This is a genomic window from Macrococcus equipercicus, from assembly GCF_004359525.2.
Classification (GTDB): domain Bacteria; phylum Bacillota; class Bacilli; order Staphylococcales; family Staphylococcaceae; genus Macrococcus; species Macrococcus equipercicus.
Genome location: NZ_SCWC02000002.1, coordinates 1 through 115,343 on the forward strand (window position 1 = coordinate 1; position 115,343 = coordinate 115,343).

Annotated in this window: 114 protein-coding genes, 1 tRNA gene, 1 pseudogene, 1 riboswitch and 3 other annotated features (1 of these 120 running past the window's edge); of the genes and pseudogenes, 96 read left to right on the forward strand and 20 right to left on the reverse strand. The window is 43.8% G+C overall.

The window, feature by feature from the left end:
• Window positions 1-177 precede the first annotated feature (177 nt).
• Window positions 178-438 (forward strand): autorepressor SdpR family transcription factor, encoded by a 261-nt coding sequence (locus tag ERX35_RS02535; protein ID WP_149458355.1) that lies wholly within the window; start codon window positions 178-180, stop codon window positions 436-438.
• A gap of 10 nt (window positions 439-448) precedes the next feature.
• Window positions 449-1,093, forward strand: a complete 645-nt coding sequence (locus tag ERX35_RS02540) for an SdpI family protein (protein ID WP_149458356.1) — start codon at window positions 449-451, stop codon at window positions 1,091-1,093.
• A 114-nt stretch (window positions 1,094-1,207) separates the two neighbouring features.
• Here the strand turns inward: ERX35_RS02540 and ERX35_RS02545 are convergent, their stop codons facing one another.
• Window positions 1,208-1,636, reverse strand: a complete 429-nt coding sequence (locus tag ERX35_RS02545; protein WP_149458357.1) for an NUDIX domain-containing protein — start codon at window positions 1,634-1,636, stop codon at window positions 1,208-1,210.
• 287 nt (window positions 1,637-1,923) lie between these two features.
• Between ERX35_RS02545 and ERX35_RS02550 the strand changes: the two genes are divergently transcribed.
• The 3 genes and pseudogenes from ERX35_RS02550 to ERX35_RS11565 all read left to right on the forward strand — a co-directional run.
• A complete protein-coding gene (locus tag ERX35_RS02550; protein ID WP_149458358.1) occupies window positions 1,924-2,694 on the forward strand; it encodes an abortive infection system antitoxin AbiGi family protein in 771 nt (256 codons plus the stop codon).
• On the forward strand, window positions 2,694-3,953 hold the full coding sequence (locus ERX35_RS02555; protein ID WP_149458359.1) for an abortive infection system toxin AbiGii family protein: 1,260 nt from the start codon (window positions 2,694-2,696) through the stop codon (window positions 3,951-3,953). The genes ERX35_RS02550 and ERX35_RS02555 overlap by 1 nt, the downstream gene beginning before the upstream one ends.
• Before the next feature lie 160 nt (window positions 3,954-4,113).
• Window positions 4,114-4,221, forward strand: a pseudogene (locus ERX35_RS11565) (hypothetical protein); the annotation flags it as partial.
• A 64-nt stretch (window positions 4,222-4,285) separates the two neighbouring features.
• Here the strand turns inward: ERX35_RS11565 and ERX35_RS02560 are convergent.
• Complete coding sequence (locus ERX35_RS02560) at window positions 4,286-4,783, reverse strand: universal stress protein (RefSeq protein WP_149458360.1); 498 nt, start codon at window positions 4,781-4,783, stop codon at window positions 4,286-4,288.
• A 133-nt stretch (window positions 4,784-4,916) separates the two neighbouring features.
• On the opposite strand from ERX35_RS02560, the gene ald reads away from it, so the two are divergent.
• A complete protein-coding gene (gene ald, locus ERX35_RS02565) occupies window positions 4,917-6,029 on the forward strand; it encodes an alanine dehydrogenase (protein ID WP_149458361.1) in 1,113 nt (370 codons plus the stop codon).
• A 48-nt stretch (window positions 6,030-6,077) separates the two neighbouring features.
• Here ald and ERX35_RS02570 read toward each other — a convergent pair whose 3' ends face one another.
• Window positions 6,078-6,704, reverse strand: a complete 627-nt coding sequence (locus tag ERX35_RS02570; RefSeq protein WP_149458362.1) for a copper homeostasis protein CutC — start codon at window positions 6,702-6,704, stop codon at window positions 6,078-6,080.
• Window positions 6,701-7,756: a M24 family metallopeptidase gene (locus tag ERX35_RS02575; protein WP_149458363.1), complete on the reverse strand. Its 1,056-nt coding sequence runs from the start codon at window positions 7,754-7,756 to the stop codon at window positions 6,701-6,703. Before ERX35_RS02575 ends, ERX35_RS02570 begins: the two co-directional genes overlap by 4 nt.
• Before the next feature lie 94 nt (window positions 7,757-7,850).
• On the opposite strand from ERX35_RS02575, the gene ERX35_RS02580 reads away from it, so the two are divergent.
• Window positions 7,851-8,534, forward strand: coding sequence for a metal-dependent hydrolase (locus tag ERX35_RS02580; RefSeq protein ID WP_149458364.1), 684 nt, complete (start codon window positions 7,851-7,853; stop codon window positions 8,532-8,534).
• A gap of 60 nt (window positions 8,535-8,594) precedes the next feature.
• A complete protein-coding gene (locus tag ERX35_RS02585) occupies window positions 8,595-9,890 on the forward strand; it encodes a DRTGG domain-containing protein (protein WP_149458365.1) in 1,296 nt (431 codons plus the stop codon).
• Between the two features lie 12 nt (window positions 9,891-9,902).
• Here the strand turns inward: ERX35_RS02585 and ERX35_RS02590 are convergent, their stop codons facing one another.
• Window positions 9,903-10,253 (reverse strand): YtpI family protein, encoded by a 351-nt coding sequence (locus tag ERX35_RS02590; RefSeq protein ID WP_149458366.1) that lies wholly within the window; start codon window positions 10,251-10,253, stop codon window positions 9,903-9,905.
• 68 nt (window positions 10,254-10,321) lie between these two features.
• Between ERX35_RS02590 and ERX35_RS02595 the strand changes: the two genes are divergently transcribed.
• From ERX35_RS02595 to pyk, 8 genes are all read left to right on the forward strand, one after another.
• On the forward strand, window positions 10,322-11,263 hold the full coding sequence (locus tag ERX35_RS02595) for a DHH family phosphoesterase (protein WP_149458367.1): 942 nt from the start codon (window positions 10,322-10,324) through the stop codon (window positions 11,261-11,263).
• 12 nt (window positions 11,264-11,275) lie between these two features.
• On the forward strand, window positions 11,276-14,392 hold the full coding sequence (locus tag ERX35_RS02600) for a DNA polymerase III subunit alpha (RefSeq protein ID WP_149458368.1): 3,117 nt from the start codon (window positions 11,276-11,278) through the stop codon (window positions 14,390-14,392).
• Between the two features lie 179 nt (window positions 14,393-14,571).
• Window positions 14,572-15,801 (forward strand): NADP-dependent malic enzyme, encoded by a 1,230-nt coding sequence (ystJ, locus tag ERX35_RS02605; RefSeq protein ID WP_149458833.1) that lies wholly within the window; start codon window positions 14,572-14,574, stop codon window positions 15,799-15,801.
• Between the two features lie 13 nt (window positions 15,802-15,814).
• Window positions 15,815-16,237 (forward strand): FadR/GntR family transcriptional regulator, encoded by a 423-nt coding sequence (locus ERX35_RS02610; protein WP_246143104.1) that lies wholly within the window; start codon window positions 15,815-15,817, stop codon window positions 16,235-16,237.
• Entirely contained in the window at window positions 16,230-17,105 is an 876-nt protein-coding gene (gene accD, locus ERX35_RS02615; protein ID WP_149458369.1) for an acetyl-CoA carboxylase, carboxyltransferase subunit beta, read from the forward strand. Before ERX35_RS02610 ends, accD begins: the two co-directional genes overlap by 8 nt.
• Window positions 17,089-18,036 (forward strand): acetyl-CoA carboxylase carboxyltransferase subunit alpha, encoded by a 948-nt coding sequence (locus tag ERX35_RS02620; protein WP_149458370.1) that lies wholly within the window; start codon window positions 17,089-17,091, stop codon window positions 18,034-18,036. The genes accD and ERX35_RS02620 overlap by 17 nt, the downstream gene beginning before the upstream one ends.
• Window positions 18,037-18,219: 183 nt before the next feature.
• Window positions 18,220-19,179, forward strand: coding sequence for a 6-phosphofructokinase (gene pfkA, locus ERX35_RS02625; RefSeq protein ID WP_149458371.1), 960 nt, complete (start codon window positions 18,220-18,222; stop codon window positions 19,177-19,179).
• 46 nt (window positions 19,180-19,225) lie between these two features.
• Complete coding sequence (pyk, locus tag ERX35_RS02630; RefSeq protein ID WP_149458372.1) at window positions 19,226-20,983, forward strand: pyruvate kinase; 1,758 nt, start codon at window positions 19,226-19,228, stop codon at window positions 20,981-20,983.
• A gap of 47 nt (window positions 20,984-21,030) precedes the next feature.
• Here pyk and ERX35_RS02635 read toward each other — a convergent pair whose 3' ends face one another.
• The gene (locus tag ERX35_RS02635; RefSeq protein ID WP_149458373.1) at window positions 21,031-22,413 is read right to left on the reverse strand and encodes an amino acid permease; all 1,383 of its coding nucleotides are present in this window, start codon (window positions 22,411-22,413) and stop codon (window positions 21,031-21,033) included.
• Window positions 22,414-22,693: 280 nt separating this feature from the next.
• On the opposite strand from ERX35_RS02635, the gene ERX35_RS02640 reads away from it, so the two are divergent.
• The 10 genes from ERX35_RS02640 (at window position 22,694) to ERX35_RS02685 (ending at window position 34,897) form a co-directional block, all read left to right on the forward strand.
• Window positions 22,694-23,812, forward strand: coding sequence for a citrate synthase (locus tag ERX35_RS02640; protein ID WP_149458374.1), 1,119 nt, complete (start codon window positions 22,694-22,696; stop codon window positions 23,810-23,812).
• A gap of 54 nt (window positions 23,813-23,866) precedes the next feature.
• Window positions 23,867-25,129 carry an NADP-dependent isocitrate dehydrogenase gene (gene icd / locus ERX35_RS02645; RefSeq protein WP_211359970.1) on the forward strand — a complete coding sequence of 421 codons (1,263 nt, stop codon included), beginning with the start codon at window positions 23,867-23,869 and terminating at the stop codon, window positions 25,127-25,129.
• Between the two features lie 186 nt (window positions 25,130-25,315).
• Complete coding sequence (locus ERX35_RS02650; RefSeq protein WP_149458376.1) at window positions 25,316-26,026, forward strand: response regulator transcription factor; 711 nt, start codon at window positions 25,316-25,318, stop codon at window positions 26,024-26,026.
• Window positions 26,023-27,729 carry a two-component system histidine kinase PnpS gene (pnpS, locus tag ERX35_RS02655; protein WP_149458377.1) on the forward strand — a complete coding sequence of 569 codons (1,707 nt, stop codon included), beginning with the start codon at window positions 26,023-26,025 and terminating at the stop codon, window positions 27,727-27,729. Before ERX35_RS02650 ends, pnpS begins: the two co-directional genes overlap by 4 nt.
• A gap of 183 nt (window positions 27,730-27,912) precedes the next feature.
• The gene (gene polA / locus ERX35_RS02660) at window positions 27,913-30,519 is read left to right on the forward strand and encodes a DNA polymerase I (RefSeq protein WP_149458378.1); all 2,607 of its coding nucleotides are present in this window, start codon (window positions 27,913-27,915) and stop codon (window positions 30,517-30,519) included.
• A gap of 57 nt (window positions 30,520-30,576) precedes the next feature.
• Window positions 30,577-31,449 carry a bifunctional DNA-formamidopyrimidine glycosylase/DNA-(apurinic or apyrimidinic site) lyase gene (gene mutM / locus ERX35_RS02665; protein ID WP_149458379.1) on the forward strand — a complete coding sequence of 291 codons (873 nt, stop codon included), beginning with the start codon at window positions 30,577-30,579 and terminating at the stop codon, window positions 31,447-31,449.
• Between the two features lie 8 nt (window positions 31,450-31,457).
• A complete protein-coding gene (coaE, locus tag ERX35_RS02670) occupies window positions 31,458-32,060 on the forward strand; it encodes a dephospho-CoA kinase (RefSeq protein WP_149458835.1) in 603 nt (200 codons plus the stop codon).
• A gap of 78 nt (window positions 32,061-32,138) precedes the next feature.
• Window positions 32,139-33,173: a glyceraldehyde-3-phosphate dehydrogenase gene (locus ERX35_RS02675; protein WP_149458380.1), complete on the forward strand. Its 1,035-nt coding sequence runs from the start codon at window positions 32,139-32,141 to the stop codon at window positions 33,171-33,173.
• A 153-nt stretch (window positions 33,174-33,326) separates the two neighbouring features.
• On the forward strand, window positions 33,327-34,295 hold the full coding sequence (locus tag ERX35_RS02680) for a ring-cleaving dioxygenase (protein WP_149458381.1): 969 nt from the start codon (window positions 33,327-33,329) through the stop codon (window positions 34,293-34,295).
• Window positions 34,296-34,300: 5 nt separating this feature from the next.
• Window positions 34,301-34,897: an alpha/beta hydrolase gene (locus ERX35_RS02685; protein ID WP_149458382.1), complete on the forward strand. Its 597-nt coding sequence runs from the start codon at window positions 34,301-34,303 to the stop codon at window positions 34,895-34,897.
• 141 nt (window positions 34,898-35,038) lie between these two features.
• Here the strand turns inward: ERX35_RS02685 and ERX35_RS02690 are convergent, their stop codons facing one another.
• Window positions 35,039-35,743: a GDSL-type esterase/lipase family protein gene (locus ERX35_RS02690; protein WP_170234510.1), complete on the reverse strand. Its 705-nt coding sequence runs from the start codon at window positions 35,741-35,743 to the stop codon at window positions 35,039-35,041.
• 108 nt (window positions 35,744-35,851) lie between these two features.
• Here ERX35_RS02690 and nrdR point away from each other — a divergent pair, with 108 nt between their 5' ends.
• The 10 genes from nrdR (at window position 35,852) to ERX35_RS02740 (ending at window position 45,624) form a co-directional block, all read left to right on the forward strand.
• Window positions 35,852-36,316, forward strand: coding sequence for a transcriptional regulator NrdR (nrdR, locus tag ERX35_RS02695; RefSeq protein WP_149458384.1), 465 nt, complete (start codon window positions 35,852-35,854; stop codon window positions 36,314-36,316).
• 8 nt (window positions 36,317-36,324) lie between these two features.
• A complete protein-coding gene (dnaB, locus tag ERX35_RS02700; protein ID WP_149458385.1) occupies window positions 36,325-37,659 on the forward strand; it encodes a replicative helicase loading/DNA remodeling protein DnaB in 1,335 nt (444 codons plus the stop codon).
• Window positions 37,656-38,576, forward strand: coding sequence for a primosomal protein DnaI (dnaI, locus tag ERX35_RS02705; protein WP_149458386.1), 921 nt, complete (start codon window positions 37,656-37,658; stop codon window positions 38,574-38,576). Before dnaB ends, dnaI begins: the two co-directional genes overlap by 4 nt.
• Before the next feature lie 285 nt (window positions 38,577-38,861).
• Window positions 38,862-40,790: a threonine--tRNA ligase gene (gene thrS, locus ERX35_RS02710; RefSeq protein WP_149458387.1), complete on the forward strand. Its 1,929-nt coding sequence runs from the start codon at window positions 38,862-38,864 to the stop codon at window positions 40,788-40,790.
• A 52-nt stretch (window positions 40,791-40,842) separates the two neighbouring features.
• A riboswitch (Lysine riboswitch) is annotated at window positions 40,843-41,014 on the forward strand.
• 58 nt (window positions 41,015-41,072) lie between these two features.
• The gene (locus ERX35_RS02715) at window positions 41,073-42,554 is read left to right on the forward strand and encodes an amino acid permease (RefSeq protein ID WP_149458388.1); all 1,482 of its coding nucleotides are present in this window, start codon (window positions 41,073-41,075) and stop codon (window positions 42,552-42,554) included.
• 44 nt (window positions 42,555-42,598) lie between these two features.
• Window positions 42,599-42,717 (forward strand) — a sequence feature (ribosomal protein L20 leader region).
• Between the two features lie 20 nt (window positions 42,718-42,737).
• Complete coding sequence (gene infC, locus ERX35_RS02720; protein WP_149458389.1) at window positions 42,738-43,274, forward strand: translation initiation factor IF-3; 537 nt, start codon at window positions 42,738-42,740, stop codon at window positions 43,272-43,274.
• A gap of 12 nt (window positions 43,275-43,286) precedes the next feature.
• Entirely contained in the window at window positions 43,287-43,487 is a 201-nt protein-coding gene (rpmI, locus tag ERX35_RS02725) for a 50S ribosomal protein L35 (protein WP_012657249.1), read from the forward strand.
• 29 nt (window positions 43,488-43,516) lie between these two features.
• A complete protein-coding gene (gene rplT / locus ERX35_RS02730; RefSeq protein WP_149458390.1) occupies window positions 43,517-43,876 on the forward strand; it encodes a 50S ribosomal protein L20 in 360 nt (119 codons plus the stop codon).
• A gap of 158 nt (window positions 43,877-44,034) precedes the next feature.
• Complete coding sequence (locus ERX35_RS02735) at window positions 44,035-44,448, forward strand: YndM family protein (RefSeq protein WP_149458391.1); 414 nt, start codon at window positions 44,035-44,037, stop codon at window positions 44,446-44,448.
• A 99-nt stretch (window positions 44,449-44,547) separates the two neighbouring features.
• Window positions 44,548-45,624, forward strand: a complete 1,077-nt coding sequence (locus ERX35_RS02740) for a M42 family metallopeptidase (RefSeq protein WP_170234511.1) — start codon at window positions 44,548-44,550, stop codon at window positions 45,622-45,624.
• A 72-nt stretch (window positions 45,625-45,696) separates the two neighbouring features.
• On the opposite strand, the gene ERX35_RS02745 is transcribed toward ERX35_RS02740, so the two are convergent.
• Window positions 45,697-47,076, reverse strand: a complete 1,380-nt coding sequence (locus ERX35_RS02745; RefSeq protein ID WP_149458392.1) for a dihydrolipoyl dehydrogenase family protein — start codon at window positions 47,074-47,076, stop codon at window positions 45,697-45,699.
• A 169-nt stretch (window positions 47,077-47,245) separates the two neighbouring features.
• On the opposite strand from ERX35_RS02745, the gene ERX35_RS02750 reads away from it, so the two are divergent.
• The 7 genes from ERX35_RS02750 to ERX35_RS02780 all read left to right on the forward strand — a co-directional run bounded on the left by ERX35_RS02750 (window position 47,246) and on the right by ERX35_RS02780 (window position 51,811).
• Complete coding sequence (locus ERX35_RS02750) at window positions 47,246-47,986, forward strand: TrmH family RNA methyltransferase (RefSeq protein ID WP_149458393.1); 741 nt, start codon at window positions 47,246-47,248, stop codon at window positions 47,984-47,986.
• Window positions 47,987-48,248: 262 nt separating this feature from the next.
• Complete coding sequence (locus tag ERX35_RS02755; protein ID WP_149458394.1) at window positions 48,249-48,668, forward strand: hypothetical protein; 420 nt, start codon at window positions 48,249-48,251, stop codon at window positions 48,666-48,668.
• Between the two features lie 17 nt (window positions 48,669-48,685).
• Window positions 48,686-49,201 (forward strand): hypothetical protein, encoded by a 516-nt coding sequence (locus ERX35_RS02760; protein WP_149458395.1) that lies wholly within the window; start codon window positions 48,686-48,688, stop codon window positions 49,199-49,201.
• A 20-nt stretch (window positions 49,202-49,221) separates the two neighbouring features.
• Complete coding sequence (locus tag ERX35_RS02765; protein WP_149458396.1) at window positions 49,222-49,467, forward strand: hypothetical protein; 246 nt, start codon at window positions 49,222-49,224, stop codon at window positions 49,465-49,467.
• 4 nt (window positions 49,468-49,471) lie between these two features.
• On the forward strand, window positions 49,472-49,984 hold the full coding sequence (locus ERX35_RS02770; protein WP_149458397.1) for a hypothetical protein: 513 nt from the start codon (window positions 49,472-49,474) through the stop codon (window positions 49,982-49,984).
• A gap of 835 nt (window positions 49,985-50,819) precedes the next feature.
• Window positions 50,820-51,326: a GNAT family N-acetyltransferase gene (locus ERX35_RS02775; RefSeq protein WP_149458398.1), complete on the forward strand. Its 507-nt coding sequence runs from the start codon at window positions 50,820-50,822 to the stop codon at window positions 51,324-51,326.
• A gap of 83 nt (window positions 51,327-51,409) precedes the next feature.
• Complete coding sequence (locus tag ERX35_RS02780; protein ID WP_149458399.1) at window positions 51,410-51,811, forward strand: NUDIX hydrolase; 402 nt, start codon at window positions 51,410-51,412, stop codon at window positions 51,809-51,811.
• Between the two features lie 169 nt (window positions 51,812-51,980).
• Here the strand turns inward: ERX35_RS02780 and ERX35_RS02785 are convergent, their stop codons facing one another.
• Window positions 51,981-52,418, reverse strand: coding sequence for a GNAT family N-acetyltransferase (locus ERX35_RS02785; protein WP_149458400.1), 438 nt, complete (start codon window positions 52,416-52,418; stop codon window positions 51,981-51,983).
• A 251-nt stretch (window positions 52,419-52,669) separates the two neighbouring features.
• On the opposite strand from ERX35_RS02785, the gene ERX35_RS02790 reads away from it, so the two are divergent.
• From ERX35_RS02790 to ERX35_RS02805, 4 genes are all read left to right on the forward strand, one after another.
• Window positions 52,670-53,455 carry an aminoglycoside phosphotransferase family protein gene (locus tag ERX35_RS02790; protein ID WP_149458401.1) on the forward strand — a complete coding sequence of 262 codons (786 nt, stop codon included), beginning with the start codon at window positions 52,670-52,672 and terminating at the stop codon, window positions 53,453-53,455.
• Window positions 53,456-53,655: 200 nt separating this feature from the next.
• Entirely contained in the window at window positions 53,656-54,105 is a 450-nt protein-coding gene (locus ERX35_RS02795; RefSeq protein WP_149458402.1) for a GNAT family N-acetyltransferase, read from the forward strand.
• A gap of 231 nt (window positions 54,106-54,336) precedes the next feature.
• Window positions 54,337-55,194: a metallophosphoesterase family protein gene (locus tag ERX35_RS02800; RefSeq protein WP_149458403.1), complete on the forward strand. Its 858-nt coding sequence runs from the start codon at window positions 54,337-54,339 to the stop codon at window positions 55,192-55,194.
• A 52-nt stretch (window positions 55,195-55,246) separates the two neighbouring features.
• Window positions 55,247-55,648, forward strand: coding sequence for a hypothetical protein (locus ERX35_RS02805; RefSeq protein WP_149458404.1), 402 nt, complete (start codon window positions 55,247-55,249; stop codon window positions 55,646-55,648).
• A gap of 309 nt (window positions 55,649-55,957) precedes the next feature.
• Here ERX35_RS02805 and ERX35_RS02810 read toward each other — a convergent pair whose 3' ends face one another.
• The 4 genes from ERX35_RS02810 to istA (ERX35_RS02825) form a co-directional block, all read right to left on the reverse strand.
• Window positions 55,958-56,608, reverse strand: coding sequence for an SdpI family protein (locus ERX35_RS02810; protein ID WP_149458405.1), 651 nt, complete (start codon window positions 56,606-56,608; stop codon window positions 55,958-55,960).
• Window positions 56,609-56,617: 9 nt separating this feature from the next.
• Window positions 56,618-56,878, reverse strand: a complete 261-nt coding sequence (locus ERX35_RS02815) for an autorepressor SdpR family transcription factor (protein ID WP_149458406.1) — start codon at window positions 56,876-56,878, stop codon at window positions 56,618-56,620.
• A gap of 288 nt (window positions 56,879-57,166) precedes the next feature.
• Window positions 57,167-57,925, reverse strand: a complete 759-nt coding sequence (gene istB / locus ERX35_RS02820; protein ID WP_149458837.1) for an IS21-like element helper ATPase IstB — start codon at window positions 57,923-57,925, stop codon at window positions 57,167-57,169.
• Complete coding sequence (istA, locus tag ERX35_RS02825; RefSeq protein ID WP_149458407.1) at window positions 57,925-59,208, reverse strand: IS21 family transposase; 1,284 nt, start codon at window positions 59,206-59,208, stop codon at window positions 57,925-57,927. Before istA (ERX35_RS02825) ends, istB (ERX35_RS02820) begins: the two co-directional genes overlap by 1 nt.
• A 272-nt stretch (window positions 59,209-59,480) precedes the next feature.
• Here istA (ERX35_RS02825) and istA (ERX35_RS02830) point away from each other — a divergent pair, with 272 nt between their 5' ends.
• Together istA (ERX35_RS02830) and istB (ERX35_RS02835) are read left to right on the forward strand one after the other, a co-directional pair.
• A complete protein-coding gene (istA, locus tag ERX35_RS02830) occupies window positions 59,481-60,734 on the forward strand; it encodes an IS21 family transposase (protein WP_425463252.1) in 1,254 nt (417 codons plus the stop codon).
• On the forward strand, window positions 60,731-61,486 hold the full coding sequence (istB, locus tag ERX35_RS02835) for an IS21-like element helper ATPase IstB (RefSeq protein ID WP_149458409.1): 756 nt from the start codon (window positions 60,731-60,733) through the stop codon (window positions 61,484-61,486). The genes istA (ERX35_RS02830) and istB (ERX35_RS02835) overlap by 4 nt, the downstream gene beginning before the upstream one ends.
• Window positions 61,487-61,868: 382 nt before the next feature.
• Here the strand turns inward: istB (ERX35_RS02835) and ERX35_RS02840 are convergent, their stop codons facing one another.
• Entirely contained in the window at window positions 61,869-62,459 is a 591-nt protein-coding gene (locus ERX35_RS02840) for a DUF2812 domain-containing protein (protein WP_149458410.1), read from the reverse strand.
• Between the two features lie 2 nt (window positions 62,460-62,461).
• Complete coding sequence (locus ERX35_RS02845) at window positions 62,462-62,764, reverse strand: PadR family transcriptional regulator (RefSeq protein WP_149458411.1); 303 nt, start codon at window positions 62,762-62,764, stop codon at window positions 62,462-62,464.
• Window positions 62,765-62,993: 229 nt separating this feature from the next.
• Between ERX35_RS02845 and ERX35_RS02850 the strand changes: the two genes are divergently transcribed.
• The 7 genes from ERX35_RS02850 to ERX35_RS02880 all read left to right on the forward strand — a co-directional run bounded on the left by ERX35_RS02850 (window position 62,994) and on the right by ERX35_RS02880 (window position 68,521).
• Window positions 62,994-63,212: a hypothetical protein gene (locus ERX35_RS02850; RefSeq protein WP_149458412.1), complete on the forward strand. Its 219-nt coding sequence runs from the start codon at window positions 62,994-62,996 to the stop codon at window positions 63,210-63,212.
• Between the two features lie 18 nt (window positions 63,213-63,230).
• Window positions 63,231-63,896: a response regulator transcription factor gene (locus ERX35_RS02855; protein WP_170234513.1), complete on the forward strand. Its 666-nt coding sequence runs from the start codon at window positions 63,231-63,233 to the stop codon at window positions 63,894-63,896.
• A gap of 259 nt (window positions 63,897-64,155) precedes the next feature.
• Window positions 64,156-64,896 carry a sensor histidine kinase gene (locus tag ERX35_RS02860; protein ID WP_170234514.1) on the forward strand — a complete coding sequence of 247 codons (741 nt, stop codon included), beginning with the start codon at window positions 64,156-64,158 and terminating at the stop codon, window positions 64,894-64,896.
• Between the two features lie 847 nt (window positions 64,897-65,743).
• Complete coding sequence (locus ERX35_RS02865; RefSeq protein ID WP_149458415.1) at window positions 65,744-66,016, forward strand: hypothetical protein; 273 nt, start codon at window positions 65,744-65,746, stop codon at window positions 66,014-66,016.
• Window positions 66,017-66,046: 30 nt separating this feature from the next.
• On the forward strand, window positions 66,047-66,778 hold the full coding sequence (gene yidC, locus ERX35_RS02870; RefSeq protein ID WP_149458416.1) for a membrane protein insertase YidC: 732 nt from the start codon (window positions 66,047-66,049) through the stop codon (window positions 66,776-66,778).
• A 135-nt stretch (window positions 66,779-66,913) separates the two neighbouring features.
• On the forward strand, window positions 66,914-67,924 hold the full coding sequence (locus ERX35_RS02875; protein WP_149458417.1) for a S66 family peptidase: 1,011 nt from the start codon (window positions 66,914-66,916) through the stop codon (window positions 67,922-67,924).
• Between the two features lie 75 nt (window positions 67,925-67,999).
• A complete protein-coding gene (locus ERX35_RS02880) occupies window positions 68,000-68,521 on the forward strand; it encodes a GrpB family protein (protein WP_149458418.1) in 522 nt (173 codons plus the stop codon).
• A gap of 434 nt (window positions 68,522-68,955) precedes the next feature.
• On the opposite strand, the gene ERX35_RS02885 is transcribed toward ERX35_RS02880, so the two are convergent.
• Both ERX35_RS02885 and metG read right to left on the reverse strand, forming a co-directional pair.
• Window positions 68,956-69,438 carry a GNAT family N-acetyltransferase gene (locus ERX35_RS02885; protein WP_149458419.1) on the reverse strand — a complete coding sequence of 161 codons (483 nt, stop codon included), beginning with the start codon at window positions 69,436-69,438 and terminating at the stop codon, window positions 68,956-68,958.
• Entirely contained in the window at window positions 69,435-71,075 is a 1,641-nt protein-coding gene (metG, locus tag ERX35_RS02890) for a methionine--tRNA ligase (RefSeq protein ID WP_149458420.1), read from the reverse strand. The genes ERX35_RS02885 and metG overlap by 4 nt, the downstream gene beginning before the upstream one ends.
• 44 nt (window positions 71,076-71,119) lie before the next feature.
• Window positions 71,120-71,344, reverse strand: a binding site (T-box leader).
• Window positions 71,345-72,135: 791 nt separating this feature from the next.
• Here metG and ERX35_RS02895 point away from each other — a divergent pair.
• The 5 genes from ERX35_RS02895 (at window position 72,136) to ERX35_RS02915 (ending at window position 75,252) form a co-directional block, all read left to right on the forward strand.
• Entirely contained in the window at window positions 72,136-73,374 is a 1,239-nt protein-coding gene (locus ERX35_RS02895; protein WP_149458421.1) for an aminoacyltransferase, read from the forward strand.
• Between the two features lie 18 nt (window positions 73,375-73,392).
• Window positions 73,393-73,629 (forward strand): cation:dicarboxylate symporter family transporter, encoded by a 237-nt coding sequence (locus tag ERX35_RS02900; RefSeq protein ID WP_342779908.1) that lies wholly within the window; start codon window positions 73,393-73,395, stop codon window positions 73,627-73,629.
• A 233-nt stretch (window positions 73,630-73,862) separates the two neighbouring features.
• Window positions 73,863-74,387: a hypothetical protein gene (locus tag ERX35_RS02905; protein ID WP_149458422.1), complete on the forward strand. Its 525-nt coding sequence runs from the start codon at window positions 73,863-73,865 to the stop codon at window positions 74,385-74,387.
• 243 nt (window positions 74,388-74,630) lie between these two features.
• Window positions 74,631-74,831: a helix-turn-helix transcriptional regulator gene (locus tag ERX35_RS02910; protein WP_149458423.1), complete on the forward strand. Its 201-nt coding sequence runs from the start codon at window positions 74,631-74,633 to the stop codon at window positions 74,829-74,831.
• A gap of 1 nt (window position 74,832) precedes the next feature.
• On the forward strand, window positions 74,833-75,252 hold the full coding sequence (locus tag ERX35_RS02915; protein WP_149458424.1) for a hypothetical protein: 420 nt from the start codon (window positions 74,833-74,835) through the stop codon (window positions 75,250-75,252).
• A gap of 138 nt (window positions 75,253-75,390) precedes the next feature.
• Here ERX35_RS02915 and ERX35_RS02920 read toward each other — a convergent pair whose 3' ends face one another.
• Complete coding sequence (locus ERX35_RS02920) at window positions 75,391-75,501, reverse strand: type I toxin-antitoxin system Fst family toxin (protein WP_149458425.1); 111 nt, start codon at window positions 75,499-75,501, stop codon at window positions 75,391-75,393.
• Window positions 75,502-75,917: 416 nt separating this feature from the next.
• On the opposite strand from ERX35_RS02920, the gene pheS reads away from it, so the two are divergent.
• From pheS to ERX35_RS02935, 3 genes are all read left to right on the forward strand, one after another.
• A complete protein-coding gene (pheS, locus tag ERX35_RS02925; protein WP_149458426.1) occupies window positions 75,918-76,988 on the forward strand; it encodes a phenylalanine--tRNA ligase subunit alpha in 1,071 nt (356 codons plus the stop codon).
• A complete protein-coding gene (pheT, locus tag ERX35_RS02930) occupies window positions 76,975-79,368 on the forward strand; it encodes a phenylalanine--tRNA ligase subunit beta (protein ID WP_149458427.1) in 2,394 nt (797 codons plus the stop codon). Before pheS ends, pheT begins: the two co-directional genes overlap by 14 nt.
• Before the next feature lie 124 nt (window positions 79,369-79,492).
• Window positions 79,493-80,194, forward strand: a complete 702-nt coding sequence (locus tag ERX35_RS02935) for a M15 family metallopeptidase (RefSeq protein ID WP_149458428.1) — start codon at window positions 79,493-79,495, stop codon at window positions 80,192-80,194.
• 55 nt (window positions 80,195-80,249) lie between these two features.
• Here ERX35_RS02935 and ERX35_RS02940 read toward each other — a convergent pair whose 3' ends face one another.
• Together ERX35_RS02940 and rnhC are read right to left on the reverse strand one after the other, a co-directional pair.
• On the reverse strand, window positions 80,250-82,514 hold the full coding sequence (locus ERX35_RS02940; protein ID WP_149458429.1) for an ATP-binding cassette domain-containing protein: 2,265 nt from the start codon (window positions 82,512-82,514) through the stop codon (window positions 80,250-80,252).
• A gap of 245 nt (window positions 82,515-82,759) precedes the next feature.
• Window positions 82,760-83,671, reverse strand: a complete 912-nt coding sequence (gene rnhC, locus ERX35_RS02945) for a ribonuclease HIII (protein ID WP_246143105.1) — start codon at window positions 83,669-83,671, stop codon at window positions 82,760-82,762.
• 93 nt (window positions 83,672-83,764) lie between these two features.
• Between rnhC and zapA the strand changes: the two genes are divergently transcribed.
• From zapA to ERX35_RS03105, 32 genes are all read left to right on the forward strand, one after another.
• On the forward strand, window positions 83,765-84,037 hold the full coding sequence (gene zapA / locus ERX35_RS02950) for a cell division protein ZapA (RefSeq protein ID WP_149458430.1): 273 nt from the start codon (window positions 83,765-83,767) through the stop codon (window positions 84,035-84,037).
• Entirely contained in the window at window positions 84,030-84,578 is a 549-nt protein-coding gene (locus tag ERX35_RS02955) for a CvpA family protein (RefSeq protein ID WP_170234516.1), read from the forward strand. The genes zapA and ERX35_RS02955 overlap by 8 nt, the downstream gene beginning before the upstream one ends.
• A gap of 43 nt (window positions 84,579-84,621) precedes the next feature.
• The gene (gene polX / locus ERX35_RS02960; protein WP_149458432.1) at window positions 84,622-86,328 is read left to right on the forward strand and encodes a DNA polymerase/3'-5' exonuclease PolX; all 1,707 of its coding nucleotides are present in this window, start codon (window positions 84,622-84,624) and stop codon (window positions 86,326-86,328) included.
• A complete protein-coding gene (locus ERX35_RS02965) occupies window positions 86,325-88,664 on the forward strand; it encodes an endonuclease MutS2 (protein WP_149458433.1) in 2,340 nt (779 codons plus the stop codon). Before polX ends, ERX35_RS02965 begins: the two co-directional genes overlap by 4 nt.
• 211 nt (window positions 88,665-88,875) lie before the next feature.
• Window positions 88,876-89,457 carry a fatty acid metabolism transcriptional regulator FadR gene (locus ERX35_RS02970; protein WP_149458434.1) on the forward strand — a complete coding sequence of 194 codons (582 nt, stop codon included), beginning with the start codon at window positions 88,876-88,878 and terminating at the stop codon, window positions 89,455-89,457.
• Window positions 89,450-90,202 (forward strand): enoyl-CoA hydratase-related protein, encoded by a 753-nt coding sequence (locus ERX35_RS02975; RefSeq protein ID WP_149458435.1) that lies wholly within the window; start codon window positions 89,450-89,452, stop codon window positions 90,200-90,202. The genes ERX35_RS02970 and ERX35_RS02975 overlap by 8 nt, the downstream gene beginning before the upstream one ends.
• 22 nt (window positions 90,203-90,224) lie before the next feature.
• Complete coding sequence (locus ERX35_RS02980; protein WP_149458436.1) at window positions 90,225-90,995, forward strand: electron transfer flavoprotein subunit beta/FixA family protein; 771 nt, start codon at window positions 90,225-90,227, stop codon at window positions 90,993-90,995.
• A 12-nt stretch (window positions 90,996-91,007) separates the two neighbouring features.
• Window positions 91,008-91,949, forward strand: a complete 942-nt coding sequence (locus ERX35_RS02985; RefSeq protein ID WP_149458437.1) for an electron transfer flavoprotein subunit alpha/FixB family protein — start codon at window positions 91,008-91,010, stop codon at window positions 91,947-91,949.
• Between the two features lie 71 nt (window positions 91,950-92,020).
• Entirely contained in the window at window positions 92,021-92,335 is a 315-nt protein-coding gene (gene trxA / locus ERX35_RS02990) for a thioredoxin (RefSeq protein WP_149458438.1), read from the forward strand.
• A 64-nt stretch (window positions 92,336-92,399) separates the two neighbouring features.
• Complete coding sequence (gene uvrC / locus ERX35_RS02995) at window positions 92,400-94,184, forward strand: excinuclease ABC subunit UvrC (RefSeq protein ID WP_149458439.1); 1,785 nt, start codon at window positions 92,400-92,402, stop codon at window positions 94,182-94,184.
• 238 nt (window positions 94,185-94,422) lie between these two features.
• Window positions 94,423-95,034 (forward strand): succinate dehydrogenase cytochrome b558 subunit, encoded by a 612-nt coding sequence (locus tag ERX35_RS03000; RefSeq protein ID WP_149458440.1) that lies wholly within the window; start codon window positions 94,423-94,425, stop codon window positions 95,032-95,034.
• 20 nt (window positions 95,035-95,054) lie between these two features.
• Window positions 95,055-96,815, forward strand: a complete 1,761-nt coding sequence (gene sdhA, locus ERX35_RS03005; RefSeq protein WP_149458441.1) for a succinate dehydrogenase flavoprotein subunit — start codon at window positions 95,055-95,057, stop codon at window positions 96,813-96,815.
• Window positions 96,815-97,579 (forward strand): succinate dehydrogenase iron-sulfur subunit, encoded by a 765-nt coding sequence (sdhB, locus tag ERX35_RS03010; protein WP_149458442.1) that lies wholly within the window; start codon window positions 96,815-96,817, stop codon window positions 97,577-97,579. Before sdhA ends, sdhB begins: the two co-directional genes overlap by 1 nt.
• 43 nt (window positions 97,580-97,622) lie before the next feature.
• Window positions 97,623-98,096, forward strand: a complete 474-nt coding sequence (locus tag ERX35_RS03015; protein WP_149458443.1) for a MarR family winged helix-turn-helix transcriptional regulator — start codon at window positions 97,623-97,625, stop codon at window positions 98,094-98,096.
• Window positions 98,089-98,901 carry a glutamate racemase gene (gene racE / locus ERX35_RS03020; protein ID WP_149458444.1) on the forward strand — a complete coding sequence of 271 codons (813 nt, stop codon included), beginning with the start codon at window positions 98,089-98,091 and terminating at the stop codon, window positions 98,899-98,901. Before ERX35_RS03015 ends, racE begins: the two co-directional genes overlap by 8 nt.
• Complete coding sequence (locus tag ERX35_RS03025; RefSeq protein ID WP_149458445.1) at window positions 98,898-99,467, forward strand: XTP/dITP diphosphatase; 570 nt, start codon at window positions 98,898-98,900, stop codon at window positions 99,465-99,467. Before racE ends, ERX35_RS03025 begins: the two co-directional genes overlap by 4 nt.
• 15 nt (window positions 99,468-99,482) lie before the next feature.
• Window positions 99,483-99,980, forward strand: a complete 498-nt coding sequence (locus tag ERX35_RS03030) for a metallophosphoesterase family protein (protein ID WP_149458446.1) — start codon at window positions 99,483-99,485, stop codon at window positions 99,978-99,980.
• Window positions 99,981-100,081: 101 nt separating this feature from the next.
• Window positions 100,082-100,155: transfer RNA gene (locus ERX35_RS03035), tRNA-Arg, on the forward strand.
• A 105-nt stretch (window positions 100,156-100,260) separates the two neighbouring features.
• Window positions 100,261-100,881: an NUDIX domain-containing protein gene (locus ERX35_RS03040; RefSeq protein ID WP_149458447.1), complete on the forward strand. Its 621-nt coding sequence runs from the start codon at window positions 100,261-100,263 to the stop codon at window positions 100,879-100,881.
• The gene (locus ERX35_RS03045) at window positions 100,882-101,829 is read left to right on the forward strand and encodes a hypothetical protein (RefSeq protein ID WP_149458448.1); all 948 of its coding nucleotides are present in this window, start codon (window positions 100,882-100,884) and stop codon (window positions 101,827-101,829) included. It abuts the gene before it with no gap.
• 76 nt (window positions 101,830-101,905) lie between these two features.
• A complete protein-coding gene (tig, locus tag ERX35_RS03050) occupies window positions 101,906-103,189 on the forward strand; it encodes a trigger factor (RefSeq protein WP_149458449.1) in 1,284 nt (427 codons plus the stop codon).
• Window positions 103,190-103,479: 290 nt separating this feature from the next.
• A complete protein-coding gene (clpX, locus tag ERX35_RS03055) occupies window positions 103,480-104,742 on the forward strand; it encodes an ATP-dependent Clp protease ATP-binding subunit ClpX (protein WP_149458450.1) in 1,263 nt (420 codons plus the stop codon).
• Window positions 104,743-104,829: 87 nt separating this feature from the next.
• Window positions 104,830-105,417 carry a ribosome biogenesis GTP-binding protein YihA/YsxC gene (gene yihA / locus ERX35_RS03060; protein WP_149458451.1) on the forward strand — a complete coding sequence of 196 codons (588 nt, stop codon included), beginning with the start codon at window positions 104,830-104,832 and terminating at the stop codon, window positions 105,415-105,417.
• A 71-nt stretch (window positions 105,418-105,488) separates the two neighbouring features.
• Entirely contained in the window at window positions 105,489-106,829 is a 1,341-nt protein-coding gene (gene hemA / locus ERX35_RS03065) for a glutamyl-tRNA reductase (protein WP_149458452.1), read from the forward strand.
• Between the two features lie 19 nt (window positions 106,830-106,848).
• Entirely contained in the window at window positions 106,849-107,667 is an 819-nt protein-coding gene (ccsA, locus tag ERX35_RS03070; protein ID WP_246143106.1) for a cytochrome c biogenesis protein CcsA, read from the forward strand.
• 10 nt (window positions 107,668-107,677) lie between these two features.
• Window positions 107,678-108,607 carry a hydroxymethylbilane synthase gene (gene hemC, locus ERX35_RS03075; RefSeq protein WP_149458454.1) on the forward strand — a complete coding sequence of 310 codons (930 nt, stop codon included), beginning with the start codon at window positions 107,678-107,680 and terminating at the stop codon, window positions 108,605-108,607.
• A gap of 1 nt (window position 108,608) precedes the next feature.
• Window positions 108,609-109,292: a uroporphyrinogen-III synthase gene (locus tag ERX35_RS03080; protein ID WP_170234517.1), complete on the forward strand. Its 684-nt coding sequence runs from the start codon at window positions 108,609-108,611 to the stop codon at window positions 109,290-109,292.
• Window positions 109,282-110,262, forward strand: coding sequence for a porphobilinogen synthase (gene hemB, locus ERX35_RS03085; RefSeq protein WP_149458456.1), 981 nt, complete (start codon window positions 109,282-109,284; stop codon window positions 110,260-110,262). Before ERX35_RS03080 ends, hemB begins: the two co-directional genes overlap by 11 nt.
• On the forward strand, window positions 110,262-111,539 hold the full coding sequence (hemL, locus tag ERX35_RS03090; protein WP_425463247.1) for a glutamate-1-semialdehyde 2,1-aminomutase: 1,278 nt from the start codon (window positions 110,262-110,264) through the stop codon (window positions 111,537-111,539). The genes hemB and hemL overlap by 1 nt, the downstream gene beginning before the upstream one ends.
• 140 nt (window positions 111,540-111,679) lie before the next feature.
• Entirely contained in the window at window positions 111,680-112,054 is a 375-nt protein-coding gene (locus tag ERX35_RS03095) for a hypothetical protein (protein WP_149458458.1), read from the forward strand.
• Window positions 112,055-112,366: 312 nt separating this feature from the next.
• Window positions 112,367-113,416, forward strand: a complete 1,050-nt coding sequence (locus ERX35_RS03100; RefSeq protein WP_149458459.1) for an AbrB family transcriptional regulator — start codon at window positions 112,367-112,369, stop codon at window positions 113,414-113,416.
• A gap of 20 nt (window positions 113,417-113,436) precedes the next feature.
• Window positions 113,437-113,644: a binding site (T-box leader), on the forward strand.
• A gap of 61 nt (window positions 113,645-113,705) precedes the next feature.
• Window positions 113,706-115,343 carry the 5' portion of a valine--tRNA ligase gene (locus tag ERX35_RS03105; RefSeq protein ID WP_149458460.1) on the forward strand. The gene runs 984 nt beyond the window's last position, so the window shows 1,638 of its 2,622 coding nt (coding positions 1-1,638); the start codon lies at window positions 113,706-113,708; its stop codon lies beyond the right edge, outside the window.

The window sequence follows — 115,343 nt, forward strand, 5'->3', positions numbered from 1 at the left end:
ACTTAATTAAAATTATGTTACATTATTATTGAAAGATGAACTTTACTAAAAGAAAAAATTTATGAACATTCAATTCTTTTATATTTTAAACTACTCAAAATAAATTCCTATTGAATTTTATTTAATATAATGTTAGTATTTAATTAATTACTTAAATACTAAATTAAGGAGAAATATGTGAAAGATTTATTTAAAGCACTTTCTGATTCAACTAGGAGAGAGATTCTTGATTTGTTACAAGAACATGGGGAAATGACTGCAGGTGAAATTCATGATTCATTTGACGTAAGTAAGTCAAACATTTCTCAACATCTAAAAATATTAAGCCATGCAGATTTGGTCTATTCTAGAAAAGTAGGTCAATACGTCTACTACAATATCAATGTATCCGTATTCGAAGAAATCGTGCATTGGGTACTAAAATTTAAAGAAAAGTAGGAGATTTATTATGAGCAAAACACTATTTGAGAAAACTAAGTTATCACTGATTATCATATTATGTAGCATTTTATACTGGATCTATATGATCCCATCACTACCTGATTCTATCCCTATGCAAGTAGAAGATGATGGTTCTGTTATATGGTCTGCAAATAAATATATTGCAGCTTTATTGACGATAGTTATTATGACTATAATATATTTAATTATGCTATATAAACCTAAGTACAAAAATATGGATAAAGGAAGAAGAGATGCTTATGAAAATGTATATAGCATTATCATCAACTTAGTAATATTTCTAGTATTTGTGGCTATTTTAATAGTGATATTTAATGCTAATGGATTTTCTTTTGATATGAATAGGTTGATACTTCTAATAACCGGAACATTATTAATTGTAATAGGTAATTATTATCAAAAAATCCCTTTTAATTCTCCTATAGGTATTAAAACGCCATGGATAGTTAGTAGTAGTAAAATTTGGAGTAAAACACATCGTACAGCCTCAATTGTGTTTTTATTACTAGGTTTTGTGATTTTTCTATCAGGTTTGATATATCCATCATTAGAAAAGTATGTATTCATTATAATAGTGATTGGTTTCTTAATTCCTCTGCTGTACTCTTTCTATCTAACTCATCAGGATTAATAGCTAATAATTTATAGAAGGTCTTCTTATATTTTGTAAGAAGACCTTCTATATTGATTTAAGACGTTTCCAAGTAACATAATTACCATTGCGTTACTTTAATTAGATGATTATTTATTTTAGGTATTCTTTAATTAAGTATAAGTGATGTTCGTGATAAAGATGTTTTTCTAAATGGTTAAAACTTACCCAACGCATTTCTTCTTTTTCGATCGGATCTGCTACTTTTTTTAATAGTTTACTTGCATATAATATTCCGATATTGTGTTGAGAATCATTAGGATATTTAGCTGACACCCAATGCTTTTCTGCTTCACCGATAAATTCTATAATTTGAACTTCATAACCAGTTTCTTCAACACTTTCTCTCAGTAGTGCAAGTTCAGGTGATTCATTTTCTTCAATGCCACCTCCAACTAAAAATAAATATCCATCAGAGTCTTCTACACACAAAAATTCTCCATGTTCATTCTGAATAACTGCATAAGCACCAGTTCTTTTCCAGTAATTCAAGTCGTGATTACGTTTCCCAAAAGTCTTCATATCAACACCCCTTATTGAAAATATTATACGAACAATAATTATAGCATTGTACTCATTTAAAATAGGTGTAAGTAAGCAGAAAAAAGCTCAAATCACATGTTTAATTTGAAAGTACTCTAAATAAACTGTTTTTGTTTTTTTGTTGAAAATAATTATTAATGAACATGAAAAGTGTTGTAAAATTAAATCACGATAGACATAAGGATATTAGTATGAAAAAAGAATGATTAAGTATGTATTTCATATAAAATTAGCTGAAAAATTTGAGAAATGGAGTAAACAGTTAGATGGATAATAAGCAGTATTATGATTCAATTTCAAGTAGTTCACTTAATGCGAATATGTTAATTAAATATATGAAAAAATTTGAATATTTGAGAGAAAGTTTGGAAAATTTAGCTTTGAGTCCAAGATTTAGTGAAGAAAACTATAAATATATGGGACTTAGTTTTAATGGTAAAGAAATTAAAAAGTTACAAGTGCCTATGGTCTGTTTTTGTGATATAGGTTTCTCAAGAATAGATAATCATGTTAAAGAATATGGATTTTATGGTATAGCATTAACAAAAGAATGGGGTTTAAAAAATAATATTACTCCTATACACTATGTTATTAGAAATTGCGATATTACAAATGAATTAAAAAAAGTTTCAAATTTAGCAAATTCATTAGGTTATAATGAACTTTACAGCTATGTATTTAATTACTGTTTTTACTCTAAAGAAATAGTAGGAAGTCAAAATGGTGAAATAAGGCTATTCAGTGACGAACAAGAATGGAGATTTATACCTAAATTATCTAAAAAATTTACGACTATCAAACAATTTTATATCGCTGATGAAGCAGAATATAATTTTAATCACTTAAGTGATGCAATGAAAGAAATAGATGAATTACAATTAAAATTTACAATAGATGATATAAAATATATAGTTGTCCCTGATCAAACAGAATATAAGAAAATAATAGAAGTTATTAAAGAAATTAATATTACAGATGAAGAAAAAATATTACTTTATACAAAAATAAGGAAAATAGAGGAAAGTGAGGATTATTAATGGAACTAGACCTTGAAGAAATCTTATCAAATGAAAATTCTTATCCAGAAGAATTAGAAGAGTTCTATACTAAGAAAGTTAAGGAGGAGTCATTAACAACAGATATAGATAATGTAAATTTTAAATATAAGTTTGATAAACAATTAGAGTCATTAGTACCAGCCGATGTTGAAAAAATTAATTTTAAATTTACTAAACCTGAAGATTTTCCAGAAGATATTCATTCATTAGATGACTTTGAAAAATATTTATATAACTCTCAGATATATCTATCATTGGATAATAATAACTTAAAAACTTTTAGAGTAAATGATCTTGAGATTCCAATAAACAAATATATGATTAGTAAAAATGGTACAGAACAAGATATTAAAATGATAGTAAAAGCACAAAATTTCGAGGAAGATGATAATCATATCATTGAAATAGGTTCTAAAAGTTTTACGTTAAATAGAGTACCGAATAATAGTAAAGAAGAAAAAAAGTATGAATATAAAAGTGATATTCAAATAATATCTATTTTAATAAGACCTAATGAAATTGATTTTTCATTTGTAAGTAAAATGGAGGGAAAACTTGCTATCGATGAAGTGTTAGATGGATTTATAAGTCAAGAAGAAGTTATGAATAAAAATGTGAGAATGAATAATGTTAATATAAAAGAATATGTTGAACTGAAATCAGCGGCTACTGAAGAGCAAAAAAATACAGTTACAAGTAGGGTGAATTTTTGGAATAAAGTTAAAGAATTAGAAGAATTACTAGTGCATCATAAAATTTTAAATAATCAAAAATTCAAAATTAATTTTCCTATTTCTAAAGAAGACGCAGAAATGGTTGAGCATCTTCTTATATCATTAGTTTTGAATCTGCCTATTAAATATAATTATAAAAATTCAACTTTAACTCTAAAAAATAATACAGAAGAAACATTAAAGCAAAAAGAAATTTTTGAGGCTTATTCTAAAAAAGGTAATCTTATGGCTATTGGTGGATATACTAATAAAGACATAAATCTTTTTGATTGTAATTTTTCTTTAAATGAATGGTATAAAATATTAAATGTAAAAATTAATAAAGTTATTAGTAATAGTCAAGAAGAAATAGAATTAAAAATTGAAAAATCTAAAGAGAAGAATAGCTATATATTGAATAAATATTTTATAGAAGACATTAAGGATGAAGAAAAAATTGAAAACTTTAATAATAATCAAGAAATAGAATCGTTCGAGATAGTTCGAGAGGAATTATTTAAATGACAAATTTCTATTTTTTACTGTTAATAAGGTTTGTCTATAGTCAGTGGCTATTGTAATCAACTACACACTTAATAATTGATTAAATTCTTGACTGTAATCAATACTATAAGCTACTATTTGAGAGTAAATTCTTTATAGTTGTCTCTAAAATATTGATTTAGAAGCATTCATCAACTATCCACATTCACCGGTTAAAGTTATGGTCATTCCGACTGACGAAGAAGTCATGATTGCTCGTGACGTCATGGAATTCGGTCACTTAGCATAATTCATCAATCATTTAATAAAGAGCGCGGGACATCACCTTCAAGTGATGCCCCGCGCTCTTTTTGTTACTTCGCCTGCTGCATGAATTCATCTGTCGCAATTTCCGGTTCGAAATTATCCGGTAAAATCTCAGTTCGGATGACCAGCACGTCACATTCGGCGTGTCTGACAATGGCTTCAGAGACAGAACCGATGATGAAGCGTTCGACGGCATTCAAACCTGTAGAACCACACATGATCAAGTCGACGCCGAGTTTTTTAGCAATTTTCTTAGGGATGATTGTCTTCGGAGAACCGTATTCAGTATAAGTCTCAATTTTAGTGACACCGCGCTCCATAGCTGCATTTTTGTAACCGTCAAGCAGTGAGCTACTGAAGCTTGCGGCACGCTCAGAGATGGAACGGTCATATGCTTCGACGCTTGCATAGCTTCTAGTGTCAATGACGTTGATGATGGAGAGTTTGGCGTCATTACGTTTTGCAACTTCAACAGCTTTATTGAATGCCCATTCCGCTTCACTGGAACCGTCGACTGCAATTAAGATGTTTTTGTACTGTAACATAAAAGTCCCTCCTGAATCGTTCTTTACTACACTTTTATTATAACACAAATTATGGCAGTGCTATAATAAATGGTTGCGTTTTCAAAATGAAATGTTACTATGAATGTGAACCATATTAAGGAGGCAGAACAACATGAAAATTGGTGTACCTAAGGAAATCAAGAATAATGAAAACCGTGTGGCATTGACACCGGCAGGCGTCTATTCATTAGTGGAAAGCGGTCATGAAGTGGTTGTCGAGACAGCGGCTGGCATGGGTTCATTCTTTACCGATGAAGACTATGTTAAAGCAGGCGGTCAAATTGCAGCTACTGCTGAAGAAGCATGGAATGCTGACATGGTCATGAAAGTAAAGGAACCGCTGGCATCTGAATACGGCTTCTTCAAAGAAGGGTTAATTCTGTTTACTTACCTCCACCTTGCACCGGAGCCGGAACTGACAAAAGCACTGCTGGACAACAAAGTAGTGGGCATCGCCTATGAAACAGTGCAGCTGGACAATGGCTTCCTGCCGCTGTTATCACCGATGAGCGAAGTAGCTGGACGTATGGCGACACAGCTCGGCGCGCAGTACTTACAACGAACAAACGGCGGTAAAGGTATTCTGCTTGCGGGTGTCCCAGGCGTCCACAAAGGGAAAGTGACGATTATCGGCGGCGGCCAGGCAGGCATGAATGCTGCGAAGATGGCCGTAGGTCTTGGCGCAGAAGTAACCATCCTTGACTTAAATCCAAATCGACTGCAGCAGCTGGATGACCTGTTCGGTAACAGCGTGCAGACGTTGATGTCTACACCGTTTAATATCGATGAAAGCGTGAAAGAGAGTGACCTTGTGATCGGTGCGGTGTTGATTCCAGGTGCTAAAGCGCCGAAGCTCGTCACAGAAGAAGTCGTCAAAGGTATGAAACCGGGTTCTGTGGTCATCGATATTGCGATTGACCAAGGTGGTATTTTTGAAACGACAGACCGCATTACCACTCATGATGATCCAACTTACATGAAATATGATGTTGTTCATTATGCAGTAGCGAACATGCCGGGTGCTGTCCCAAGAACGTCAACAATGGCACTGAACAATGCGACTATTCCTTATGCGCTGCAGATTGCCAACAAAGGTTATGTCGAAGCCGTCAAGCAGAACCCGGCACTGTATAAAGGGCTCAACACATTGAATGGTTTTGTCACATTTGAAGCGGTAGCAAAAGACCAGGGGCTTGAGTACCGCGAAGCAAAAACATTATTATAATATAATAAAGAAGCAGGACCTCAGCGGAGATCCTGCTTCTTTTGTTGTCTAGACGATTTTCGTGCCGTGAACTTCCTGGAACGGAATCTGACTGATGAGCTGCTCCACATTATCCTTAGTCAGACTGCCGCCAGGCATGATCTCTAGTCTGCCTTTTGAATAGACGAGCAGGCGGGCAAGCTGACTGATATTATCAAGTATGGAAGTCGCAGCATCAGCCGAGCCGTGTGTCAGCAGGCGGATGACACCGAGTTCAATCAACTGGTCCATCGCTTTCAGCTGCTGATGCTTAGGAATATGGTCATATGCCATATGCATGACGAACGGGATATGTGTGACACTCATCAGTTTCTGGAGGGTCAGTACATCCAGCGAGCTGTCCGCTGTCAGTGCGCCGCACACAAAGTAGTCTGCACCGAGCTTTGTATATTCGATGATGTCCTGCCGCATCACTTCCTGTTCGAATACATCATAAGTGAAAGTGCCGCGCGGTCTGATCATGACGGCGACTTCGACATTCATATGATGACAGTAGTCGACGGCGCATTTGACCATGCCGTAGCTCGGCGTCGTGCCGCCGACATTCATATTGGCGCAAAGTTCGATACGGTCAGCCCCGCGGTTGACCGCAGCAACCACTTCAGGGAACGTTTCAACGACTGCTTCCCTGATCATTTCGGATAACGCGTCAGCACTTCGCAGCCGTCTTTTGTGACGACGAGATCATCTTCGACACGGACACCGACTTCTCCTTCAACATAAATTCCGGGTTCAATCGTGAAGACCATGCCTTCCTTGAAGCAGTCATCATTTGCTGACGAAATGTCAGGGAACTCATGGACGCTGATGCCGAGGCCGTGGCCGAGGCGGTGAGGAAACTGGTCGCCGTAGCCCTGCTCTGTAATATAGCTGCGGGCCGCGTCATCGCAGTCTGCAATACGGACGCCGGGTTTGACGAGTTGGATGGCGCGGTTGTTTGCTTCTGTGACAATGGCATGGATTGTGTCGTGAAGCGGTGCTGTTTCACCGAAAGCGACTGTTCTTGTGATGTCTGAGCAGTAGCCGTTATAGACAACTCCTAAGTCAAACAATACATATTCTCCATTTTTCAGTGTGCGGCTGCCCGGTGTCCCGTGAGGAAGCGCTGCATGGTCGCCGAACAATACCATCGTGTCAAAGCTCATTGCCGTGATACCGTCGATCTTCAGCATCGCGGCTTCAATGTGACGCACGACTTCTATCTCACTGATTCCTTCTGTCAGCGCCTGGACACCGATTTCCACTGCCTGGTCAGCATAGCGTGCAGCGGCCTTCAAGATGTCAAGCTCAGCTGCAGATTTGATGTTCCGCAAGTCTTTGATTGTCTGGTCGATGCTGACGTAGCCGTCCATATTGAAATAGGATTTCAGTTCCTCGAGCCGCTTCACTGATAGATGCTCGCTTTCAAACCCTATGTTCTTGAATGAGAAGGCACTGAGCGTGTACGGGTTTTCGGTGTCAAGATAACCGATGACTGTACCGGTGAATACGGCTTCAGCTGCCGGCACTTCCATTTTAGGGACGAACAGTGTCAGTGCATCTTCAGTGATCAACAGGGCGAGCAGCCGTTCATGAGGATTGGACAGAAACCCTGTCAAGTAGTTGATGTTCTCCGGATTAGTAATCCATAACGCATCCAGTCTCCCGTTCAGCAGTTGTCTGAGGTAGTTGATTTTTTCAATTTGCATAATGATCTCCTTTCAATATCTGTCATGTACAATCATATCAAATAGACCGGTGTTCATGTATAATAAAGTTATATTATCAAGGGGAGTGTTATTAATGGAAGTTATCTATCATGGCCAGTCCTGCATTACATTTGAAGCGAATGGACAGCATGTCATCGTCGATCCATTCATTACTGGAAACCCGTTATCGGATTTAAAGGCGGACGAAGTTGAAGCGGACTTTATTGTGCTGACACATGCTCATGGTGACCATTTAGGAGACACCGTCGCTATCGCGAAGCGCACGGGGGCTACTGTGATCGCCCTGCCGGAGACGATTCACTATTTGAGCACTAAAGGCGTGGAGAACGGGCGTCCGATGAATATCGGCGGCAACTGTGAGTTTGCTTTCGGTAAAGTGAAGTTCGTGCAGGCCTTTCACAGCAATTCATTCACTGAAGAAGACGGCACGATTATTTATTTAGGCATGCCGTGCGGACTCATCTTCACTATAGACGGACAGGTGATTTATCATGCCGGCGATACAGGATTATTCTCTGATATGGCGCTCATCGCACAACGTCATCCGGTTGACCTCTGCTTCGTACCTATTGGTGATAACTTCACGATGGGAATTGATGATGCGAGCTACGCAGTGAACGAGCTGATCAAGCCGCGGATTGCTGTGCCGATTCATTATGATACATTTGAACTGATCAAGCAGGACCCTGAGGAATTCAAAGCACAGGTGAAAACACGGGTCGACATACTGAAGCCCGGTGAAGCAGTAGTATTATAGTTGATGAACAAATAACAGGGCGTTGAGCCCTGGTTAATGAATGTAGTTTGAGGTGACAGCATGACAAAGCACGAGCAGATTATTGCACATATTGAAGGGTTGAAGATCGGCAGCAAGATTTCTGTCAGACAAGTCGCCAAAGATTTAAAAGTATCAGAAGGAACGGCTTACCGGGCAATCAAAGATGCCGAGAACAGAGGGATTGTGTCGACGATAGAACGCGTCGGTACAGTGAGAATCGAGAAGAAGACACGTGAGACCATCGATAATCTGACATTTGCTGAAATCGTCAAAATTATCGACGGCCAGGTGCTCGGTGGCAGAAGCGGACTGCATAAATCACTTGCCAAGTTCGCTATCGGCGCAATGGAAGAGAAAGATGTAGCGAAATATCTCGGGGCGAATACGCTGCTTATCGTCGGTAACCGGCCGAACGTCCAGCAGATCGCCCTTGAAAAGGATACTGCAGTCTTGATCACCGGCGGCTTTGAAGCGGATGAATCCATCCGGCAGCTGGCTGATGCGAAAGGACTGCCTATCCTCTCATCTACTTATGACACGTTTACAGTCGCCAACATGATCAACCGCGCGATCTACGACCAGCTGATTAAACAGGAAGTACTGTCTGTCGCAGAGATTTTGATTGCCGCTGACAAGACGAGCGTACTTTATGACAGCGATACAGTGCGTGACTGGAAGGAATTATCCGTGTCATCCGGGCATACCCGCTTTCCCGTGCTGGATGAGCAGCAGAAAGTATGCGGCATTGTCACACATAAAGATATTATCGACCAGGACAACAGTGTCAAGATTAAGAAGCTGATGACTAAAAACCCGATTACTGTATCAGAGAATTCAACAGTTGCTGCATGCGCCCATATTATGATCTGGGAAGGCATTGAACTTCTGCCGGTCATCTCAAGACAGCACAAGCTGACTGGGATCGTCACGCGTGAAGATGTGCTGCTGGCGATGCAGTCAGCAGACCGTCAGCCGCAGATCGGGCACACAATCAATGACCAGGTGCTGAAATATATGCGCTTTGAAGGCAATGCTATCACTGTCAGAATGACGCCTCAAATGTCGAGCAACCTCGGCACGGTCAGTAAATCGGTATTTGTCGCCATTATTGAAGAAGCAACGAAGCATGCGATGAAGCGCGAACGTAAGCGTGAGATTCTCATTGAAAGTCTGAACATTTATTTTCTGAAGACTGTGCCTATCGATTCGGAACTGTCGGTCGTGCTGCTGCAGCTGGATTCCGGCCGGAAGTTTGCGAAGCTGGAAGTGGATATATGCACCAAGCAGGAAACAGTCGCGAAGGCCATGCTGATGTGTCAGCTGATTGAAGCATAAAAAAAGAAAGCCTTAAGCTTTCTTGTCTTTGTCGAGTTCTGCCCAAGCTCGATCTTCCTCATCAAAATACTGTTCAAAGTAGCGGCCTGCTTTAATACCATAATTGATATTGGCGAGTCCGAAAACAATCAGCACTGCACAGATGATATAAGTCACAGCGCTTGAGAACAGCAGGAGCTGATTGCCGGCAAAAGCAATCATAAAGATGCCGAACATCATTCTGCCGCGCGCCCGGTGCCATGCACGTCTCACGTCGCGGTTTGTACGGAAATATTTAGCGAACTGATACAGTGAAAGCATGAAGGTGATGATCATAATCAATACAGTCACTGAAATAATATAAGGAAAAACTGTCTGCCACATAACGAACGACCTCCAACTGCATTATAGCAATGACGATAAAAACTGTAAAACGATATTTAGGAGATATTATGGATAACCAACAAATCAAGATACTGCAGAATATGCTGAATTTATATGATACGATCATCATTCACCGTCACGTCCGCCCGGATCCTGACGCACTAGGCTCACAGCTTGGACTGAAAACAGCGCTCCACAAAATGTGGCCGCGTAAAAAAGTGCTGGCCGTCGGTGATATGCCTGACAGCCTTCAGTTTTTCGGCGGCATGGATCAAGTGACGCCCGAGGACTATGAAGAGGCACTGGTTATCGTACTTGACACCGGCAATGCACCCCGCATCGATGGGGAGCATTATCAAGCAGGCAAATATTTGATTAAGATTGACCATCACCCGCCGGTCGACCAGTACGGGGAACTGAACATTGTCGATACGAAGTCGTCATCAACGAGTGAGATGATCTATGAGATTTTATTGTTATGCGGCTACGGCGAGGATTATATTACCCAGGAGGTCGCTAAATACCTCTACTTAGGAATTGTAGGGGACACCGGAAGATTCCTCTTTAATAACACGACGCCGCGCACGATGGAGATTACCTCAAAGCTGCTGAAATATAATATCAATCATACGACGCTGCTGAACCAAATGGGTGAACGGCCGCTGAAGAGCATTCATTTCCAGGGCTACGTGCTGCAGCACTTCAGCTATGAAGACCATGTCGGCTTTATTTTTATCACGCAGGATGTGCTGGAGCAGTTTGATATCACAGCATCTGATGCTGCGCTCTTCGTCAACAGTATGAGTGATGTGGCAGGCATTGAAGCATGGGTGTTCGCAGTGGATGAAGGAGATCAGATCAGAGCGCGCATCCGCAGCAAGCGCGCAGTCATCAATGAGCTGGCAGCCCGCTATAACGGCGGCGGCCACCCGCTGGCGAGCGGTGCCACGGTCTACAGCAGAGAAGCGTTTGAGCAGCTGGTGCGTGAGCTGAAAGAGACAGTGAAGTAAAGGAGAGAGCGTATGGTCGTCCAGCTGAATATTCATAGTTGCTATGACTTATTGCAGTCCACGATAAGAATTAAAGAGCTTGCAGCAGCAGCGAAGGCAGATGGCCAGCACGCTCTCGCCTTAACGGATACGCATGTGTTGTTTGGTGTCCAGGCGTTTTATGAGACGTGCATAGCAGAGCAGATTAAGCCGATCATCGGCATGACGGTTCACTTGACTGACGGTAGTCATGAATTTGATGCGGTCATTCTTGCAAAGAACCAGACCGGCTATGATAATCTGCTGAAGCTGTCTTCGAAGATTCAGTTGAAGGGACTCACGACTGTGCCGCTGACGCTGTTTGACAGCTATCGTCAGCAGACCGTCGTTATTTTCAAGCAACTGCCTGCTGCCCTCAGTCATCTTGTGGATGATGAGAGCTACGCCTGCCATCTGTCAGCAGTGGCTGATGACAAGAAAGTCTATTTAGCGGCTGTACGTTATATGAAGCCGTCCGGTCTCAAAGACTTGACGGTCCTGCAGGCGATTGACAGCAATGAAAAACTAATGCTTGAGTCCCTCGGTAACCGGACCGGCGATGACTATTTTAAGACATGTGAGCAGCTGGCAGCGCTTGACATCAACGAAGACTATATGGCGCGGACGGAAGAGATTGCGGCACTATGTCATGTGACGATTGAAGCGCTGCAAAAGCTGCCGAAATTTAAGACGCCTGACAACGAAACAAGCGATGATTATTTATGGTCGCTGATTGAGCACGGCCGTCAGAAAATCAAGCATTTCGATGAGCGCTACGAACAGCGCGTGCAGCACGAATATCGTATTATCACTCAAATGGGGTTCAGCGATTATTTCCTTATTGTCGGTGATTTAATCAACTATGCCAAATCCCAGCATATTCTTGTCGGACCGGGGCGTGGTTCTTCAGGCGGCTCACTCATCAGCTACCTGCTTAACATCACGATGATCGATCCGATTGAACACGGGCTGTTCTTTGAACGTTTTCTGAATCCTGAACGGGTGACTATGCCTGATATTGACATCGACTTTGAAGATACAAGGCGCGAAGAAGTCATTCGTTACTGCATCGATAAATACGGTGCTTTCAATGTGAGTGGTATCGTCACTTTCGGCCATCTGCTGGCCCGGGCTGTCATGCGTGACGTCGGACGGATACTGCAGTTCAGTGATGACGACTTGAAGTATGTATCCCATCTTATGCCGAAGAAGCTTGGCCTGACACTTAATGATGCTTATCAGCTTGATGACTTCAAGGCCTTTGTCAATAAGGATGACCGCCATCAGCAGTGGTTTGAGATTGCCTGTCAGCTGGAAGGGCTGCCGCGTCATACATCAACTCATGCAGCAGGCATCATCATCCATGACCAGCTATTGACAGACTACGTCCCGCTGCTGCCGGGGGACGGCATCAACTTGACGCAGTGGACAATGACGGAAGTAGAACGGCTCGGCCTGCTGAAGATCGATTTTCTCGGTCTCCGCAACTTGACGATTATTCAGCGCGTGCTGAATCAGGCGGGCATTAAATTGACGACAGATACTATCCGCTATGATGATCAAGACGTCTTCCGCGGCCTGTCAGCTGCTGATACGAGCGGTGTCTTCCAGTTGGAGTCAGAAGGCATGAGAAATGTTTTAAGACGGCTTCAGCCGGAGAGTTTTGAAGATATCGTTGCCGTGCTTAGTCTCTACAGGCCGGGACCGATGGAGCAGATTCCGCTCTATATCGACAGACGTCACGGAGCACCGGTCACTTATCTTCATCCTGACCTTGAACCGATTCTCGGTAAAACATACGGCGTCATCATCTACCAGGAGCAGATTATGCAGATCGCGAGCCGGTTTGCGGGGTTCTCGTTAGGTGAAGCGGATAATTTAAGGCGGGCGATGAGCAAGAAGAAGCGCGATGTCCTTGAAGCGGAGAAGCAGCACTTCATCGCAGGCAGTGAGACAAACGGCTACGACCGGGAGACGGCAGAACAGATCTATCAGCTGATTCTGAAGTTTGCGGATTACGGGTTTCCGAGAGCACATGCTGTAGCTTACAGCCAGATCGCCTATATAATGATGTATTTGAAAGTCCATTACCCGGCCTTTTTCTATGCCGCTATTATGAGTAATGTCATCGGCAGCGAGGATAAGACGGCAGCCTTTATCAGCGAGCTGAAAACTAAGAACATCCCTTATACGAAGCCGTCCATCAATAGCTCCCACTGGTTTGTTCGAGCAGTCGACGGTTCTGTCGTACTGTCACTCGGCATGATCAAAGGAATCGGTTATAGAACAGTGATGGACATTATTGACGAACGGAAAAATGGTCCGTTTACTGACTTGTATGATGTAATCCATCGCCTGCCGGCAAAAACTGTGACACGGCCGGTGCTTGAAGCATTGATTTTAACAGGGGCGTTTGATGAGTTTGAGCTGAACCGGGCCACACTGCTTGCCTCGCTCGACGAGGCATTGAATACAGGCGGCCGGACGGAAGGTGATCATTTCCTGGAAGACCTCGGCTTCAGTCTGAAGAAGAAGTACCGGCATCACGAGGAGATGACAGAAGAGCAGCAGGCGGCTTTAGAATTTGACCATCTCGGCTTCTTTCTGTCAGAGCATCCGGTTGAGAAATTGTTCAGCGCCCATCTCTATCTGCCGCTCTACCAGATTCAGCAGGCAGCGGCGGGCCGCTATATACTGGCAGCAGTCAGCGCAGTGCGGCGAATCCGGACGAAGAAAGGACAGCCCATGGCGTTCGCAAAAGTAATGGACGGGGTGAAGGAACTGGAGCTTGTCATCTTCCCTGATGTCTTTAAGACAGTTGAAGCGGTTCTGCAGAAAAATGCAGTCGTCGTCATCAAGGGCAAGTTCGATAAAGAAAAGCTCATTGTTGACATGGTGCAGTCGTTCGATTCGTTCAAGACACATTACATGAATCAGCTGAAGGAAATATATGTGCTGAAAAAGCCTGAATTACCACTCGGACAAGGTCCGATCAAGCTGTTTGAATATTCGATGGCAACCGGGACCAGCGAGCAGCTCGCGATGATCGATAAAACGACCGCAGGACAGCTGCTGGAAACTTATCCGCCGGAAATGATACGGGTGATTTAACCTTTTATATGGCGGGTCTTTATGATATAGTAGTCCGTAGTGGTCAGACCACTACGGCTATTTTTGATGACTGCTGAAATGAGGTGCCGGGTGACCCGGATAAGATGCTGTCAGCAGCTGTTCAATTGGTTGTATAATCTAATGACCGATACAAAGCTGAAGTCGAAAGGATGAAGAAATTGTCACTGAAAGATGATGCATTATATTTACATAGAGTCAAGCAGGGCAAGCTTGAAATCAAATCCAAAGTTACCGTGAGAAATGGCGCCGATCTGTCACTCGCTTATTCTCCGGGTGTGGCAGAGCCATGCAAAGCAATCTTTGAAGATGAGAGAAAAGTATTCGATTATACAATGAAAGGTAACACAGTAGCCGTAGTCACTGACGGAACAGCAGTGCTTGGTCTCGGCAATATCGGGGCTGAGGCAAGTCTGCCGGTTATGGAAGGTAAGGCAGTACTATTCAAAGGATTTGCCGGCGTTGACGCATTTCCGATTGCACTGAAAACGACGGATGTAGATACAATCGTTGAGACGGTGAAGCTGCTTGAACCGAACTTCGGCGGCGTTAACTTGGAAGACATTTCAGCGCCGCGCTGTTTTGAGATTGAGACGCGTCTGAAGAAGGAGACGAATATCCCTGTCTTCCATGACGATCAGCACGGGACAGCGATTGTCACAGTGGCGGGTCTGCTGAACGCCTTGAAGTTGACAGGACGTACGCTTGCCGATATTAAAGTCGTATTGAACGGCGCAGGCGCAGCAGGTATCGCCATTGTCAAACTGCTGTACAGCTACGGTGTAAGAAACATGGTGATGTGTGATTCACGCGGTGCGATTTTTGAAGGACGCAGCTACGGCATGAATCCGACGAAAGATGAAGTCGCTCAGTGGACGAATAAGGACAAAGTAGAAGGGTCACTGCATGATGTGATTAACGGCGCTGATGTCTTCATCGGTGTATCTGTTGAAGGCGCGCTGACTGAAGAGATGGTCAGAACGATGGCGACAGACCCGATCATCTTTGCGATGGCGAATCCAAATCCTGAGATCATGCCTGACAAAGCGATCGCAGCGGGTGCTAAAGTGGTCGGGACGGGACGCTCTGATTTTCCGAACCAGGTCAACAATGTACTGGCTTTCCCTGGTATTTTCCGCGGTGCATTAGATGTCCGCGCGACACATATCAATGAAGACATGAAGCGTGCTGCTGTTGAAGCGATCGCTCAGCTGATCAGTGACGATGAACTTAAACCAGATTATGTCATTCCGGGCCCGTTTGATAAACGCGTCGCGCCGAGCGTAGCAAAAGCAGTCGCAACAGCGGCCATGGAATCAGGCGTCAGCCGTATTAAAGTCAATCCTGATGATGTCGAGAACAAGACTTACGACCTGTCGGATTTAGAATAAGAGGTGGAAGACCTTGACTGAAAAGCAGCAGAAAGGATTCGTCTCTGTTGTTCATGAACTGCAGGAAATTATAATGGATAACCATTTATCACCAGGAGACAAGCTGCCTTCTGAGCGCTATTTAAGTGAGAAACTGAATATCAGCAGGTCCAGTGTCAGAGAAGCGCTGCGGGCAATGGAACTGATTGGTATCATTTCGACAAAAAGAGGAGAAGGAACTTTTCTCTCCAATATGGACGACCATCAATTATTTGAACTCATCGGCAGCTACTTGATCTCATCGGATAAGCAGATCAATGAAATTACAGAGTTCAAGAAAGTGATAGAGCATCATTTGACTGAGACGGGTTCGGATAACTTCATCATGACCCGGGTCGGTAATTTGCTGAGGCATTATGAACGTGCCTTTAATGAGCAGGAGGATACAGATGTTTAAAGATATTTTTAAGCGGTCAAGCAATAAGAAGAAAAAATATGTTGTCGTTCAGAATATGAAGGACACTGATGTCCCTGAAGGTATTATGACTAAGTGTCCGAAGTGCAAAAAAATCATGTATACGAAGGAACTGAGAAAGAACTTAAATGTGTGTACGAACTGTGATTATCATCTGGCATTGACAGCTCATGAGCGCATTCAAGTGATTGTCGACAAAGGCAGCTTCAAAGAGTTTGATGCCGGCATGACGTCTGCCAATCCGCTTGATTTCCCGGACTATCTTGAGAAACTTGAGAAAGATAAGAAAAAGACAGAGCTGAATGAAGCCATTGTGACCGGGATAGGAGAAATTGACGGCATGCCGCTTGGTATTTGTGTGATGGACTCCAGATTCCGTATGGGCTCGATGGGCTCTGTTGTCGGTGAGAAAATATGCCGCATCATTGACCATTGTACAGAGCACAGACTGCCGTTCGTCATTTTCACAGCAAGCGGCGGTGCACGGATGCAGGAAGGGATTCTGTCACTCATGCAGATGGCAAAGACAAGCGTGGCGATCAAGCGTCACAGCGACCAGGGTCTGTTATATATTTCCTATATGACGCATCCGACAACAGGCGGCGTCAGCGCGAGCTTTGCTTCTGTCGGTGATATCAATCTGGCTGAGCCGGAGAGCCTGATCGGCTTTGCCGGCAGACGCATCATCGAACAGACGATCGGCGAGAAGCTTCCTGATGACTTCCAGACTGCTGAATTTCTGCTTGAGCACGGACAGCTCGATAAAGTTGTGCACCGTAAAAATATGCGGGACATTCTGAAGCAGCTTCTATTAATGCATGGAGGTAAATCCAATGGTACTTCAATTTGAGAAACCACTTGTCAAACTGGACAATAAAATAAAAGACCTCGAAAAATATATGGTGAATAAAAATGTGGACCTGACAGGTGAAATCAGCCAGCTGCAGCAGGAACGCCATGAAAAATTTGTCGAGATCTATGCTAACTTGACGCCATGGCAGCGTGTGCAGATCGCACGGCTGGGAGAGCGTCCGACGTCCCTTGATTACATCATGGAAATCTTTGATGAGTTCATTGAACTTCATGGTGACAGAACGTTCAGAGATGACCCGGCACTGATCGGCGGCATCGGACTGTACAAAGGGATGCCGGTTACAGTTATCGGCCATCAGCGCGGTAAAGATACAAAGGACAACATTTACCGTAACTTCGGTATGGCGCATCCTGAAGGCTACCGTAAAGCACTGCGGCTTATGAAACAGGCGGAGAAGTTCAACCGTCCGGTCATCTGCTTCATCGATACGAAAGGCGCTTATCCAGGGAAAGCAGCTGAAGAGCGCGGACAGAGCGAATCCATCGCCCGCAACTTAGTGGAAATGGCAGGCCTTAAAGTACCGGTCATCTCCATTGTCATCGGCGAAGGAGGAAGCGGCGGCGCACTTGGTCTCGGCGTCTGCAACCACTTACTCATGCTTGAGAACTCCACTTATTCCGTCATCTCTCCTGAAGGTGCGGCAGCGCTGCTCTGGAAAGACAGCGCGCAAGCTCAGCGTGCAGCTGAATCGATGAAAATCACAGGTCCTGACCTATTGGAACTGGGCGTTGTCGACTATTTGATTGAAGAAGTGCTCGGCGGTGCACATCAGGACGTCAAACAGCAGAGCCGGCTGATTAATCAGCAGCTCGAGCAGTCATTAAGCGAGCTGCGCGAACTCAGCGCAGACCAGCTGCTTGACCAGCGCTATAACAAATATCGCACTATCGGCCAGTTTGAAGAATAATATGAAGAAGTTTACCGGTGCTCGTCTGCATTTTAATGAATGATGAGGGCGCCGGTAAGCTTCTTTCATTATTGCGGACCATAAAACGTTTACATAGCGTGAATACACCTCTTTTAATGGAATAACCCTTTATTTTATGGTAATTTAATAGTAAATATGAACTTTAAAGTGAGGACTTTTTCTATGAAAAAAATAGCAGTATTGACAAGCGGTGGCGACTCACCGGGAATGAACGCTGCCGTTCGTGCAGTCGTAAGAAAAGCGTTGTTCCATGATGTGGAAGTTTATGGTGTCTACCAAGGATACCTCGGTCTGCTGAACAACAATATTAAACCGATGGAGCGCGGTTCTGTAGGAGATAAGATTCAGCGCGGCGGTACATTTCTTCAATCAGCTAGATGTCCGGAATTTAAAGATAGAGAAGTCCGGCAGCGCGGGATTGATAATCTTAACGCGCTTGGCATTGAAGGGCTGGTTGTCGTCGGTGGCGACGGCAGTTATAGAGGAGCGCAGCGGTTAAGTGAAGAAGGCATCAAAACAATCGGTATTCCAGGCACTATCGACAATGATATTAATGGGACAGATTTTACGATCGGCTTTGATACGGCACTTAATACGATCATCGATGCTATCGATAAAATCCGTGATACGGCGTCAAGTCATGAGCGGACGTTCATCGTTGAAGTGATGGGACGCGACGCAGGTGATCTCGCGCTCTGGTCTGCGCTGGCAGGCGGTGCTGAGACTGTGCTTGTTCCTGAGCATAAGAAAGATATCAAGGAAGTCGCTGACAAAATCCAGCAGGGGATTGAACGCGGCAAGAAACATTCCATCATCATCGTCGCTGAAGGCGTGATGACTGGAGAGGAGTGTGCTGACCAGCTCAAGAAGTATATCAATGTTGATACACGTGTCTCTGTGCTGGGTCATATGCAGCGCGGCGGCTCACCATCAGGCGTGGACCGCGTACTGGCATCACGCTTAGGCGCTTACGCTGTCGAACTGCTGATGGCAGGTGAATCCGGACTTGCAGTCGGCATTCAGAACAACAAGCTGACTAAGACGAAATTCGAAGATATTTTCTCCACGCAGCACGTCCTTGACGAAAGAATGTATCGACTGACGAATGAACTTTCGATTTAAATATGCAGCATCATTAAAATAACTAATTGACGGAGGCTCATGACCCATGAGAAAAACTAAGATCGTATGTACGATAGGACCTGCTTCAGAAGCACCGGAAATGCTGGAACAGCTGATCGAAGCAGGAATGAATGTAGCGCGTTTGAACTTCTCACACGGCAGCCACGAAGAACATGCAGCACGGATTGCCAATATCCGGCAAGCAGCACATAAACTGAATAAGACAGTAGCTATTCTGCTCGATACTAAAGGACCTGAAATCCGTACACATAATATGGAGAACGGCAGAATCGAACTGACAAAAGGCTCCACTGTAGCGGTCAATATGTCTGAAGTGACAGGAACGCCGGAAGAATTCTCTGTGACATACAGCCAGCTGATTGATGATGTTCATGTCGGCTCCACTATTCTTCTTGACGATGGGCTGATTGAACTTAATGTGAAAGCAATCAACCACGATGAAGGGAAAATCATCTGTGATGTCATCAATGCCGGTGAACTGAAAAACAAAAAAGGTGTCAATGTACCGGGCGTTAAAGTCAATCTGCCGGGAATCACTGATAAAGATGCTGAAGATATTAAATTCGGTATTGAACAGAAAGTCGACTTCATTGCGGCATCATTTGTCAGACGGGCATCAGACGTGCTTGAAATCAGAAAGATTCTAGAAGAACGTCAATGTGACTTCATCCACATCATTCCGAAGATTGAGAATGAAGAAGGCATAGAAAATATCGACCAAATTCTTGTTGTATCAGATGGTCTGATGGTAGCGCGCGGGGATATGGGTGTCGAAATCCCGGCAGAAAAAGTGCCGTTAGTGCAAAAAGACTTAATCAGAAAATGTAATGCATTAGGTAAGCCGGTCATTACAGCAACACAGATGCTTGATTCTATGCAGCGTAATCCGCGTTGTACAAGAGCGGAAGCAAGTGACGTTGCGAATGCCATCTATGACGGTTCTGACGCTGTCATGCTGTCCGGGGAGACAGCAGCAGGGCTTTATCCGGTGGAATCTGTCCGCACAATGCACAATATCGCGTATGCGGCAGAAGAAGCACAGGATTACAAGAAACTGCTGAGCGACCGCACTAAAATGACAGAAACAACGATGGTCAACGCAATCGGTGTGTCTGTTGCTCATACGGCACTCAACTTGAATGTGCAGACGATAGTCGCAGCAACAGAAAGCGGGCATACAGCGACTACTATCTCTAAATACCGTCCTCATGCCCATATCGTTGCAGTGACACCTTATGAAGAGACAGCGAGACATATGGCGCTTGTCTGGGGCGTACTGCCGTTAGTGAAAGAAGGTAGAAAAACGACTGATCAATTGCTGAACGGTGCGGCAGAAGCTGCGATTGAAACAGGGACAGTTGACAATGGTGACTTGATCATCATTACTGCCGGCGTTCCGACCGGCGAAGCAGGTACGACAAACTTAATGCAGATTCAGCTTGTGGGCGATGAACTGGCAACTGGACAAGGTATCGGTCGTGATTCAGCAGTCGGTCGTGTCGTTGCTGTTAAAGAAGCGGATGAACTAGAAGGTAAAGACTTATCATCTGCTATCATCGTCACACAGTCTACAGACGCTGATATGGTGCCTTATATCGAACAGGCACTGGCAATCGTCACAGAAGAAGGTGGATTGACAAGTCATGCCGCAGTCGTCGGTCTGACATTAGGTAAACCAACTATCGTAGGTGTAGACAATATTTTCAGCAGGCTGGATAACGATACATTAGTCACAGTCGATGCGGCACATAACAAAGTGTATGCCGGTCACGCAAAAGTATAGCAAAAAATGAGCCGCCTCATATGCGGCTCATTTTTTATGTTTAATAATTAGTGGCTTCTGCGCGTCTGCACACGGTACATGATGAACAGAATAACAAACCATAATGGTGTCCAATATAAGGCAACTCTTGTATCAGGTGCCAGGAAGAGCAGTGCGAATACAAAGACGAAGAAAAGCAGTATGATGACTGCTGAGAACATTCCGCCCGGCATCTTGAACTTAGAAGCTGTATGCTTCTCAGGATTGCGTTTTAAGTATACCATGTAGGAAATGATGATCAGTGACCAGACAACGATGAAAAACACAGTTGATAGTGTAGTGACAAGTGTGAACACTTGTGATGCATTCGGAATGAAATAATTCAGCAGCACTGAAATTAACAGCAGTGCACTTGAGAAGATAACAGCGTTGGCAGGAACACCCTGCTTGTTTGTCTTTTCAAAGAAACCTGTATCTTTAGAGTAATTTTTGCTCAGTCCGAACAGCATACGGCTGTTTGAGAAAATACCGCTGTTACATGATGACGATGCAGACGTAATAACAACGAAGTTGATCAGACTTGCCGCAAAGACGATACCGATCAGCTTGAATAATTCAACGAACGGGCTGAGCTGCGGATCAATGCTATTCCACGGTGTGATTGATATGATCACAGCTAACGCACCGATATAGAACAGTAGAATACGAATCGGTACATTGTTGATTGCTTTTGGAATCGTCTTGTGAGGATCCTGCGTCTCACCTGCTGTCACACCGATCAGTTCGATACCGACGAAGCTGAAGACTGCCATCTGGAAGCTGAGCAGGAATCCTTTAATGCCGTTCGGGAAGAAACCGCCGTGTGACCATATATTGGATAAGGAAGCATGGCCGAACGGCGTTTTAAATCTAATGATGATCAGCACAATGCCGACAACGATTAAAGCCACAATAGTGACGACTTTAATGATGGCAAACCAGAACTCGAGCTCACCGAACATTTTAGCGGTCAGCAAGTTGAGTACGGAGAGAACGACAATTGTAATCAGCGCGGAGATCCATGTCGGAAAATCCGGCCACCAGAAATTGATGTACTGAGCGACCGCGGTCACTTCAGCCATACCTGTCACAATCCAGCAGAACCAGTAAGTCCAGCCGGTCACATAACCTGCAAAGTCACCTAAGTAATCTTTGGCGATATCTGTGAAAGAGTGGTAATTAGTATTGGAGAGCAGCATTTCTCCGAGCGCGCGCATGAACAGAAATAAAAACAGGCCGATAATTGCATAAGTCAATAATATAGATGGGCCGGCCAGATGGATGGTCTTTCCGGCACCGAGAAATAATCCAGTCCCGATGGCGCCGCCGATTGCAATTAACTGAATATGTCGATTGGACAAAGTTCGCTGTAAATCATTATGCTCATGTTCTAATGGTTGATTTTCTTTCATTTTAATCCTCTTTTCATTGTTAGACTAAACTTATTATGATATTAACTATATAAAAATTCAAACTATTTATTAAAATAAGAAAGATTTAATGTATATGCATGATTATCTCCCATATTTGCATCATAATAAATATATCATAAGTAAAACTTATCATATATCATAATGAATATTAAATGTATGAATTCATTCACAAAAAGGTGGAAATTAGCTATAATGAAACTGTGAAAGCCGTTACAGTTTGGCATTTCTACTATAAAACATAGTAAAGAGGGGTTAAGATATGTCAGAATTAACAAAAGGGTTAGAGGGAATTGTTGCCACTCAAACTAAAGTAAGTTCAATCGTTGATGATCAGCTAACTTATGCAGGCTATGAAATTGACGATTTAACTGAAAATGCATCATTCGAAGAGGTCATCTTTCTGTTATGGCACTTTAGACTGCCGACTGCTGGAGAGCTGCAGAATCTGAAAGATCAGCTGTTCGATAATATGGTGCTGAACCCAAGAATGTACAGTCATTTTGAAGATTACGCAACCGATCAGATTCATCCGATGACCGGCCTTCGTACATCACTCAGCTATTTAGCGCATTTCGATCCGCGTGCTGAAGAGTTCAATGAAGCGGCTCATTTAAATAAAGCGATTCGTATACAGGCTAAAGTTGCATCACTTGTCGCAGCGTTTGCCCGTGTCCGTCAAGGTAAAGAAGTCGTCAAGCCGAAGAAAGATTTAAGCTATGCAGCGAACTTCCTCTATATGTTATTCGGCGAAGAACCGACACCATTACAGGAAGAAGGATTCAATAAAGCATTGATCCTGCACGCGGACCACGAACTGAATGCGTCGACGTTCACTGCCCGTGTAGCCGTGTCTACGTTATCAGATATGTATTCCGGTGTCACTGCAGCAGCAGGCGCGTTAAAAGGGCCGCTTCACGGCGGAGCGAACGAGCAGGTCATGAAGATGCTGACTGAAATCGGTACTCTTGATAAAACGGATGAGTATATCCAGAAGAAAATTGACAATAAAGAGAAAATTATGGGCTTCGGCCACCGTGTATATAAAAATGGTGACCCGCGTGCCAAGTACTTGAAAGAAATGTCACGCAAAATTACAGATGAAACAGGCCAAAAAGAGCTGTTCGAGATTTCTGTCAGAATCGCTGAAATTCTTAAGGAGAAAAAAGGTCTGCTGCCAAACGTCGACTTCTATTCTGCGACTGTTTACCATTCAATGAATATCGAGCATGACTTGTTCACACCGATCTTTGCTGTTTCTCGTGTGTCGGGCTGGATCGCACACATTCTTGAACAGTATGCGGATAACCGCATCATCCGTCCGCGTGCCGAATATGTCGGCGATGTTCACCGCAAATATGTTCCAGTGTCTGAACGTTAATCAGCAGTAAGACATCACGTTTTACCACTATCAATTATTATACGGAGGTTTATCATGGGAGAGAAAATTACTAATTCTAACGGTGCACTTAACGTACCAAACAATCCGGTCGTACCATTCATCATCGGTGACGGTACAGGTCCTGACATCTGGAAAGCAGCAGTACGAGTACTTGACGGTGCAGTTGAAAAAGCTTATAACGGCGAAAAGAAAATTGAATGGAAAGAAGTCCTTGCCGGCCAGAAAGCATTCGATGAAACAGGCGAATGGCTGCCGCAGGAAACTCTAGATACAATCGATGAGTACTTGATCGCGATTAAAGGCCCGCTGACAACACCAATCGGCGGCGGTATCCGTTCACTGAACGTTGCCTTACGTCAGGAATTAGATTTATTCGTCTGCCTGCGTCCAGTGCGTTACTTTGAAGGCGTGCCTTCACCAGTGAAACGTCCTGAAGATACAGACATGGTGATTTTCCGTGAGAACACTGAAGATATTTATGCAGGCATTGAATATAAGGAAGGTTCAGATGACGTGAAGAAAGTCATCGAATTCCTGCAGAACGAAATGGGCGCAAAAAATATCCGCTTCCCTGAAACGTCAGGTATCGGTATTAAGCCGGTTTCTAAAGAAGGAACTGAACGCTTAGTCCGTGCGGCGATCAACTATGCGCTTGAGCAGGGTCGCAAGTCACTGACGCTTGTCCATAAAGGGAACATCATGAAGTTCACGGAAGGTGCCTTCAAACAATGGGGTTATGACCTGGCTGAACGTGAATTCGGTGATAAAGTGTTCACATGGGCACAATATGATAAGTTGGTTGAGTCAGACGGCAAGGAATCGGCTGATAAAGCACAGGAAGATGCAGTAAACAGCGGCAAACTGTTAGTGAAAGATTCTATCGCTGATATCTTCCTGCAGCAGATCTTGACACGTCCGGCTGAATTTGATGTCGTCGCAACAATGAACTTGAACGGTGACTATATTTCTGATGCACTGGCAGCACAGGTCGGCGGTATCGGCATTGCACCGGGAGCGAACATCAACTACGAAACAGGTCATGCGATCTTTGAAGCGACACATGGCACTGCGCCTAAATACGCAGGCCTTGACAAAGTCAACCCGTCGTCAGTGATTTTAAGCGGTGTGCTGCTGCTTGACCATTTAGGCTGGAGTGAAGCTGGTCAGCTGATCACTGAATCAATGGAGAAAACGATTGCTTCTAAAGTCGTGACTTATGACTTTGCACGTCTGATGGACGGTGCGACAGAAGTGAAATGTTCAGAGTTTGCTGACGAACTCATTAAAAACCTATAATAGCAGAACGGACACTCTCCTTGGAGAGAGTGTCCGTTTTTTGATGAAAAAAATGAATTTTAACATCTATTATTGTAAATTTAATGTAAAGAAATGTTACCATCCTTTGAAGTTTGTTGATAAATGATAGTCATTTGTTTTCTAATTAATATATAATGGGGTGGACAGATACTGTGGAGGGATATAATGGGTCAGAAAGTTCTAGTAGTTGATGATGAGCAGTCTATCGTTACTTTATTACAATACAATTTACAGCAGGCAGGTTATGATGTCGTCACTGCTTATGATGGTGAAGAAGGATTGAATAAAGTGTTCACTGAACGTCCTGATATTGTTGTGCTTGATCTGATGCTGCCGAAGATGGACGGGGTCGAAGTTTGTAAAGCGGTACGGAGTGAGAAGAACCATGTGCCGATTTTAATGCTGACGGCAAAAGACGATGAATTCGATAAAGTGCTTGGTCTTGAACTTGGTGCTGATGATTATATGACGAAGCCCTTCTCTCCGAGAGAAGTGGTCGCAAGAATCAAGGCCATTTTGAGACGTTCACAAGTCAGTGAACAAAGCAGCGATATTAAGCAGAGCAGCGAAATTCTCGTCGGCAAGCTGAAGATTCTGCCGGAACACTTTGAGGCGTACAGAAATGATCAGCTCCTTGACTTAACACCGAAGGAATTCGAACTGCTGATCTATTTGATTGAACGGCAGGGCCGCGTCATTACGCGGGAACACATGCTGAACTCTGTATGGAACTATGAATTCGCAGGAGATTCACGCATTGTTGATGTGCATATCAGCCACTTGAGAGAAAAGATTGAAGATAATCCTAAGCAGCCGCAATACATTAAAACAGTCCGCGGGCTGGGCTATAAGCTTGAGAATCCGAAGGCGCTATGATCAGCTTTCAAAAACGACTGCTCTTACTGCTTACAACATTATTTGTTGTAAGTTTTCTTTTGCTAGGTTTCTTCCTCTCAGTAACTTTAAGTGACAGAATATTTGACAGTAAAAAGCACGAACTGAAAAATCAGGCGAAGCATATTATCCATATGCTGAATGACGAAAAGAATATACAGTATTATTTAAGAAGCGAAGATACCGCGGTTGACCAGATTATGATTAAAAAACGTGGTAAAGTCATCTACAAGAGTGATTCCCTGGACGTCATCAAGCTTAAAGAAAGACTCAAGACGTGGAAGGATTATTCGGTGGAAACCGAGTTCTTCCGGGACTATAACGATGACAATCAGGCGCTGCTCATCCAGGATGAGGATGGTTATTCGGTCTATCTTATAGACGATATGAGCGAGCTGAAAAGTATTATCACCCAGATGTGGGAGTATTTGCTGTTAATCTTTTTCATTGTGCTGCCTGTCATCTATATCATTGTGCGCTATGTCAATAAAAGCTATATCGCGCCGATCAGCGAAGTGACTTATGCTTCGAAGCTGCTGGCAGCAGGTAACTACAAAGTCAGAGTGCCGGAAAGCAGTGTCACGGAAACGAAGGATCTCTATATCAGCACAAATATACTCGCCCGGACGCTCCAGTCTTTGAACAATGAGCAGAAACTGCAGCGCAACCGGCTGGAGACGACGCTCCAGAACATCCCGTCTGCGATACTGCTCGTCAATAACCACGGCGACGTTGTCATCAGCAATGATACGTATAACCGCCTGTTCAATAATGACGGCCCGTCGCTTGCTGGTTACTATGAGAAAGCGATTGCTTATCCGGCCATCAACCGGATGATCAAAGAGGCGATTGCCACCGAGAAAACGATCAATGAGACGCTCGAGATCACCATCAACGTCCATCAGAAATATTTTGATGCGGCGGTTGTGCCTGTGCTATCCAAAACACGACGCAAGCTGGAAGGTGTAGTCATCGTGCTGCACGATATCACGCAGCTGAAGACACTGGAACAGATGCGGAAAGATTTTGTAGCCAATGTCTCGCATGAACTGAAGACGCCGATCACATCAATCAAAGGATTTTCGGAGACACTGCTGGACGGTGCGAAAAACGACCCTGAGTCACTCGATATGTTCCTGAACATCATATTGAAGGAGTCGAACCGCATACAGGTGCTGGTGAGTGAGCTGCTTGAACTGTCGAAAATCGAGCGCAACAATCATCTTCAGCTGACGCCTGTCAATCTGAGTGACAAAGTCATGAACTGCGTTGAAGTCGTACAGCCGCTCGCTGCGAAAAAGAATCTGATAATTAAGCTTGAGCTCGAAGAAGAAGTAGTGGTGCAGGCCGAGCCGAGCAAGCTGAAGCAGGTCATCATCAATCTTTTGTCGAATGCCATCAACTATTCGACTGACAATGATGAAATCATCGTCCGCGTGATGCAGCAGGATGGACTGTCTATTCTTGAGATTAAAGATAACGGCATCGGTATCGCTGAAGAAGAACAGATCCGAATCTTTGAGCGGTTCTACCGTGTCGATAAAGCGCGGAGCCGTGACAGCGGCGGTACCGGACTTGGGCTTGCCATCGTCAAACACATCGTTGAAGTATTCAACGGTGAGATAGAAGTCGACAGTCAACCAGGAGCCGGTTCCACTTTCCGTGTAAAATTCAAGGCGCTGTAACTTAATAAAATAATTACATTGAATAAACAAACAAAGAGACAGTACCTGTTATAATATTTCTAGACCCCTTCATTTTGAAGAGGCAAAGGGACGCATTCAGCGTCCCTTTGTTTTTTGGTCTATTTTTTTTGGTTCCATTTGAGGTGTGTTAAAATAAAGTTATCTAAATTAATGGAGGCCATTATGAGCGAAAAACTAATACTGATCGACGGTAACAGTCTGGCGTTCCGTGCATTTTACGCCCTGCCGCTGCTGAAAAACAGTGCCGGTATTCACACGAACGCCGTGTACGGCTTCACCCTGTTACTTGAAAAAATCATTAAAGATGAGCAACCCACTCATTTCCTTGTGGCGTTTGACGCCGGGAAGACGACGTTCCGTCATGAGACTTACCAGGATTACAAAGGTGGCAGACAGAAGACACCGCAGGAACTGAGTGAACAGTTCCCGTATATCCGAAAACTTGTAGAAGCGTACCACATCAAACATTATGAGCTGCCGAACTACGAAGCGGATGACATTATCGGCACTTTGTCCAAAGAAGCGACGGCGAACGGCATGAAGACGATCATCATTACTGGTGACCGCGACTTGACGCAGCTGGTCAACGAGCATGTCTCCGTCTACTACACGAAAAAAGGTGTGACTGATATCGATCACTATACGCCTGAGTTCGTCCGTGATAAGTACGGCTTCGGACCGGAGAAAATAGTTGACCTTAAAGGACTGATGGGCGATACATCTGATAATATTCCGGGAGTCCCCGGCATCGGTGAAAAGACAGCGGTGAAACTGCTGCTTGAATACGGCACAGTCGAGGAGGTCATCGCCCACCTTGATGACATTAAAGGCAAGAAGCTGCATGAGAATTTGACGAATCATCAGGCGGATGCCTTGATGAGTAAAGAACTGGCGACCATTAATCAGGATGCACCGCTTGCCATCACCCTGGCTGAGACGAAGCTCACTGACGCTACTAATGACAAAAAAGTAGAACTGTTCAGGTCACTTGAATTCAAGCAGCTGCTTGGCAATATAGAGACGGCGCCCCGCGCAGAAGAAACAGCAGTTGAACTGTCGTCCATCGAAGAAATCGATCTGACAGGCAGGACGAGTGTATTCATCGACTGCTTTAAAGACAATTACTTAAAGAATGAGATTCTGCCGCTCGCTGTCAGTGACGGCCGGAAAGTCGCAGTCGTCGCTTGTGATGCGGTCGCAGCGCATGAGGCGCTAGCTAATTATTTAATGGATCCGTCAAAACCTAAAGTAGTTTATGACGCTAAAAAGACGACCGTGCTGCTGAACCGGCTCGGTGTTGAAATTAAAGGAATCGCATTTGATATCACGCTCGCAAGCTATTTGCTGGACCCGTCCAATACGATTATCGACGTCGCGGAAATTGCCCGCCTAGAAGGGAAGTCGCTTGCGACAAACGACCAGATCTTCGGCAAGGGTGCGAAGATGGCGGTGCCGTCTGACGACATCCTGCATGGTTACTTTGCGCAGCAGGCTGCAGTAGTGCTTGAACTCGCCGGGCTGTTGAAAGCGAAGCTTGAAGGCAATGAGCAGCTGGCACTCCACGATGAACTTGAACTGCCGCTTGCATTAGTGCTTGCGAAGATGGAGATGCAGGGAATCACAGTCAATAAAGAGGAGCTTGTCACTATGCAGCAGGAACTGCAGGGACGGCTTGATACTTTGATTGCAGCGATTCATGCGCACGCCGGCCAGGAATTCAACATCAATTCACCGAAGCAGCTCGGTGTCGTGCTGTTTGAGGAGTTGCAGCTGCCGATCATCAAGAAGACAAAGACCGGTTATTCGACAGCAGTCGATGTGCTGGAAGCACTGCAGGGGAAACATCCGATCATCGATGACATATTGATCTACCGTCAGTTGTCGAAACTGCAGTCGACTTATGTCGAAGGGCTGCAGAAGATGATCGGTGAAGACGGCAAGATTCATACCCGCTTCAACCAGGTGTTAGCCCAGACAGGTCGTCTGTCCTCTGTTGACCCGAATCTGCAGAACATCCCGGTCCGGCTTGACGAAGGCCGCAAGATCCGGAAGGCCTTTACCGCATCGAGACCGGGCTGGGTCATCTTTGCCGCGGACTACTCACAGATTGAGCTGCGTGTCCTTGCCCATATTACAGGAGATGAGCGGATGTCTGACGCCTTCATTCAGGGCACGGACATTCATACGAAGACCGCGATGGAAGTGTTTGGTGTCGCAAAAGATGACGTGACAGCGAACATGAGACGTCAGGCGAAGGCGGTTAACTTTGGCATCGTCTACGGCATTAGTGACTACGGTCTGAGCCAGTCACTCGGCATCACAAGAAAAGCGGCGCAGAAGTTCATCGATGATTATCTGGCGAGCTTTCCGGATGTCAAGCAGTATATGGATGACATCATTCAGCAGGCGAAGCAGGACGGCTATGTGGCAACATTGATGAAACGCCGCCGTTATATCCCGGATATTTCATCCCGCAATTTCAATTTACGTGGATTCGCAGAGCGGACAGCGATGAATACACCGATTCAGGGCAGTGCTGCAGATATTATTAAGCTTGCGATGGTGAATTACGACAAGGCAGTACAAGACACTGATTTCAGCGCGGAATTACTGCTGCAGGTGCACGATGAACTGATCTTTGAAGTGCCGGAGGAAGAAGTCGAGGCGTTCAGTTTATTTGTCAAAGATATTATGGAGCATGCGCTGAAGCTTGATGTGCCGCTGCTCGTCGAATCCGACTACGGCAAGTCGTGGTATGATGCGAAGTAGCAGGAGAACTGAAGCGGTAGACGAGATGACAAGAGAAAGTTAAAGCAGGAGGAAGCTATGCCTGAATTACCGGAAGTTGAACATGTCAAACGCGGACTTAGTCCGAAGATTTTAGGAGAGATCATTACCGGCGTCACGTTCTCTGACAAAGTTACAGCAGGGAAAGCCGCGGGTAAACAGACGATTATTAAAGGGATAGACCTTAAGACATTTGAAGGAAAGATTATCGGCAGTACGATCAAGGCATTAGACCGCCGCAGCAAGTATTTGATATTCACGCTTGAGAACGAACTGCATGAACATTACATCATCAGTCATCTTGGTATGTCGGGCGCCTATTTTGTCGTCGACAGGCTTGAGGACATCGGGGTGCCGAACTATATCAATCACTGGCATGTCGCTATTCACCTGCAGTCGGGTAAGCAGCTGATCTACAGCGACATCAGACGGTTCGGCGAGCTGCGCTACATCGAACGGCTGGAATCAGCGGCGCAGATCATGGCGATTGCCCCTGAGCCGTTCGACGACGAGGCGCCGGCCTATTATTTGGATCAGCTGACAGCGCCGAAGTGGCAGGAGAAGACCATCAAAGAAGCAATCATGAACCATTCAGTCGTCAGCGGCTGCGGCAATATTTATGCATGTGAAGCACTTCATCTGTCCAGGATCAATCCGAATCATAAAGTGAAGCGGCTCAGCAAGGCGAAGCGGACTGAGCTGTTTGAGGCCATCGTCCATGTATTGAACGAAGGGATCAAATACGGTGGATCCTCAATATCAAGCTACCGTAACGTAGAAGGCAAGGAAGGCTTTATGCAGACACGATTCAATATATACGGCCGTAAAACATGTGGTACTTGCGGCGGCCCGGTCACAGCGAAAGTGATCGCCACACGGAACACGCATTACTGCACACATTGTCAGAAGTAGGTGAAGAGATGAAAGTGATAGGATTGACAGGCGGCATTGCGAGCGGCAAGTCCACAGTGTCCGAATTACTGAGAGGTTACGGTTTCGCGGTCGTCGATGCAGATGTCGCGAGCAGGACGGCTGTCGCTGCCGGCTCTGACGGGCTGCAGGAAGTCATCGCGGTGTTCGGCGGGGAAGCAGTAATCGACGGTGAAATGAACCGGCCGTATATCGGTCAGCTCGTCTTCAATGACCCGGAGAAACGTGCTGCCTTAAACAGCATTATTCATCCGCGGGTCAGAGAGATCATGGCACTTGAGAAGCGTGCTGCGCTGCAGAACGGCCGGTACGTCGTTATGGATATCCCGCTGCTCTATGAAAATAAACTGGAAGCGACAGTCGATGAAGTATGGGTCGTCTACGTACCGGAGCATCTTCAGCTGGAACGGCTGATGAAACGCAACGATATGACTCAGGAGGCAGCAGCTGCAAGAATCGCTTCTCAGCTTGCTATCGAGGAGAAGAAAGCCCGTGCAGATGTGGTCATTGACAACAGCGGTGACTTGCAGACGCTTGAACAGCACGTCAAAAAAGCTGTAGAACAGTTTTTTGAAAGAAACGAAAAAAAATAGCGGAAACCGCTTCCATCATACTTATATTGTGTTATACTATTGTAAGCAAATAGTATAACACAATAAGGGGAAGATGACATGACGACAAGAGTGGCAATTAATGGTTTAGGTAGAATCGGTAGAATGGTATTTCGTGCTGCGGCATTAAATAACGAACTGGAGATCGTAGCTATCAATGCAAGCTATCCGCCTGAGACACTTGCCCACCTCGTGAAGTATGATACAACGCATGGTAAATATGAGCTCGAAGTAGAGCCGGTTGACAACGGCCTGAAAGTAGACGGTAAGGAGATCAAGCTCGTGTCTGAGCGAAATCCTGAACGATTACCATGGAAAGAATTAAACATCGACATCGTAATTGAAGCGACAGGCAAATTCAATGATGCAGAGAAAGCAGCGGCACATTTAACAGCCGGCGCTAAAAAAGTACTGCTGACAGCGCCGGGTAAAGGCAATGTGCAGACCATCGTCCGCGGCGTCAACTGCAAGAAGCTGGATGTTGAAACGTTCGACGTCATCTCTAATGCGTCATGTACAACAAACTGTCTCGCACCAGTCGCTAAAGTACTGAATGAAAAGTTCGGGATTGAAAACGGTCTGATGACGACGGTTCACGCCTATACTAATGACCAGAAAAACCTGGATAATCCGCATAAAGACCTGCGCCGTGCACGTGCGTGCGCACAGAGCATCATTCCGACATCAACAGGTGCAGCGAAAGCATTGTCATTAGTGCTTCCGGAATTAGAAGGCAAGCTGCACGGCATGGCTTTACGTGTACCGACAACAAATGTATCATTAGTTGACCTTGTCGTTGACTTGAAGCAGGACGTGACTGTTGAAGAAGTGAACAATGCCTTCAAAGAAGCAGGCGAAGGACCGCTTAAAGGCATCCTTGATATTACATTTGAGCCTTTAGTGAGCGTGGACTTCAACACAAACCCTATGTCATCAATCGTAGACGGCCTGTCAACTATCGTCATGGGCGGCCGCAAAGTGAAAGTACTCGCATGGTATGATAATGAGTGGGGCTACTCAACACGCGTCGTTGAACTGGCATCATTGATGGGTGAGGCATTGAATGCAGCATCAGAGGATCTAGTAGAAGCATAATAATGAGGCTGATTGACAGCGCAGGAATCCTGACCAGGATTCCTGTTTTATGTTGGAGCGGGATGACAGAAACTGAATAGTTGCATCAGCATTCATTTAATGATATATTATTTATACCAAGTATAAATAATATATCAAAGGATGGACAACTACATGCAAGCATTAACAGGAATACACCATGTGACAGCAATAACAAGCAGTGCCGAGAAAATCTACCGGTTCTTCAACGATATTTTAGGGATGCGCCTTGTCAAAAAGACAGTCAATCAAGATGATATTCAGACGTATCATCTGTTCTTTGCCGATGATCAAGGAAACGCAGGGACGGATATGACATTCTTTGACTTTGCGGGTATACCGCAGGGCGTCCACGGCACAAATGAAATTTCACGGACATCGTTCCGGGTGCCGGATGATGAAGCAGTCGATTACTACTTAAAGCGGTTTGAAACGTTTGACGTCAAGCACGAAGGAATTAAAGAGCAGTTTGGCCGCAAAGTGCTGCCTTTTGAAGATTTTGACGGTCAGCGCTATCAGATTATTTCGGATGAGCATGACCGCGGCACAGCTCCCGGTGAGCCGTGGAAAAATGGGCCGGTACCTGAGCGCTACGGTATTTACGGTTTAGGGCCGGTCATTATAGCAGTCAGCCAGTTCACGGCTTTCAAAGCAGCTTTTGAGCAGGTCTATTTATTTGAGGAGACGGCGAGTGAAGGTCAGGCGCATCTCTTTGAGACAGCTGAGGGCGGGAACGGTGCATCGGTTATCATCATTGATGACGCAGAGAGCAGCTCTGCTCAGCAGGGCTATGGTACGGTTCACCATGTCGCATTTAGAGTGCCGGATGAAGCCGGTCTGAATGAATGGATCGACAGACTGCAGGAATTTGGTCTGCCGAACTCAGGCTATGTGGACCGCTTCTTCTTCAAATCGCTGTATGCAAGACTCGCGGCACCTTTATTATTTGAGATTGCGACGGACGGCCCCGGCTTCATGGGTGACGAACCGTACGAAACGCTTGGTGAGAAACTGTCACTGCCACCGTTTCTTGAATCACAACGCGCAGTGATTGAAGCGCAGGTCAGACCGATTGATACAGTGAGAAGCGTGAAAGGGAGATGACGCATATGAATCATATCATGAACAAGGGAACAACGGATAACACATTGCTGCTGCTGCACGGCACAGGCGGCAATGAGTATGATCTACTGCCTCTCGCCGCATTGATTGACCCGGCTGCCAATGTCCTCAGTGTCAGAGGGAACGTCAGTGAAAATGGCATGCCGAGATTTTTCAGAAGGCTCGCTGAAGGTGTGTTTGATGAAGAAGATTTAGTGGAGCGGACGCATGAACTGAAGGCGTTCATCGATGAAGCAGCAGAGGCAAACGACTTGAAGCGGGATAAAGTCATAGCGGTCGGCTATTCCAATGGTGCAAATATTGCAGCAAGTCTCTTGTATCATGACCAGGAGGCATTAAATCATGCGATTTTGTTTCATCCGATGGTGCCGCTCCGTAACATCGAGCTGCCGGACTTGTCGGGCATCCATGTCTTCATTGGTGCAGGGACAAACGACCCCATCTGTACGCCGGAGCAGACTGAAGAGCTGGCAGAAGCGTTAAGAACAGCAGGAGCGGCAGTGGAATTATTCTGGCATCACCACGGCCATTCTTTGACTCAGGAAGAAGTGCGGCGGGCGGCAGCGTGGTATCAGCAGCTGTAAAGACAAACAGAACATAGGTATGACAAAATAAACCATCCGGCTTAATCTGGCGGATGGTTTTTGCTGTGCTTGTTCAGTCCCGATGAGCTTAGCAGTGCATAGTGGCGATTCCTTCTAACAGAGATTCTATGGCACACCTCTTTACGGATGTTTTAGTTTGAGCGGCACGTCTGTTAATGTGTCAACGACGGTCTGTGCCATAATGTCATAGCCGAGCACATGCGGATGCAGGCCGTCGTCTGAGAGCTCCGGATTGAGACAGTCGACGTCACCGGTCAGTGTCATACGCGAGTAATAGTCGATATATGGAATACGTTGACGCTGTGCGAACTGCTGTAACTCGTCATTGATGCGCTTGATTGTTGCAGCCCGCAGCTCGAATGACTTCAAGTGCCTGCGGTTGGTCGCTGTCACAGAAGTGATGGCCATCGGAATGTGCTGTGTCTCTGCCATGCTGACCATGTCTTTAATATCCTGTGTAATCTGCATCACGAGCTGGTCGCTTGTTTCCTGGTCGAGCTGCTGGTCGAGGTCCTTCGTGTTGTTCACCCCGATGGAGAGGATGATGTAGTCCGGCTTCAGCTGCAGGGCATCTGCCTGAAAGCGGCGCTTCAAGTACATCGACCGGTCGTTGGAAATACCGCGGTTGATGATCCGTTTGCCGTTAGTCAGTTCAAAGTAGCTGTCAAGGTCCCAGTAGGCGGTGATGGAGTCGCCGATGAACAGCACGCCGACCGGGTCGTTATGATAGAGCAGTGCCTCATTTCTTCTGTTGAATTTATCCCGCTCTTTGTTGACGGGGTTGCCTTCTTCAAATTTCTCAAGTTCCAGTAGTTCAGGTCTCATATGGATGCCTCCTTGGTCATTTATACCCCGTTTAATGTTGTTATAACGGTTTTTAACTGTTCGTGAATCATGTATAATAAGATGATAACAATGAATGAGGTGAATGTCTTGAGATGTCCGAAATGCAGTTATAATCAGTCCAAAGTTGTGGATTCCAGACATGCAGATGACTTGACCGCTATTAGACGGCGCCGTGAGTGCGAGCAGTGTGGTGCACGGTTCACGACGTTTGAACGGATTGAACTCGCGCCTTTGATCGTCGTCAAGAAAGACGGCACAAGACAGGCATTCAACCGTGACAAAGTGCTCGGCGGCCTTGTCAGAGCGAGCGAAAAGCGGCCGGTTGCGTTTGACGACCTGGAAAAAATCACGAACGAAATTGAATTTCAGCTGCGTGAAAGCGGGAAGAACGAAATATCTTCTGTCGATATCGGAGAACGGGTCATGGATGAGCTGATGAAGCTTGACCAAGTATCTTATGTTCGTTTCGCATCGGTTTACAAGGAGTTCAAAGATGTGGATCAGCTGCTGAGCACTATGCAGGGGATATTAAATGATAAAGACAAGAAGTAGGTGTTGATGTGCATTATTTTTCCGGGTTAAGACCGGCTGATTCATTTATCGTCCATACAAACTATGTGCAGTCACCGCTGTCAGAAGATGTGCTGAAGCGGCTGTACATTCCGCTGATCGGCCTTGAAAGTATAGCGGTCTATCAGTATTTAAGCCAGTTCATCAATGGACGGCAAGTGTCAGAACCGGAGACCCATTATTTAATATTGAATGAACTGAAGATGAATTTAAGCCATTTTGAACAGCTGCGTGAACGGCTGGAAGCTATCGGGCTGCTGAAGACGTTTTTGAAGACGGGTGAAGCGCAGTGCTTTGTCTATAAGCTGATCAGCCCGGTCATGCCTGCCCAGTTTTTCAATGATCCGATGCTGTCGGTCTTTCTGTTTCAAGTCGTCGGCAAAGAGCGGTTCCACCAGCTGAAAAAGCATTTCTGCACGGATACGATCGACTTAACGGATTACCGCGATGTCTCCAAAAACTACATGGATGTCTTCGGGACACCGAAAGAGCCGGATGCCGGGATTTTCAAAGGCAATGAGACGATCATCAAGACGAATGACTCATTAGGCATCCCGGTCCATCAGCAGACGTTCGACTTCGACCTGCTCGAAATGCTGCTCAACCAGAATCTGATTACGCGGGAACAGCTGCCGAAAGCAACGCGTGATTTAATCACCCAGCTGTCTGTGCTGTATGATATCGCGCCGACAGAGATGCGGCGCATCATTCTCCGCTCGTTAAGCGCCGACCAGACGATTTCCCATGAAGAACTGCGGAAAAACGCCCGTGATTTCTATCAGCTGGAGCACGAAGGCAACCTGCCTGCGCTCACTGAAGCACGGCAGCCTGATGAAGTAGAGGATAAGACACAGCTGTCATGGTTTGAGATGATGGACACGACAAGTCCGGTCGCGATGCTCGCATCGACCAGCAAGTCGGAGCCGACAGCTAGACAGAAGCGCATGATCGAGTCGATCGTGGAACGGGAGAAGCTGCCGTTTGGTGTCATCAATATTTTGCTGCAGTATGTGATGTTTACTCATGATATGCAGCTGCCGCAAAGTTATATCGAAGAAATTGCCTCGAACTGGAAGAAGCTGAAGTTCGAATCAAGCAGGCAGGCGTACGATCATGTGAAGAAGCTGCAGAAACAGCAGGCGGAACGTCAATCAGAGCAGAAGCCGAGACGCACGCGCCCGTCGTATGAGAAGACGCCGGCCTGGGTCAGTCAGATGAAAGAAGGAAGTGCACCGGTCGCAGTAGAGACAGACCAGGCGCTTGAAGCAGAGAAGCGCAAGCTGGAAGAAGAACTGAAAAACTTCTGGAAGGAGGATGAACGATGAAGCCATTCAGCGCATTTTTAAGAGACAATCCGGGTATCGAAGCACGTATTGCAAAAGTGAAAGAGGAGACGCTGAACCATGCGGAAATCAGAGCGTTTCTAATGGAGCATCCGGACGTGACGGACGAGATGATCGATAAGGACTTATCAATCCTTCAGGAATATAAGGACCAGTCCAAAATGTGCGACCGCTGTGAGAGCTATGGCACGTGCATCAACTTCGTCAAAGGTCATACGCCTGTTCTTTATGTCGAAGACAAGCGTATCAGAATCGCTTATACACCATGCCCGAACAAGAAAGTCCACGAAGAAGAAGTGAAGATGAAGGAATATGTGACAGCGATGCACGTCCCTTATGAAATATTGAACGCCAAAATCAATGCGGTCGACCTTGAGACGACTGAACGGCTGAACATCGTCAGACAGGCGATGCAGATCTGCAACGATATCGCGGCAGGCAGGCCCGCGAAAGGCATGTATATCCACGGCAGCTTCGGCACCGGCAAGTCTTTCATTCTAGGAGCGATAGCCAACCAGCTGAAAGAGAAGCATGTGTATACGACAATCTTCTACGTGCCTGAATTCATCCGCGAGCTGAAATCAGGCTTCAGTGACAATACATTTGAGCAGAAGCTTGACCGTGTCAGAAAAAGCCCGGTGCTCATGCTCGATGACATCGGCGCGGAAGATTTGACGCCGTGGGTCCGCGATGAAGTGCTCGGCCCGCTGCTGCATCACCGTATGATGAACCAGCTGCCGACGTTCTTTTCGTCGAACTTCAACCTGGATGAACTTGAACATCATTTCTCCAACACAAGGAACGGTGTCGAGCAGACAAAGGCGCTCCGGATGATGGAGCGGATTCATGCGCTGAGCGATCCTTATCAGCTGTCCGGAAAAAATTATCGCCGTTCTTGAAAAATAGAATAGTCAGTGTATAATAGAACTATAATATTTAACAATAAGAGGACAAGATGATGCTGATGTCTTACACAGCGAGCCGGAGGATGGTGTGAGTCCGGCTGAGCGCAGCATCATTACTCCCTTTTTCTATTGGCATTTAAACGATGCCCGGCTCAAGACCGTTATCTTATGCAGAGTTGCCGCAAGGCGATTAGGGTGGTACCACGGAAGACTCCGTCCCTTTTGGGATGGGGTCTTTTTGTATTCATAAATAATCAATCATTTAAAGGAGTGTTCATGATGAGCGAAATCAATATTAAATTTCCGGACGGTAATGAGAAAGTGTTTGACAGCGGTGTGACAACAGAAGAGATCGCAGGTTCAATCAGTCCGGGGCTGAAGAAGAAGGCACTGGCCGGTAAGTTCAATGGTCAGCTGGTGGACCTGTCCACACAGCTTGAGACTGACGGCGATATCGAAATCATTACACCGGAATCTAAAGAAGGTATCGAAGTCCTTCGCCATTCAACGGCTCATCTGATGGCACAGGCCCTGAAGCGTCTCTATGGCAATGTCCATTTTGGTGTCGGGCCGGTCATTGAGGAAGGCTTCTACTATGACTTTGATACTGACCATAAAGTTTCGAGTGAAGATTTAGCGGATATCGAGAAGACGATGCGTCAAATTGTCGGAGAGAACATCGCGATTGAACGCCGCGTCGTCTCACGTGACGAGGCGAAAGAAGTGTTCAAAGATGATCCGTACAAACAGGAACTGATCGATGCGATTCCAGCAGACGAGAACGTGACATTATATTCTCAAGGTGAATTCACTGACCTGTGCCGCGGTGTCCATGTACCGTCAACAGCGAAGATCAAGGAGTTCAAATTGTTATCTACTGCAGGCGCTTACTGGCGTGGTGACGCGAACAACAAGATGCTGCAGCGTATTTACGGCACTGCCTTCTTTGACAAGAAAGCACTGAAAGCACATCTGCAGGTTCTTGAGGAACGCAAAGAGCGCGACCACCGCAAGATCGGTAAAGAGCTGAATTTATTCGCGACTAACCCATTGATCGGTGCCGGTCTGCCGCTCTGGCTGCCGAATGGTGCAACGATCCGCCGCGAGCTGGAACGTTATATCGTCGACAAAGAAGTCGCACTCGGCTATGACCACGTATACACACCGGTCATGGGGTCAGTCGATCTGTATAAGACGTCCGGTCACTGGGATCACTACCAGGAAGATATGTTCCCTGTGATGGAGATGGATAACGAGGCACTCGTGCTGCGTCCGATGAACTGTCCGCACCATATGATGATCTACAAAAACGCGAAGCACAGCTACCGTGAACTGCCGATCCGTATCGCAGAACTTGGTACAATGCACCGTTACGAAGCAAGCGGCGCTGTATCAGGGCTGCAGCGTGTCCGCGGCATGACTTTGAATGATGCCCATATCTTCGTCCGTCCGGATCAGATCAAGGATGAGTTCAAGCGTGTCGTGCAGCTCGTCATTGATGTCTATGAAGACTTCAAGTTCAAGGACTATAAGTTCCGCCTGTCTTACCGCGATCCGGAAGACACAGAGAAATACTTCCAGGATGATGAGATGTGGGAACGTGCACAGCGCATGCTGAAAGAAGCAGTGGATGAGATGGGACTTGATTATGAGGAAGCGCCGGGTGAAGCGGCATTCTACGGTCCGAAGCTTGATGTGCAGGTGAAGACAGCACTCGGCAAGGAAGAGACATTATCGACTGTACAGCTTGACTTCCTGCTGCCTGAACGCTTTGACCTGACTTATGTCGGCAGCGACGGGGCTGAACATCGCCCGGTCGTCATCCACCGCGGTGTTATCTCAACGATGGAACGCTTCGTTGCCTTCCTGACTGAAGAATATAAAGGCGCTTATCCAACTTGGCTTGCGCCGAATCAGCTGGAGATCATCCCGGTATCGAACGAAGTGCATTACGACTATGCGAGAGCGCTGTATGACGAACTGAAGTCACAGGGCGTGCGCTGTCATATCGATGACCGTGAGGAGAAGATGGGCTACAAGATTCGTGAGGCGCAGATGAACAAAGTGCCTTATCAGGTGGTTGTCGGCGATAAAGAAGTGGAGAATAATGAAGTCAATGTCCGTCAGTACGGCAAGAAAGAATCATTGACGATGGAGCGCGATGAATTCATCTGGCAGCTCATCGACGAAATCCGCCTGAAAAAATAGTTGTGAAACCGTAATTAATACGGTATAGTAGAACAAAATATAATATTCCTCAAAAAGAGGTAGAGGTTGCAATGAAGATGAGTAACTCTGCAGATACGGTATCACGTAAATGACGCAGGACGAAAGGTGACATTGCCGAAGTGACTCCTGATGATAACAAGGAGCTGCTGGGCTGACGTAGAAGATATGTCAGACTGTCACATCCGTGATGCGCTACTTAAACCAATATATTGGTGTGCATCTATGGATGTGCACCTCTTTTTGTGTGACAAGAGGTGACATATGAGTAATACAGAAGTACAACGTAAATTAAAGCCCCGGCATATCTCGATGATTGCAATCGGCGGCTGTATCGGCACCGGCCTGTTTATGACCTCAGGCGGTGCTATACGGGAAGCAGGTCCAGGCGGTGCGCTGCTTGCATTCGCCGTCATCGGTCTTATGGTCTTCTTCCTGATGACAAGTCTTGGTGAGATGGCGACATACTTACCGATTTCAGGGTCATTCTCAACTTATGCAACGCGCTTTGTTGATCCGTCCCTCGGCTTTGCCCTCGGCTGGAACTACTGGTTCAACTGGGTGATCACGGTCGCCGCTGATGTCAGTATCGCAAGTTCCGTCATCAAGTACTGGAGTGTCTTTGACTTCATGCCGGCATGGGCATGGAGCCTTGTGTTCCTTGCGATAATTTTCGGTCTGAATACACTCAGCGTGAAAGTGTACGGCGAGAGCGAATACTGGTTCGCCCTCGTCAAAGTAGTGACAGTTATTTTATTCATCGGAATCGGCCTCTTGACGATCTTCGGTATTCTCGGCGGCGAGTATATCGGCTTCTCAAACTTTACCGCAGGAGATGCGCCGTTTCTCGGACAGAATATGACGCAGTCGTTCCTGACCATTCTCGGCGTATTCCTTGTGGCAGGATTCAGCTTCCAGGGGACAGAGCTTGTCGGCATCACGGCCGGTGAATCAGAAGAGCCGGAGAAAACTATTCCGAAGGCGATCAACCAGGTGTTCTGGCGTATTCTGATTTTCTATATTCTCGCGATTCTGATCATCGGTCTGATCATCCCATACACCAACCCGAACTTGATGGGCGGAGATGATATCGCGAAATCACCGTTTACGCTTGTGTTCGAGAATGCAGGTCTTGCGTTTGCCGCATCATTCATGAACGCGGTCATCCTGACATCGATCCTGTCAGCAGGTAACTCAGGGATGTATGCATCGACACGTATGCTGTATGCCATGGGTAAAGACGGCCTGGCCTCAAAGAAATTCTCAGAAGTGAATAAGCAGGGTGTGCCGATTCCAAGTCTGCTCGCAACATTTGTAGTAGTGATTCTGATCTTCCTGGTCGAGCGTCTTGCTAACGGTGCCTATGAATATATCGTCGCTGCAAGCGGGATGACCGGCTTCATCGCCTGGCTCGGTATAGCGGTCAGCCATTACCGTTTCAGACGCGCGTTTTACGCTCAGAACAAAGACTTATCTGTACTGAAATACCGCGCGAAACTGTTCCCGTTCGGCCCGCTGTTTGCCTTTGCGCTCTGTCTGCTCGTTATTTTGGGGCAGGATGTGGATCTTGTGACCGGCGGTAAGTTTGAATGGAAGTCTGTCCTGATCACTTACATGGGAATCCCGGTATTTCTGTTCTTCTACTTCTATCATAAACTGAAATATAAAACGAAGAAGATTCCACTGACACAAGTCGACTTATCACAGTCCCACGATATGAGCGAATACGAAAAAATTAATGTTTGACATACGTCATTAATCCTGTTATACTTTAGTCTGTTGAATACGAAACGGACAAGTAGAAGCATCCCGCTTCTCACCCTGAAGACGCCACGAGCCGTTACAGGGTAAAATAACATGATTAAACATGTCTTGCGGGTGCCTTGTGCACCCGCGTTTTTTTTGTTCGTCGAGTAAATCCAATAGGAGGTGTCAATCATAGCTAAAGATCAAACGCAAATCAATGACAAAATCCGTGCAAGAGAACTTCGATTAATCGGACATGATGGAGAACAGCTGGGTGTAAAGACTAAGTTCGAAGCCCTTGAAATCGCTGAACGTGTGAATTTGGACGTCGTACTAGTTGCGCCGACCGCTAAACCGCCTGTTGCTAAGATCATGGACTACGGTAAGTTCAAGTTCGAACAGCAGAAGAAAGAAAAAGAAGCACGTAAAAATCAGAAGATTGTTGTTGTCAAAGAAATCAGATTAAGCCCGACCATTGAAGATAATGACTTTAATACGAAGTTGAAAAACGGTCGTAAATTCCTTGAGAAGAACGATAAAGTTAAAGTATCTATCCGCTTCAGAGGTCGTGCAATCACGCATAAGGAATTTGGTCAGCGAGTGCTTGAGAAATTTGCTGATGAGTGTAAAGATATCGCTACAGTGGAACAAAAACCGAAGATGGATGGTCGTTCGATGTTCCTGATGCTCGCACCAATCGTCGACAAAAAACAAAACTAGGAGGACAATACAATGCCTAAAATGAAAACTCACCGCGGAGGAGCAAAACGCGTTAAAAGAACTGGTTCAGGTAAATTGAAACGTTCTAGAGCTTATACTTCTCACCTTTTCGCAAACAAATCAACTAAACAAAAACGCGGATTACGTAAAGCGTCATTAGTCTCTAAAGGCGATCAAAAACGCGTTGCACAAATGTTAACATACGTAAAATAATAATAGGATTATACTAAGGAGGAATTATCATGCCACGAGTTAAAGGTGGAACAGTGACGCGTGCCCGTCGCAAAAGAACCATTAAATTAGCAAAAGGTTATTTCGGTTCAAAACATACATTATACAGAGTAGCAAAACAACAAGTAATGAAATCAGGTCAATATGCATACCGTGACCGTCGTCAGAAAAAACGTGACTTCCGTAAATTATGGATCGCACGTATCAATGCGGCTGCACGTATGAATGACATCAGCTACAGCCGTTTAATGAACGGTCTTAAAGTAGCCGGCATCGACATCAACCGTAAAATGTTATCAGAGATCGCAATCTCTGACGAAAAAGCATTTGCTGAGTTAGTGACTCAAGCGAAAAACGCTTTAAATAAATAATAGACGAAACCGCAGTGCTGACGTGCACCGCGGTTTTTTTATGTGGAATAACTGTAAAAATAAATATATTCTGAATGAATATGTCCGATTTTTCGTTTATCCTCTCAATGTCAGGGTATTTCTGACAGTAAGACGTCAATGAGGAGAGGAGGGAAATGATGGACCATTTAAAAGCATTAGTCGTGAAATTCATCGTGATTGCGCTCGTTCTGTTTATTGTTTTGACTTTAATCTTCAATGTGCCGTTCATGGACACGTTATGGATCAGTTTAGTGACAACACTGCTTGCCTATCTGCTCGGTGACCTCGGCATCTTCAATAAAGCGGGACGTTCTGGTGAATTCACGAAACGTAACGGCCTTGCATCATTAGCAGATTTAGTCCTGTCATTTTTAGTCATCTGGTTGATGGCAAGAGCATTGACAGGGAACAATGATGATATGTTCTGGCCTTCTTTATTGTCTGCTTTAGCAATCACTGGCGGCGAATGGCTGTTCTTCCACAAATTCGTCGACCGCACGGTATTCAACAGACCTGGTAAAGAAGTCGCTCACAATAATGCACATCGCTAGTTTGATCAAGGAGGCACAATAGTGCTTCCTTTTTTTTGTGTTGGCAACAATCAGATAACTCTTTATACTGGGAGTAATACAGACAAAGGGGATGTTTTTTTGGATCAACAGTTAGCGCGTTTCAAGGCTTTGACCGACTGCAATGCACCGTCAGGATTTGAAGGACCGATGACACGGCTCATGAAGAGTTACCTGGAGCCGGTCGCAGATGATATCATCCGGGACAATACAGGCAGCATATTCGGCAGAAAGAAAGGGACAGGGAAACATGCTGTCATGCTGGCGGGCCATCTGGACGAGATCGGGTTTATGGTGACTGCTATTACTGATGACGGCTTCATCAAGTTCACGAACCTCGGCTACTGGTGGGCGAACGTCATGCTCAGTCAGAAATTGACGATCACCGGCAGCAGAGGAGCGGTCAGAGGGGTCATCGGTGGTAAGCCGCCGCATGTACTCGGTGTCCAGGAGAAAGAACAGGCAGCCAGCGTCCCGAATATGTTCATAGATATCGGCGTGGACTCAAAAGCTGAGGTGCTTGCTACCGGTATACGGATCGGTGACCCCGTGACGCCGTACAGTGAGTTTGAAGTGATGACGAATCCCGACTATCTGCTGGCGAAAGCATGGGACAACCGTTTCGGCTGTGCGCTCGCTGTTGAGGCGCTGGAAACATACAGCAATGAGGAGATCACAGTAGTGGCAGGAGCAGTCACGCAGGAAGAGACGATGTCACGCGGCGCAAAGACAGCAGCACACACCGTGAAGCCGTCTCTTGCTATTGCGCTTGACGTCGGCATCTGTACAAAGACACCCGGCATGAGCGGAAGCACCAAGATGGGTGACGGCCCGATTGTTGTGCTGATCGATGCGTGGCATATTTCGCATCCATCGTTCAGACGGTTCGTCACAGATGTGGCAGAGAAGCATGACATCAAGGTTCAGTTCGATTATCTGACCGGCGGCTATACAGATGCCGGGAACATCGCGCAAAGTTTAGACGGCATACCTGCTCTATCTATCGGTGTCCCGACGCGCTATATCCACTCCAATGTGTCAATGATGAACCGGCGTGACTATAATGGTGCGCTCGAACTGGTCAACGCAGTGCTCGCTGAACTCACGGATGATAGAGTAGACCAGATCATTGAGCAGACTTACGAGCATCTATCATAAGTGCTATCATTTTTGTACTGATCGGATGAAAAGATACCGCGAAAAAAAGACTGCCGAGGCAGTCTTTTTTTATCACTCAATATCAAGGTCCAGCATCTCAATCTTCAAGAGATCCAGTATGCCGCTTGATTCACTCGGGAAAGCGAAGATCATCAGATTGAGGTCTTTCGCTGACAGTTCCTTCTCGACGATAAAGGTCATGATGTTGATGAGATCTGCTGCGTTATGACCAAAGATAGCAGCACCCGCCACATGATTTTTCTTATCGAGAGCAATCACCATTTCAGCATCCAGTTCATTCTTATACTCAAAGCGCATGTATTCGCCGAACTTAATGGTCCTGATCTTATAACCTTTATCCTCAGCCTCGCTGATCGGCATGCCGACCTGTGACAGACGGGGCAGAGTATAAGCGACTGAAGGAATCGCCGGATACTTGATCGGCAGAAGTTCGAGCGCTTTCTTCGGACTGAAGAGTTTGGCTTCACGTGCGATGATTTGAAGGGCGATATAATTCGATTCAAAGCTTGCAGTCGGCGTCAGCTTAGGAATGGATTTGTCCAGCACATCACCGCTCGCATAAATATGCGGAACAGATGTCTGCAGATGAGAGTTGACTTTGATCCCTTTATCACTGTAGTCGATGCCCACTGTCTCAAGGCCGATGTTCTCAACGTTCGGCACACGGCCAGTCGCATCAACGATATAGTCAGTCTCTAGTGTCGTTCCTGATTGGGTCGTCAAGGTCAGACGGCCATCCTTCTCTTCGACTTTCTCTGTATCTTCATTGAAGTGGAAGGTAACGTTCTCCTCCTCCAGCTTGTCGATCAGCATTTTGACATGGGGCTGGTGGAAGGCTTTCAGAATCTTGTCAGAGTGCACAATGACATGGACTTCTGAGCCGAATTTGCTCGCAATAGAAGCGAACTCAATACTGATATAACCGCCACCGATAAAGGTAATATGCTCAGGGAATGATTTTAGATCCATAAAGTCACGGCTGTCACGGAGATGTTCCTGACCTGGGATATTAAGCCGATGACTGCGCTGACCTGTCGCGATGACGATATATTTAGCCTGATAGGACTGATCGCCGACCTTCACCGTATGTTCGTCTGTTATCAAGCCTTCGCCTTCAATGATCTCAATACCGGCTTTGTTGAAGACTTCAGCGAGTCTATCTTTCTGCGGATCAATGACCTTATGTTTGTAGCGCATCAGATGCTCCCAGCTCACCTCAGGACGGTTTGTGAAGATATCACCAAGACGGTCGATATCATCCAGCACCTCAAACGGTGACTCAAGCAAAATCTTCGGATTACAGCCGAAGTTGGTGCATGTGCCGGCTAGCGTATCCTTTTCAATCAGTGCGACTTTCATCTTCTGGCTGGCAAGCGCCACTGCTGCGTGCCAGGCTGCATGACCACTACCGATAAATATGACATCATACATTATTAGGTTCCTCCTTACAAAATAGGTTGCTTTAGATTTATTCCCTTTTAATCCATTATCAACCGTTAAAATGTGACAAAATAACAATATAATGAAATAGATGACGAGTATCTCACGTCTTTGAATTAGTTTATAATAAAGATAACAATAGAGTGAATGGAGTGATGATATGGAACTCATCGAATCAGTACAGAATACGAGAATCAAGAACATTGCAAAACTGCATACGCGTAAGGACCGCAAGAAGGCGCAGCAGTTTCTTGTGGAAGGTTATCATCTGGTGGAAGAAGCCGTGAAGAGCGGCCTTGAAGTGGAGACCATACTGAGTGTCAATCCCGATGATATCTCTGAAGAAATGGTGGAAGCGAGCAAGGAGCAGTATCAGATCACATTCAAAATTGCCGAGAAACTATCTCAGACAGAATCACCGCAAGGGATATACGCCGTCTGTAATATGCCGCAGCACGAACTGGCTGACTTCAAGCAGCTCGTCTATCTTGACCGCATCCAGGACCCGGGCAATGTCGGCACGATCATCCGCACAGCAGACGCAGCAGGACTGGACGGCGTCGTTATCTCAAAAGGGACAGTCGACATCTATAACGACAAAGTGCTGCGCGCGAGTCAGGGCAGTGTCTTCCATCTGCCGGTCATAGAAGCAGACTTCAGTGAAGTGAAGGAAGACTTCTTGGGGAAAGTATTCGGCACAAGTCTGAAGGACGCAAAAAACTATAAAGACGCAGCAGTGCCGGAGTCATTCATGATTGTGCTCGGCAATGAAGGACAAGGTGTTGACGAAGAGATTCTGGCGGCAGCGGACGAGAATCTATATGTCCCGATTTACGGCCAGGCAGAAAGCCTGAATGTCGGGGTCTGCGCCGGTATTCTGATGTATCATTTCAAAGGCTGATCAAGTGCCGCAGCTAAAATGTCTGACAAATAACTCTGACTTTATTAGAGTAGACACTAATTCAATAACTGATAGAACGGTGTAGTCGTCGGCAGACTGGAGACAAATAGGAGAGAAAACATTATCACATCTCTCAATACTATAAGACAGGCACTAAATAATGTGGGATAAACATTAAATATTCCTTAAAAATACAAATATTACTATTGAATACCACCTTTATCATTTATACTAACAGTATAAGGATGGAGGTGGCTTTTTAATGAACAGCTTTAAAGCAGCATGGCTTGATTACTTCCGCAATTTGGTCAATTTCACTGCGCCGATTACGGAAGAAGCGTATAAAAATCAGCTTTGGGTAGGGCGGTTAACAATTCTGCCCTTCATACTTTTGATGTTTGGATTGACAATGACCTCAGATTTAAATTCAAATGGGTTTCTGTTCTTTCTAGTGACAGTGATACTTGTTGCTATTGTCAATTATCCGACGGAAATGAGAATGTTTCATATGCGGGGGAAATCGCCATTACTTTATCAGGTGACGCATCTTATATTTTTTATCGCTATACTTGGCTATTATATTTACGCAGTGATGACGCACCAGCAACTAACGTTGCTCGCAATTATGTTGGCATATTTGATACCGAGTTTCACGACATTGGGTAACTATTACTTTAAATAAGCGGCAGGAGAAAAATTATGACAGAGAAAATTACTTACAAAGAGGCCTGGCAGGATTATAGACGCAACTTTTTCAAGCCGAAAGCACCCATCAGCTATCAAATGTATGATAAGCATAAAACCATGTTTTTACCGCTGTTTACAATACTATTTATAAGCTGGGTGATCTACAGTTTTATATATGGCTTACACGATGAAGCGTTCTATAATCTGCCGCAAAAGGAACTGGATCGGCAGTTGTTCTGGGATTCGTTTGGAACGGGTGTATATATCATCAGCTTTTTAAGCGTATTGATTTTAACAACTCTGCCGACGGAACTCAGGATGTTTCATAAACGGGGAAAGAACGCTGGACCTTATATAGCCGTCGTTTTGGTTGCTGTTATTGGCAGTGCTGTTTATCTGATGGCGATGCTGATGTTGAAGATGCAGCCTCAGATCCTGCTGGTTATGCTGCCTGTATATGCCGCAATCTTCATGACCAATACTGGCTACGTCAATAAAATTAAAAAGAGGGGATGGCGAGAATCATGATAAATAGAGAAGAGGACATAATGGAGGAGAAATCAAATAAAAGCGGTGATAAAGTGCTGATGTTCTTCATGGCACTCTTAGGCATCAGCTTCATCGTTAAGAACCTTACACCTTATAAAATAGGTATTGTGGGTGATATTGCTGTATTTGGAATAGCGATTACGATTATTGTTTTATCGTGGATTGAAAGAAGCACAGTAAAAGTGATTCTCTCGTTTGTGTTTCTCCTTGTAATCATTATCATTAATATTGGAATCAGGATTTGATGAGATGGATAAATTTCACGACGAGTATAATTTACGTAGCTCAACTAGCTATTACTTTTCCAACACATTTAACTTCAAAGACTGGGACAATGACAGCCGCTATAAGTATCATCAATGGATTACTTTGGTGTTGTTGCTTATTTGCTTAGTTCTTCCACATATAATCAGTTCTGCTGATTATGACAGTGTACTTGATGCTAAATCTAAAGAGTCGATGATTGATGAACATGTCACACTCGCTCTGTATATCTACTATTACTCATTTGTCTTTTTTCTGTTTACAATCGCAAGTGAGATAAGAAGATTTCGTTTTCTGCAGAAGAGTCCTCTATTATATTTATCCGGTATTGTTCTTTATACCATAATTGCCGGCATAATGATTTATCATGCGAGTCATTCAGACAATTATATTTCAGTAGATTTATATGTGATGTATCTCTATATGATGACATTATTTCCGACAATTAATAATTATAAGTCGTTCAAACCAGTTGATAAAGAAGAAGGGAAATTATGACTGATGAGAAAATCACTTATAAAGAAGCATTGATAATTAGAACCAATCATGAAAAATAAATCTATAAAAGGAATAAGGAAGTTACCGAACCGATTAAGTGTGGCTTTATCCAAAGTGAATCGTCAACACTTGATTGGACAACTCCTATAAGGGAGGTTATTGGTAAATCAAAGAAATTTGGTTATTCAATAAGTTGCAGTACAAGGAGATAATCATATGAATAGTTTAGTACTGATTATATTTTTAATTGTTGCATTCTCACTTAGTGAATTTCTATTTATCCCCTTCTTATCAGGAGGAACGAATACTCTACTCGTAAGATTATGTGTCAACATCCCCCTAGTAATTTTAGCGATATGTCTTTATAACTATATTTATATAGATAAGGAGAAATCTAACGAGTAAAAAAATTGCCGAAAATTAATATATAGAAAAATCATAATTTCATTTGAAATACACCAATTTGAAGGCAAATCACCATTATAAAAATAATATCCCCTAGTTATTATTATAGATACCATTATTCTTTCAGCACTATAACTATTAGCTAATATTCCAGAGTAAAATGAAAAATTATCACTGATAAAACTTGAAAAAAGCTATTAATCATATCAAGACTGCTCAATGAGTTACATTGTAGATAGTCAACATTGCTGTAAAAGCTATTATTAATAACAAATTAAAAGTTGTTGCTGAATTAAGACTTGTTATCTGGGACTGAGATCCCAGCTCAAGCTGTCTATGATGCTGCTTACAATGGGATGATAAACAAAGACGTATCTAAAATTACATCTTGAAGAAGAGTATACGAAGGATTAAAAGGGGTGCAACATATATGAGTGAGTTCAGACGGCTGACTATCGCAGACAAAGATTTGTTTAATGAGTACTTTAATGCATGGGGAAAAGAAAAGGATTCTATTGTACCTACTGTAACAAACATGAATCAGTATCTTTCATTCGAGCAGTTTATTCAGATTCTGGGTGAAAGAGAAACAAGCTATGAAGTGCTGAATACGACACTCTTCTATATAGAAGGTAATAAAATCATTGGGTCTTCAAATATCCGACACTATCTAAATGATTTTCTTATCAATACGGGTGGTCATATTGGCTGTGGGGTAAGACCTGATAAAAGAGGACAAGGTTATGCAACAGTGATCCTGGCGCAATCATTAAAATTTCTTTCATCTTTAGGGGTAGAACGGGCGCTTATAACCTGTGATGAAGAGAACATAGCATCACGTCAGGTGATTTTAAACAATGGAGGCGTCCAAGACATTTCGTACAATAGAGAAGATGGGAACATTACTAACAGATTCTGGATAGATATAAATGATTAAAGCGTTTCAATTTTTCATAGAGAGTATTCATATCATCCAAATTATTGTTTGAATAGGGGATTATTTCAAGGAGGAGCATTAAAATGAATAAGTATGTTTGTGCAAACCTAGTTAATATTGTAGATGATAAAATATTACTAGTTAAGGTGAGGGAAAATGAAAAATATTATTTACCAGGAGGGAAAATAGAAAAAGGAGAAAATGATATTCAAGCTTTAATAAGAGAAATTAAAGAAGAATTATCAGTAACATTGGAAGAAAATAAAATTACATATTTAGATACTATTACCGCGCCAGCTTATCCTGATAATGAAAATCAAGTGGAATTAAGATGTTATATATACGAAAATTTAGAAAAAATTATAAAGTCTAATGAAATAACTGATATTCAGTATATAGATATGGCAAAGGAAAATTTAATAGCCCCAGCAGTTAATATTTTAATAAAAAAGAGATTCAGAAAATTTATTTCAATTGATAAATAGAGCTATTAAGAGATTATAAAAATTACATATAATAATTTACTATAATTAATAAAGAAAAATTTCAATCAGACATGATCTGAGAGAAGTACAGATGTTTCATACCGACAGAGCAAAAGAGTTTGATAACCATCTCATTGATGAAGTGCTTGATACCTTCGATATTCAGATTTTAAAAACCTTTTGAAAAATGATAGACACTCTCATCTACTTCCATTCCCATCTTTTTATACAGGTTCTGTGCATTGATATTATTTTGTCCAGTCTCTAAACATATATATTTAGCGTTGTTTTCTTTTGCATATTCAAATGTTTTCTCAATAAGTTTTTGACCTGCACCTGATGAACGATTGCTGGAACTTACATAAAGGTCATTCAAAATATAAGCGCGCTGCAGACTAACTGTGGAGAATATAGGATAAATCTGTACAAAGCCGATGATATTAGTTTCCTCAGCGACAAAAATCTTTGATTGATGATTATGATACCTTTCTTCTAGGAAAGACTTACAGGCATCAATATCTGAATCTTTTTTGTAAAACATACGATAGGCATTCAGAAGTTCAGCTACTTCATTTAAATCTTCGATCTTAAATTCTCTAATAATCATGAAATATTCTCCTTTTTTATGTTATATCATTATTATACTATTTGTTTCATAATATTCTTGTAAAAAATAGTATAATTAATAAAAGATTTTATTTAATTAATCAGGAGCCCTTTTATGCAATATTCAACTGTTATTTTCGATTTAGATGATACTTTACTTGATAGAAAGAGATTTAGAGAATTTTTTTGTTATAATATTTTATTTTAATAAAGTTTGCAGATCATATAATTGCATGTGAGGAGTTAGCATAAATGGAAAACAAAGAACTGAAAGGCGGAAGACAAAATAGTATTTTTAAACAAGGAAGTGGTGTGAGTAGGCCTAGAAATAATTGGACATATTCAGTACATAAATTTTTAAATTTTTTACATAAAGAAGGAATTGATTTTGTGCCTAAACCTATAGCACTTGATGACAGCACAGAAACTGTCACATATATGGAAGGGGAGGTATATCATTATCCTCTGCCGAAAGAAGCGTTAGATGATGAGTTATTAAAGTCAACGGCGATTCTGTTAAAAAGATACCACGATGTGAGCAGTAAATTTATAGAGAAGAAACTTGATAAAAACGAAACATGGATGTTAAAGAGTAATACTAATCACGAAGTAATGTGCCATGGAGATATAGCACCGTACAATGTGACGGTACTAAACGGAAAAGCTGTAGGTATCATTGATTTTGATACAGTACATCCGGGATCAAAGCTGTGGGACATAACATATGCATGTTATAGATGGGTTCCATTAAAAAATCCAAAGAATCCAGACTCAAACCTTGAGTTATCCGAACAGATACTAAGATTGAAGCATTTTATTAATTCTTATGGATTGAGTAGAGAAGATAAAATAGTTTTTATGGATATACTTATTAACAGATTAATGAGTTTAACTAGTTATATGCAAGAACAGGCAAATAATAATATAAGCCATTTTGAAAAGAACATTGAAGATGGGCATTTGAAACTTTATTTTGATGATATTGAGTATTTAAAGAAAAATAAAAAACTTATTACATCAAGCCTGCTGGATGATTAAAATTCAAATTAAAAATATATAATGAAGCAAAAGTGATTAGAGGTTTTGAAGAACTGTAGTTAAAGTAATGGAGCATTTTAGGGAGAGAAGCTAGGAAAAAATTTTATAAAAGTTAGATATACATTATAAGTTGCATTCAATACATTTATAACAAGAAAACAGCAAAAAAAGCAGTAAACAAAAATTGAGGAGATATAATCATGAATAGATACCAAGTTATAATGACTCAGTATGATCCGAAGTATGCTGAAGAAACAGTGAAAATGTGGCGAGATAGTAAGGAGCAGGCAATTGGTCAGAAAGAAATCCATAGCTTTGCTGATCACGTTTATTTTTTAAATAATATATTACCTGAACAGTTTCAAATAAATTTAGCCTTAATTGACGAAAAAGTAGTTGGAATGATTGCTTTTAATCAAACGGAAATAAGTCAACTTTATATTCATATAGATTATCAAGGAATGGGTATAGGTCAAACATTACTAAATAAAGTAAAAGCAAAATCAAGCGGGAATTTAACTTTATATACATTTGAAGTAAACGAAAAAGCACAACGATTTTATGAAAAAAATGGATTTAAAATCATTGGGAGAGGACATGAAAATGAAGAAAATCTACCTGACATTCAATATGAATGGATATCAAAATAAACAATACTATATATTTCTATAAGCATAAATTTATTTGAAATAAAATGTGTATAGGACATTTTTGATGACACATTACGTTTTCTTTGGGCAGAAATACATATCTAGTTTAGTGCAGAAGGCATTTTTCAATTGTGTAGTTTAATATTGCAATTAGTAATGCAAAAATACTCATGAAGAAAAAAATAATTATTATATATAATTTAGAATAGTCGGAAAATAAAGGGGTAAAAAATGAGGAAAATTGGATTGATTTCGGATATACACGGAAATATAACGGCTGTGGAACATGTCATTCGAGATGCAAGGGAAAATGGCGTAGATGAGTTCTGGTTTCTTGGTGATTTACTTATGCCAGGACCAGGACGAGGAGAACTCATTGAGTTACTTCAGAAATCAAACACTACAGCGTTTGTAAAAGGAAATTGGGATGGCTGCTTTACTAGTGTAATTGAAGAATACGATACGATTAACTATGAGGATCCAGAAGAAGTATATATATTTAAGCTTGTCAAATATGTGATGGAGGGAATGACGGACGAACAGGTTCAGTTTATGTTCGACATACCGATGACAGTGGAGAAAGAAGTGAATGGCGTTAAGTTTCATCTTTCACATAATTTACCTGATAAATTCAATGGTGGAGATTTAGTAGTGCATCAATCAGCTGCAAACTTCACAAGATTATTTGACCATACAGATGCTAAAGTAGCCATCTACGGACATATCCATGAACCTTTAATCAGACAAGTGGGTATGGGTGATGAAAGGAAAGTCATTAATCCGGGTGCTATTTCAGCAACAAAAGGCAAAGGATCCAATTATGCAATTCTTAGAGTGAATGAAGATGCGACTTGGTCAGTTGAGTTCAAATATATAATACATAAGCACGAAAATGAATTGGAATATGCACGTCATTATGAACTCCCTTATTTCGATCTGTATGAAGATACCATGTTGAATCATATATATCATACACACGATGCAGAAGGTATTAATGCAAATAATGAGAAATACGATTATGTAGAAAAAGTGAAGACATGGCTGGCAGACGAGAAGACACAAATAATATTCAGAAAATATAAAGAGTAAATTTTTTTATATTTTTATAGATAAATTGATTATTTATTGTGGAGGTCATAATATGTACACTAATGAAGAAAGAATGAATCTATTTAATAATTTACTAAAGGAGTTAAGAAATTTAAAGATAGATGGAGTAGTTCAAATTGGTTCTGGAGTTAATAATTTTAAAGACAATTTTTCTGATATAGACATGATGGTAGCGGATAAAGGTGATGTCACACAAAGAAAAGATGAAATCAAAGAAATTTTAGAGAGAATGGGAGCAGTTTATCTTAAAGAAGGGATATTTAGAGAAAATATATATCTTCTTATGCCATTTTTTGATAATGGTTTAGAGATGGATATATCTATAATGCCAACAAATCTATTAAGTGTTCAATCGCCATTATGGAAAGTAGTATTTGACGTTGATGGCCATGTTAAAACAAAAATGGATGATCTTAATATTAAATTCATTTAAAGAACTTATTGTTCTTCAAGGCGAAGCAATGGGTAAGCCAAGTGAAATTAGAATTGTTAGAAACAACAATAATTCTAATGATGTCATTGGTAAAGCAGATATTTTGGATTGATTAATTTCATCTTACTTACAACCGTGCAATGCCTTTTGATTCGATCCTGAAGTTTGTAAATGAAAATAAGACGAATATTATAACTGTATGCAAGAGAAATAAAAATAACCGTTATTTTTACTGTTCAATAACAATAAAAGCACATTTTGGATTTTTCCAAAATGTACTTTTATATGTTGAAAAACTTTGAAACAGGATTAATATTTTAGTTTTTTATTTAAATATATTGAATATAAGAACGGAACAATAAACCCTGATATAGCAATAAATAATAAATATTTAGACAGTGCAGGATTAAAGATTCCTGCTAATAACAATACAAATCCTATTACTAAATTAATCGTTGAGGCTGCCTGATGTGTCTTTCTCCAGATTGTTTTATTATTTACTGTCCATGGCGCTTTGATACCGATAGGAGAGTTGAATGGTATCTTCTGAAAGTAATTACCAATTACAACAAATAGGAATCCTCCCACCAATAAAACGAATCGGTTCGGCTCTAGAGTATGGCCCATGGCATTCAGAACGACGACCACAATCGCAATAAATACCAGAAAGATTACTGTATTCACTATAAAACTATAGACTCTTTCATAAGCATCTTTTCTATCGATATCCATACTCTTAACTTTAGGCTTATAAAGCATAATAGCGTAAATCAATACCATAGTTAATACTGTAAATAAAGAAGCAATATATTTGTTTGTAGTCCAAATAACTACTCCATCATCTTCTACTTGCATGGGTATAGAATCAGGTAATGAAGGTATCATATAGATCCAGAATATAATACTGCATAAAATGATAATCAGCGATAGTTTTGTTCTTTTAAACAATGTCTTGCTCATATTTAATCCCTACTTTTCTTTGAATTTTAAAAACCAATGCATGATTTCTTCAAATACTGATATGTTAATACTGTAGTAAATATACTGACCTTCTTTTCTGGAGTAGACAAGACTTGCATGACTCAATATCTTGAGATGCTGAGAGATACTTGACTTACTGGTATCAAAATACTCAGATATCTCACCTGCCGTCATTTCTTCATATTCCTGTAATAAATCCAATATTTTTCTTCTGTTTGAATCTGATAGGGCTTTAAACAGATCTTTCACATACTCCTCCTATATTTAAGTATTTAAGTGATTACTTAAATACTATCATTAATTAGATTTTATTTCAATATTAGGTTAAATTTTCCGATAAAGTAATTGATGTAAAAGGTTGATTGTATTGGAGTAAGAAATCTTTATTTGGTTAATGCATTCGTATATTATCTATATAACACTAGAAAATAGTATAAAGATGCTGCAGAAAATGATATTCTGAAGCATCTTTATTTTAAATGTTTATAAACGTCAAGTTTAATATGTACAGTTTTGCCTAAATAACGATGTACAATTTTATTCCTTCTCCGAAGGGAAATGATTTTTTAATCTATAAGATTGTCCAACGATTGAAACTATAGTGGCGTGATGAAGGATACGATCTAGAATCGCATTGGCTATTTTAGTATCCAGGAATACTTCATCCCATGCCTTGAAATTGACGTTAGTCGTCAGTATGGTGCTTTTCTTTTCATAACGACGGTCAATGAGCTGGAAAAATAGTTTTGCGTCTTCGACGTCTATCGGCAGATAGCCTATTTCATCGATGATCAGGAGCTTGTATTTGGTATAATGTTTCAGTCTTGACTCAAGCCTACTTTCATTCCGTGCTTTCCGTAGATTTTCAATAAGTTGATGACATTTAATGAAGTAGGTGCTGTTTCGTTTCTTAGCTGCTGCTATTCCAATGGAAGTAGCCAGATGCGTCTTTCCGACGCCACTGGGTCCCAGAAAGACAATGTTCTCCTGGTTCTCTATAAATCTCAGGGACATGAAATCCATCATCTGCTGCTGATTAATACTAGGCTGGAAATCGAAATCAAAACTGTTCATCTCTTTCAGGAAAGGAAAGCCGGCGACTTTGACCATGGACTGAATCATGTTCTTCTCCCTGACATCAATCTCATAATTTGTCAGCCTGATGAGACAGTCGATGAAGGTGACTTCATTATTGATACTGAAGTCGATGACTTCATCCAGGTGTAAGCTCATCTGTTTCATTTTTAGATAGTCAAGGTTACTGATGAGCTGTCTATAGTTCGAAGTTGATTCCATCATTCATACATCTCTCCGATCGCTTTGAGATTCGCCCTTGCTAAATCGTCGATTTCTGGATAATACGGGGATGACATCTTCAGTGACTCAATGTAGTGTTCTTCTTTATAGTTGAGCCTGGACTTGCTCAGGGTATGGCAGGCAATGAGTTTCATGCTATAATAAATATGGATTTGGTTATTGAACACCTGTAGCTGGACACTCTTCCTTATGTATTCGGATGGGACCGAATATTGATTGCCCTTATAGGTGATCATACTGGAGGAGTTAACTTTTACAGTCTGTCCAATAATTCTATAGGAGTCTCTTACTTTGTCAGTGGGTAGCTGGAGTAAGTGGCTCTTTTCTTTTTCCAGTTCAAGAATAGGAATTTTACCCGTACCCTGGTGTAACTGATAGTTGACTCTTTGGTTAAGCCTTGAGATAAATGCATAGAGTTCCGGCAGATCAAACTGTCCCTGGTAAGCATGGATTTCATCGAGTAACTTCATGGTGGTCTCTACCTTGCCTTTCGTTCTAGGTCTTCCCGCGATACATGGTCTGACTTTTATCCCCATATCACTCGCATACTGTTCAAATCGGGCATTTACTTTTCCCTTGCTGAATTCAGTGCGTGGCTGTTCCATCACCGTCTTCATATTATCAGTGAGAAGTTCCTTCGGAACACCACCGATCATCTCAAAAGATTCAGTCAGGAAGGCTTTAAGTACCTCCTGTGATTTCGTTGTGGAGATATTGAATATACGGAATCTTGAATGGGATAGTATCAGCACAGCGATATGGATCTCAATGATATTTCCATCTTTCAGATGAAACTTGATGTTCTCTTTCCAGTCAAGCTGGGCCTGAGCGCCAGGCGAAGTCTCGTAACGGGGCGCTCCTTTAGGAGCTTTGATTCTAGACCCCTGTTCAAAATAATCATTAAATTCTTTATGTCTCGAGATATAACTTCTGAAAAGAGACTGGGAACAGTTCAGTCCATGATTATCCTTCAGATATTGCCACAATACGCGTCTGTAGTAAAAAGTCTGTTGACTATCATCTGATAGTAGCTGACTGATTAGATCATAGTACTTATCAATCTTAGAGACTCTTCTCCTAGAAATTGATGGCGTGAATCCGTTCAGGTACTTATTTATAGTTCGTCTATCTTTTCCTAGCTCTCTTGCCAGCTTACTCTTATTAATTTTCATTTTTCCACTCTCCATTATATCCTTCAGTTTGGATAAGTCTGAAAGACTTGTGATCTTAAATTCCGTATCTAAATTAACTGTGTAATTCATCATTTCACCTCTATGAAATTATGAAAAATCCAGTCAAATTTGTACATACTTATTTAAGCGAGAGTGTACATATTTAAACTAGCATTTATAAAATGTTGAATGAAATACCAAAATAGTGATAAAAGTTTTGAGAATATCTATTGTAAATTTATAGTATTTGTTAGTAATGGTGTTAAAATCCTCAATAATAACGTTTTAAAAATCCCCAAAATTAACGGATAATCTATATCAATTGATGTAGATTGGAAGTGATTTTGAAGATGACGTTATTAATGGAGGATTTTTTTATGATTAGGGAGTTAAGAAATAAAGGCTGGACAGTGACAGCCATTTCAAAGGAAACGGGATTTGATCGTAAGACGATATCCAGGTATCTAAACAATGGGGCTGCACCTACGGTGACCCGACGAAAATCAAAAGGAAGTAAACTTGACCCCTACAAGGGATATCTAGAGAAGAGAATCAGCGAAGGAACCACCAACTGTAATGTGCTCATCGAAGAAATCAGAGCACTTGGCTATGACGGAAAGACAACAATACTCAGAGATTTTGTCAGACCTCTGAGAGCGAAAAAAGGTGCCCAGGGTACGGTCAGATATGAAACAGTACCAGGAAGACAGGCTCAAGTTGACTGGGCTGTCAATGTGGGAACATGCATCGTAGATGGCAGTAGACAGACAATCCACGCATTTATCATGGTAATGAGTTACTCCCGTAAAAGATACATTGAATTTACTGCCGATATGACACAGGAAACACTGATGAAGTGTCATATGAATGCATTCAGCTATTTCAACGGAGTGCCTGAACAGATTCTCTATGACAATATGAAGACTGTTGTCACCAGACATAGTGTCAAACAGATCAGATTCAACAAGAAGTTTGAGGATTTCCTTAATTATTATGAAGTGTGTCCCAAGGCCTGTAAACCATACAGAGCCCAGACTAAAGGTAAGGTTGAAAGAGCCGTCTCCTATTTAAGATCAAATTTTCTTCAGCGAAAAAATCTGTCTGATAATCTGGCAGAGCTGAATCAGGAAGTAATCGGCTGGCTGGACCGTATGGTCTATATCAAAGTCAATCAGACCACTCAGAAGAGTCCCAATGAAATGTTTGAAGCTGAACACAAGGCACTTAGAAAATGGAGCGTCAGACCACTCTACCGTACGGAACCATGGGAACAAAGAACAGTCTCAAAGGACTGTTTCATCTCTTTCCGTGGCAGTCTTTACTCAGTTCCCCATCGATTCGTAGGTGCACAGCTTAAACTCAGATTTAGGGATGGGCTCCTTGAAGTTTTCGACGGCATTGAATGTGTCGCAGTGCACAAAGTAAACGCCGGCCATAAGCTGATGATAATGGAAGATCATCATTACCAGGGACTCCCGGGAACAAAAAAAGAACAGTCTCACCATCGCTCCGCTGGTTTGCCGACCCTGGAGCTGGAAGAGACTATTCCTGTCCCGGAAGTAGAAAATCGCCCACTGTCTTCGTATATCCAATATGAGGAGGAGTACAGTCGATGAATCAACAGCTGGAATACCGCCTTAAATCCCTCGGACTTGAATACACAGCTCTACACATTGATCATCTGGTGGAGGATGCTTCCAGAGATAATATATCATATTTAGATTTTCTAATAAATCTGGTTAATGAGGAATGGGAGCAGCGAGAAAAGCAGCTGCTTGAAAAACGTATTCATACAGCACGTTTTCCTTTCAGTAAAAGTATCAGTGATTTCGATTTTGAATTTCAACCAAGCGTCAATGAGAAACGAGTGAAGGAAACACTGACATGCCGGTTTATTAAAAATGGGGAGAACAGAATACTGCTGGGTCCGCCTGGAGTCGGAAAAACACATCTGGCGATCAGTTTTGGTATGGAGGCACTGGTCAAAGGGTACACTGTCAAATTTATAACGGCTGACGAATTCGTCAATGAATGCCGTAAGGCATCAGCAAAGGAAACATTACATTATTTCATCAATCGAATGAGTAAGCCGGATATACTCATCGTTGATGAGCTGGGTTATTTCCCCTTCGACGAACTGACTGCCAATGTGTTCTTTCAGATTGTATCTAAACGATATGAACGTGGCGCCATGATACTCACGTCAAATAAATCCTATGTTGAATGGGGGAAAGTATTTGGCGATGATGTACTGGCAACAGCTATTCTTGACCGCCTGCTTCATCATTCAGTCACATTCAACATCAAGGGGCAATCTTTCAGAATGAAAGAGAAGAAACAGGCGGGTATTATCCCGGTTCAACTTTAACAATAAATGAGGAATTTTATTCCGTTGTTTTTGAGGATTTTTAAGGCGTTATTGACAAACCTACTTTGGTTTGTCTATCTACAAGTCCATAGGTTGATAATAATAATTTAAAAGGTTAGAATGTTTTTAAGGAAATTTCAAGAATAGATTCACCAAAACCCATTTCTGGTAGGACAGAAATGGGTTTTTTAGTCGGCTTTGTCACCTACTTATTTTGCTTATCCTTATTATTTAGCCAGTAAGTAAAGTAACCAACTGTGCAAATAATGATGAATAGGAGAACTACAATTGAGCGAAACAATTCAGTCTTACAATTAAACAAACAGTTTTAGATGCTAGCTTCTGAATTGTTATTTTATTAAAGATAAGGTCCCAATTGTTCTTAATTTAAATTAGCCTCAGCTTCCTTTTTCAATTTATAGAATTTGTAATAGCTGTTTGAAAAGAAGAAGATGAGTATAATCAATAAAATTGGAAATGATATTCTCATTAAGGCGAAAGGTAGTTCAAATAGAAATGCCTTCCAGAACCATTCTCTAGGCATCTCCCAGAGCCCGGGCGTTAAGAATATTTTATTTAAATGAGGTGCACCTAAGTAAAAATAGAATAGGAAAAGGAGTGCCATCATACCTGTATAGTTCATCATTCTCTTACAGTATTGGACTCTGGAGAAGCTATCAGAGTTTAGTTCATCGTTTCCTGAGCGGATGCGCTGCCAGATATGTATGCCTGTCAATCTGCTGCCGCTCACTAATTCCCATCCCATGTCTTCGTGAAGAATCAGATACTCGTTATAGTCCTTCGCTGAAAAATGATCCCGATAATCCAATCTGATCACAAAATCTTCTTTTGTCTTCTGAAAAGTATATTTATCAAGAGTGGATTTTTTAGTCAGAAAATAACCTTGGGCCAAAATATGATTCAGCCATTCTTCCTGCTTCATAGGATCAAGAAACCATTTCGTAACCTTCATTATTAATCCTCCATTTCATACAGAGATAAAATATGATTTAATCGTTTTTTCTCATGTTCTAAAACTTCCAATCCTTCGTGAGTAATATGATAGATTTTACGTCTATCCATGATATCAACTTGTTTAATCCAGTGATGTTTTGATAAATTGTCCAATGCTCCATAAAGAGTACCAGGGGCCAGTATCACGGTCATATCACTCATCTCCTGAACTTCCTGCATAATAGCATAGCCATGTTTCGGTGTACGTAACGCAAGTAATATATAGTGCATGGTTTCAGATAACGGTAAAAGTTTATGCTTCATAATTTCTCCTCATGCAGTTTGACTAGTTAGTTGAACTTAATATAAGGATAACAGATTTCAATACTAAGTTCAACTGAATAATGAATGTCTACAATGCATTTATATTTTATGGAAATATATTATGTCTCCACATAAAAAATTAGTATATCAAATAATTTTTTTGTATCTCAAATATTCATAACTTATTCAGATTTGAATTATATATTGTTATTATAAAGGAGGGATAACAATGGAAAATAATATTGGGATTGTATTTATTTTTTTAGCATTACTCAGTTTCGCAGGTGCAGTATTTGTAGTCATCATTAATATTTTCAATTTCTTTATGGAAATGATGAATGAGGCTAAACCTAAAGGCAAACCTAATAATAAGAAATATGTCTCTGTTATTATCTTATTGTTAGGCTATGCCATATTTTATACGATTGGATTTGTTCTCATTAATTAGATGAAGAAGAGGGATGAAATGAAAGGATTTAGTGTACTCATTGTAGAAGATGATATGATGATTCGCAATAGTCTAAAAAGATTTCTCGAGTTTAAGGGATTCAATGTGGTGATTAATGACACAGGTGAAAATGTAATAGAACAATTAGATGATATCCATTTGATTTTAATGGATATCATGTTGCCCCATAATAATGGATTTTCAATTACTGAAGAAATTCGTGAAAGTTATCATTTACCCATCATATTTATGTCGGCTAGAAATGACATTGATACGAAGCTGCAAGGCTTACAGACTGGAGAAGATTATATCACTAAACCCTTCAATCCTTTGGAATTAGAGGCAAGAATGAATAATCTATTAAATCAATTTTATGATGAAGATCTTAAAGATTTTCATCATCTATCTATTGATGAAGTAAATAAGTTAGTTTATGATCATCAAAATAATTTAATTACATTCACAAAAAAAGAACATGATCTGTTTTTCTATCTTTACGAGAACCAAAATAACATAGTGTCTAAAGAACAAATTATTAATTTTGTATGGTCTGAAAGTGAGATATTCGATAATATATTGAATGTTTATATTAAAAGAATAAGAGATAAAATTGGTGATCACGAGTATAAAATCATTAAGACTATTTATGGCATAGGATATAGGGTTATTAAAAGTGAAAAATAAAAATTTAATGTATAAGTACTATTCAATTATGCTGATATGTATCATCTTAATTCCAGTGACCTTTATTTTATTGAATTATGTCTTTCTTCTCAGCTACACTGCCATATCTGCTATTTTACATATTGATAAACCTTTCAGCAGTACTTTTGTATATTTAAATTTTTATGCATTTTACTTTTTGTTGCTAATCATATTTGTGATATTGGGAGCTAAATTCTTTAAACGGATTATTAAAAGAATCAATAATATTGAACATACATTGGAGAAAATCATTTATCGTGAAGGTTTTCCTGATAAAATCAATGTAGATAAGAACAGTAAAGACGAAATTGATAATCTTTCTATAACCATCAACAAGTTAATAGACCGTCTGAGATATAAAGAATTAATGTTAGAAGAAAATAATGCTATGAAAAGCGAACATATCAAGCAGCTGTCTCATGATATAAATACACCTCTGACCGCTATAAATTTAGAGTTATATGAACTTGCTGAGGATTACTGTATCCCTCAAAATAAGATAGAACATGTAAGTTCTAAAATAATTTATACAAGTGAGCTAGTAAAAAGAGTATCAGAAACTCATAACTATTCAATTGAGAATCAATATGTCTTTTTGAAAGAAATCAATATTTCATTACTTCTAGATAAGTCCTTGAAAAAATGGAAGTATCTGATGGGTAAACATCATATCATGATAAGCAGTTCAGTGCCTGAAAATATAATATGGCACACAGACAAACTATTATTCGAACGTTTATTGGATAATATATTCTCAAATGTTATAAGACACGCTGAAACAGATGAAATAATGATTGATTTAAATGAACATCAGTTAAGAATTGATGATTACGGGATTGGATTCATTTTACCGGAGAATCCGTCTTCCGTCTCAGGGAGCGGTGTGATTAAAAGCATCTGCGCGAAATTAAACTTAAAATTGCATATTCAGTCATCAGAAAAAGGAACTCAATATACACTTGAGAATAAAGTAATTTAAAACTGTACTAAGCAGCTACTTAGTACAAGATAATGTAATCAGGATTTATCAGTTCAAAGAAACTGCTGTCAGCTATTTTCCTTGACGCTCTCGTCTGATTTTTATAACGGTATAGTACCACAGAGCTAGTATTAAAAAATTTGAGATTCTTGCATATAATGAATCAAGTTCCTGAGTGAACAGGATGACAAGAAAATTCGCGATAGTTATTAAGACAGTCAGCAAAAATAATTTCTGAGTTTCTATATTCATGTTAGTCCTTTCTACACTGATGAACGTTATGGATTGTAATGTTTCTCTTGATGCGTTCGTGTAATAATTGACGTGCCTGATCACAATGAGTTTAGTCGTCATTATAAGAACGGGCGGGTGATTGTGAGAATAAGCGGCACAGTTAGTAAGAGGTGCTGATTGATTGGATACTATCCATATTAGTGTCTCTTTTTTATTAAGTCCTTCACCAGTATAACCGCTGCGATGATGATAATCAGTACAATCACTGGATTGAATGATTTAAGAAAGGCTCTTCCTGCAGTGAAATCCATCATAAAGAGACGGATGCAAAAAAGTATTGAGGAAGAGATAAGCGACGTATAGAAAATATAAATAAAATCAACTTTTTTTAGGATCATATAAATGAGTATGATGGCTGTTGCGATAGTGACAATTCCAAGTAAAACATCAGGTGTAATGTCAGGTCATCCTCCTTTTTTAAGAGCTTTCCCCAAATATTGTAACATAAAGTGTATAAGTAACACACGACAATCAATTTACTAATAATGATTCTTTATCATTACCAGTAAATGTTATGTTAAAATGAATTTAATAAGTGGAAGGGAGGGGTTTTATGTTGGAATGGTTGATGAGTTTAATAAGTGAAGGGCTGATGCTCAGCTGCATTGCTTATTATCTTATTTCTTTTTCGCCGTTGCTCGTAACCCTGCTTTACATTCTCTTTCATATTAAAGTCACGATTAATCTGATCTGCCGCTTCAAATTACCGACTGCTGTAATCATTGTCCACCAATGTATCGCTGCCTGGAGGTTTCCGATATTAAGGTGGCGCATTCGGTGTCTAGCGAAATTATCAGATGAGGAAGATCTGTCTCCAGTATATTAATCAATTAATTAATATACTGGAGGAGAAAAATTGAAAAAATTATTCAGCGTCATATTAGTGATAAGCGTATTTGTATTAAGTGGATGCGGACCCCGGGCGTTTCATCAGACTTTAGTGGAACCTTTTGTTGTATCGATCAAATTCTTTGCTGACTTTTTTGATGGCAGTTACGGGATAGGGATTATTCTCGTGACATTATGTGTCAGAATACTGATGATGCCTTTAATGTTCTATTCATTCAAGAAGCAGCGACGAGCACAGTTTCAGATGAAGAAATTCAAACCTGAGATTGATGCAATCAACAAAAGAATGAAAGAAGCGGCTACACCTGAAGAACGAAAGGTTTATACGCAGGAACTTCTAGTACTGCACAGAAAAAACGGTACAAGCCCGATCAACAGCGGCTGTTTGCCGGTCTTAATTCAGATGCCGATATTAACCGCCCTGTACTTCGCAATCTCGCATAACAACGAACTCGCACGCCAGAGCTTTCTCTGGTTTAACTTAGGAACACCTGATATATTCATGGCACTGACAGCAGCCTTGTTATATTACATTCAAGTGAAGCTCTCGATGCAGTATATGCCGGAAGATACACCAGCGCAGATGAAGATGCTGCCGTATATTAGTCCATTAATGATACTAATTCCAGGTATAACGCTTCCTGCAGCTATGCCTCTATACTGGGCTGCCGGCGCATTTGTAGCGATGCTGCAGCAATATTTGTCGAACCGCTACTTTGATTATGAAGAAGCGTCATAAAACTATAAAGTTAACTAAGTCAGAGCCGGTCTTTAAAGATCGGCTTTTTTTAATTGTTGTATTTGATAAGAAGAATATTAAGTGAAAAAGTAATGTTATAATCATAATAATTTATTAATCACCAGGAGGATTATTATGATTAAATATCCTGTATTAAATGAGAATGCGGTTATTGGTGTGACGGCACCTTCATCAGGACTTCCAGATTTTATGCATCATTATTTAGTTGATATTAAGAAAAGGTTCCAAAATACAAATGAAATTGTCATTGGTCAATCGGTGATGACTCAGCATAAAGCAAAATCAACAGACTCTATCATGCGGGCAGAAGAGTTAAATGACTTCTTCACTGCCGATAGAATTGATTTAATTATCCCTCCCTTTGGTGGAGAGCTTGCTCTTGAGATTTTGAACAAGATTGATTATGACAGACTCCAACCGAAGTGGGTACTTGGGTACTCTGATATCAGTACAGTGTTATTAGCTATTACGTTCAAGACGGGAATAGCAACAGCACATGGGACTAATCTTGTCGATTTACGAGGTAAATACTCTGATGACACGACAGCGATGTGGCTTGAAGTTCTAAAAACAAAAGTTAATGAGGAAGTAACACAATACTCATCTCAACAATTTCAAAGTAAATGGAACCATAACCAGCCGACTGAGTGCGTTTTTAATTTAGATACACCAACAGAATGGAAATCAGTAGATCAAGAAGCGGTGAAAATAGAAGGAAGACTGTTAGGTGGCTGTATTGATGTCATCAGTCATTTGATTGGTACACCTTATGGTGATGTAAAGACATTCAGAGAACAATATATTAAAGATGAGCCGGTCATATGGTATTTAGAAAACTGTGAAGCAAATCCGGCTGAGTTCAGAAGGATGCTGCTGCAAATGCAATACGCAGGATGGTTTGATAACTGTAGTGGTATCTTATTCGGACGAACGCGAGTGACTGAGAGTACAGAGGATTATTCAATTCAAGATGTATACGATGATACTGCTCAGGATCTTAATATACCAATTATATACGATATTGACTGCGGTCATATGCCGCCTCAAATCACTTTTATCAATGGTGCCTATGGTATTGTTGAGTGTAGAGAAGGCAAGGGAAAGATTAAGCAGATGTTTATTTAAATTAAGTTGTTTGATTAAGTGTTTGTTGATATAATTCTGAAAGTTTAAGTATTCTTATCAAAGGGGAGACTTTATATGAAAGTAAGGCTTTCAGATTATAATTTAAACTGGAAAGTGTTATTTGAACGTGAATGTAAGTTGCTATTTGATATTTTAAAAGATGAAGTTGTTCGTTTCGAACATTTCGGTAGCACAGCTGTACGGGGAATGAAGGCAAAACCAGTGATAGATATGATGGTGCTGGTTAAAGATATTTCAACAATTGACACTTACAATAGTATATTTGAAGTGTTAGGTTACGATGTAGCAGGTGAGTGGGGGATTCCAGGAAGAAGATTACTGAGAAAAGGTGGAGAAAATAGAAGTCATCATATTCATATCTATCAGTATGATCACCCTGAGATATATCGACATCTTGCTGTAAGAGACTATTTATTAGAACATCCAGCAGAAATAAAAGATTATAGTGCTAAAAAAGAAGAACTCTTTGAGAAATATGATGAAACTAGAGAATACAGTAAAGCTAAGAAAGGTTATGTGATGGAACTTGAAAAGAGAGCCTTGAAGTATTTTGAAAATGGACAATTGAATGATTGAAAATCTGTAATGGTCTTGTTTCTAATAATAAATAGGTGACTGGTAATATAGAGGGTTTTCCAGCAAGATTAAATAATAAGAATAGCGGTGATGATTAATGAAAAGATTTGCAGTAATTATCTTATTTTTAACTTTTCTTATAACTGGTTGTTCTTAAAAAGAAAACGTTTCATCAGAAATAGTTTTAGATGAAAGAGTCAAATTAATCTCTTTAAATTGACTAATATAACTAACTAGATAAGATCCCTGCTTACATTATAATGTGAGCAGGGATTTTTAAGTTGGTTGTTCTTTAGACTTTTTCTACCTTGTGTAATGATAATGAGGGAAACACTAATCAGGAATAGAAGTGAAATTGCGTGGAAGAAAAATACTTTTATGGGTATAAACGATAATGTAATGAGTAATGAAATCAAAATAAATGGAGACGATGATTAAATTGTTCTGTAATAAAACCGATTATCTACATCCATCTTTGGAAAATCGGGCGGTAACGCTGATTGCTCGATTTCTTTAAATCCATTGTTTGAGTAAAAATGCTGAGCACTAATGAACTTATCTATAGTTCCTAAATAGATATGTTCAATATTATGATTTAAAGCTGTATCTACCACTTTATTGAGCAGTTTTTTTCCAATCTTTAAATTTTTCATGTTGCTATTGACGAACATCTTTTTTAAGGCTGAATTATTGTTTGCTAATCTGACTAAGCCTACACACCCAACAATTTCGTTATCTTCACTTAAAGCCATCCAGAATTGGCCGCCTGAAGATAAATAATTACTCTCTATGTCTTCTAAATCGGGTTGATCAGCTCTATCAATGGCAATGTTGAATTCATTTTGTTGAATAGACAAGATGAAATTAATTAGCTGTTCTTTGTAACTCTCGTTATATTGAATTATTTCATATTTCATATATTTTCCACCATCCTATTTAAGAGTTCTGTTTCTTCTTCGATTAAATTCACATCTAATCTTTCGTATAGAGGTTTCACATCTGAAAGTTTGAAAGATAAAGGGGTTCTTACTGCCCAATCTATGTTTCTAATATTCATCATTTGATGAAGTTGTTCACAACTAAAGGGAAGAAAAGGATTTAGTAATTGACTTAAATTTTGAATGATAAAAGTACAATTTACTAATGTTATATCACATTTCTCTTTCTGTGTTTTAAACGTTAACCAAGGTTGTTCCTCATCAAAGTATTTGTTGGATTTTCTAACATAGTTGAAAATTAACTCTAAAGCTTCTTTGATTTTAGAAGCTTCGATTAATTTACCGACTTCAGTATAAAGTTCATTGATATCTTTTATTATATTTTTATTAACAGGAGCTGTTGGTATAATTGAATCATAAGATTTTTCAATGAATTTAAATGTTCGATTTACAAGATTACCAAATGCACCGAGCAGCTCACTATTATGACTATAAATAAATTCTCTGAATGAAAAGTCTGCATCCCGGGTTTCAGGAGCATTTATAGTAAAGAAATATCGGATTGTGTCAGGATGATATTTATCAATCAAATCACTGATCCATACAGCCCAGCTTTGGCTGGTTGAGATTTTTCTTTTTTCGAGTGTCATATATTCACTTGAAACAATATATTGAGGCAATGAACTGATATTTGCGCCTAAAAGTATAGATGGCCAAATAATAGTATGGAATGGTATATTATCTTTTCCATGAATATAGTAAGAATTTGTATTTGGATTCCAGAAGTCTTTATAATCTCTGTTATTAAGTGCTGCCCATTGTTTGGATGCAGTTAAATATCCAGCAACAGCTTCAATCCATACATAGATTTTCTTTCCTTCATATCCTGGAATAGGGACTTCAACGCCTATAGGCAGGTCTCTAGTCACTGAGCGATCGGGCACACCTTCTGAGAGGTATCTATCGGTAATAGCAAGAGCGTTTTGTCGCCAGTTATACTTTTTACTTGCTTCTTTAAAGTAAGTTTCTAGGTCACTTTGCAGCTCGCTGAACTTATAATATAAATGTTGAGTTTCTCTGATGACTGGTTCGTTACCACATAATTTACATACTTTATTAATCAGTTCTAATGGATCGAGTATAGCGGAACAATTATCACATTGATCACCTCTCGCTTTCGAACCGCAATTAGGACACTCACCCTCTACTAATCTATCAGGTAAAAATTGATGGTCATACTCGCAATATGCCTGTTCGATTGTTTTATTATAAAGCATATTATTTTCATAAAGCTGCAGGAAAAGTTCTTTAACACTATCCTCATGATCTGCTGTATCAGTTCTAGTATATAAATCATAGGTGAAACCTAATTTTTCAAAGCATAATAAAAATTCATTATGATAATAATCAGCAATTTCCTTTGGAGATTTATTTTCCTGCTTAGCTCTGATTGCGATGGGAGTGCCATTACAATCACTTCCAGATACATAGAGGACATCATCACCTTTTTGTCTATGATATCTTGCGATAATATCTCCCGGTAATAAAGCTGCAATATGACCGATATGTAAAGAACCATTAGCATATGGCCAAGCGCCACCTATAAAAGTTGTCATCTATTCTCCTCCTCAAAATAAAAAAAGTCCTAATCGCAAAATACGATTAGGACGAAATAATATTCGTGGTGCCACCTAAATTTATATATCACTCACATGATATACCTTATAAAGTAATTACTTTCCCCATTAACGCTGGAACACGTCACAATCTACTCATTAAAAAAAACTTTCTTTGTGAAGCTCAGAGTTCATCATTTATTCAGTACTTCCTTTCAGCAGACAGAAGCTCTCTAATAGTGAATAAATTTTCTCTTCATAGCCTATTATTATCTTGTAAACTACTATATCCATTTTATCATCATAAATCAATGCTAATTTTTAGAATATTTTATTAATAATTTTTTCGTTCTATTTTCTATAAATTACTGATTAATTAAAATATCCAATATTAGGTCAGAACCAGGTAAAAACAGTAATAACGAAGAAGCAATCATGAGTACAGAGCAGACAAGAGCGATGACTTTAACATTGATATTCTTTTTGTAATTCCAACCAAAAATCATCAATGAAATACCTAGTATAAGTAAAATAGCATAGTAGAAACCCATAAATTCTTTTCTCCGTCACAAGTAAATTTGTTACGATAATTTTATCATTATTGTTATAAATTAACTAACGATAAAGTGAAAAATTATTCTTCTTGAACTTAAGATTGATTAAGATGACGACCTTGTGGACGCCAGAAATTATAAGTAATTCTCTGCATAATAAAACACTCCTATCAAATTCATTTTAAATGAATTCAGCAAGAGTGTTTTTATTCTGTCTCATTAATAGGGTCAGCGCAAGCGAATGTCGGTTTTTTTATAAATAAGGAGAATTCATATTTGAAAAATAATAATAAGGAATATATTGTAACTAAAATATAATCATGTATAATTAGTATATAGATACATAATATGGAGGGAAACCCACGTCTGGCTTAAGGGGAATTATTTTCTCAATTAGGAACTTAATGCTTACGGGGATTTAATTCTTTCTCCCTCCGCTATGAAAAAAGATTACATATTAATGTGTAATCTTTTATTACAGTAAATTTGAGAATAGAGGGCAGGGCATGAAATTTTGTGAGTTAACACCTGAAGAATATGAGAATCATGTCAACCATCATTTCAGTCATTATACCCAGTCAGTCACTCATTATAATTACAAGAAAAATAATAATGAGCCTGTGTATCTTGTAGGTGTAAAAGAAGGTGAACAAGTACTTGCAGCATGTCTGCTGACAAGTGCCAGAGCTTTAAAGTTCTTTAGCTACTTCTATTCACATAGAGGACCGGTGATGGACTACACTAACGCTGCACTTGTTGATCTGTTTTATAGTGAACTGACAAAGTATTTAAAAGTGAGAAAAGGATTATTTGTACTTGTAGATCCTCATATTTTAATGAACTATAGAGATCACGAAGGCGAACTGATGCAGCATTTCAAAGTGGAAGACTTCATCTCGCACCTTACTCAGCTCGGCTATCGCCATAAAGGTTTTACGGTCGGTTATTCGATGGATTCCCAGGCCCGCTGGCTGTCCGTTTTGGATATTGAGAATAAAGATGAAGCTCAGCTGCTGAAAGCAATGGACTATCAGACGAGAAGAAATATTAAGAAAACACTTGAGATGGGTGTGAAACTAAGAGACTTATCTATTGAGGAAACCGAGACGTTTTACCGTCTATTTAAAATGGCTGAAGATAAACACGGCTTCTCTTTCCGCAAGTACGACTATTTCGTCCGCATGCAGGAGACCTATGGCGATAAGTGCCGGTTAGTGCTGAGTTATATTGACTTAGATGAGTATCTCGATCGCTTAAAGAATGAACAGCAGCAAATGCAGCAGGAGTTCGCAGCGTCTTCAAAGGAACTGGCAGAGAACCCAGGTTTCAGAAAGCTGAAAAATAAGCATAACGAGCAGGACAAGAAGCTGCAGGTATTAGCGAAGAAAATTAAGGAAATTGAGAGTCTGAGAGCGTCAGACGGTGCTATACTGGAGCTCGCCAGTGCGCTATACATCCACAATAATCATGAACTTTATTATTTATCCAGTGGCTCGAATCCTAAGTACAATCAGTTTATGGGTCCTTATAATATGATGTGGCAGATGATTCAGTATGCGCAGTCACTGAATTTGAAGAAATATAACTTCTACGGTGTGAGCGGTGACTTTACAGAGAAATCGCCGGACCTTGGAGTCGTGAAGTTCAAAAAGGGATTTAACGCAGTAGTAGAAGAATATATCGGTGACTTTGAAAAACCGTTACGTCCGTTATTCTATAAAATATATAAAAGGATGAAACGTTAGAGGGCAGTAATTACAGCGATCCGTTCATTCAGTGTTGGTGGTGTTACTGTTATCATCGCCCTGTCTTCAATGGGCTTACCGATTGCGCTTGCTGGTGTACTGATTACAGTCGAACCGCTCATCGATATGGGCCGTACTGCATTGAACGTCAATGGTAGTATGCTGAGCGGAACAATCACATCACGTATGCTCGGTACATTCAATAAAGGGATTTACTCAGATAAAGATGCAGTTGTAGAACAGACAGAAGCATAGGAGTGGAGCAGGACGAGAAATCGTCCTGTTTTTTTGTGCATATAAATTGCTCTAAACGAGTATGTTGAATGTTAAAATTAAAGATAACTATTTATGATGGAAATGAACAGAGCAGTTTTGAAATTTTCATTTTAGTGTTTGGAACTATTATGCTTTTGATTGGTAATTATAGATTATGTATTCAACTGGAAGCGTAGTTATTATATTGGGCAATGGAAAAGAGGAGTGAGGAATTGTCAGCTATTATGAATGAAATCAATATCAATCCAGAAGGTATGACTCCATTTTTTCAAGTTCATTCTGAAAAGAGAGTGAGGTTTTTGTGGGACAAGCTCGATAAAAATATAGTAACGGATTTAATTCACACTATATTTAGAGATTCACAACTAACGATGACCGTTCTGGTAGGCTATTCTTTTGAACTGAATTTTGTTAAAGAGAAAACGGGGATTGGAAAAATTTTTACCATCACTAACTGGAAAGAACTATCCATTGATTCAGAAGACCATGAATTTCAATTTGTACTAGCTCAAATTGAAAGAATCAAGAAAGATGAACTTATCAACTATTGTATGAAGATAAAAAATGGCCATCCACAAGCATATATCACATTTAACAATGAAAGCTCGTTGCTTTACGTGAGTACGGATGTGATGGATATTGTCAGTCAGGACAAGAATTCGATTTCAGCTCTCAAAAAGAAATATCATGGCATTGTCGATGTATATCGGGAAGCTAAACATAGTAGGGGAATATAAGATGACTAAGCACAACTTTTACAATGGGGATGGATTGTTCAAAGAGTTCAGTAAAATCAGAAGTAATGAAGTGAATTTCAATGATTTAGTGGAGATGAGAATAATAGATAAGTCATATTAAAATTAAATTTTTAACTCTAATCATATTTAATGTGATTAGAGTTTTTTAATTAATCAATGGAATATATACTTTACATAATGGAATATATATGTTACATTTAAGGTGTCTTAAGGAGGAGTTATATGAATAAGGTTAAAATTTCTAGAGTAGAAGCTGGTCTTACACAGATTGAGCTAGCAGACAAAGTGAATGTCACTAGACAAACAATTAGTTTAATAGAAAAAGGAAAGTATAACCCTTCTTTGAGACTATGTTTAGATATTTGTTATGTTCTTAACAAAACCTTGGATCAAATATTTTGGGTTGAAGAAGGGGATGCATAAAATGCAAAAAATTAAAGATGAACGCTTAATTCTGAAAAATTTGCAGAATATCAGAGTCGCTTTTGTTGTTCAAACTATCGGTATATTATTTCTACTGGGATATGAGATGGTCATGAAAGGTTACGAAAAAATGATTACAAATCCTTTGTGGTTTGTATTTATGACTACAATGACCGTATTGATATTATTGTCCGTTAATATCAGCGTAGAATACGATCGAAGTAAAAGAAGTGCCCAACAAGTCTTAAAGACTGGACTACTTACTTTATTATTAGTATCAATTCTTATTTCAGTATTAGTAGGTGTAACACCAGGGTATGATATGTTAAGCGGTTTAATAATGGGTTTAGTACTATTTGTTTGTGGATTTCTGGTATTACTATACGTTTATTTGGTGAAAAAAGATGCAGAAGAGAAGTAGCGGGTTAAAGACTAAAGATCAGAAAAGTTAATATTACAATTTGCACCTTTCAATGTATTGCTTTATAATGAATTTATCGAGTAAAGTCAGCATATAAAGCCGAACCCCTCACTAGTGGAAGTAGTGAGGGGTTTTTGGCTATTGGTTGGTGCTGTCCTTGTTATTGCGATGTTCTAACCAATAAGTGAACATGGCAACAATGCAGCCAGCTATTGCTGATGCAAGGATTTCTTCGAGTAAAGTCAACATATCTTCACCTCCTTCCATTGAATGTTCGTCAATGGAAGTCAGGACGACATACAAATGATATCATGTACGTAAACAGAGATATAATGTTACAATCCATTTTTACTATCTTTATATTCATCCTCACTTGATTGTCATTCTCTTATCTCCTATAATGAATAGGAAATGAATATTGAACCGATAAAAAGACGGGATTGATAGTTTATGTCCAGAGAGTGGTCGACTGTGGTGCAACGATCATCATGAGCTGTGTTTCTTTTCATCTTTTTGGTTGCTTAATAAGAAGTTAAGCCGGTCCCTGCCCGTTACGCATGAATGAAGTGTATGCTTAGGCATAAATTTGGGTGGTACCGCGGAAGTCTTTCGTCCCTTTGTAGGACGTGGGGCTATTTTTTTATCAATTTTTTAGGAGGATTATGATGGAGCTTAAGGATAAGTTAAGTGCATTGCAGCAGGAAGCACTGGCGAAAGTGAATGACGCGAGTGATGCGGCAGCGTTGCAGCAGGTGAAGGTGGAGTATCTTGGTAAGAAGGGGATTATCACCGGATTGATGAAAGAGATGAAGTCACTGCCGAACGAGGAGAAGCCGATGTTCGGTCAGCTCGTGAACGAGGCGCGTCAGGCTGTGGAAGCGGCGATGACAGAGAAAGATACGGAGCTGAAGGACAAAGCGATCAATGATAAGCTTCAGAATGAAACGATTGATATCTCATTACCCGGTCGCAATTTCAATGTCGGCAGCGCACATCCACTGACAAAGATTGTCGAGGAACTGGAAGATCTGTTTATCGGTTTAGGATATGAAGTCGTGGAAGGCTACGAAGTCGAGACAGATTACTATAACTTCGAAGCACTGAATCTGCCGAAGTCGCATCCGGCGCGTGATATGCAGGACAGTTTCTATATCACAGAAGAGCTCCTGATGCGTACGCATACGTCACCAGTACAGGCGAGAACATTAGAGAGCCGTAAAGGTCAGGGTCCGGTCAAGATCATCTGTCCAGGTAAAGTTTATCGCCGTGATAGTGATGACGCGACGCATAGCCATCAGTTCACGCAGATTGAGGGGCTGGTTGTTGATGAGAACATCAAGATGAGCGACCTAAAAGGAACACTGGAGCTGTTCGCGAAGAAGATGTTCGGGGCTGAGCGCGAGATTCGTCTCCGTCCAAGTTTCTTCCCGTTTACAGAACCATCTGTTGAAGTCGATATCTCATGCTTCAAGTGTGGCGGCGCCGGCTGTAACGTCTGTAAGGGCACAGGCTGGATCGAGATTCTCGGTGCCGGTATGGTGCATCCGAATGTGCTAGAGATGGCGGGGTTCGATTCAGAGAAATATTCAGGCTTTGCCTTCGGTATGGGGCCTGACCGTATCGCGATGCTGAAATACGGTATTGAAGATATCCGTCATTTCTATACGGATGACTTACGTTTCCTTGAACAGTTCAAAGCAGTAGAAGATGGAGGTAGTGAACATGTTAGTCAGTAAAGAATGGCTGAATGAATTTGTCCGCGTCAATGTGCCGGTTGAAGAGCTGGCCGAGAAGATCACAAGAAGCGGGATTGAAGTAGAAGAGATCACCGATTATACGAAAGATATCAAAAACCTGGTTGTCGGTCATGTGCTGACGAAGGAGAAACATCCGGATGCGGACAAACTTAATGTCACGACTGTGGATGTCGGCGATGAGACGCTGCAGATTGTCTGCGGTGCACCGAATGTCGACGCGGGCCAGTATGTCATCGTCTGCAAGCCGGGCGGTCGTCTGCCGGACGGCGTTAAGATCAAGCGCGCGAAACTGCGCGGCGTTGAATCAAACGGGATGATCTGTTCACTCGGTGAGCTCGGTCTGCCGAAGAACTTAGTGCCGGCACAGTACGAGACAGGGATCTTCCATTTCCCTGAAGAAGTGACGCCGGGCACTGATGCGCTTGAAGCACTGTTCTTGGCAGACGGTGTGATGGAGTTCGGTCTGACGCCTAACCGTGCGGATGCGATGAGCATGCTCGGCTCTGCCTATGAAGTGAGTGCGTTGTACGAAGAAGAGATTGAGTTCCCTGAAGCAGAGTTAGAGGAATCCGGGAACGCAGCAGATGCGATTGCGGTGACGATTGAGGATGCTGATGCTTCTCCTTATTATGCAGCGCGTGTCGTCCGAAATGTGGAAATCAAGCCGTCTCCGACATGGATGCAGATGCGTCTCATCAAAGCAGGCGTGCGTCCGATCAATAATGTCGTCGACGTCTCCAACTATGTCATGATGGAACTCGGTCAGCCGCTTCATATGTTCGATGCTGACAAAATCGGCTCACAGAAAATCGTTGTCCGTTATGCCGAGGCAGGCGAGAAGATGACGACGCTTGACGACAAGGAGCGCGTGCTGACTGCTGAGGATATCGTTGTGACGAACGGCAGCGCACCGATTGCGCTGGGGGGTGTCATGGGCGGTGATTTCTCTGAAGTGACAGAGGAGACGAAGAATGTCGTCATTGAATCAGCGTTATTCAACCCGGTCCATGTCCGTAAGACGTCCCGTCAGACGGGTCTGCGTTCAGAAGCATCCAGCCGCTTCGAAAAAGGCGTCGCACCTGAGCGCGTGAACATGGCGCTTGACCGTGCCGCATTCCTGCTGCAGGAACATGCGAACGGCAACGTGCTTGCAGGTATTGTGGCAGCAGGAGAACTGCCTGACCTTGAAGTGACGGTGCAGATCACGACTGATGAAGTGAACGGCCTAATCGGATTTGATCTCTCCAATACAGAAATCAAGACTATCTTTGAACGACTCGGCTTCGACAGCCAGGTGGATGGTGACGCGTTCAACGTCCATGTGCCGACAAGACGCGGTGACATCACGATCAAGGAAGACTTAATCGAGGAAGTGGCGCGTATTTACGGTTACGACGAACTGCCGTCGACGTTACCTGTGACGCATGCCAGTAAACGTGTCGGTCTGACGGCTTACCAGGCGAAACGCCGTGCAGTAAAATCACTGCTTGAAGGACTGGGGCTGAACCAGGCGATCACTTATGCGCTCGTGTCTGAAGAAAAAGCGCAGCAGTTCACGGACAAGACAGAGGAGACGGTCAAACTGATGATGCCGATGAGTGCGGACCATGCCGTGTTACGTCAAAGCCTGCTGCCGCATTTAATCGATGCCGTGCAGTATAACAATGCCCGTCAGCTGAAAGACGTCGCGTTATACGAAATCGGTAATGTCTTCCGTGGCCGCGGTTCAGCGCAGCCGGTTGAGACAGAGAAATTAGCGGGTATTATCACAGGTCAGTTCAGCGCGACTGAATGGCAGGGTAAAGTCGAAGCGGTTGATTTCTTCGTCATCAAAGGGATTGTTGAAGCATTAGCTGCTAAATTAAGTGTGCAGTTCACTTACGAGCGTGCAGATGTCACGGAACTGCATCCAGGCCGCAGTGCACAAGTTCTCCTGAACGGCGAAGTCATCGGTTTCATCGGTCAGCTGCATCCACTCATTGAACGCGAGCATGACTTAAAAGAGACGTATGTCTTCGAACTGAATTTACAGCGTATATTAGAAGAGACAAGTGCCGTGAAGTATCATATGATCCCGAAATTCCCGGGCATCTCCCGTGATATCGCGCTTGAAGTGGAACGGACACGCGAGACAGGCGAACTGATTGACATCATCATGAGTGCTGACAACAAGTATCTGCAGCGCGCAATGGTCTTTGATGTGTATGAAGGCGAGCATATCGCTGAAGATAAGAAATCTGTTGCAATCCGCATGGAGTTCCTGAACCCGGAAGAGACATTAAAAGACGCGGATATTCAGCCGATTGTCGATCAGATTCTTGAAAACTTAACAGCAGCGGGTGCTAAGTTAAGAGGCTAAGAGAAAGAGACCTGGACAGGTCTCTTTTTTTAGGATGAATTGATATAATTTTACAGAAATTATATACGTTCGTGATGCTGCACTATATAATTAAGTAGAATACAACAAATGGAGGCGTATAGTGATGAAGCGATGGATGATAACATTGACTGCTGCAGTGGCAGTGACAGTCTCAGCCGCAACTGCTGATGCAGCAGTGACACCGAAAACGTGCACTATCAATGTCGTGAATAAAGGCGGCGTGACTAAGATCAACAATTATGTGATCGCCAACAAAGTATACGGGATGTCACGTGATTATAATCCGGGCGCTAGTTCAACGATGATCAGAAACTACAAGGCGATGGCTGCCGATGCGAAGAAAAAAGGGATAATATTAGGCATTGTAGGGACACAGGGTGCCTATGGCTTCCGCAGCTATCAGGCGCAGCAGACGTTATATAATGATTACATCAATATGTACGGCTTTAATTATGCCTCAAAAATCTCCGCTAAACCGGGGACTTCTGAACATCAGGCGGGTGTAGCGATGGATATCAGGGATAACAGTAACTACGGGACATTGAGCACTGCCTTTGAATATACACTGGCTTCCCGCTATTTGAAGGCCAATGCCCACCGCTTCGGCTTTATTATTCGTTATCTGAAAGGTAAGGAGTCTATTACTGGTTTTATGTATGAGCCATGGCACATCAGGTATGTGGGTCAAAAAGGTGCGACGGCCATGTATAAAAACCATGTGACACTGGAAGAATATCTTGGCATCGCGGGTAAGAAAAAGTTGAACCCGGGAACTTATAAAGTCCGTGGACTGATATGTGACTAATGGTGAAGCAGATAACCCCGGCAGACTGCCGGGGTTATTATTATGGGATTCGTTCCTATATACGCTCAAGCTCCAAATAATTGCTCAGATGGTCAGCAGTATAACTCTCTTCGACATCGAGGAGCCCTGCTGGCGGGCCGCTGTAGAGCAGCCTGCCGCCGTGCTGGCCGGCTTCCGGTCCCATATCGATGATCCAGTCGGCAGCAGTCATCATCGTCAGATTATGTTCGATCAGGATAACGGTATTGCCGTCATCTACGAGCCTGTTGAATAAAGTGATAAGCACATGGATATCTTCCTCATGCAGGCCCGTCGTCGGCTCATCGAAGATAAAAGTCCGGTCTGTGACAGTGTCAATCAAATACTTGCTGAGTTTCACGCGCTGCACTTCGCCGCCTGACAAAGTATCAAGTGACTGACCGAGTGTCATATAGCCGAGACCGGTCGCTGCGAGTGACTGCAGTGTCTCCGTGATCACCTCGTGTTCTTTGAAGTAATCGATACCTTCTTCAACGGTCAGCTTCAGGACGTCTGCGATGGAATAGCCGTCGACTGTCGCCGCCAGTACTTCCGGTCGATAGCGGGTGCCGTTACAGACTTCACATATTTGCGTGAAGTCTGCCATATAGGCAAGCTCCGTCTTCAATACCCCTTTACCATGGCAGTTCGGACAGGCGCCGTCAGAATTATAGCTGAACAGACTTTTCTTCAGACCTGTCTCCCTGCTGAAAAAGGCTCTGATTTCATCGAAAATAGCCGTGTAGGTGAGCAGGTTTGAACGATTCGAGGCATGGACCGGCTTCTGGTCGATAAAAATGGTGTGCTCTTTATTTTTGAAGCCGGTCTTGATCAGCGTGCTTTTACCGGAACCTGCGACACCTGTAACTGCTGTGATGACGTGCTGTGGAATATCAACAGACACATTTTTAAGGTTATTTTTAGTGATGTTCTTAAGCTTGATGAATGCCTCCGGTGTCCGTGCTTCCTTCAGCTGATGATGTCGTCTCAGCGCGTGACCCGTCGCGGTGTCTGATGCGAGCAGTTCGTTGTAGCTGCCTTCAAAAGTGATTGTCCCGCCATTTTTACCGGCACCGGGACCGATATCGACGATGTGGTCCGCTGTCTTGATGATGTCCGGGTCATGTTCCACAACGAGCACGGTATTCCCTTTGTCACGGATCGAGCGGATGATTTCATTGATGTTCTTGATGTCCTCAGGATGCAGGCCGACGCTCGGTTCATCAATGATATAGACAAGGTCAGTCAGCGGGCTGTTCAAATGCCGGATGAGCTTGATGCGCTGTGATTCACCGCCGGACAGCGTCGGGGTCTCACGCCCGAGCGTCAAATAGCCGAGGCCGATATCAATCAGCGACTGCAGCTGTGCGCGGAGCGGCTTGATGATGTAAGCGGCTTTGTCATCATGAACATCGTCCAGAAACTGGATGGCCTCATGGATGGTCAGGCGCGTAAAGTCTGCGATGTCGAGCCCGTTGATCTTAGCGCTTAAAATCCGGTCGTTTAATCGTTTGCCGTGACAGACAGGACACGGCATTTCTGTGACGACGCGGTTCACTTCAGTCAGCCAGCGCTTCTTCTCAAAGCCGTCGTTAATCAGAAAGTTGCGGCGGAAGCGCGGGATGACGCCTTCATATTTAGCAGTCTTCGGCCATTTCTCCGGTGCATCTTTTAACTTCTTCGGTTCTGTGTAGAGCAGAGTCTCCATTTCTTCCTTTGTATAGTCTTTCAGTTTCTTGTCATTATCAAACAGGCCGGAGAACGTATAGCGCTTACCGCGCCAGTGGCCTGGGCCGAATGTCGGGAAGTTGATGGCATGCTCATTCAGTGATTTATCGTAGTCGAGCAGTTCATCGACATTGATATCTTCGACGTAACCGAGTCCTTGACATGTCTCGCACATGCCGACCGGATTGTTGAAGGAGAATTCGGTGGAGTATGCGACAAATGGTGTGCCGACGCGCGACCAGAGCAGGCGCACCGCTGAATAAATATCAGAGATCGTGCCGACTGTTGACCGCGAGTTACCGCCGAGACGTTTCTGGCTGATGACCATGGACACCGGCAGGTTGCGGATGACATCGACGTCCGGCTTCGCATACTGCGTCAGCTGATACTGGATGTAGGAAGAATATGTTTCATTTAATAATCGTTCAGATTCGGCAGCAATCGTACTGAATACTAGTGACGATTTACCGGAACCCGACCGACCTGTGAAGACGGTGAGCTTATTTTTAGGAATCTCGAGTGTGATATTCTTTAAGTTGTTCTGTCTTGCGCCTTTGATGATGATGTTGTTCATAAGGAAAAGTCCTTTCTATACAAGGTTTGCGTGTCACGTTTTTGATTTCTTGAGAGGCATTCCGGTTTGCGTGTCACGTTTTTGATTTCTTGAGAGGCATTCCGGTTTGCGCGTCACGTTTTCAAAGTCTTGACCGGCACGAAAGCGTAAACGATATCACTTACGTCTTTTCCCTATTTCCTTGGCAATATACCATAACAGGTAGGCAATGATGCCGAGACCTGCGCCGTAATAGATCGGTTCCATTATGACCGCTTCCTTTCAACTAGATTGAGGGCTTTTGCTCTGTTTTTGAAGTCTTTCTTTGTCACTGAATCAAGGTAATCGAGCGACCGGCGTTCGATGATCTTCGCCGCCTGCAGGTCGACTTTCGCACCGGCGCCTTTAACAATTTCAAGCCCTGCTGCCTGTTCGATTTTGTCCATCTGTTTGATGAAGGCATATCTTGCGATGATGGAGCTCGCCGCAATAGCGATGGACTTCGATTCACCTTTCGTCTCAAAACGTGTGCGCGCGCGCTCCGGTATTGGGGTGAGCGCGTAGTTCTCGTAGACGCCCTGGACGGCGAACTGGTCGATGACGATATAGTCGGGCTTTGTGTCAATCTTATTCAGCACATTATGGATCGCCTGATTATGCAGCACTGCCTTCATCTTGACCTGACTCCAGCCCCGTGCCTTCTGCTGGTTGTATTTCGGATTATCAAGCACGAGCAGGGAATGCGGGAGCAGCGGGATGATCTGCTCCGCGAGCTCGACGATTTTCGGGTCCTTTAAGTTTTTTGAGTCCATCACACCGAGCAGCTTGAGAATCTCGGCATGCTGCTTGGAGACGTAGCTTGCGACGACGGTCATCGGACCGAAGTAGTCACCTGAACCGGCTTCATCTGAGCCGATGCAGTTATACTGGTCGTATGCGAGTGTCATTTGTTTCGGTTCCTGCTGTTCAGCCGGCAGCGCGCCGAGCAGTTCAGCTGCCAGATTGTCAGCGTCACGGCCCTGTATCATCACTTTGTTCGAGCGGTAGACTGAAATGGAATGCCCCTGGATTTTTGCACGGGCGATCATACCGGGCGGCAGATTTTCCGTTTCATGGGTGATTTTCTTCAGCAGTTTCTCAATTTCTATTTTATCCATCATTTTTACGACTGTACTCACAGTAAATCCCTCATTATAAGCGTATTTTTATTGTGTATTCTTTATAAAAAATGGTAACATATAAAGTAAATGACGGACAGTGGAGTGGACCATATGGGTGAATTTAAAAACAGAATAACCGTTTCTATATATGATCAACATTACACGATCATCGGTGAAGACGAACCGAGTCATATTAGATACGTCGCCGGACTGGTGGATTCCCGCATCAGAGAGATCTCCCGCTATAACTCCGGTCTTGACACATCACGCAAAGCTGTACTGACAGCTGTCAATATTATGGATGATTATGTCAAGCTGCAGGAGAAATACGAAGAACTGCTCGCTAAATATGATTCAGAAGGTCAGGGTTCTGCACATGATTGATATTATTTTATTGTTCTTCCTCATTCTTGGAGCGGTCATCGGTCTCAGAAGAGGTTTTATATTACAGTCCATGCACTTATTAGGTACAATCGGTGCATTCATCATCGCCCGCCTGTTCTACCAGGCACTAGCGGCGAAGCTCTATTTAATCGTTCCTTATCCAGCCGCCGGTCAGCAGCCTTCTGAGCTGATTCACTGGTTCAACAGCGAACAGGCGTTTTACAATGTCATCAGCTTTATATTTCTGTTCATTGTAAGCAAGGTCATTCTGCAGATGATTGCGACGGTCTTTGACTATATCGCCCAGCTGCCGCTCCTCAAGCAGTTAAATGCATGGCTCGGCTCACTGCTCGGTTTCATTGAAAGTTATCTGCTTGTCTTTCTCCTGTTTTTCTTTATCGCGATGATTCCTGTTCCATTCCTGCAGGACCGTATCAACGGCAGTTTCATTGCGAAGTTTGTAGTGGAATATACACCGATATTAAGTGACCGTGCCATCCACTGGTTTCAGAATGCCGCGTTCATAATTTTAAATCATTAGTCATAGGCGGAGGTCTATGACTTTTATTTTGGGGGTCTTCATAATGACAAAGAAAGATTATATCAAGCTGCTGGAAACAATCGGATTATATATGGAACTGAAAGGTGAGAACAGCTTCAAAGTCTCCGCATACCGTAAAGCGGCCGGAGCGATTGAACAGTCGCAGACACCGATTGACGACATCAAGGATTTTTCAGTGCTGCCGGCTATCGGTAAGAGCGTCTCGGAGCTGCTCGACGAATACCGGAGCACGGGGCAGTCATCGCTTCTTGATACGCTGAAGGAAGAAGTGCCTGAAGGCCATATTAAAATGCTGAAGATCAGAAATCTCGGGGCGAAGAAAATCGTCAAGCTGTATAAAACCCTTGGCATCACCACGATTGATGAGCTGCAAGCAGCATGCACCGCAGGGAAAGTGCAGGAACTTGCAGGCTTCGGTGCCAAGACAGAGGAGACCATCTTAAAGGGCATCGAAGACTTGACGACTAAACATGATTTAAGCATCAATGAGGCGGTGAAGCTGACGCTGTTCATCAATGAAGGGCTGGAAAGCTGCCCGTCCGTCAGCCGTTATCAAGTTGCCGGCAGTCACCGGCGGATGGCTGAATACAGCAAGGACCTGGACTACATTGTTGAGACTGCGCATCCAGAGCAGGCAGCGCAAGAAATCGAGTCACTTGATATCGTCACTCACGTCGAGGTGAGCGGCACTGAGAAAGTGTCTGTCACCGTCATGATCGAGGATATTGAGACAGCGGTTGATTTCAGGTTCACGGATGCTGCGGGATTTGTGCAGATGCTGAATCACTTCACAGGCAGCAGGGACCATAACGTCAAGATGCGTCAGCTCGCTAAAGCACGCGGTGAGAAAGTCAATGAGTACGGCATCACGACAGCAGACGGCGAACTGATCCAGTATGCGACGGAGGAAGAGATCTATCAGCATTACGGTCAATCGTACATACCGCCTGAAATGCGTGATACGGTCGATGCCTTCGATGTGGACCAGTCGACTATTTTGACGCTCAATGCGATCAGAGGTGACCTTCACATGCATACGACTGCAAGTGACGGCGCCCACGAACTTGAGGAGATGATTGAAGCGTGCATCAAGAAAGGGTACGACTACATGGTCATCACCGATCATTCAAGAAGCCTGCGCGTCGCGAATGGGCTGTCTATTGAGCGGCTGCTGGAACAGCATGAGAAGATCAAAGTGCTCGATAAAGCTTACAGTGAGATCGATATCTACAGCGGCACAGAAATGGACATACTGCCGGACGGTACGCTTGATTTCCCGGATGACGTGCTGGCACAGCTCGATTATGTCATCGCTGCCATCCATCAGTCATTCAGCCAGCCGGAGAGCAGAATTATGGAACGGCTGCTGAATGCCTGTCATAATCCTTATGTCAGACAGCTCGCCCATCCGACAGGCAGACTGCTCGGCGGACGCTCCGGCTATCCGGTTGACATGGCGCAGCTGATCGCAGCGGCGCAGGAGACGAACACAGTGCTTGAAGTGAATGCCCATCCGATCAGGCTGGACATCAGCAGTGCTGTCCTTAAAAGCAATCCGGGACTGACTATCGCCATCAATACCGATGCCCATCATATCAATCACCTCGACTTGATGAAGTACGGCGTCGGCACAGCCATTAAAGGCCATGTCACGACAGCTTCAGTCATCAACACGATGACGCGTGACGCATTCAGAAAGTGGCTTAAGGAAGGAAAGAAAATGAAATGAACGTTAAAGCACTCAACGTTTTAGAATATAACCGCGTTAAAGAACGCGTCATCAGCTATGCGCAGAATGAAGTCAGCACGGCACTTGTCCAGGTGATGAACCCGTCAACCGATAAAGACTGGGTGACGGCGCAGCTCGGCAGACTCGATGAAGCGCGCATCATCAATATGCAGGGCAGTGAACCCGGCATGAGCACGCTGACCACTGTTCACAGCTTGACGAAGCGGGCGCATATCGGCTCCATGCTCAGCGTCACTGAGCTGAACCGCATCAAAAACAACATCAGGGTGACGAACCGCTACAAAACGTACATCCTCAGCTTGACGTCAGGCGGCGATGTTTCTCTGCCGCTATTGAGCGCACAGTTTCAGAAGCTGCCTGTGCTCAGTCACGTCAGTGATGAGATCGATGCGAAATGTGACGAGGCAGAACTGCGCGATCACGCCTCCGCTGCACTGTATGATATCCGGCAGCAGAAAAAAGGCATCAACCGCAGAATTAAGGACAAGCTTGATTCCATCGTGCGCTCGCAGGCCAATCAGAAGAAACTGTCTGACGCCATCGTGACGATCCGTAATGACCGGCAGGTAATACCGGTGCGCAGTGAGTACAAGCAGGATTTCCCGGGCATCGTCCACGATACGTCGGCATCCGGTCAGACATTCTACATCGAGCCGAACAGCATAGTCGAACTGAGCAGCCAGCTGAACACAGTCGCTGCCCGTGAGAACGAGGAAGTGAGCCGGATTCTGTACGAGCTGTCCGGACTCGTCGCTGAAGCTCATCATGAGATCAACTGGGTGACCGAGGTCATGGGTGAACTTGACTATCAGCTCGCTAAAGCAAAGTACGGCCATTCACTGAAAGGCGTGATCCCGGTCATTGAAGACGAGCGGACGATTGATCTGCCGTTTGCCTGGCATCCGCTGCTCGACCCTGCGACAGTCGTCAAAAACAGCATCACGTTCGGAGATGACATTCATTCAGTCATTATTACAGGGCCGAACACCGGCGGGAAGACCGTCACACTGAAAACAGTCGGCCTCATTGTGCTGATGGCCCAGTCCGGCATGATGATCCCGGCTGCAGAAGGCGCGGCCCTCAGCATCTATCACGAAGTTTTCTGTGATATCGGTGATGAGCAGTCGATCGAACAGTCACTCTCCACATTTTCAAGTCATATGACGAACATCGTCAGCATACTGCAGGAGATGGATGACAGAAGTCTTGTGCTGTTTGATGAGCTCGGCTCAGGGACAGACCCTGCTGAAGGTGCGGCGCTTGCGATGAGCATACTGGACCGCTGTCTTGAGAAGGATGTCATGACGATGGCGACGACGCATTATCCTGAACTGAAAGCATACAGCTATAACCGTGAGCATGTCATGAATGCAAGTGTCGAGTTCGATGTGGAGACATTGAGCCCGACTTATAAACTGCTGATGGGTGTGCCCGGAAAAAGTAATGCCTTTGAAATCTCGAAGAAGTTAGGGCTCGAGCTATCGGTCATCAAACATGCCCGGCAGCTCATCCATATGGACAACGTCGAAGTCAATGAAATGATTGCCGCATTAGAGAGAAATACACGGCAGGCAGAAAACGACCGCATTACAATGGAGCGCCTGAAAAAAGAAGCGGAGCAGCTGCATAAAGAACTGTCTGACCAGTACGCGCAGTACAGCCGTCAGAAAGAATCGCTCATTGAACAGGCGAAGCAGTCGGCGAATGAGATTGTCACGAAAGCTGAGAAAGCAGCGGACGACATCATTAAAGACTTGAAGACGCTCCGGACAGAGCAGCAGGGCATTAAAGAAAACGAGCTGATCGAGAAGAAAGGCCGGTTCAAAGACTTATACAATGAAACAACGCTCAAAAAATCACGTACAGCAGAAGTGCAGGAGGTCATCGCACCGGGTGACAATGTCAAAGTGCTGTCTTACGGCCAGAAAGGTGTCATTCTGTCAGTGGACAAGGAAGAAGCGGTCGTCCAGATGGGTATCATCAAGATGAAGCTGCCTTTGTCTGACTTCAAGAAGGAGCAGCCTGAGAAGGATAAGCAGATCCGGGTTGTCCCGCGCGTCAACCGCCAGACCATCAAGATGGAGCTCGATTTACGGGGTGAGCGCTATGAAGAGGCATTGACCCGTCTCGAGAATTATCTGAATCAGGCGCTGCTCAGCAACTATGGTCAGGTCACCATCATCCACGGTAAAGGGACAGGCGCGCTGCAAAAAGGTGTGCAGGACTATTTGAAACGTGCTAAGATGGTGAAATCATTCAGAGGCGGTATGCCGTCAGAAGGCGGCTTCGGTGTGACAGTCGTCGAACTGAAGTAGGAGGATATGATGTGGAACTTTGATATGTATAAACTTGCCGTCGTGCTGATCATCGTGGCAACACTCATGCTGCTCGGCGGGGTCACCTACTTGTTTTTACAGTAATTTGAACAAAAAGAAGTAATATTCTGAAAATAACTTGACGGAAAATTACTTCTTTTTTATACTAATAGTTGAATGAATGGTCATTCAGTAGAGAGGGAGAACATCATTGACGGAAAAAAGACAAATCATCATCAACGCTGCTGTGGAAGTCATCGCAGAGCACGGCTATCACGGCGCGCAAGTGTCAAAAATAGCGAAACAGGCGGGAGTCGCCGACGGAACCATCTATCTGTACTTTAAAAATAAGGACGATATTCTGTTCGGTCTGTTTGAAGATAAAGTTGACCAGCTGATGGCGACCATGACAGCGACATCAGCTGCATCACCTGAAGACCAGCTGAAGACATTCGTCAGAAACCATGTGGAGTGGCTGGCACTTGACCGCTCGCTTGCAGCATGCGTGCAGCTGGAGCTCAGACAGTCGAAGAAGGAGATGCGGAACAAACTGAATCATCTGCTCATCCCTTATCACCGGCTGCTTGAAAATATTCTTGTCAAAGGAATCGATGCCGGTGTCTTTGACCCGGCGATGAATCTGAAGTTTGCAAGGCAGCTCATCTTCGGAGCGATTGATGAGGCGATCTCGACATGGGTAGTCGCTGATTTCAAGTATGATATTACCGCCCAGTTTGACGACCTGTACTATTTGATCAGTAAAGCCGTAACCAAGGAGGACCATCATGATTAACATGACTATTAATGATAAGCGCTGTACGTTGACACTTGACCGACCGAAAGCGAATGCGCTGTCGGCAGAACTTGTAGCACAGCTCGGGGAGAAGCTGGATACTGTGGAAGCTGACGGCACTGTCAAAGTCGTCCTGCTGCAAGGGGAGGGCAGGTTCTTCTCAGCAGGAGCTGACATCAAGGAGTTCGCTCTCCGCAGTGCCGAAGAACTCGAGCAGCAGAGTCGTGATACTCATGCAGTGTTCAACCGGCTTGAGCATTTTAACGTGCCGGTGATCGCATTGATCAAAGGTGCAGCACTCGGCGGCGGGCTTGAACTTGCGATGAGCTGCCACATTCGTCTGAGCACAGTTGATGCGCAGCTCGGCCTGCCGGAAATCAATCTCGGCGTCATGCCGGGTTATTCCGGGATACGCCGCCTGAAAAGCCATGTCGGCACGGCAAAAGCACTGGAGATGGCACTGACCGGTCAGGCAGTGAGCGGCGCTGAAGCGGAAGTGATGGGGCTTGTCACAAAGGCATTTCCGACAGAAGATGACATGGTGCGCTACGCAGAACAGCTCAGTTCAACCATTCAAGGCTATTCACTGGATTCCATCCAAGGCATCATGGCCGTCAGCGCAGAAACAGAAGCTGAGAAGAGTGATGACACGGAAGCCCGGCTCTTCGGCCGGATCTTTGACACCGATAATGCTAAAGAAGGGGTTCAGGCATTCATCGCTAAACGCAGACCAGACTTTAAATAACATCAACAAAGGGGATTGAAGGATGAACATTTATGTACTGATGAAACGCACATTTGACACAGAGGAACGGATTCAGCTGCAGGGGGACAGAATAGACGAGGACAGCGCAGAGTTTATCATCAATCCGTATGACGAATATGCGATTGAAGAAGCAGTCAAGCTGAAGGAATCACATGACGGCGAGATTGTTGTTCTGACGGTCGGCACTGAGGAGAGCGAGAAGGAGCTGCGGACCGCGCTCGCGATGGGTGCGGACCGCGCTGTGCTGATCAATGCTGAGGATGACTACGAAGACTTAGACAGCAGCAGCGTCGCACGGATTATTGCAGCGTATGTGGCAGCGCAGGATGTTGATGTGATTCTTGCGGGCAATGTCGCTATCGACGGCGGCAGCGGTTCTGTCGGGCCGGCTGTAGCTGAACTTCTTGATATACCGTACGTGACGACAGCAGTAGAACTTATAATTGACGGCACGACGGCGCATATTACAAGAGATGCAGAAGGTGACACGGAGAAAGTATCCGTGCAGCTGCCGTTTCTTATGACGTGTCAGCAAGGGTTGAATGAACCGCGTTACCCGTCACTGCCGGGCATCATGAAGGCGAAGAAAAAACCGCTTGATGAAGTAGCGCTCGATGATATAGAAGTGGATGATTACGAAGCATTGACCCGCCGGGAAGCGCTATCGCTTCCTGCGGACAAAGCTGCGGGCCGTATTCTTGACGGTGAACTGACGGCGCAAATAGACGAACTGGTCGGTCTGCTGATTCATGACAGAAAAATAGTCGGATAGGAAAAGGGGATTATCATGACGAATATTTTAACAGTAGCAGAAATTAAAGATTATCAGCTGAGACATGTCTCATTTGAAGCCATTGCACTTGGCAGGCAGTTAGGAGAAGTCACGACGCTGTTGATCAACGGGACAGATGATATGGCAGGTCAGCTGGCAGCACACGGAGCAGACCGCATTCTGACAGTGACAGACGAGCAGCTCACGCCTTACAGCAGCGACGGTTATACTCAAGTCATCCAGGCGGCGCTGGATGCTGTATCACCTGACTATTTGATTCTCGGTCATACGGCTGTCGGCAAGGATCTGGCACCAGTCATTGCGGTCAGAAGACAGGCTGGACTGATCACTGATGTCGTTGCTTACAGTGATGGGCACTTCAAGCGGCCGATCTATTCCGGCAAAGCATTCGAGGAGAAGACGTTCAACAGTGACTTCAGAGTCGTGACAATCAGACCGAATAACTTTGCGGTATTGAACATAGCAGGGGCAGGCACAGTCGAGCCGCTTGACGTGACAATCAAGGATTTACGGACAACAATCAATGAAATCGTGCAGAAGACAACGGCAGGTGTAGACCTCGCAGAAGCGAAAGTCGTCGTAGCGGGCGGCCGCGGCGTTAAATCAGCAGAAGGCTTTAACATGCTGCAGGAGCTGGCAGATGTGCTCGGCGGAGCAGTCGGTGCTTCACGCGGTGCGACAGACGCTGAGTACTGCGACTATTCACTGCAGATCGGCCAGACCGGTAAAGTCGTCACACCTGACTTATACATCGCGTGCGGTATTTCAGGTGCCATTCAGCATCTGGCGGGCATGAGCAATGCCAAAGTCATCGTCGCGATCAACAAAGATCCGGAAGCGAATATTTTCAGTGTGGCGGACTACGGCATCGTCGGTGATCTGTTCGATGTCGTACCGATGCTGACGGATGCCTTTAAAGCCGCACGAGTGTGAGCAAAGAGGATGACGGTTGATTAGCACCATGTTATACTCCTGTTATCATGAAATTTTAGGAGGAACAAACAATGGCATTGATTAATGCAACTGATGCAAACTTTGAAGAAAATATTAAAGAAGGCGTAACTTTAGTAGACTTTTGGGCACCTTGGTGTGGACCATGTAAAATGATCGCTCCTGTGCTTGAAGATTTAGCAGGTGATATCGACGGAAAAGCCAACATCGTTAAAGTGGATGTTGACGAAAACCAGGCGACTGCTGCGAAATTCGAAGTGATGAGCATTCCGACGTTAATCGTCTTCAAAGACGGTCAAGTCGTTGACAAAGTCGTAGGTTTCCAACCTAAAGAACAACTTCAGTCCGTTCTTGAAAAACATTACTAAGAAGCGTATAGGACGCATTAAAAAAGAGCTTCGGCTCTTTTTTATTTTGAATGGGGAATAGCGTATGGAAGACTTTCAGTTAAAAATCAGGCAGAAACTTGCGGTGCTGCCGATGGAACCCGGCTGTTATTTGATGAAGGACAGGCAGGGGGAGATCATCTATGTCGGTAAGGCGAAGAATCTGCGCAACCGTGTCCGCTCTTATTTCAGCGGCGCACATGATGAGAAGACGACCCGGCTTGTCGCGGAGATCCGGGACTTTGAGTTCATCATCACAAGTACGGAGATTGAATCGCTGCTCCTTGAGCTGACGCTGATCAAAAAGCATTATCCGCGCTACAATATTCTGCTGAAGGATGATAAGAGCTATCCGTTCATCAAGATCACAAAGGAGAAGCATCCGAGGCTGCTTGTCACACGCCAGGTGAAGAAGAACAGCGGCAAATATTTCGGCCCGTATCCGAATGCGTATTCCGCGCAGGAGACAAAGAAGCTGCTGGACCGTATTATTCCGTTCCGGAAATGCAACCATATGCCGGACAAACTGTGTCTTTACTACCATATCGGCCAGTGTCTCGGTCCGTGTGTCTATCCGGTCGAGGAGCAGGAATATCAGGCGATGGTGCAGACGGTCACCCAGTTTCTGAACGGTGAGGATTCAACGATCATTGAAGACCTGCGCCGCAAGATGGAAGAGGCGAGCAGCGCACTGAACTTTGAGCAGGCCAAGGAGTACCGTGACTTGATCAGTCACGTGGAGGCTATCATGTTCAAGCAGAAGATGATGACAGCTGATATGACGGTGAGAGATATTTTCGGTTACAGTGTGGATAAAGGCTGGATGTGCGTGCAGGTGTTCTTCATCAGACAGGGGAATTTAATCGAGCGGAACGTGACGATGATACCGCTGCTGCAGGATCCGGAAGATGCATTCTACAACTTCATCGGCCAGTTCTATCAGCTGAACCAGAACATTCTGCCGAAGGAAGTACATATACCGGTCGGGCTGGACATCGAGATAGTGCGTTCCGTCGTCGAGACGAAAGTCGTTCAGCCGGTGCGCGGTGCGAAGCGGGAGATGGTCGAGCTGGCGGAGAAAAATGCGAGGATCGCCCTGTCCAATAAGTTCGATATGATAGAGCGCGATGAGTCACGCACAATTAATGCGATTGAAGAACTGGGACGTGCGATGAACATCCAGACACCTATCCGCATCGAAGCATTCGATAACTCCAATATTCAAGGGGTGGACCCGGTGTCAGCCATGATTACGTTCATCGACGGCAGGCCGAGCAAGAAAGACTACCGGAAGTATAAAATCCGGACGGTGCAGGGGCCGGATGACTACAAATCGATGGCGGAAGTCGTGAGACGACGCTATATGAGGGTGCTGCGGGAAGGGCTGCCGCTTCCTGACCTGATCATTGTCGACGGCGGCAAAGGCCATATGAACATTATTACGAGTGTGCTGGAAGATGAGCTGGGACTCGATATCCCGGTCGCCGGTCTGAAGAAAAATGCGAAGCACCAGACAGCAGAACTATTGTACGGCGATAACGCAGACATCATTCCGCTCGACAAGAAGAGCCAGGCGTTCTACTTGCTGCAGCGCATTCAGGACGAAGTGCACCGGTTTGCCATCACGTTCCACAGGCAGACCCGGCAGAAGACAGGGCTGCAGTCTCAGCTGGACACTATACCAGGTGTCGGTCCGAAGCGGAAGACACAGCTGATCAAGCATTTCGGTTCGATTAAACGCATTAAAGAGGCCCCGCTTGAGGAACTGACGGCACTCGGTATACCGAAAGCGACAGCGGAGATCATTCAGACGACGCTGAACAGTTCGTGATAATAAAAAACACGGAACGAGTGTCCGTGTTTTTTATTATGATTTCATGCCAGCATCCCGCTAATTGAAAATAATTATCATAGTTCACAAGGGTTTGAAAAGTGATACAATAATGCCATACAGCAAGTTATTATTTTTTTCTGCGAAATGTAATCGGTTTCTTGATTTCATAATTTAAGAAGCGTAGAATTAAACGTGTTCATTTATCTTGCTACAAAATTATTAGGGGGGACTTCGCTTGGCGAAACCAGAACAGTCTTTTGCATTACGCAGGTTGCATTCTTTAATTGGTGTGCTGCCGATTGGTGTATTCTTACTCCAGCATTTATTCGTTAACCACTTTGCAGTTTACGGTCCTGAGAGCTTCAACAGAGCTTCTGACTTCATGGGCAACCTACCACTGAAATTGCTGCTGGAAACAGTAGTCATCTACATCCCGATTTTATTCCATGCGATCTACGGCGTATACATCGCATTTACATCACGCAATAACATTGGACATTACTCAACATTCCGCAACTGGATGTTCCTGCTGCAGCGTGTGACCGGGGTCATCACGTTCATCTTTATCGCTGTCCATGTCTGGCAGACACGCGTGCAAGTTGCATTCGGTCACCACGTGGATTACAGCATGATGCATGAGTTGATGACGAATCCTTTCTACATCGGTTTCTATGTCATCGGTATTTTGAGCACAGTGTTCCACTTTGCGAATGGTCTATGGTCATTTGCCATTACTTGGGGTATCACTCAGAATGACAAGTCGCAGCGCATCATGACTTATGTGTCATTAGTCGTATTCCTGGCAGTATCAGCATTAGGTTTAACAGCATTATTTGCATTCATTTAATTTAGAGGAGTGGCATATATATGGCAAACAGTAAGGTTATCGTTGTCGGCGGCGGGCTCGCCGGGTTAATGGCAGCGATTAAAGCAGCAGAACAGAACACCAATGTGGAGCTGTTCTCATTAGTACCTGTTAAGCGGTCTCATTCAGTGTGCGCACAAGGTGGAATCAATGGTGCGGTTAATACGAAAGGTGAGGGCGATTCACCTTGGATTCACTTCGATGATACAGTATACGGCGGTGACTTCCTGGCGAACCAGCCCCCCGTTAAAGCGATGACTGAAGCAGCGCCTGCTATCATCCACTTATTAGACCGTATGGGTGTTATGTTCAACAGAACACCTGAAGGATTACTTGACTTCCGTCGGTTCGGCGGGACACTGCATCACCGTACGGCTTATGCCGGTGCGACAACGGGGCAGCAGTTATTGTATGCTCTGGACGAACAGGTACGCCGCTACGAAGTAGAAGGATTAGTCACAAAATTTGAAGGCTGGGAATTCCTCGGCATCGTTAAAGATGACGCCGGTGTCTGCCGCGGTATCGTTGCTCAGAACTTAATCAACGCAGAAATCAAATCATTTGCAGCTGATGCTGTCATTATGGCAACGGGTGGTCCTGGTATTATCTTCGGTAAATCAACGAACTCCATGATCAACACAGGTTCTGCCGCTTCTGTTGTCTACCAGCAAGGTGCGACGTATGCAAACGGTGAGTTCATCCAGATTCACCCGACAGCGATTCCCGGCGATGATAAACTGCGGCTGATGAGTGAATCTGCGCGTGGTGAAGGCGGACGTGTCTGGACATATAAAGATGGTAAGCCATGGTACTTCCTGGAAGAGAAATATCCGGATTACGGTAACTTGGTGCCGCGTGACATCGCAACCCGTGAGATCTTCGATGTCTGTGTCAACCAGAAGCTCGGTATCAATGGTGAGAACATGGTCTATCTTGACTTAAGTCATAAAGACCCGCACGAACTGGATGTGAAGCTCGGTGGTATCATCGAAATCTACGAAAAGTTCACAGGTGATGACCCGCGTAAAGTACCGATGAAGATCTTCCCTGCTGTGCATTATTCAATGGGCGGCATCTGGGTGGACTATGACCAGATGACAAACATCCCTGGACTGTTCGCTGCCGGTGAATGTGATTATTCACAGCACGGCGGTAACCGTCTTGGTGCGAATTCATTATTGTCAGCCATTTACGGTGGTATGGTCGCAGGACCGAACGCCATTAAATATATTAAAAACCTTGAAACTTCTTATGAAGATATTCCGGAAGAAATATTTGAACGTCAAGTCGAGAGCGAAAGAGCCCGCTTTGAGTCATTATTGAATATGCGCGGCACAGAAAATGCGTACAAACTTCATAAAGAACTCGGTGAAATCATGACAGCTAACGTGACGGTAGTCCGTCACAATGATAAGCTGCTTGAAACAGACAAGAAGATTGTCGAACTGATGGAACGCTACCAGAACATTGATATGGAAGATACAGCGACATGGAGCAACCAGGCAGTATTCTTTACGCGTCAGTTATGGAACATGCTGGTGCTTGCGCGCGTCATGACCATCGGTGCGTATAACCGTAATGAATCACGCGGCGCCCATTATAAGCCGGAATTCCCGAACCGTAACGATGAGGAATGGCTGAAAACAACAATGGCGATATTTGACGGACCAGAAAATCCACCGATCTTCAACTATGAAGATGTCGATGTCAGCTTAATTCCTCCGCGTGTCCGCGATTACTCTAAAAAAGGAGGCAAACATTAATGGCAGAAAAAACAATCGAATTAGTGATCAGACGTCAGGCTAAGCCGGAAGCTAAGCCTTATGATGAAAAGTTTGTTATTCCATACCGTCCGAACATGAACGTCATCGCAGCGCTCATGGAGATTCAGCGTAATCCAGTCAATGCACAGGGTGAGAAAACAACACCTGTCACATGGGACATGAACTGTCTGGAAGAAGTGTGCGGTGCCTGCTCAATGGTCATCAACGGCCGTGCGCGTCAGTCATGTTCAACGATTATCGATACGCTGGAGCAGCCGATCCGCCTTGAACCGATGGCGACATTCCCGGTGATGCGTGACCTGCAGGTCGACCGTTCTAAAATGTTCGATAACTTAAAACGTGTCAAAGCATGGGTGCCGGTTGATGGTACTTACGACTTAGGACCAGGGCCCCGTATGCCTGAGAAGAAACGTCAGACAGCTTATGAGCTTTCTAAATGTATGACTTGTGGTGTCTGCCTTGAAGTATGTCCGAACGTCAACCAGAATTCTAAATTCATGGGAGCGCAGCCGATCTCACAAGTCCGTCTGTTCAATCTGCATCCGACAGGCAGTATGAATAAAGACGAACGTCTTCACGCCTTGATGGGTGAAGGCGGACTGGCTGAATGCGGTAACTCCCAGAACTGTGTGAAAGCTTGTCCTAAAGGGATTCCTTTGACAACATCAATCGCAGCGATGAACCGGCAGACGAACTTCCAGTTATTCAAATCATTCTTTGGTTCTGATTACCAGGTCAATTAATTATGACGGCAGGCGGAGATTTCCGCCTGCTGCTTTTTTTGATATGATAGTGCTATATGTAGAAGAGGGAGTCATTATGGACAATAAGGAAATGGTTATTTCAATTGAATATCAGTTAAGAAGAATTGCCGACCGCATCAAAATCCAGGGCCGCAGCATCCTGCAGTCCTATCAGCTCTCAAATCAGCAGTTCATCGCGATACAGTGGGTCGGGGAAGGTCCGGTCACCGTCGGCCAGCTCGCTTCAAATATGGGGCTTGCGGTCTCGACAACTTCTGAGATGGTTGATCAGCTGATCCTCAAAAACTGTGTGCGCCGGGAGAAAGATCTGAACGACAAACGGAAAGTGAACCTGCTGCTTGAAGATAAAGGCCGTGCGATCATCAAAGAAGTGATCACGCATCGTCAGAACTATTTGAACGGCTTGATGAGCGGGATGTCACAGGATGACAAAGAAGCACTGCAGCAGTCGGTGGCGACGCTCTATGAGGCGATTGGAGAGCAGCACGATGAATAGACCGATCGGCGTTATTGATTCAGGTGTCGGCGGCCTGACGGTGGCGAAGGAAATCATGCGGCAGCTGCCCAATGAAGCGATCTATTATCTCGGTGACGTAGCGCGCTGTCCTTACGGGCCGCGGCATGGCGAGGAAGTGAAGCGGTTCACGACGGAGCTTGCATTATTTCTGATGACAAAAAACATCAAGATGCTTGTGATTGCCTGTAATACAGCGACTGCGGTTGCTCTGACGGCACTGCAGGAAATGCTGCCGATTCCTGTGATCGGCGTCATTGAACCCGGCGCCCGGACAGCCATCATGACGACGCACAACAACAAAGTGCTCGTCCTCGGGACAGAAGGAACGATTAAATCTGAAGCATACCGCAAAAAAGTGATGTCCATCAATCCGGCGATTGAAGTGAAAGGGGTCAGCTGCCCGGGATTTGTGCCGCTTGTAGAGCAGGTGCGCTATAAAGACCCCATTGTGACCAACATCGTCATCCATCAGACGCTCAAGCAGTGGCGTCAAGATAAGAGTGACACCGTCATACTAGGCTGCACGCATTACCCGCTGCTGAAAGATTACATCGAACAGTATTTCGGCGGTGAGAAAACCATTATTTCGTCAGGTCTTGAGACTGCAAGAGAAGTCAGTGCACTATTGACGTTCAGTCAGGAGCATGCGCATAATACGCGGGTCAAAGCGCACCGGTTTTTTGTCAACGGCGACCCGGAGAAGTTCATGCGTATTGCCCGGGAATGGCTGGAAGATGACTCACTTATAGTGGAAGCGATCAATTTAGAGGAGGAATTAGCATGAGAGATATCGTCATCGCAACAGGAAACCAAGGAAAGATCAACGACTTCAAATATATCTTCCCTGAAGATAATGTCATCGGTATCCAGACACTCGTACCGGACTTCGACGTCGAAGAAACAGGGACGACCTTTGAAGAAAATGCCCGGCTGAAGTCTGAGGCTGGCTGCAGTCTGCTCGGCAAAATCGTGATTGCTGATGATTCAGGATTAGCAGTGGATGCACTGAACGGTGAGCCGGGTATTTATTCCGCACGCTATGCAGGACCCGCTAAAAATGATGAAGCGAACATCGACCTTCTGCTCGGTAATATGGCAGGAATCACCGACCGTTCGGCGCAGTTCGTCTGTGCCATTGCCGTCAGTGAGCCGGGCAGAGCGACCAGGACATACCGCGGTGAAGTCGCAGGTGAAATCGCTTTAGAGCGGCAAGGTACGCACGGCTTCGGCTACGATCCGGTCTTTTACCTGCCGGCGTACCGTAAAACAATGGCTGAGCTGACCAACGAGGAGAAAGCGGAAATCAGCCACCGCCGCCAAGCGATCGAACAGTTGAAACAAGATTTCTAGTAAGGAGATGGCAAGATGAAATGGGTAATTGTAAGTGACAATCATGGTGAAGAAGTGCTACGGGATATTCAGACGATTCATGATGACGCGGACTTATGGGTCCACCTCGGTGATTCTGAGTTTGACTATCATGCCCCTGAGCTGAAGCATTATACGAAAGTCGCCGGAAACTGTGACTACGGCGCTGACTTTAAAGACGAGCAGCTCATCCAGTATCATGATATCAACGCCTATATGACGCACGGCCATAAGTTATCTGTGAACCGCGGACTGAAGCAGTTAGCCGCCCGTGCCGCTGAACATCAGTGCAGCATTGCTTTCTATGGTCATACGCATGTACGGCATGTCGAGACAGTCGACGGCGTCGTCTGCATCAATCCGGGCAGTATCAGCCAGTCGCGCAGCGCTGACCCGGAAAGCTATGCGGTCATCACTTTTGATGAGACGGAGAAAGTCATCACCTTCCTGAATGAGCGGCATGAAATCATGGATAAAGAAGTTCTAGTATTTTAGTGTAATAACACTATAAAACTTTTAGCGATCTATTGTTTTCCCGCTAATTGTTGTTGACTTTAAAGTTCAAACTTGATTATAATTAATCTTGTCTTGAATGAGTCCTGGTAGCTCAGCTGGATAGAGCAACGGCCTTCTAAGCCGTCGGTCGGGGGTTCGAATCCCTCCCAGGACGCTAAAACAAAAGGAAATGTGATTCTTCACATTTCCTTTTTTATTTGTACAGTCATGATAAATCATATAAAATTTAACTAACAATCGATAGATGAGGGGTAAACCGATGAATAAATTTGATGAACAGATCATCGTGGTCGACAGAGAATCATTGTTCAGTCATGAAAAGAATGCATTTAACGGCTTTATTACTATAGAAGATCAGCGCGCCCTTGAAATGTTCGAGACATTGTCTAAATATGAAGTGAAACGTCGCGGTGATATGGAAGAGGACCCTGCGTTCAAGCAGTTGATCTCTTACTGTATCCTTGAAAATGAACACGACGAGCTGCTTGTCTATGAGCGTTTATCCGGCGGCGGTGAAGGAAGGCTGCACGGTCTGAGCTCACTCGGTATCGGCGGCCATATGAACCATCTGGACGGCGATGATATTGAGATGATCCTGATGGAAAACGCAAGACGTGAACTGGCAGAGGAAGTCGGCCTGTCAGCCATCCCTGACAACGACCTTGAACTTATGGGGTTCATCAACGATGATGACAATGAAGTCGGACGCGTACATATCGGACTTGTTTTCAAGATCAAAGTGGAGGCAGCACAGGTGAACGTTGTTGAGACGGATACGCTTGCCATCCAGTGGAGAAACAAGTCAGACCTTCTGGCGGCGGGCAGCTACGAGACATGGAGCCGGCTGATCATCGATGCACTATATACAGCAGGTTTCTAAATGAGCGAGATCATCATCTTCCCGAAAATAGGTGACGGGCTGAACCGGCAGCTGGAAGAGGCGATGGCAGCACAAGATTACGAACGGGCTTATGATATCATCCATGAGATGGAGCGTCATATCGAGCTCAGTCATAAGCAGCAGCTCATCAAGCTCGAGATTTTACAGCACATCGGTTCATTTATTGAGCTCAGGGAAGAAGCAAGTATACTACTCAATCAAGGTCATCCTTCCTATGACGTGATCATCCGTTATTTCCTTGAAAGTCTGTTCGCACTCGAGCAGTACCAGACTGTGATTGAGCTCATTGAATCACTGCGCTCAGAAGACCTGGACCATGGGCTGATGATGCAGCTGCTGCCGCTTTACGATGCCGCACAGCACAGGCGTAATGAACGTGATAAACGTTCAACCGGTCAGCTGCAGCAGTTTCTCCAGTGGCCGGTCAGCCGGCAGCTGCACTATATGGTGGAACTTATTGAAGGTGAGCAGTTCAATTACTGCTCAACGGTCCGTCATTTACTTGGTCAGTCCCTTCATCCCAAAGTGCAGACACTGATGATTGAATATCTACTGCTGGCCGGTGCTGAAGGGAAGATTCAGTTCAACAAGCTGGAGCAGCATGTGACTATTAATCTGGCCGATCTGCCTCATGTGCAGGAATCCAGGCTTGCTGCTGTATGGCCGCACGTCATCGACTGGTTTGATATGCATGCGCCGGCACAGTCGCCTGCGGTCAGCGAATGGCTGAACGACCAGCAGATGATGCGCTACCCGCTTGACTTCAAAGACAGTACGGATATGCTTTATGACATCGAAACGATAGCAGAAGCTTATGTTATATACTTGACGCGGCTGTTTGCACTTGAAGAGGAGACGCTTCAAGAGACAGCAGACCATACCGCCATTATCCGGGCCATTGAACGGACGGAGACTGCCGGCAGTTAAAATGATTCATATTGTTGAACGTCTTGTGAATTATGCTATAATAAAAGAGTTGAAAATTAACTGGAGGTTATTACACATGACAGCAAAATGGGAAAAGCAAGAAGGTAACGTAGGCGTTTTAACAGTTACTGTTCCTGCAGAAGAAGTAAATTCAGGCTTGGACAAAGCATTCAAAAAAGTCGTTAAACAAGTCAACGTACCAGGTTTCCGTAAAGGGAAAATGCCGCGTCCGTTATTCGAACAACGTTTCGGCGTTGAATCTTTATATCAGGATGCGCTTGATTTCATCTTGCCGGATGCTTATGCAGATGCAGTGGATGAAGCAGGGATCAACCCGGTTGACCGTCCTGAGATCGACATCGAACAGATGGAAAAAGGTAAAGAGCTGATCTTCACAGCGAAAGTGACTGTTGAGCCGGAAGTGACTTTAGGCGACTACAAAGGACTTGAAGTAGAAGCAGCAGACACTGAAGTGTCAGACGAAGAATTCGAAGCAGCTATCAATGCAGAACTTGCACGTAAAGCTGAACTTGTTGTTAAAGAAGACGGTGCTGTTGAAAACGGCGATGTTGTTAACCTGGACTTCGATGGTTATGTGAACGATGAGCAGTTCGAAGGCGGAAAAGCAGAAGGCTATGACCTTGAAATCGGTTCCGGCCAGTTCATCCCAGGCTTCGAAGAACAGTTAGTAGGTGCTAAAACAGGCGAAGAGAAAGACGTTACCGTTACATTCCCTGAAGAGTACCACGCTGAAGAATTAGCAGGTAAAGATGCAGTGTTCAAAGTGAAAATCAACGAAGTGAAAACTAAAGAAGTACCTGAACTTGATGACGAGTTAGCGAAAGAGCTTGATGAGTCTGCTGAGTCAGTGGATGCTTACAAAACAAAATTCCGCGCTGACTTAGCTGAGCAGAAGAAATTCGCCGCTGAAAACGCGACAAAAGAATCATTGATCGCTCAAGTGACTGAGAATGCACAAGTTGATATTCCACAGGCTATGGTTGACACTGAGCTCGGCCGCATGATGCAGGAATTCGAACAACGCATCGCACAGCAAGGGTTAAACCTTGAGTTGTACTACCAGTTCTCTGGTCAATCAGAAGAGCAGTTAAAAGAAAGCATGCAGGAAGATGCAGAGAAACGTGTTAAAACAAACTTAACACTTGCTGCTATCGCTAACGCAGAAAACATTGAAATCTCTGATGAAGATGTAGAAGCTGAATTAACTAAAATGAGCGAACAGTTCGGTTTATCAGTAGATGATATCCGTTCAGCGCTTGGCAACACAGCTGTGCTGAAAGATGACCTGCGCATCCAAAAAGCAATCGATGTATTAGTCAGCGAAGCTAAAACTAAGTAATAAGAAAATATAATTGATGAAAAGGGGCCATATATCTATTCACTGGATATACGGCCGTCTTTTTATGTAGAGATATATCGGCTTTCTCGTCATGACCGTCCATAAGCATTCATATTGCATGCAGACTGAGAATACGTTATGATAGTAAGCCAGCGAAATAATTGAATACGGGCATTGTTTGACTTTCTGACTGTTCAACTGCAGAAGCTGCAAGTCAGACTCTTTCCGGTTTAATTAGTTGCATATCATGTATCTTTTTAGTATATTCGTCTAAAGACAGGGGTGTAGACATGTTTAAATTTGATGAAGATGAAGAAAACTTGAAATGTTCCTTCTGTGGTAAGGATCAGGACCAGGTTAAGAAATTAGTAGCCGGCAGCGGCGTTTATATATGCAATGAATGTATTGAACTATGTGCTGAGATTGTCGAGGAAGAACTGAAGACAACGGGTACAGAGGAACTGACAGAAATACCGAAACCTAAAGAAATGCTGGCGCTGCTGGATGAGTATGTCATCGGCCAGACAAAGGCGAAAAAAGCACTTGCGGTAGCGGTTTACAATCACTACAAACGTATTGTTCAGCCTGCTAAAACAGATGAAGAAGAAGTCGAACTGCAAAAAAGTAACATCGCACTGATCGGTCCTACCGGCAGTGGTAAGACGCTTCTTGCACAGACACTTGCCCGTTCACTGAACGTGCCGTTCGCTATCGCAGACGCGACAAGCCTGACTGAAGCGGGCTATGTCGGCGAAGACGTAGAGAACATCTTGCTGCGTTTAATTCAAGCCGCTGATTTTGATATTGAGCGCGCTGAAAAAGGCATCATTTATGTCGATGAAATCGATAAGATTGCCCGTAAATCTGAGAACACTTCAATTACGCGTGATGTGTCAGGTGAAGGGGTGCAGCAGGCACTGCTGAAAATTCTTGAAGGGACTGTAGCTTCTGTCCCACCTCAAGGCGGCCGTAAGCATCCGAACCAGGAATTCATTCAGATTGATACAACCAATATTCTGTTTATTCTCGGCGGTGCGTTTGACGGTATTGATGAAGTCATCAAACGCCGTCTCGGTGAAAAAGTCATCGGCTTCACAGGTCAGAAAGACAAAGACATCGATGAAGCGGCGCTGTTATCACAGATCAAACCTGAGGACCTGCAGGCATATGGTCTGATTCCTGAGTTCATCGGCCGCATTCCGGTTGTTGCGAACCTGGAACAGCTCGACGTTGATGCGCTGAAGAGCATTTTGACGCAGCCGAAAAACGCGCTTGTCAAACAGTTCAAGAAGATGCTTGAACTGGACGGCGTTGAACTTGAATTCACAGATGAAGCGCTGACAGCGATTAGTGAACTGGCAATCGAACGTAAAACAGGGGCACGTGGCCTGCGTTCAATTATTGAAGAAAGTCTGATGGATATTATGTTTGATATCCCATCTGAAGAGAACGTCGCTAAAGTCATCATCACAGAAGAGACGATCCGTGAATCGACTTCTCCGGAGATGTATGATGAAGCTTCAAACTTGATCGAGTCAGAAAAATCAGCATAACACTTAACCTCATGGGGTCGTTTACTCTATGAGGTTTCTTTTTGATGATTTGACCATGTATAATAAGAAGAAAAACAGGAGAAAACTATGAATATCAATCCGAACAACGTAGAAATCATTATCAGTGCGGTCAAGCCGGAGCAGTATCCGGACACGGGACTGCAGGAAATCGCGCTTGCCGGCCGGTCAAATGTCGGGAAGTCGTCCTTCATCAATACGATGATCAACCGCAAAAGCATGGCGAGAATCTCATCGAAACCGGGTAAAACACAGACGCTTAACTTCTTTAACATTGATGAGCAGCTCGTCTTTGTCGATGTGCCGGGCTACGGTTATGCAAAAGTATCAAAATCAGAGCGGGAACGCTGGGGTAAAATGATCGAGACTTATTTGACGACACGTGAGAATCTTGCGGTTGTCATTCAGCTCGTTGATATCCGTCACGAACCGACGCAGGATGACGTCCTGATGTATGATTTTCTGAAGCATTACGACATTCCCGTCATTATCATCGCAACGAAAGAAGACAAAATCCCAAAGGGCAAAGTGCAGAAGCATCTGAAAGTAGTCCGTCAGACACTTGAGATGGATTCTGGTGACACTTTGATCAGTTATTCGTCATTATCAAAAGATAAAAACACATTGATCTGGCAGGCCATCGAAAAATATTTATAGAGCATGAGCCCTTATCAAACAATGGAATTATGTTATAATAGGACTAATGGCTATAAATGGGGGCGACATGAATGCATATTGTTGTAGTGAGCGTTAATCATCGTACAGCAGATGTAAGTTTAAGAGAAAAACTGACATTTTCAGAGTTGAATATAGAAGAGGCACATCAAACACTGATCAACCAGAAATCAGTGTTTGAAGGAATTATTGTATCGACATGTAACCGGACGGAGATTTATGCGGTCGTCGACCAGCTGCATACAGGACGCTACTACATTCAGTCATTTTTAGCAGAATGGTTTGATGTGGCATTGGAAGTCGTGAAGTCAGTCACTACGGTCAAAGTAGACGACGAAGCAGTCGCTCATCTCTATAATGTGACAGCAGGGCTTGATTCAATCGTCCTCGGTGAGACGCAGATTTTAGGACAGATCCGCGACAGCTTTCTAATGGCCCAAAGTGAAGGGACGACCGGCACGATTTTCAACAAATTGTTCAAGGAAGCCATCACTTTGGCGAAACGTGCGCATTCTGAAACGGACATCTCTTCTAAAGCAGTGTCGGTGTCATATGCTGCGGTGGAACTGTCGAAGAAAGTGCTTGGTACATTGAATGACAAACGGATTTTGATCATCGGTGCAGGAGAGATGGCGGAGCTCGCGCTTGAGAACTTATCAGGCAGTGGTGCTGAACATATCACAGTCATCAACCGCACACCGGAGAAAGCAGTGTCACTTGCTCATAAGTTCGGCGGCAGACATATGATGATCAGTGAACTGCAGTGCGCATTGATGAACAGTGACATCGTCATTTCATCAACAAGCGCCCGTGATTATATCATTACTGAGGAGATGATGAGCGGCCTGATGCGCATGCGTCCGTCTCATCCGATTGTGCTGATTGATATCGCCGTTCCGCGTGACATTGATCCGATGGTCGGCAGGCTGGATCTCGTCTTCAATTATGATGTGGATGACTTGAAAGGTCTTGTTGATGCCAATCTTGCTGAGCGTGAGAAAGCAGCTGAGAAAATCCGCTTGATGATTGATACATCAGTACTGCAGTTTACAGAATGGGTGAATATGCTCGGTGTAGTTCCGGTCATTACGGCACTGCGCGAGAAAGCACTCCGTATTCAGGAAACAACGATGGAAAGCATCGAGCGCAAAATGCCCGACCTTTCTGACCGTGACCGTAAAGTGATCTCGAAGCATATGAAGAGCGTCATCAACCAGATGTTAAAAGATCCGATTCAGCAGGCGAAAGAACTGAGCGGCCATAACAACCGCAGTGAAGAGCTGCAGTTCTTCCAGGAGATTTTTAATATTACAACTGAAGTAGAAATCATTAACGAACGGGAAAACTATAATATTAAATCATTTCGGGGGCAGCTTGAACCAAGAAATGGGTGAGTGAATGTCTGATATAGTTATGATTCGGTTGCACGAGGCAATACTCTTCATCTACATGTTGAGTGTTGCCTGTTATTTCTTCGATTTCGTTGAGAAAAACAATAGAGTAAAGAAAACCGGTTTTATGATGTTAGTGGGCGTATTTATGATGCAGACACTGCTTGTGGGCCAGTTCATCGTTAATACCGGAAGGTTTCCGGTGCAGACGATCAGCGAAGGGTTTTATTTCTTCACCTGGCTGATCATTTTGATCTCCATCATTCTGTCGGTGAGCACGCGGTCGGAACTGATCACGTTTATGATGAACTTGATCGGCTTTACGTTTATGGCGATCCATACGTTTCAGCCGCTGCAGTATAACTCGGATACCGCTGTCTCGCATATGATGAACGAACTGCTGATGATTCACGTGACGCTCGCCATCACAGCGTATGTCATGTTTCTTATCGCGGCGCTGCACGCGCTGCTGTATTTAATACAGATGAATAACTTAAAGAAGAAGAAATTCAATCAGAAGTTTTTCAGGATCAATGACCTTGCGTCCATCGGGAAATTTGTCAGCATATTCAGTATAGCGGGTTTTGTGCTTCTTCTGATTTCTCTCATTCTCGGCGTACAGTGGGGGCTGATCCTGATCGGCGGCTCCATCTGGGCGGACAGCAAAGTAATCGGTTCCATGATTGTGCTGTTCATATACGGTGCATTCATATTTGTATTTAATCAGAAACGTTTGAAAGTGAATATTTTGATGGAGATTAATATTATTCTGTTCTTGATCTGTATGATTAATTACCTGCTCTTATCCAGATATTCTGAATTTCATCAGTTAATCAACTAGGAGGCTTCACATGAGAAAGATTATAGTAGGAACAAGAAGAAGTCAGCTTGCTCTGACACAGAGTAACCAGTTTATCCAGAAAATTAAAGACCGTTTCCCTGAAGTGGACATTGAAATCAAGGAGATTGTCACAAAAGGCGATAAAATCGTTAATGTGCAGCTGTCAAAAGTCGGCGGCAAAGGCTTGTTCGTCAAAGAGATTGAACAGGCGCTGTTTGACAAAGAGATTGACATGGCCATCCATTCGCTGAAAGACGTGCCAAGTGAACTGCCCGATGGACTGACGCTCGGCTGTATTCCAGATAGAGAGGATCCACGCGATGCCTTCATCTCTAAAGGTCATGTGAAGTTAGCAGATTTGAAGGCAGGGAGTGTCATCGGTACAAGTTCGCTGCGCCGGGGTGCTCAGCTGCTGAGCTTATATCCTGAACTTCAGATTGAATGGATCCGCGGCAATATTGACACGCGGCTGAATAAACTGGAACATGAACATTATGATGCGATTATTCTAGCAGCGGCCGGTCTGAAACGGATGGGCTGGAGCGATGACACCGTCACTGAATATCTGGACCATGAAACAATGCTGCCGGCTATCGGTCAGGGCGCACTCGGTATTGAATGCCGTGCAGACGATATAGAAGTGCTGGAGCTGTTACGAGCGGTCCATAATGAAGAAGTGGAGCGCTGTACACAGGCTGAACGCCAGTTCCTGAAACTGATGGATGGCAGCTGTCAAGTGCCGATTGCAGGTCATGCAGTCATAGACGGAGACCAGATACATTTCAAAGGTCTTATTATGTCTCCGGACGGGAAAGAGAAATATGTTTCTGATGTCACCGGAACTGATCCGGCTGCAGTCGGCCGTCAGGCAGCAGAAGAGATGCAGGTTAACGGGGCACACAACATCATTGCAGCGTTGAATGAAGAAGGAAGCCGGTAATATGAAGCCAGTTATATTGATGACTGACAGCCACGCCACTAAGAGCGATAAAGTAGACATTGTCCATCTTCCTTTAATAGGAATACGACAGCTGCCTGTTGTTCACGCGTATGCTCGTAATCAATATGACTGGCTTCTTTTTACGAGCAGAAATGCAGTCCGGCTCTTCTTTGAGCAGTATCCGGACATCACATTCAGCAAAGTGGCTTCAATCGGCAGCAGGACTTCAGAGGCACTTATCACGCATGGTGTCGCAATCGACTATGAGCCGCCTGAATTCAATCAGGAGTCATTTATCGCGCATGCGGCGGACCGCTTTGACGACTGCTCGATTCTACTGCCGTGCAGTGCAAAGGCGCGGCCGAAGCTCGCGGATTTTCTGAGCAGGCGGGCAGCCGTGACAACAATCGCCCTCTATGAACCTGTCACCAATGAAAATAATGCAAAGAAGATGAACACACTGCTCTTGAGTGGTAGTATAGATGTGGTCGTATTTATGAGTCCGTCAGCCGTCCGCGCCTATTTTACGGCGTACAGTAAGATTCATCAGCTGGTCGTAGCGATTGGGCCGGTGACGAGCCGGGCGCTGCAGAACGTTCATCAGCCGCATATCACCGCCTTGCAGTCAACGAAAGAGGCAATTATCGATAAAATACTTGAAATGAGGGACAGTAATGCAATTTGACAGACATAGAAGACTTCGCTCTTCAGCCGTAATGAGAGACATGGTAAGAGAAACTACCATTTCCAAAAAGGATTTGATCTATCCTATCTTTGTTATTGAGAAAGATGATGTGAGAAACGAGATTCAATCGATGCCGGGAATTTTCCAGCTCAGTCTGAACCTTCTTCATGAAGAACTGAAAGTGTCTTATGATCTCGGCATTCGCGCTGTGATGTTCTTTGGTATTCCGAACGAGAAGGATGCATGCGGCACTGGTGCATTCATCGATGATGGCATTATCCAGAAGGCAACACGTCTTTGCAAACAGCTGTATCCTGATATGCTTGTTCTTGCGGATACATGTCTTTGTGAGTATACGGACCATGGTCACTGCGGTGTACTGGATGATCACGGTGATGTCATCAATGACGAGACGCTGCCGATTCTTGTGCAGACGGCCGTCTCACAGGCAAAAGCAGGTGCTGATATCATTGCACCGAGCAACATGATGGATGGCTTTGTCGCGCATATTAGACAGGGTCTTGATGAAGCAGGCTTCTACAATATCCCTATTATGAGCTACGGCATCAAATATGCTTCAGCATTCTACGGTCCGTTCCGTGACGCCGCTGAAAGCACGCCGCAGACAGGAGACCGGAAATCCTACCAGATGGATCCGGCGAACCGTCTGGAAGCGATGCGCGAACTTGACAGTGATATCGCAGAAGGTGCTGACATGATGATCGTGAAGCCGGCACTCAGCTATCTTGATATTATCCGTGATGTGCGCAACAACAGCAATCTGCCGGTCGTCGCCTACAATGTCAGCGGTGAATACGCGATGACGAAAGCCGCTGCACAAAACGGCTGGATTGACGAGGAACGCATCGTGATGGAACAGATGATTTCCATGAAGCGCGCTGGTGCAGACATGATCATCACTTACTTTGCTAAAGATATTTGCAGCTACATCAATAAAGGAGGATACTAATGAATCGTTCACAGCAGGCATTCGAAGCAGCACAGAAAGTCATGCCGGGCGGCGTCAACAGTCCGGTCCGGGCGTTCAAGAGCGTAGATATGGACCCGATTTTCATGGACCATGGTAAAGGCTCAAAAATATATGATATCGACGGCAATGAGTATATCGACTATGTCCTGAGCTGGGGCCCGCTTATTTTAGGGCATGCTGATCCGACAGTCACTGAACAACTGAACAAGACTGTCTTGAACGGCACAAGCTTCGGCGCGCCGACTGAGCTCGAGACGAAAATGGCGGAACTTGTCATTGAACGCGTCCCGTCCATTGAGATGGTCCGTATGGTTTCAAGCGGTACTGAGGCGACACTTGCTGCCCTGCGTCTCGCGCGCGGCTATACTGGCCGGAACAAAATTCTGAAGTTCATCGGCTGCTACCACGGTCACAGTGACAGTCTGCTCATTAAAGCGGGCTCTGGTGTAGCGACGCTTGGACTGCCGGATTCCCCTGGTGTACCGAAAGGAACGGCTGAAAACACAATCACGGTTCACTATAATGACCTTGATGCAGTGAAGACAGCATTTGAGAAATATGGTGATGATATTGCCTGTGTTATCGTTGAACCCGTAGCCGGTAATATGGGCGTTGTCCCACCGGTGGAAGGTTTTCTGCAAGGACTGCGGGACATCACAAATGAATATGGTGCGCTGCTGATCTTTGATGAAGTCATGACAGGCTTCCGCGTCGGCTACAACTGTGCGCAAGGTTACTTCAATGTGACACCCGACCTGACTTGTCTCGGCAAAGTTATCGGCGGCGGACTGCCGGTAGGCGCGTTCGGGGGCAGACGTGACATTATGGAACGTATCGCACCGGCAGGAGATATTTACCAGGCAGGCACACTGAGCGGTAATCCACTGGCGATGACCGGCGGCTATTATACGCTCAGTCAGCTGACAGAAGACAGCTATACGTATTTCAATCAGCTGGGTGACCAGCTGGAAGCGGGCTTAACAGAAGTGTTCGCTAAACATGGTGTGCCGATCACGATTAATCGTGCCGGCAGCATGATCGGCTACTTCCTGAATGAACAGAAAGTGACGAATTTTGAGACGGCGAGCAAGTCTGACCTCAAGCTGTTTGCGAAGATGTACCGCGAGATGGCTGCAAATGGTGTGTTCCTGCCGCCGTCCCAGTTCGAAGGCATGTTCCTGTCAACGAAGCATACATCAGCAGATATCGAGAAAACTTTAGCGGCATTTGATAAAGCGCTGAACGTCGTTAAATAAAGGGTTTATATAATGAAAATCACATTATTCTCATGTGATTTTCATTTTTTTTTATGAATGATGTTTATATTCCTGATTAAAGGCAATAATATTGATGTAAATAAAATTTACAAAAATAATCTTAACGGAGGTTTTCTACTATGGCTAACAACAAAAACGTTAACGACAAAGACGTTATCTATGATTCAGAAAAAGATCGTCATGTAACACATCAAGCGGATGGTACTACAAATCGGGACGGGGACCGTGTAAGAGAAACACGTGATACACACGTTCATCGTGAAGAACCGAAGAAGAAAAGTCCATGGCCTTGGTTGATTCCATTATTAATCCTTCTTCTTGCGATTCCATTGCTAATGAGCATGTGTAACAATGACAAAGATGACAAAAAAGACGATAATAAAACAGAAGAGTCAACTACAGAAAAAGCGACTACAGAAAAAGCAACAACTGAATCAGCTTCTGTAGTGAAATTCGACTTAGCTTCAATCGTTAACTTTGACCTTGCGTCTTAATAATTGAAACCGTGGATTAGTTCACGGTTTTTTATTTTGATGGTTGATATATTGAAAGAAAGCACCGCTGAAGATATTATTCCTCAGCGGTGCTTTCTTTAATTCTTAAAAAATTCTTAAAAAATTATATTGAGCAGTAATGTCAGTAAGATGGATAAAACGATTGAAATGATGATCGAGAACAAGCACCCTGTGGATCCCCCTGCATATCTAAACATCTGTCTGCCTCCTTTAGCTTCTTAATTAATAAATAGCCTGCTCACAACTTTCTAAACAAATTTGTTACAATATTAAGTAGAGGAAGTGACGGCAATGTTTCAACTGTTATTAGTAATTCTCGCTCTTTCGGTCGGTTTTCTGCTGATGAAAGTCGGTATGATACTGCCGTGGCTGTTCGGCCCGATCATTGCGGCGGTGCTGTGCAGCAAATTCTCCCGGCGAACGATTGTCTGGCCGAAAGTACTCGGTGACCTCGGTCTGTTTATTTTAGGCGCTCAGATCGGGGCTGCTTTCACCCGTCAAGTCGTGCTGGATATTAAAGATGATGCTGTCAATATCGTCATCCTGAATATGCTGCTGCTTGCTGCGGCCGTCCTGCTGTCCCTTTTGTTTAAAAAAATTGTGGACTGCACGTTTGAAACGGCACTGCTCAGTTCGATTCCTGGTGCACTGAGTCAGATGATTGTGATGGCCGAGGAAAATAAACAGGCGAATCTGCTTGTAGTGACTTTATCCCAGACGTCACGGCTGCTGTTTGTCATCATGATTGTGCCGCTGGTCAGTTCATGGCAGAGCGGCGGCGTATCACATGCCGCTCATAAAGCACCATCTCTCTTTATGCAGCTGAGTCCGCTGTCGTTCATCCTGCTCGTGCTCAGTACTGCTGCTGTCTACCGGCTCATGACCAAAATCCATTTTCCGGTCCCGCAGCTGCTGGCGCCGATACTGGTGCTGATTATATGGAATATGATGACGGAACAGACCTTCTCGATTCCATATATGCTGGTTGCTTTAGCGCAAGTGCTGTTCGGTATTAGAATCGGCCTTCAAATGTACAGTCTATCGAACCAGCTGTCCAGGCGGCTGTTTGTCGGTATATGCATTCACAACTTGCTGCTGATCGGTGCGACGCTCGTCATGGTCATTGTGTTCACCTGGCTGACCGCTCATCCGTTCAACGACCTGTTTCTCAGTGCGGCCCCGGGCGGCATGGCACAGATTATCGTGGTCGGTATTGAAACCGGTGCCAATGTCGCTATGATTTCAAGCTATCATATTTTCAGGATATTCTTCATATTGCTCATTGTCACACCGCTCGTCCAGTACATACTGAAGAAAAGTCAGATTGACAAGAGGCTGTAAATCAGCTACTATTAAATCAAATTCATATGATTATCGGGAAGAGTAGGTCAACAGAAACTTCTAGAGAGTGCAGGTCTGGTGAAACTGTGCAGTGACTTTGATTGAAGGTAGCCCGCAAGTGTCTTTCATTGAACATTCAGTAGGTGGAAGCGTGGAAGAGCGTTAATCTTAATGAGTGCAGCTGCGGCTGAATTTAGGTGGTACCACGAGATTATTCCCGTCCTATTGTTTTAGGACGGGATTTTTTTGTTTTCTGAGCATTACCATATGATTAATTGGAGGTTACTGGATGGATACTAAATACAATCATGAACTAGTTGAAGAAGGCACATATAAGAAATGGGTGGACGACGCACTGTTTAAAGCGGAAAGCGGCTCTGACAAGAAGCCGTTTACTATTGTCATTCCGCCGCCGAACGTGACAGGGAAGCTGCATATCGGCCATGCATGGGATACAACGCTGCAGGATATCATCACACGTATGAAGCGGATGCAGGGCTACAATACATTGTACTTGCCGGGTATGGACCATGCCGGGATTGCGACACAGGCAAAAGTAGAAGCAAAGCTGCGCGCTGACGGTATTTCACGTCATGATATCGGCCGTGAGAAGTTTCTGGAGCAGACGATGGAATGGAAAGAGGAATATGCCGGATTCATTCGTGAGCAATGGGCGAAGCTCGGTCTCGGCCTCGATTACTCACGTGAACGCTTCACACTGGATGAAGGGCTGTCTGAGGCAGTGCGCGAAGTGTTCGTTAAGATGTACGAAAAAGGGCTGGTCTACCGCGGTGAGCGGATTATCAACTGGGATCCTGCTGCACGTACAGCACTGAGCGACATCGAAGTCATTCACGAGGAAATTGAGGGTGCTTTTTATCACATCAACTATCCACTGAGTGATGGCAGCGGCTTCATCGAGATCGCGACGACTCGTCCTGAGACGCTGCTCGGCGACACTGCAGTTGTCGTGCATCCTGAAGACGAACGTTATCAGCACATGATCGGTAAGACGGTCATCTTACCGCTGCTCGGCCGTGAGATTCCGGTGCTTGGTGATGACTATGTTGAGAAGGACTTCGGTACAGGGGCGATGAAAGTGACGCCTGCCCATGATCCGAATGACTTTGAGATCGGTAACCGTCATAACCTTGCGCGCATCAATGTCATGAATGAAGACGGCACGATGAATCAGCTGGCTGGTCCATACGCGGGCATGGACCGCTTTGACTGCCGCAAACAGCTGATTGCTGACTTAAAGGAGAGCGGTGAGCTCGTAAAAGTCGAGAAACATATTCACCAGGTCGGTCACAGCGAACGAAGCGGTGCAGTCGTTGAGCCTTACTTATCGACGCAGTGGTTCGTCAAGATGGCGCCGCTTGCTGAACAGGCACTGGCTAATCAAGAGACGGAGGACCGTATCGATTTCATTCCGCCGCGCTTTGAAGGAACTTTCAACCGCTGGATGGAAGGTATACATGACTGGTGTATTTCCCGTCAGCTTTGGTGGGGGCACCAGATTCCGGCGTGGTATCATAATGAGACGGGCGAACTTTATGTCGGTAAAACAGCACCGGCGGATACTGAGAACTGGACGCAGGACGCGGATGTGCTGGATACATGGTTCTCAAGTGCGCTCTGGCCGTTCTCAACGCTCGGCTGGCCGAACGTTGACGCAGCAGACTTCAAGGAGTTCTATCCGACGAATGTCCTTGTTACCGGCTATGATATTATCTTCTTCTGGGTCGCACGCATGATCTTCCAGGGACTTGAGTTTACAGGTAGACGCCCATTTGATAACGTGCTTATTCACGGGCTTGTACGGGCGGAAGACGGCCGTAAGATGAGTAAATCGCTGGGTAATGGTGTTGATCCGATGGATGTCATCGACAAATACGGAGCGGATGCCCTGCGTTACTTCCTGGCA

Bases quoted from the DNA above. Each gene is read 5' to 3' on its own strand.
- ERX35_RS02540 (WP_149458356.1), top strand. From the start codon at position 449: ATGAGCAAAACACTATTTGAGAAAACTAAGTTATCACTGATTATCATA.
- ERX35_RS02545 (WP_149458357.1), bottom strand. From the start codon at position 1,636: ATGAAGACTTTTGGGAAACGTAATCACGACTTGAATTACTGGAAAAGA.
- ERX35_RS02550 (WP_149458358.1), top strand. From the start codon at position 1,924: ATGGATAATAAGCAGTATTATGATTCAATTTCAAGTAGTTCACTTAAT.
- ERX35_RS02555 (WP_149458359.1), top strand. From the start codon at position 2,694: ATGGAACTAGACCTTGAAGAAATCTTATCAAATGAAAATTCTTATCCA.
- ERX35_RS02560 (WP_149458360.1), bottom strand. From the start codon at position 4,783: ATGTTACAGTACAAAAACATCTTAATTGCAGTCGACGGTTCCAGTGAA.
- ald (WP_149458361.1), top strand. From the start codon at position 4,917: ATGAAAATTGGTGTACCTAAGGAAATCAAGAATAATGAAAACCGTGTG.
- ERX35_RS02570 (WP_149458362.1), bottom strand. From the start codon at position 6,704: ATGATCAGGGAAGCAGTCGTTGAAACGTTCCCTGAAGTGGTTGCTGCG.
- ERX35_RS02575 (WP_149458363.1), bottom strand. From the start codon at position 7,756: ATGCAAATTGAAAAAATCAACTACCTCAGACAACTGCTGAACGGGAGA.
- ERX35_RS02580 (WP_149458364.1), top strand. From the start codon at position 7,851: ATGGAAGTTATCTATCATGGCCAGTCCTGCATTACATTTGAAGCGAAT.
- ERX35_RS02585 (WP_149458365.1), top strand. From the start codon at position 8,595: ATGACAAAGCACGAGCAGATTATTGCACATATTGAAGGGTTGAAGATC.
- ERX35_RS02590 (WP_149458366.1), bottom strand. From the start codon at position 10,253: ATGTGGCAGACAGTTTTTCCTTATATTATTTCAGTGACTGTATTGATT.
- ERX35_RS02595 (WP_149458367.1), top strand. From the start codon at position 10,322: ATGGATAACCAACAAATCAAGATACTGCAGAATATGCTGAATTTATAT.
- ERX35_RS02600 (WP_149458368.1), top strand. From the start codon at position 11,276: ATGGTCGTCCAGCTGAATATTCATAGTTGCTATGACTTATTGCAGTCC.
- accD (WP_149458369.1), top strand. From the start codon at position 16,230: ATGTTTAAAGATATTTTTAAGCGGTCAAGCAATAAGAAGAAAAAATAT.
- ERX35_RS02620 (WP_149458370.1), top strand. From the start codon at position 17,089: ATGGTACTTCAATTTGAGAAACCACTTGTCAAACTGGACAATAAAATA.
- pfkA (WP_149458371.1), top strand. From the start codon at position 18,220: ATGAAAAAAATAGCAGTATTGACAAGCGGTGGCGACTCACCGGGAATG.
- pyk (WP_149458372.1), top strand. From the start codon at position 19,226: ATGAGAAAAACTAAGATCGTATGTACGATAGGACCTGCTTCAGAAGCA.
- ERX35_RS02635 (WP_149458373.1), bottom strand. From the start codon at position 22,413: ATGAAAGAAAATCAACCATTAGAACATGAGCATAATGATTTACAGCGA.
- ERX35_RS02640 (WP_149458374.1), top strand. From the start codon at position 22,694: ATGTCAGAATTAACAAAAGGGTTAGAGGGAATTGTTGCCACTCAAACT.
- icd (WP_211359970.1), top strand. From the start codon at position 23,867: ATGGGAGAGAAAATTACTAATTCTAACGGTGCACTTAACGTACCAAAC.
- ERX35_RS02650 (WP_149458376.1), top strand. From the start codon at position 25,316: ATGGGTCAGAAAGTTCTAGTAGTTGATGATGAGCAGTCTATCGTTACT.
- pnpS (WP_149458377.1), top strand. From the start codon at position 26,023: ATGATCAGCTTTCAAAAACGACTGCTCTTACTGCTTACAACATTATTT.
- polA (WP_149458378.1), top strand. From the start codon at position 27,913: ATGAGCGAAAAACTAATACTGATCGACGGTAACAGTCTGGCGTTCCGT.
- mutM (WP_149458379.1), top strand. From the start codon at position 30,577: ATGCCTGAATTACCGGAAGTTGAACATGTCAAACGCGGACTTAGTCCG.
- coaE (WP_149458835.1), top strand. From the start codon at position 31,458: ATGAAAGTGATAGGATTGACAGGCGGCATTGCGAGCGGCAAGTCCACA.
- ERX35_RS02675 (WP_149458380.1), top strand. From the start codon at position 32,139: ATGACGACAAGAGTGGCAATTAATGGTTTAGGTAGAATCGGTAGAATG.
- ERX35_RS02680 (WP_149458381.1), top strand. From the start codon at position 33,327: ATGCAAGCATTAACAGGAATACACCATGTGACAGCAATAACAAGCAGT.
- ERX35_RS02685 (WP_149458382.1), top strand. From the start codon at position 34,301: ATGAATCATATCATGAACAAGGGAACAACGGATAACACATTGCTGCTG.
- ERX35_RS02690 (WP_170234510.1), bottom strand. From the start codon at position 35,743: ATGAGACCTGAACTACTGGAACTTGAGAAATTTGAAGAAGGCAACCCC.
- dnaI (WP_149458386.1), top strand. From the start codon at position 37,656: ATGAAGCCATTCAGCGCATTTTTAAGAGACAATCCGGGTATCGAAGCA.
- thrS (WP_149458387.1), top strand. From the start codon at position 38,862: ATGAGCGAAATCAATATTAAATTTCCGGACGGTAATGAGAAAGTGTTT.
- ERX35_RS02715 (WP_149458388.1), top strand. From the start codon at position 41,073: ATGAGTAATACAGAAGTACAACGTAAATTAAAGCCCCGGCATATCTCG.
- rpmI (WP_012657249.1), top strand. From the start codon at position 43,287: ATGCCTAAAATGAAAACTCACCGCGGAGGAGCAAAACGCGTTAAAAGA.
- rplT (WP_149458390.1), top strand. From the start codon at position 43,517: ATGCCACGAGTTAAAGGTGGAACAGTGACGCGTGCCCGTCGCAAAAGA.
- ERX35_RS02735 (WP_149458391.1), top strand. From the start codon at position 44,035: ATGGACCATTTAAAAGCATTAGTCGTGAAATTCATCGTGATTGCGCTC.
- ERX35_RS02745 (WP_149458392.1), bottom strand. From the start codon at position 47,076: ATGTATGATGTCATATTTATCGGTAGTGGTCATGCAGCCTGGCACGCA.
- ERX35_RS02750 (WP_149458393.1), top strand. From the start codon at position 47,246: ATGGAACTCATCGAATCAGTACAGAATACGAGAATCAAGAACATTGCA.
- ERX35_RS02755 (WP_149458394.1), top strand. From the start codon at position 48,249: ATGAACAGCTTTAAAGCAGCATGGCTTGATTACTTCCGCAATTTGGTC.
- ERX35_RS02760 (WP_149458395.1), top strand. From the start codon at position 48,686: ATGACAGAGAAAATTACTTACAAAGAGGCCTGGCAGGATTATAGACGC.
- ERX35_RS02765 (WP_149458396.1), top strand. From the start codon at position 49,222: ATGGAGGAGAAATCAAATAAAAGCGGTGATAAAGTGCTGATGTTCTTC.
- ERX35_RS02770 (WP_149458397.1), top strand. From the start codon at position 49,472: ATGGATAAATTTCACGACGAGTATAATTTACGTAGCTCAACTAGCTAT.
- ERX35_RS02775 (WP_149458398.1), top strand. From the start codon at position 50,820: ATGAGTGAGTTCAGACGGCTGACTATCGCAGACAAAGATTTGTTTAAT.
- ERX35_RS02780 (WP_149458399.1), top strand. From the start codon at position 51,410: ATGAATAAGTATGTTTGTGCAAACCTAGTTAATATTGTAGATGATAAA.
- ERX35_RS02785 (WP_149458400.1), bottom strand. From the start codon at position 52,418: ATGATTATTAGAGAATTTAAGATCGAAGATTTAAATGAAGTAGCTGAA.
- ERX35_RS02790 (WP_149458401.1), top strand. From the start codon at position 52,670: ATGGAAAACAAAGAACTGAAAGGCGGAAGACAAAATAGTATTTTTAAA.
- ERX35_RS02795 (WP_149458402.1), top strand. From the start codon at position 53,656: ATGAATAGATACCAAGTTATAATGACTCAGTATGATCCGAAGTATGCT.
- ERX35_RS02800 (WP_149458403.1), top strand. From the start codon at position 54,337: ATGAGGAAAATTGGATTGATTTCGGATATACACGGAAATATAACGGCT.
- ERX35_RS02805 (WP_149458404.1), top strand. From the start codon at position 55,247: ATGTACACTAATGAAGAAAGAATGAATCTATTTAATAATTTACTAAAG.
- ERX35_RS02810 (WP_149458405.1), bottom strand. From the start codon at position 56,608: ATGAGCAAGACATTGTTTAAAAGAACAAAACTATCGCTGATTATCATT.
- istB (WP_149458837.1), bottom strand. From the start codon at position 57,925: ATGGAATCAACTTCGAACTATAGACAGCTCATCAGTAACCTTGACTAT.
- istA (WP_149458407.1), bottom strand. From the start codon at position 59,208: ATGAATTACACAGTTAATTTAGATACGGAATTTAAGATCACAAGTCTT.
- istA (WP_425463252.1), top strand. From the start codon at position 59,481: ATGGAGGATTTTTTTATGATTAGGGAGTTAAGAAATAAAGGCTGGACA.
- istB (WP_149458409.1), top strand. From the start codon at position 60,731: ATGAATCAACAGCTGGAATACCGCCTTAAATCCCTCGGACTTGAATAC.
- ERX35_RS02840 (WP_149458410.1), bottom strand. From the start codon at position 62,459: ATGAAGGTTACGAAATGGTTTCTTGATCCTATGAAGCAGGAAGAATGG.
- ERX35_RS02845 (WP_149458411.1), bottom strand. From the start codon at position 62,764: ATGAAGCATAAACTTTTACCGTTATCTGAAACCATGCACTATATATTA.
- ERX35_RS02850 (WP_149458412.1), top strand. From the start codon at position 62,994: ATGGAAAATAATATTGGGATTGTATTTATTTTTTTAGCATTACTCAGT.
- ERX35_RS02855 (WP_170234513.1), top strand. From the start codon at position 63,231: ATGAAAGGATTTAGTGTACTCATTGTAGAAGATGATATGATGATTCGC.
- ERX35_RS02865 (WP_149458415.1), top strand. From the start codon at position 65,744: ATGTTGGAATGGTTGATGAGTTTAATAAGTGAAGGGCTGATGCTCAGC.
- ERX35_RS02875 (WP_149458417.1), top strand. From the start codon at position 66,914: ATGATTAAATATCCTGTATTAAATGAGAATGCGGTTATTGGTGTGACG.
- ERX35_RS02880 (WP_149458418.1), top strand. From the start codon at position 68,000: ATGAAAGTAAGGCTTTCAGATTATAATTTAAACTGGAAAGTGTTATTT.
- ERX35_RS02885 (WP_149458419.1), bottom strand. From the start codon at position 69,438: ATGAAATATGAAATAATTCAATATAACGAGAGTTACAAAGAACAGCTA.
- metG (WP_149458420.1), bottom strand. From the start codon at position 71,075: ATGACAACTTTTATAGGTGGCGCTTGGCCATATGCTAATGGTTCTTTA.
- ERX35_RS02895 (WP_149458421.1), top strand. From the start codon at position 72,136: ATGAAATTTTGTGAGTTAACACCTGAAGAATATGAGAATCATGTCAAC.
- ERX35_RS02910 (WP_149458423.1), top strand. From the start codon at position 74,631: ATGAATAAGGTTAAAATTTCTAGAGTAGAAGCTGGTCTTACACAGATT.
- ERX35_RS02915 (WP_149458424.1), top strand. From the start codon at position 74,833: ATGCAAAAAATTAAAGATGAACGCTTAATTCTGAAAAATTTGCAGAAT.
- ERX35_RS02920 (WP_149458425.1), bottom strand. From the start codon at position 75,501: ATGTTGACTTTACTCGAAGAAATCCTTGCATCAGCAATAGCTGGCTGC.
- pheS (WP_149458426.1), top strand. From the start codon at position 75,918: ATGGAGCTTAAGGATAAGTTAAGTGCATTGCAGCAGGAAGCACTGGCG.
- pheT (WP_149458427.1), top strand. From the start codon at position 76,975: ATGTTAGTCAGTAAAGAATGGCTGAATGAATTTGTCCGCGTCAATGTG.
- ERX35_RS02935 (WP_149458428.1), top strand. From the start codon at position 79,493: ATGAAGCGATGGATGATAACATTGACTGCTGCAGTGGCAGTGACAGTC.
- ERX35_RS02940 (WP_149458429.1), bottom strand. From the start codon at position 82,514: ATGAACAACATCATCATCAAAGGCGCAAGACAGAACAACTTAAAGAAT.
- zapA (WP_149458430.1), top strand. From the start codon at position 83,765: ATGGGTGAATTTAAAAACAGAATAACCGTTTCTATATATGATCAACAT.
- ERX35_RS02955 (WP_170234516.1), top strand. From the start codon at position 84,030: ATGATTGATATTATTTTATTGTTCTTCCTCATTCTTGGAGCGGTCATC.
- polX (WP_149458432.1), top strand. From the start codon at position 84,622: ATGACAAAGAAAGATTATATCAAGCTGCTGGAAACAATCGGATTATAT.
- ERX35_RS02965 (WP_149458433.1), top strand. From the start codon at position 86,325: ATGAACGTTAAAGCACTCAACGTTTTAGAATATAACCGCGTTAAAGAA.
- ERX35_RS02975 (WP_149458435.1), top strand. From the start codon at position 89,450: ATGATTAACATGACTATTAATGATAAGCGCTGTACGTTGACACTTGAC.
- ERX35_RS02980 (WP_149458436.1), top strand. From the start codon at position 90,225: ATGAACATTTATGTACTGATGAAACGCACATTTGACACAGAGGAACGG.
- trxA (WP_149458438.1), top strand. From the start codon at position 92,021: ATGGCATTGATTAATGCAACTGATGCAAACTTTGAAGAAAATATTAAA.
- uvrC (WP_149458439.1), top strand. From the start codon at position 92,400: ATGGAAGACTTTCAGTTAAAAATCAGGCAGAAACTTGCGGTGCTGCCG.
- sdhA (WP_149458441.1), top strand. From the start codon at position 95,055: ATGGCAAACAGTAAGGTTATCGTTGTCGGCGGCGGGCTCGCCGGGTTA.
- sdhB (WP_149458442.1), top strand. From the start codon at position 96,815: ATGGCAGAAAAAACAATCGAATTAGTGATCAGACGTCAGGCTAAGCCG.
- ERX35_RS03015 (WP_149458443.1), top strand. From the start codon at position 97,623: ATGATAGTGCTATATGTAGAAGAGGGAGTCATTATGGACAATAAGGAA.
- racE (WP_149458444.1), top strand. From the start codon at position 98,089: ATGAATAGACCGATCGGCGTTATTGATTCAGGTGTCGGCGGCCTGACG.
- ERX35_RS03025 (WP_149458445.1), top strand. From the start codon at position 98,898: ATGAGAGATATCGTCATCGCAACAGGAAACCAAGGAAAGATCAACGAC.
- ERX35_RS03030 (WP_149458446.1), top strand. From the start codon at position 99,483: ATGAAATGGGTAATTGTAAGTGACAATCATGGTGAAGAAGTGCTACGG.
- ERX35_RS03040 (WP_149458447.1), top strand. From the start codon at position 100,261: ATGAATAAATTTGATGAACAGATCATCGTGGTCGACAGAGAATCATTG.
- ERX35_RS03045 (WP_149458448.1), top strand. From the start codon at position 100,882: ATGAGCGAGATCATCATCTTCCCGAAAATAGGTGACGGGCTGAACCGG.
- tig (WP_149458449.1), top strand. From the start codon at position 101,906: ATGACAGCAAAATGGGAAAAGCAAGAAGGTAACGTAGGCGTTTTAACA.
- clpX (WP_149458450.1), top strand. From the start codon at position 103,480: ATGTTTAAATTTGATGAAGATGAAGAAAACTTGAAATGTTCCTTCTGT.
- yihA (WP_149458451.1), top strand. From the start codon at position 104,830: ATGAATATCAATCCGAACAACGTAGAAATCATTATCAGTGCGGTCAAG.
- hemA (WP_149458452.1), top strand. From the start codon at position 105,489: ATGCATATTGTTGTAGTGAGCGTTAATCATCGTACAGCAGATGTAAGT.
- ccsA (WP_246143106.1), top strand. From the start codon at position 106,849: ATGATTCGGTTGCACGAGGCAATACTCTTCATCTACATGTTGAGTGTT.
- hemC (WP_149458454.1), top strand. From the start codon at position 107,678: ATGAGAAAGATTATAGTAGGAACAAGAAGAAGTCAGCTTGCTCTGACA.
- ERX35_RS03080 (WP_170234517.1), top strand. From the start codon at position 108,609: ATGAAGCCAGTTATATTGATGACTGACAGCCACGCCACTAAGAGCGAT.
- hemB (WP_149458456.1), top strand. From the start codon at position 109,282: ATGCAATTTGACAGACATAGAAGACTTCGCTCTTCAGCCGTAATGAGA.
- hemL (WP_425463247.1), top strand. From the start codon at position 110,262: ATGAATCGTTCACAGCAGGCATTCGAAGCAGCACAGAAAGTCATGCCG.
- ERX35_RS03095 (WP_149458458.1), top strand. From the start codon at position 111,680: ATGGCTAACAACAAAAACGTTAACGACAAAGACGTTATCTATGATTCA.
- ERX35_RS03100 (WP_149458459.1), top strand. From the start codon at position 112,367: ATGTTTCAACTGTTATTAGTAATTCTCGCTCTTTCGGTCGGTTTTCTG.